The sequence below is a fragment of the Staphylococcus sp. AntiMn-1 genome (genome assembly GCF_001663395.1).
Taxonomy (GTDB): domain Bacteria; phylum Bacillota; class Bacilli; order Staphylococcales; family Staphylococcaceae; genus Staphylococcus; species Staphylococcus equorum.
On sequence record NZ_CP012968.1, the window covers coordinates 2363725 to 2479067 of the forward strand.

Below are 115343 nucleotides of genomic sequence, written 5' to 3' on the forward strand. Positions count from 1 at the left end.
GTGTATCTAATAAATTGTAAAATTGATTTTTTATATTGTTATAACGTGCTTCAAAATCTTGAACATCATATTCTAAATATTTGTTAATGCCATTTTGTGCATTAGAGAATTTATGAATTAAATCAAGTGATGAACGTACTGAACCTAATGCAATCGGTATTTGTAACGCTACAAATTGTGGACGTATCTTAGATGCGAATGTTTTTGCATCGTGTGTAATAATATGTGCTTCAGGTATGTGCACATCATTCATTTCAATTGAAAATGTTGCTGAACCATTTACACCTAAGAAGGTAGACATTTCATTTATATTAACGCCTTCTTGATTGGCTTGAACGATAAACATTACAAGTTCATCTGATGTTTCAGATTTAGAAATAGCACCAAAATAATGCTCTGAAGCAATGTTACTAATCGCAGGTAATCTACCATTCACAATAAATTGCTCATCCTTATAGTGATGTGACAAGTTGAATGATTCTAAATCATTAAATGATTTCATCGGATTTGATAATCCAGTAGCACCTAAAATTTCACCTGATAGTAATTGGTGTTGTAAGTCTTTATTTAAATGCGGTTGTTCTGCATTTTGTAAATAGGTAGAAAATGCCAGTTGGCACCATAAACAGAAGCCCGTTGTCAGACAAGATTTTGATACTTCTTCGATGACTTCTGAATTTGCTTTGACATCATCTTCTTTAAAATAACCTTCTTTAAATAAAGTTTGAATGAAGGTTTTAGGATAATGTGAACCGTCATCAATTTCTACTAAATAGGGATCTAATTCGTTTTCAATGTGTGTTTTTAAACTCATAAATATACTCTCCTTTATTCACCAAAACGTGTTAATATCATTTTCTCTAAATAACTAATGAGGCGATCAATTAAAAATCCGAATACCCCAATAAAGAATATGGCAGATAAAACATCTTCTAAATTCAACATATTCCGTGAATCAACAATTAAGAATCCAAGTCCAGATTGTGCACCAATCATTTCTCCAGAAACTAAGAATATCCAACTTGTTCCAACTGCCATATGTATACCGCCCATAATATGTTTAAATGCACCAGGGAAGAGGATGTTTCGGTATAATGACCAACCCTTTAAATTTAAATTAGATGCAATCTTCAAGTATTGTGGTTCCACATTTCGAATCCCTTTGATTGTATTAAAAACAATTGGGAAAAATGCTGCAATAAATATAATTGCCATCGCCGGTAAACTTCCTATACCAAACCATAAAACGACGAACGGCGACCATGCAATAGGGGAGACTGGTCTAATTAATTGAAATAGCGGTTCTATTGCATCAAATAATGCATTACTGCGTCCTAATAAAAAGCCAACAGGAACCCCTACGATAACTGCAAATCCAAAGCCTACAATAAAGCGAAATAAACTAATACCTAAGTGTGAGAATATTTCCCCGGTAATAATGAACTGCCAAATACTTTCTGCTACTAGTAAGGGTCCCGGTAAAAGAATGGGCTGGTAATCTCCAATCCATATTACGCATTGCCATATAAATAGGAAAATGATGAAAGTAATGATTGGTAATGTCCATTTTTTGACTAAATTAGCTGTCATTTCATTTATCCCTCCTTATATAGCGTAGGATCAACAAAATCTTTATAAGCAGGTGCTTTAAAAAGATTATGATCATTTACTAAATCTGTAATTTTACTGTAACCATCTTTTTTAATTGTTAAATCGCCATATGATGTCCATTCTGCTGATTGTTCTAGAACTTTTCTATCTTGCTTAAAGTTTTTTGCCATGACATCAACACTTTTTTCTTTGTTGTTCATTTTATAACCAGATTGTTTATAATCTGACATGAATGCTTTGGCAAGTGTATGATGTTGATCAATAAGATCACTTCTGAGTACGAGTGCACAACAATAAGCATCTGGAACGATATCACTACCATGCTTTATAGTATCGCCTTTACCTAATTTTTCTCCCAGTGCCCCGAATGGTTCCGCGACAGAATAACCCGAGATTCGCTTTTCGCTTAACGCTGCAGGCATTTCTGCTGGAGCCATTTCATGATAACTAAAAGTGTTAGATTTTAAGTTCATTTGCTTTCGCATTTCTTCTAGTAATAAATAATGTGTTGAATAACGATGTGGGATAGCAAAACTGTATTCTCCGTGATTGTGAAAATCAGAAGCTTCTTTACCTTTTTGTCCCATAATCACATTGCCCTCGTGATGACCTAAGGCGACTGCTTTAATATCTGAGCCTTTTTGTTTTGATTTCATTGCAAGTTCAATCAGTGTAGATGCACCATCGATTTTACCGCTGTTCAATGCATCCATAAGGTCTGGCCAATTATTAAAACGTATGAGTTCAAGTTTGTAACCAGATTTTTTAGACTTTTGTTGAATTTCTTCTGTCATCATCAAATTTGCTGAATGTGTTACTGAAAGATAGCCTATTTTTATAGTTTGTTTTTTATTGTCACTATTTTGACTATCTTGATTTTTATTTGGGCTACAACCAGAAAGAATAAGTAGGAGTATTAAAGTAAAAGCAATATATTTTTTCAATTTTTAACACTCCTTATAAATAATATTCTGGCTCTGCCATATGATGATTTAACGCAAATTTTTCCATAATATCATTTCTAACTTTTAGTAAATGACTATCATTGCGGTTACGAGGATGAGATTGTTTTATACTATATTGATTGATAATTTCACACCCCTCACCGAGTAGCACGATATTATCTGAAAGATAAATCGCTTCATCAATATCATGCGTAACTAAAATGATCGTTGCTTTTGTGCGCTCTTTTAAACGTACAAGCTGATCTTGTAATTTATAACGTGTAAAAGCATCTAAAGCGCCTAAAGGTTCATCCATGAGAATGACATTTGGTTGGTGTACTTGTGCTCTACAAAGCGCAACACGTTGTTTCATACCACCGGATAATTCTTCTGGGAATAATTTTCCTTTATGATTTAAATCTACGGTTTTTAACTGTTTATTAATGTCTTCATTGCTTATGTATTGAGACAAACCAATACGTATGTTGTCGTTAATATTTTTCCAAGGAAGTAAGTTGTGGTGTTGAAATATCATTAAACAATCAGGTGATGGTGTTTGTTTAATTTTTCCATCAATATTTACTGTCCCTGAAGTTGGTGTTAAAAAACCACCAATAATATTTAATAACGTCGATTTACCACAACCACTTTTACCTATAAAAGTTACGATGTTACTTTTTTCTATATTTAATTCAAAATCATTAATGACTTGGTTATCGCCAAATTGATGTTGAACGTGGTCAATGTGAATCATTACAACACCTCGATTAATCTTATCGTTTTAGTATGGTTTATCCTTACACTAAAGGGCTATGCATACACATAGCCCGTGAAGTGATTGGTTTTAATTTTTTATTTTGAAAAAAGTGCATAAGAACTACTAATCTCAATTTCATTGAGAAGCAAAATTAAGGATTACAATAGCTTTAGCATAAGAAAATCTAGTGATTAAAAATCACTTTTAGAATAAAGGATTACAATAGCTAAAGCAATTGCATAAGAACTACTAATCTCAATTTCATTGAGAAAGTAGTTCTTTATATTTTCTCGATATCATCGATAGGTGTATCTACAGCTTTACGTGCACGGCGAACAGCATCTTCGTCTGGTGCATCGTATAAACAGATACATTTTGACATATCTTCACAAACGTAAGTACGTTGGAATTGTACTTCAGGCACTTCTTCATAATGTACTGAGTTTTTCTTTTTACGTGCTAAATATTGATCCATAGAAACGCCTTCTGGAATATTCCAAGTTACTAGGTAATCTACATGTGCATCACCTTTTTTAACGTCTTCTAATTCTTTACCAACTAAACGTACTTCTTTAACAAGATTTATATTAATTGAAGCATCTTCTAAAAATTGTTTCGCTTCAGTATCATCATTAGCTTCAACGATAAAGTATCCGTGTATAAGGTCTTCTGTCGCCTGTACTTCGATAAGCGTTGGTACTTCAGCAGTTGTTAAATCAGCTGCTTTCTTTTCTAATTCGCTTTTTGTTGAGGCAAAAGCTAAGTCATTTGCTTCTAGTAAATATAATGTCATAAATATTAACCTCCAAGATTGATAATACATGAATAATACAACAATCCTTATCAGATTACAAGGATATAATGACATGTAATTTTAATTTTCTGAAAACTGTTAATTAATTTATAGAATATTATAGTTAGGAACATTCAATTGTAACTAAGTGTCGATTGAGAAACTATTAAATACGTTAAAATATCGTTTTTATAATTAAATCTATTGCTATTGAATTTCAATACATATTATACTTGAGAAAACGCTTACAAACGGAGGGGATAAAGTGACGAAATTGCTATGGCAATCATACGAAAATCGATTGAATTTATTAAAGAGATTAGTGAATCATCCAACAGTGACGAATTCTGAAGGGGAACTAACATTTCCAAACTTCGTAAAGCAGCTATTGTTACAACTTACATACTTTCAAGAACATAAAAAGCATATTCAATTGACACAAACTGAAGATGATAAGGAAGCTGTTGTTGCCTTTTATCAAGCAAATACTTCGGCAAAAACAATTGTGTTAATTAGTCATTATGACACTGTTGGTGTAGAAGATTATGGTAATTTTCATTGCAATGCGTTTAATCCAGATGAATTAAAATCATTATTTTCCCAAAATCATCATTATTTAAATGCAGAAGCAATTGAAGACTTAAACAATGACACCTATTTATTTGGCCGAGGCACAATGGATATGAAAGCAGGGCTCATGTTGCATCTTTCATTAATTGAATTGGCTAGTGTTGAAGCATGGGACATTAATTTAATTTTAGTTACAGTGCCAGATGAAGAAGTCAACTCTTCGGGGATGCTCAAAGCAGTAGAAGCAATTGCCCAGCTAAAGCAACAATATCATTTAGATATACAACTTCATTTAAATAGTGAACCTACTTTTCAACAAGCTGGTGCTGATGAAAAGCATTATATATATTCAGGGTCAATTGGAAAAATTATGCCTGGTGTATTATGTTATGGCAAAGAAACGCATGTAGGTAATCCATTAGATGGTTTGAGTTCTAACTTTATGATGAGTTATATTACTCAAGAGATTGAATACAACAATGCATTTAGAGAAGTTTTTGAAAATGATGCAACGCCCGTTCCAGTATCTCTGCATATGAGAGATTATAAATTGGCGTACGATGTCCAAACACCATTCAGAACAATAGGATTGTTTAATGTTTTTCTTTTTAAAAATAAACCAGCTGATGTGTTTAGACAGTTTATCGATTCAGTAATACACGCTACAGAACGTTGTGAAAGTGATTGGCTCTCTATATTAGAAGAGCAAGAGAAAGAATTTGATACGAAAATTAATGTGCTCACATATGAGCAATTAAAGCGATATGCCATTAAACAACATGGAGAAGCATATATAACTATGCAAATCGATAAGGCGATCCAAGAGACAGACGAGTTACATTTACAAAGTGTCAACGTTGCTGATACGTTAATGCAAACTTGTAAAGATATTGCACCAGCAGTAGTGACATTTTTTGCAACACCATATTATCCTGCTGTTAATTCGTCTTACGATAAGCGCATTGAGTCAACGGTTGAATTAGTGCGTCGAACGTTACGCGATCAATTTCAACGTCAAAGTGAACGTGTTCACTATTTTAATGGTATTAGTGATAGTAGTTATTTGAACTTTGATGGAGATATGGAACAAATTGCTGCCTATGAAAAAAATACGCCTAATTTTAATAAAACATATCAACTACCATTTGAAGTTATTCAAGCTATTAGCGCACCGATATTATTATGTGGACCGATAGGTAAAGACGCACATAAAGTCAGTGAACGTTTGCATAAAAAAAGTGCATTTGAAGAATTACCTGTTGTTTTAGAACAAATTATTAATTCTTATATTGAGTCAGCAAAAGAACAAGAATAACTTGTAATCTTTTCTTAAATAAATTTTTATAATCTAATGCTTGTTAGTGTATAGGTTAGTGCGATATATTAGTGAATATATTCATTGCACAGGTAATTCCATAAGAAGAAAATGGAGTGGTAACAATATGATAGAGGCGTATAAAAGTTTTTGGAAGAGATATGCTGACTTTAAAGGGAAATCAGATAGACTAGAGTTCTGGACACCAGTATTGGTTCATATCATTGGCATCTTTATCGTAGCGTTAATCGGCGCAATTAGCTTTATAACAGGGGCTTTTATTGTCGCAGCGATTTTATCTGCACTTATTGGTATATTTGCTTTAGCAATCATGGTACCTATGGTTTCAGTGACGTTAAGAAGATTTTATGATGCAGGTAGAAAAAGGGTTACTGCACTCATTTTAATTATTTTATCGATTTTTGTTAATATCTTGTTTGATATTATACAAATCAATAGCGTTGCAATATTTTTAAATGTTGTGTCAATAATTTGTACGATTATATTGATTGTTGAGACGCTATTACCTTCACGTGAAGTTCCTGAGTCAGAATTGAAATGGTTATAAAAATAAATCTTATGGGTAAGTTAAACTAAATAACAGTTATTCTTGAAGTGCAACTTTTTCTAGTTAGCTTTGTGAGAGCGGGAGTATGAAATCAAAATTGGATTTCATACTCCCGCTCTTTTTCGTAGATTTTCATAAAAGCGAGTTATCAACATAATTTTTCTGAAAATTCATTGTATTTAGGAATAATAAATTTATACTATAGTAAAAAGGAGGGATTTTATGGAATGGTTAAAATTAATAGGAATTTTGATTATCATATTAGGATTTGTCTTTAAAGTTGATACTATTGCAGTAATTTTAATTGCCGCAGTAGTTACTGGAATTGTATCAGGATTAGATATTTATGAAATTCTAGATACATTGGGCAAGGCGTTTGTAGATAATAGGTTGGTGACGTTGTTCATTTTAACTTTACCGATGGTTGGATTAATAGAGCGGTTTGGATTGAAAAAACAAGCTTCTAATTTAATAGGAAAGGTGCAGCGTGTAACGAGTGGACGATTGATGACAATTTATTTAGTTATTAGAGAGCTAGCAGGTGTGGCGTCGATTCGTATAGGAGGACATCCACAATTTGTTAGGCCACTGATTAATCCGATGCTACAAGGTGCATTAAAAACACGTTATAACTTAAAAGATGAAGAAGTCGATGCAACAGATATTGAGAAGATAAAAGCACAAGCTTCTGCAATGGAAAATTATGGTAATTTCTTTGGACAAAATTTATTTGTTGGCGCAGCAGGTGTATTACTAATGGTTGGAACGTTTCAGTCATTAGGCATTAAAGTAGATGCAGTCGATCTTGTTCTCGCATCATTACCAATTGCAATTATCGTTTTCATTATTGTGTGGATTAATAACATAAGGTTTGATAAGTATTTAGAGAAAAAGTATGGCACGAAGCAGGTGAACAAAAATGAGTGAAAATACATTAAATAATATTTTAGAGCTCTTTTACATATTAATAGGTTTACAATTACTTTATACAGCATATCGTGTATTAAAAGCTTCGTCACATCAGAAGAAGTATGGTACAGCACTATTTTGGATTTTGCTAGCAACAACTTTTATCATAGGTCCTTATATACCAAATGTAATAAACGGTATATTTATTTTAGTAATGGGTGGATTAACATTATTTAAGCAAGTAATAATCAAAAATATCATTGATGTTGATGAAACAACAGGAGATAAAGGTGCAAAAAAATATGGTAATAAATTATTTATTCCAGCTATTATACTAGCTGTGGCTGCAATTGCAGTATCAAATTGGACGCCCTTAGGTGGCGCAATTGGTTTAGGTGTATCCTCTGTTTTAGGGTTATTAGCAGCTTATGTTGTAATTAAACCTAATGGCAAATATGTACTCTATGATAGTGATAGATTAACACAACAGATTGGCACTGTAGGTATATTACCTCAGTTTTTAGCAGCTTTAGGTGTGCTATTTACTGTCAGTGGTGTTGGAGATGTTATTTCTAAAGGGCTATCTTCATTTTTATCGGAAGGCAATCATTTATTAGGAGCGACAGCATATGTATTGGGCATGGTATTATTTACGATGCTAATGGGCAACGCTTTTGCAGCATTTACGGTTATCACGGCAAGTATTGGTATTCCATTTGTTATAGCTCAAGGTGGAGACCCTGTTATATCTGGTGCTTTAGCAATGACAGGTGGATTTTGTGGAACGTTGTTAACACCTATGGCAGCAAACTTTAATACATTGCCAGTAGCATTATTAGAAATGAAAGATGAATTTGGCGTTATTAAAGCACAAGCACCTATCGCGTTTATATTAATTTTTGTACACATTGGTTTAATGTATTTTTGGGCTTTTTAAATCATAATTATTGAGCGTTAGTGAATTAAAAATAAAGGAGGCTATTAAATGATGAATATATTAATAACGGGTTTCGATCCGTTTGGTGGAGAAGCAATTAATCCTGCTTTAGAAGCTGTAAAACTTTTGCCAGATGAAATTGATGGTCATAAGATAGATAAATTAGAAATACCAACTGTATTTCATAAAAGTAAAGAGGTCGTAGAAGAACAATTAAATCAAAAAGAATATGATATTGTTTTAGCAATTGGACAAGCAGGTGGTAGGTTTGAATTAACACCGGAACGTGTCGGAATCAATATAGATGATGCTCGTATTCCAGATAATGAAGGCAATCAACCAATTGATGAAGTCATACAAACAACAGGAGCAGCTGCTTACTTTTCTAATCTACCGGTTAAACGTATGACTGAGGGAATAAAATCACAAGGTGTACCTGCACGTTTATCCAATACAGCTGGCACATTTGTATGTAATCATATTTTATATCAACTTGGTTACTTAGAGGCGACACAGTTTCCAAATATTAAATTTGGTTTTATCCATGTTCCATTCATACCTGAACAAGTTACAGATAAGGTAGAAAAGCCATCGATGTCTCTAGAGACAATCGCTAAAGGTTTGAAAGTAGCGCTTGAAGTGGTCATTGAATCAGATAAAGATATCAAAGTAGCGTTAGGAGAAACACACTAAAACTTACATCATAATAAACAAAGCGTACATCTACATTATGTAGGAGGTACGCTTTGTTTATTATGTTTAATTATTGCTCGTGTTCAGTTCTTGTGAAGTTCATTCTTATTTCATTATATGTTTTACCGAGATAAGTAGGTTTTTTTTCAGGCGTTCGTTTAAAGCCTACCTGTTCATAGAAATTGATGGCATTGTCATTTTCTTCTACAACCCATAACATTACATTATCTGGATAAGATAACTCTAATGCACGCTGTGTTAGCGCAAAGCCAATCATATGACGTTGATATTCTTCTAATAGATATAAAGCGAAGATTTCGCTCCAATCATCTGAAGACGTTGATGTTTGTGTCTTGCCATAGGAAATAAAACCTACAACTTCGTTATTAACAATAGCAACTAATGTTGGTACATCATGTAAGGAGGACTGCTTGATAAACTTTTCTTTATCAAGTTTTTCTAAGTAATCATTCTTAGCTATGTCATCGTAAGTTTCCAGCCAACTTTCATAATGAACTATCGCTTTACCGTGCTTATCTTCTTCGGACAAGGCTCTAATTGTAAACTCCATAGAATGTCCTCCTTTATATACTAAATTGATATTATTATAGCATCATTTATTTTTAAAAAGAAATATTTACACTTTCAATAGTAATGTAGAATAAATATATTACGTGATGACGTTGTGTTAATGATTTATATTTATTTTATTAATTAGAACAATTCAAAATTATGCGGATTACTTAATGAACTATAAGAGAGTATGTAATAATGATACTGTTATGAAGTAGAGGAATGTGATGAAAATGAAAATAGGTATGATTTCAGATTTGCATGTAGATAGACATAAGACACTGAAACCTGAAGATTATCAACAAGTATTAATTAAAGTTATAAATCAGCGAGGTATAGAAATGTTGCTAATTGCAGGAGATATCTCCAATAATTATAACTTAACACAGCAATTTATTGAGCGGCTTGAAAGCACAACACAAATAAAAGTATTATTTATTCCGGGAAATCACGATTTTTGGTCTACAGATACAGGTGCCACATCAGCTGAGATTTTAGATTTTTATATGGCGATGGAATCGTGCTTAATTGGAAAACCTTATGACATAAATGATGAATGGGCCATTGTTGGGAACACAGGCTGGTATGATTATACGTATGCGGATCCTAAATTTTCAATTGAAAGAATTGCTCGTAGAAAGTATTACGGTGCAACATGGCAAGATAAAGTGAAAATTGATTGGCCTATGGAAGATAGAAAACTATCTCGCATTGCAGCCAAACAAACGGCAAAGGATATTGAAAAAGTTAAACACAAAAAAGTGATACTTATGACACATATCGTAACGCATCCAAAATTTGCAGTGCCGATGCCACATCGTATATTTGATTATTTTAATGCGTTTATAGGAACATCAGATTTTGATACTCTATATCAACAATACGATATTCGCTATAGCATTATGGGGCATGTTCATTTTAGAAATGCATTTGAAGAACGCGGTATCACATACATTTGTCCATGTTTAGGTTATCAAAGAGAATGGCGTTCAGCTGATATAGAACAGGAAATCAATCATGCATTATATAGTATTTCAATTTTTTAGTAACCTTGTAGGGGCGAGAATATGAAAGCAAATTAAATTTATATGTCGTCCTATCTATTTTTATTTTGTCAACATTATGATGGTTGAATATAAAAACTCATGCGACCAGGTGCGTTATAACTATGTTCTAATTTAGCTTTTTTGATTTTAATAATTTGAAATTGATTGGGTATGATTGCAGGAACAAGTATTATTTTACCTAAATGTGACCATAGTGGATCAATATAGTAATAATGATGTTCATCATAACCGATGAGTACAGTGACATGAATATTGGACACTAACTGAGTGGGATGGTTATCTAATTTAAATGTACGTTTCTCAGGACGCTGACCTAGCACAGTGTGATAAATTACGACTGGTTGGTCTTGATCAATAATGCTACATAGGTCATTTAAAGATTGTCCAGTACTGTCATTGATATGTGCATCGTATTGTTTTAAATGAGGAACTAAAGCAGTCGGGAATATTGTTTGGTGATGCCCCCGTTTAATCCATAGATGATTGCCCACATAGCCTTTATAAGGGTTATTTGCATGTCTAGGCCAATGTTTCATAATTTGTGTAGCTGGAATAGCGTGTTCATTAAATTGTAGTATCATGGCAGCGGATACGCCTTCACATCCCATAACCATTGGAATAGGAAAAAGCTGACTAATTGGTTTTACAGATAAAATTTTTCGACTCATACTATGGCTCCTTGCTTGATTTGTAAAAATGGAATTGTTTTGAAATTTATTTTATTATATAACCATTATTTGAAGATGCATATTAAGATGACTGAATATCCATATAATAGTTCACGATAGAAATCGTATATGTATTTTGGTTATAATAACAAAAAGGGGTGGATGTGTATGGAATACAGATTAGAGACGCTATCACGGACTTCAGTCTTAGGTGTGAAAAAGGAGTATGGGACTGGTCAAAAAGCGCAAGAAGATATATTTAATTTCTGGATGGATTTTGATGATAAAGGGAAGAAACAGGAATTAATGCCACTAGGTAATAATCAATTGCAAGGGCTATTGGCTGTTTATAAGCCTCATGCTAATGGTGAAGTCCATTGCCTCATTGGTGTTACCAATGATACAGATGAAGCGCAATGGCAGCGAACAGAATTATCTGAGGGTAGATACATTGTCTTTGATGCTAAGGGGCCAGTACCTGAGTCTATTAAAAAAGGTATGGAAAAGATAAATAGACATATTTTACCTACATTAGATTATGAATTTCGCGATGCGCCATTTTTTGAGTTGTATAAAGAGGGACCAATTAGATCAGAAGAATATATTACAGAAATATGGCTTCCTATCGTTTAGATAAATCATAGTAACAAAAAATAAAAGGGAGCCTCCAAAAATTTGGGAGCTCCCTTTAATAATAGGATTGGTATCCCACTTGTTTTATATAGATTATTTGTTCAATACACTTCTTCTGGTAGTGAATTTTAAGCCAAGTTCTAATGAAATAATTAGCACCGTAGTAATAACTAAAATCGTTAAATATGGCATGACACTATATCCGCCTTGTAAACCAATTAACGGTGATATCACACCACCTAGAATAAATTGGAAAAGACCGAGTAAACTAGAGGCGTTGCCACTACCACCTGTACGAGATTCCATTGCTAATGTGAAGCTTAGCGGACCAATCCCTGTTACTGGGCAAACATTTAAGAAGAATGCGATGACTAAAACCCAGGTTGGTAAGTGTAATATGAGTGTGATACAAATTAATACGACGCCTGCAATTTGTATCATTGTTAGTGCAATCAGTAATACATAACGATTGATATAGCTAACTAAAATAGCAGTGAGCTGACTCATGATAATTAATCCAATACCATTAATTGCAAATAGCACACTAAATTGTTGGGGGGTCATATCATAAATTTTTTGTGTAATAAAAGGGGCTGCAGATGAAAAACTGAATAACATCACATACGTCAATCCTTGCAGCAACATAGGAAAAACAAAAGCTGGTTTTTTCAACAAATAACCAAAGTCTTTAAAAATAGTGCCGAAGTTAAGTTTTGAAAGATCAGCTGTTCTTGTTTCTTCCATTTTGAAAAGGGCAAAAAAGAATATGATCATACTAACAATTGTTAAAATAAAGAAAATAGCTTGCCAGTTTGAGACACTTAAGGCATAACCACCGATCAGTGGAGCGATAATAGTAATAATCCCATTCACGACAAGAAGTGAAGCTAGACCTTTGGCTAAGGCTTTACCTTTATGTAAATCTCCTATAGAGGCCTTAGCGATGACGATGGCTCCGCCACCAGTCAAACCTTGTATCAAACGAATTGTTAATAAAGTAGACATAGAAGTTGCGAATACTGCAATAAATGAAGCTATTGCATATAATATGATAATGATCAAAGCAATCTTTTTACGTCCATATGCATCTGACAAAGGCCCAAAGATAAATTGTCCTATTGCGAGTCCTATCATAGCGAAAGACAGTGTGAGTTGCGCTTGAGAAGCGGTTGTATTAAAATCACTTTGTACACTTGGTAATGATGGAACGTACATATCTATTGTTAAAGGACCAAAAGTAGTCATAATACCCAACACAATAATAACAATTAGTGGTATTTGGCGATTTGAAGTTTTGTCCATGTTAAGTACTCCTTTAAATTTCTCTCTTATGCATTATTACATACAAGTTTAATTATTCTGTAACTAAATAATTATCCCATATGAATTTAGAAATGCAATGATAATTTACATACTAAAAAACAAATAGAACGTGCGAAATAATTATAAATATGAATCAAAGGAGTAAGCAGATGAATTTAAATAAAACCCACTATGAAATTATAAAGTTCATCATTGTTGGTGGCATTAATACATTAAATTACTACATCGTTTACCTTATCTTATTAAAATTAATAGATTTAAATTACTTAGTCAGTCATGTAAGCGGGTTTATGGTTAGTTTTATAATTTCATATTATTTAAACTGCCATTTTGTATATAAAGTAAAACCTACATGGCGTAAATTTATTCAATTTCCGTTAACACAGGTTGTAAATATGGGTATGCAGACATTGCTATTGTATATATTCGTACAGTGGTTTCATATTTCTTCAGTAATAGCCCCGTTTGCAGGATTAATTATAACGATACCTATTACTTTTGTTTTATCAAAATATATACTGAAAGACTGATTTTTTTAAGACTTAAAAGTAAAGTTAGAATAGTGATGACTTTTGTTTTTGTACAATTTAACAACTTTATTTAGGAAAGGCTAAAAAAATAATTAGATTTTTTATATTAAATAATTTTTGAATAAAAATTGTTGTAAATATGCTTGGGATAGGTCATAATAAATGTTCTATATTAATTAAGGTGGACAACAGATATGACACAAAGTGAAAATTTGAAAACAGCGCAAAAAGGCGCTTATTTAAGTTTAATTGTATATATCGTTCTTTCAATTGCCAAATTTATTATTGGCTCTATGTACGATTCAGCAGCAGTTAGAGCAGATAGTTTAAACAATATGACTGATATTGTAGTTTCGTTAGCGGTTATTATAGGACTGAAAATTTCTATTAAGCCTGCGGATAAAAACCATCCTTATGGACACTTAAAATCAGAGAATATTTCAACGTTACTCGTTTCGTTTATTATCATGTTTGTAGGTATACAAGTTGTTATAGAAAGTGTTCCTGAAATTTTTTCTAAAGATCACCATGCACCTAATGTAATTACGATATATGTCAGTGTTATAAGTGGCATTATTATGTTGATAGTATTTTATATTAATCAAAAGTTAGCTAGACGAACGAATAGTAGTTCGCTAAATTCAGCGGCAAAGGATAATTTATCAGATGCGTTAGTTAGTATTGGAACAGCTGTAGGTTTAATTTTTACACAATTTGGTTTGCCAATTCTTGATACAGTATTAGCAACGATTTTAGGTTTACTTATTATCTACACTGGTTTTAGAATATTTAAAGAATCAATTTTTACTTTAAGTGATGGGTTTAATGAACAAGAATTAGAAGCTTACAAAAATTATGTTTTAGAAATAGAAGATGTGATTGATGTGCAAAATATTAAAGGACGATATCATGGCAGTAGTATTTTTGTAGATGTAACTATTGTCGTAGAATCGGATTTATCTTTAGAAGATGCGCACAATATCTGTGACAAAGTAGAACAACATATGCATGAAAAAGGTATTTCTTCAGTTTATGTACATCCCGAACCAGCATCTATACAATAATTAAAAATAAATAATATTCAAACTAAATATATTTGTAATTGATTTCTGACTGTCGACAATTGTTGGCAGTTTTTTTGTTCCGACTTTTTAACATATGTAAATTCTATAATTACTTGCTTAAGACACGTTCCGAGCCTTTACGCTGGAAAATATAGTTATTTGATAAATAATTGAGTTAATAACATAAAAAGAGACCTGAAAGTAATTTCAGGTCTACAAATTATTTATGTGTTAAAACAAACTATTCTCACACGTAGTGCTTGAATGGTTGGCATTAATTACCACCAGCCATTAGCTAGACGGAAATCGATAGCTGCTTCTATTGAACCGTAACGCTCCTCAGCGTAGTTAATCATACCTTTAGTTTGTTCTTCAACTGTGCCAGTGCCCCAAGCTTCTTTAGTTTGTCCTAAACCTTTGTAGCCCAATTCGTTTACTGCTTCAGGGTCACCGCTTGATTCAGGCATTACAATATTATCCCATAGCGCTTTAGTGCCGCCTGCTTCTATAAATTCACTGTATACGTCATTGTTAGTTTGTTGTGTTGATGTCTCAGCTGCGTCTGCTGTTGATACACTTGAACTCACTCCTAAACCAGTTGCTGCAATAGTAATCGATGCGAAAGATGCTAATAATAATTTTTTCATTTTTAAAATCCTCCTAATTGATTTACCTGTATACAATATGAAATATCACAGGTTATGTTTTTACATTTAAGTATTAAAAATTTAATAAATAATAGTTATTTACTGTTTTCTTATTTCAACGTTTATAACTGTAACATCAAAAAATGGTGAGTAGGTTACAGAAAAATAAAAAGAAAGTATCTTTTATGAATAAATGAATACAATCATTTCAAAATAAAGTGTAAATTGTTATAATTTTAATATAGAAATGCGATAATAAGTGCAGGAATAGGTGAGTGGTCAGCTTTGCAACTATAAACAATAAGTATTATTGCTGTAACATTCCTGTAAATATCGTATAAAACCATATTTTACTTAATGGAAAGAAGGAAATATTATGCCAAAACTAATTTTATGTAGACATGGGCAAAGCATATGGAATGCTAAATACTTATTTACAGGATGGGCAGATGTAGACTTATCTGAACAGGGTAGAAATGAAGCAATCACCTCTGGTAAAAAAATAAAAGATCAAGGTATAGAAATTGATATTGTTTACACGTCTCTGTTAAAAAGAGCTATTAAAACGACATATCATTTGTTAAATGAATCTGATCAGTTATTTATACCAATTATAAAATCTTGGAGATTAAATGAACGTCATTATGGCGGATTGCAAGGTTTAAATAAAAATGATGCTCGTGAAGAATTTGGTGAAGACCAAGTTCATATTTGGAGACGATCATATGATACGCCACCACCAAAGCAAAATGAAGAACAACGAAATAGTTATTTAAATGATAGAAAATATGAACTTTTAGATAGAAGAGTTATGCCAGAATCTGAAAGCTTAAAAGATACCTTGGTTAGAGTGATACCATATTGGAATGATCAAATTTCTCAACAGTTATTAGATGATAAAACAGTATTAGTTTCTGCTCATGGTAATTCTTTACGAGCACTAATCAAATATTTAGAGGATATATCTGACGAAGCTATTGTTAATTATGAAATAAAAACAGGCGCACCTCTTATTTATGAATTAACAGATGATTTAAAAGTGACGAATAAATATTATTTATGATGAAAGCTAAGTAATAAACTAGATAAAATATATAACAGCCCTGAATTTATAAAATTCAGGGCTGTTATATATTATAATTTCGTGCTTGCTTACCTAGAACACATCATGCGAGTCTGGTTTTAATAACTTATCTTAGGAGTAAAAATTAAACGTTCTTTTTTCTAAAGACTAAAACTACTAATGCTAAGAAAACTACAATATATGCAATATTACCAATAAGTAATTCGTGTAATTCTAATTTTGTCATTTTTTTGTATATATCATTATCGAGAATTTGGACACTTAGATTTAACATATTAATAGGACTCCATTTAAGCCATTCCCATTGCTCAATTGCCATAAATAAAATGCCAGCGAGTATCGAAGTAGCAAAATAGAAAACTATACCGACAGCGATTGAGACGCCTGGACTTTTAAGTATACAAGAAAGTAACAACGTTAAACTTAAAATGAGCCACATACCTACATAAGTTGCTAATGATGTTAATAATAAACTTTGTAATGGAGATAATTGTTCTCCTGAGTGTTTTAAAATATCGATGTCAGAGAAAAATGTAAGGTTAAGTAGCAAACTAATTAGAATACAAAGTACAAATACAATTAGAGAGTAGATAAACAAGGCAATAAATTTACTTAAAATAATACTTGTTCTTGTGTAATTTCTATAAAGTAAATTTTTAATTGTACCGTAATGGAATTCCATAGTAATAATTGTACTTGCTTGAATTATCATCAAAAAGATAATCCAAGAAAATCCACTATAACCTTGTTCAAGTAGCAACTTTGACTCAATTACATTCGAATAGTTTTTGCTTAAAATAGCTAAACCAATCATGATGATAAAAATAATGATTGGTATAATAATTGATGATTTCTTTTTAAAAATTTTATATAATTCTTGTTTTATCAATGTTCCCATTATTTTTTCTCCTCCTTATGATCGATAATATTAAGCAATACATTTTCCAAATCACTTTCATTCGAATTATTGAGTTCTTCCATTGTCGTTTCTTTAACGATAGCCCCATTATCAATAATTAAAATCGAGTCAGTCACTTTAACGAGTTCACCTAACATATGACTTGATATAAGAAACGAAACACCTTGTGCTTTGAGACTTAAAATAGTTTCCCTTACATTTCTCACTGCTTTTGGATCTAATCCGTTCATAGGCTCATCTAGGATAACGAGTTGAGGTTGATTTAGAAGGGAAAGTGCAATACCTAATTTCTGTTTCATTCCTAAAGAATATGCTTTAGCTTTTTTATGTATGAATTGAGACATTTCTAAATTTTTTATAATTTGTTCCATGTTTTCTTTTTCTTTATCTTCATTAATTAAATTCATGTTTTCGTAACCGGTAAGGAAAGGATACACTCCAGGGTTTTCAATTAAAGCGCCAATGTGGTTATTATTCATAGGCCCATGTAATTTAAGTGAACCGGATTGATAATTAGAAAGTCCTAAAATCACTTTCATTAACGTTGTTTTCCCAGCTCCATTAGCACCGACTAAACCTACGACCTCGCCCTGCTTAAGAGTGAATGAAATGTCTTTTAAAATTTTTTGCTTCTTAATCCGTTTGTTAATATTTTCTATAGTTAAAAGCTGCATAAAATTCTCCTTCCAAATAAAATTATTGGTGTACAACACTATTTTACCAAAAAAGTAAAGGCAATAATATACTTTAATTATAATATTTTTAAGTATATTATTGTCTTGATGAAAAGTAAGAGACTGAGACATATCTCATGTCTCAGTCTCGATTTTTCTAGTTGGCAGTGCTGGGGTGAGACGACGAAATTTTGTTAGAAAAATTAGATTTCTGTCCGTCTTCTTATGCATCATTATCACACAGTTATATGAGAATTAATTTATGTAGAAAATCCGCATAATTTAATAGAAATTGACAAACACCATTCTGGAGGGAATTTAAGCTGTCACTATAATTTAAAATTAACGTATTTAAGTAGAAATATTATTTATTACGTTTGTGTTGCTGAATAATCTTGCGCGCACGTTTTCGTGTCTTTATATTAGGACTATTTAAGTTACGACGTGCTGTTTGTACATCTAATTTCATAAAATATGACCTCCTTTATCTATGTGTATTATGAAGTATCATAAATATTTTGTAAATAGTAATTATTACGATTTAAAGATAGGGGTTGTGCATAAAAAAATAATTACGACGATTTGCAATGTTTTTAAGTTTATTTAATGTGATGTCGTTGAAATATATGTATAATGCATAAATGCAGCTATTTTATGGTTGATAGACTAATAGGAAAACAGGAGACAGAATATGAATCAAAAAGCCAAAATATTAATGATATTAATGATGTTGCTTGGCGGTTTCTTTGGACTTTTAAATGAAACGTTATTAACAACAGCATTACCAAGTATAATGAAAGATTTTCAAATAGATTACACACAAGTGCAATGGCTCACAACAGCCTTTCTATTGACTAATGGCGTAGTTGTCCCATTATCAGCGATGGTGATTCAACGATTTTCAACTAGGAAAGTATTTTTAACAGCAATATTTATATTTTTTATAGGTACTATAATTGCAGGATTTAGCTCTAATTTTTCAATTTTATTAGGGGAAGAATTGTTCAAGCATTAGGATCTGGAATTATGTTACCGCTGATGATGACTACAATATTAGACATCTTTGAACCTCATGAGCGTGGTAAGTATATGGGGACATTTGGTTTAGTAATTGGTTTAGCACCAGCCATAGGGCCAACGTTATCAGGTGTACTTGTTGAATACTTTGATTGGCGTTCACTTTTCTTTGTTGTTGCACCAATCGCAGCATTAACATTCATCGGAGCACTTAAGTTTGTGAAAAACGTGGGTACGAATAGAAAAGTACCAGTTGACGTATTATCCATCATATTATCCATACTAGGATTTGGTGGTTTACTCTATGGTACAAGTTCGATTTCACGTGATGGTTGGAATGATCCAGTAGTTTTAACAACTGTAATAGGCGGACTTATCTTAGTAACAGCTTTCATTATCCGCCAAACAAAATTAAAAACGCCATTACTAGATTTTTCAGTATTCAAAAACAGTCAATTTGCTGTAGGTATTATAATTATGGCATTTACAATGATATCAATGATTGGATCTGAAACAATATTACCAATGTTCGTGCAAAATATAATGAAAGACTCAGCGCTTCAATCTGGGCTTATATTATTACCTGGTGCAATTGTAATGGGTATAATGTCAGTAGCTTCAGGATTTTTATATGAGAAGTATGGTGCTAAAATATTAGCATTAATTGGCATGTCCATTGTTGTAATAACGACTTCTTATTTTGTAATAATGGACGAACAGACTTCACCAGCAATTCTTGCAACGGTATATGCAATTCGCATGATAGGTATTGCATTAGGATTGATGCCATTAATGACACATACAATGAACCAGTTATCACGTGAGATGAATGCACATGGTTCATCAATGACGAATACAGTGCAACAAATTTCAGCTTCTATTGGTACAGCTGGCTTGATTACTGTGATGACCCAAGTTTCTAAAAATTTCACGCCTGATATGAGTAATTATAAAGGTATTGGAAAACAAGAGATGGCAGCTCAAATACAACATGAAGCTTTATTAAGTGGGTATCATGGCGCATTTTGGTTTGCAGTTATTATTTCTATTATCAGTTTACTCAGTGTGTTTATGCTGAAAAGTCAACGCAAGATACGAGCAGAACAAAAAGAATTATAATAGATTAATGTTACGAAGCACTATAGACAACACTGTAATTACATTTGTAATTGTGATATTTTTAAACATAAATAACCACATAAATACAAGAATGGAGTGTATGTATCATAGAACATTCGATGAAATTAAATAATGAGCCATTTCATCTAGTTAAAAATGGGACAAAAACAATCGAAGTAAGATTAAATGATGAAAAAAGACAAGAAGTACAAAATGGAGATACTATTATTTTTACAAATCTCGAGACGGATGAACAAGTCAATGTAGTCGTCACAGAAACGGTGGGTTTCCCTTCATTTCAAGCTTTGATTAATCATTATACAAATAAAGAAATTGGTGCTAAAGAGGAAGAACAGCTTTCTCAAAAATTAGCAGCCATATATCAAATATATTCGCAAACTGACGAATTAGATTATGGTGCATTAGCAATTAAAATGCATTTAGTAGATTAACAATAAATTCGGCCTGACATAAATTGTCGAGCCGAATTTTTATTCGTAAAAATAAAATATTTAAAAAGAATGAATTTAAAATCACCCTAGAACATTTAAGTTGTTCATTGTATGATAATATTTATGGAAGAAGTATATTTTAAAGGTGATTCATGAGTAGTTAAACTGGATTTAGGAGTGTGCCAAATAATGAAAAAGTTATTGATCATGATCGCTATATCGACGATTATTGTAGCAGGCTGTAGTAGTGGGAAGTATGCCGATAAAATAGATAAAGCAGTAAATAAACAACAAACATATCAAGAGAACTTATCTGAAAAACAAAAAGGTGACCTTGAAGAAAAATTCGACAAAAAGAATGCAAATATATACGTTTATGAAAAGGGTAAATATGTCATGCTTGCTTATAAGCCTTTTAAAGAAGACGAAGAAGTACATTATTATACTTATAAATTTGAAGACGATAAAGCAAAACATTTAAAAGATTTTAATTCGAAAGCATATACACACAAACATGAACCTGATTATAAAGAAGAAAATATGGATATTAAAGAATAATTTTATTTAGCGATATCTAAAATTGAGGTGTTTTTGAAAGCATATGAAAAAATTATGGCTATGTTTAGGTTTGATAGCTACTATGTTATTAATAACTGCTTGCTCAAGTGATGAGGATGCACATAAAGATGACAAGCAAAATGCCAATGGGAAAATTAAAATTATAGAATATGGTGATTTTAAATGCTCCTATTGTAAAAAAGTAGAAAGTAATATTATGCCTAAACTTAAAAAAGATTATATAGATAAAGATAAAGTGGATTATGAATTTGTCAATATGGCTTTTCTTGGTGATGATTCGATTATTGGATCGAGAGCTGGTCATGCAGTACAGCAAATTGCACCGAAGCAATATTTAGATTTTCAAAAATTAATGTTTGAACAACAAGGCGATGCTGAAAAAGAATGGATAACTGAGTCACTGGTTGATAAACAAATTGATAAATTAAGTATCGACAATAAACAAAAAGAAAAAATTAAAAAAGATTATAAAACTGAAGATAGTAAATCATGGAAAGCAGCTCAGAAAGATAAAAAACAAGCTGAAGATAAAAATATTGATACTGCACCTACAGTTTATATAGGTGGAGAAAAAGTGGAAGATCCGTATGATTACGACAATTATAAAAAATTAATAGAGAAAAACGAGTAACTAATAGCTCTAAAGTACAAAAATTGTAATAACAATGTACTTTAGGCTTTTCTTTTACACGAAAATAAATCGTAATCATTATTATTTAGTATTGCGTTTTGGCCGAAGGGAGTTTATAATTTTAAATCGTAAGCATTACTATTTATAGGAGGATGTAGAATGAAAAAAACACTATACATAATATCTTTGGTCATTACATTTGCAATTGTCATAGCAGGATGTGGCAAAGCTGATACGAATGAAAAAGGAAGTGAAGGTGACAAAAATAAAATAAAAATTAATACAACAGTTTTTCCGCTACAATCATTTGCTAAAGAAATTGGAGGAGAACATGTTTCAGTAGAATCAATTTATCCAGCAGGCACAGACTTACATAGCTATGAACCAACTCAAAAAGACATAATTAATGCGAGTAAATCAGATTTGTTCTTATATACAGGGGACAACCTAGATCCTGTTGCTAAAAAAGTGGCATCAACGATAAAAGATGAAGATAAAAAATTATCGCTAGAAGATAAATTAGACAAATCTCAACTACTTACAGATCAACATAGTCACGAAGAAGAAGGGCATGAGCACGAGGGACATCATCATGGAGGATATGATCCGCATGTTTGGTTAGATCCTAAATTCAATCAAACTTTTGCTAAAGAAATCAAAGATGAATTAATTAAAAAAGATCCAAAACACAAAAAAGATTATGAAGAAAATTATAAAAAACTAGATAAAGAACTGAAAAAAATAGATGACAAAATGAAAGATGTTACAAAAGATAAACAAGGTAATGCTGTGTTTATTTCTCACGAATCAATGGGTTATTTATCTGAAAGATATGGTTTTGTACAAAAAGGTGTTCAAAACATGAATGCAGAAGACCCATCTCAAAAAGCTTTAACAGAAATAGTTAATGAAATTAATGATTCAGGAGCAAAATATATTTTATATGAAGATAATGTTTCAAATAAAGTTACAGATACAATTCGTAAAGAAACAAAGGCTAAGCCATTAAAATTTTATAATATGGAATCACTTAATAAAGAACAACAACAGGATGAGGATTTAAACTATCAATCCCTTATGAATAAAAATATAAAAAACATTGATAAAGCTTTAAGTAACGATATCAAAGTAAATGATGATAAACAGCAAGGCAAACATGAAAAAGCAATTTCAGAAGGTTACTTTAAAGATAATCAAGTTAAAGATAGACCATTAGCGGATTATAAAGGTGATTGGCAATCAGTATATCCATATTTGAAAGATGGATCATTAGATGATGTGATGAAGCATAAAGCTGAAGAAGATGATTCAATGACAGCAAAAGAATATAAAGCGTATTACGAAAAAGGTTATAAAACAGACATAGATAATATCAATATCACAAGTGACTCAATTACGTTTGAGAAGAACGGCAAAAAAGCGTCAGGTAAATATAAGTATGATGGCAAAGATATTTTGAAATATGAAAAAGGTAATAGAGGTGTAAGATATACATTTAAATTAGAGGGTAATGGAGATAAAGATTTACCTAAGTATGTCCAATTTAGTGACCATAATATTGCACCTAAGAAAGCACATCACTATCATATATTTATAGGTAATGATAAAGAAAAAGTGATGAAAGAATTAGATAATTGGCCGACATATTATCCTAAAGCGTTAAGTAGTAAAGAAATTAAAGCAGAGATGCTAGCGCATTAATATTGAAATTTACTGTAAGTCAAATTACTTTTTAAATTTAAATTGAATAAAAAAGTGAATTGAGGGAATGAAATTAAAAGTAGATGAAAAGTGCAAACTTTTTACTTGATATAATAAATATATCTGGTATACTAAATGTATCAAATAAACTAATAATACTTTGGAGGTATGTTTTTTATGACAACATTTAATTTTGATCCAGCACATTCAGTAGTAGAATTTTCAGTGAAGCACTTAATGATTTCTAACGTTAAAGGTAAATTTAAAGATTTCGATGTAAATTTAGAAGGCGACATTAATGATTTAAAATCTCTTAAAGGTACAGCTGTAATTAAAGCTGACTCAATTGATACAAACGTAGCAGACCGTGATGGTCATTTACGTAGTGGAGATTTCTTTGATTCTGAAAATTATCCAGATGTAAAATTTGAAATTACTTCAGTAGATGAAAAATCAGTAACGGGTAATTTAACAATTAAAGATGTAACTGAAGAAGAAACTTTTGATGCTTCTTATGAAGGTTCAAGTAAAAATCCATTAAATGGTGCAACAACTGCAGGCTTCATTGTAAATGGTACAATCAATCGCGAAAAATACGGCATGTCATTTAACCAAAAACTGGAAACAGGCGGCGTAATGGTTGGTAAAGATGTGAAATTCCAAGCTAGTATAGAATTTGCTTTAGAAGACTAAGAAACATAAACGTCTAAAATTTAAGCCTTATTAAAAAAATAGCTACTAGATAACCTAATATAGGTTCTAGTAGCTATTTTTATATAGATTAATGACTCTTTTCTTTTTTCTCACGCCAATATTTAAAGAATATATAAATACTAACACTCCAGAGAAGAATTATAGTACCGATACTAGTAATCAGTACGAAATTATAGTCTGTATGATCTCCACCAGTAAATATTTTTCCAATAAGGTCTGGGAGACATAAGATTAATATTAAAAAAGCAAAATATTTTTGTTTTATTACAAAACAAGTAATCGTTGTTATTAATAAAAGCATTAGTCCCATTGTAAAGTTAGTAGTTTGATTGGGTGACCAAAAAACAAATAATGGATTGTTACGTAACACGAATTCACACAGTAAGTAAATTCCGAAAATAACAGGTGCAATAACGAAAGCAGCAACATATGTTTTCTTACTATCGCCCCATCTCATAATTACTTTTTTTACTACAAACAATACCAATACAAAAGAACCAATAAAGATGAACAAAATATAGAGTATTAAAGATAAACTTAACTGGAATGAATTATCCAGCATTCTTGGAACAGTTGTCATTACAATCATAAATGAAATAATGTAAAGTATGTATTTATGAATACCTTTAGTTAAACTCAATTCTTTAGAAAAGTTATCAGCATAATCTTTAATAGGCGTGTTTAGTAAATTATTGATATTATCATTGTTTTCTTCAGCGATTATAATATGATCACGTAATTCTTCTTCAATCGCATTAACTTCATCTTCGTTCTTGCCACGAAATAATAATTCGATTCTTAATTTAAGTAAAAAATCTTCAGCTTTTTTAGTCAACAACGTCAACACTCCTCATTAAATTATTCATCCCATTATTTAAGTAGTTCCACTTACTTTTAAAATTTGCTAATTCTTTTTTACCGTCTTCAGTTAATAAATAATACTTACGTTTTGGTCCGCCAGTATCCGATTTTTTTGTTATTGTAGTGACATAACCATTTTTATTTAGTCGTAATAATACTGGATATATACTGCCATCGCTAATTTCAGGGAATTGTTGAGATTTTAATTTATCTAGAATTTCATAACCATATGTTTCACCTTGAGAAATCAGTCCCAATATGGCCCCATCTAATAATCCTTTCATCATTTGATTTGAAATTGACATATCATCCCTCTTTTCACTATCTTATAATATAAGGTAGTTTAAATTGTAAGATTTGTCAACTATCTTACGATAAAAGTTAGTGAGTTATAATTAATGCTTATTGATAAATAATGAAACGATGAAATGGGTATAGTGATACTAAGATAGGGGGAGATAACATGTCAACAGAATTGCCGAAAATTGGAAGACCTGCAACACAAGCACTTAATAATATAGGGATAACAACTTTGGAAAAAGTATCACAGTATGAGCGTACAGCGCTATTAGGCATTCATGGTATTGGACCTAAAGCGATTGAAATTCTTCATGAAGCGTTAATAGATATCAACTTGAATTTTAATAATGAAACCGAGTCAGACTTACCATTTAAATTAACGGGAGATTTAAATTGTGATAATGCACCTAAAAGAAAAGTAATGTTAAATTTTTTAATAGGCTCAATATTAGTAGATAAAGCACAATTATTTGAAGCTGTCACAGAAGATTTTATATGGGAGGTTCCTGGCGCTTTTGAATTACATGGTTTTGAAGCGTTTTATGATGAAATTAACGAACATAAATTCGACATTGCTTCATTGGAAGTAACGCATAATATTTCACATGGCAAATTAGGCGCAGTTCATGGCACTCAAATTGCTCAAAATGGAGATTCAGTTTATTTTGCAGACTTCTTTGAATTTGAAAGCCATAGCAAAAATGCTAAAGTAAAAAAGATAACATCATATGTAATTATGAATGAAGGAGAATCGTAAATGACAGTTCAAGTTAAGGAAAATAAAATAATTTTTACGAGAGATTTTAACACAACTGCACAAAATATATTTAAAGCTTATACTGACCGTGCTTTATTTGAACAATGGTTTCATCCACAAGGTGCAAAGACTGAGGTATTTCAATTTAATGTTCAGACTGGTGGACATGCATTTTTTGCTATACGTGCGCCTCAAGGTACAAGCTATACTGTGACTAATTATAATGAAGTGAAGGAACCTATACTCATTGATTACTATGATTACTTTGCAGACAAAGATGGTAATATTGATGAAAAAATGGCAGGTATGCATAACATCATTCATATAGAAGAAAAGAGTGACGGTTTAACTACGATTAAATCTATAGCAGAATTGCCAGATCCTAAAGCAGCACAACAATTGTTGGACATGGGTGTAGAAGAAGGTATGAATAGTACTTTTGATAATTTAGAGACACTTTTAACAAAATTATAAGAATAGTCAATAAGATGTTGAAAATCACCTGTTTATTCTAAGCCTCTTTTCGATATAATAGTATATGAAAAGAGGTGAGTGTATTGAATAAACGTTATGTTAAAGTACTTGGACTATATTCAGTGAGTACGCTAGTACCGGCGTTATTTTTAAATGAAAAAAGTTTAAGTCATACTACATTTAAATGGTTTATACGTACATTAACAGGATATGGCATCTTTGCTTATGGCTTACATGTGTTAAGTAAGTATAAAAATTAATATTTTATATAAAAAGAGAGTGGGAGAACGAAATCTAATTGTTTCAATAAGATTTCGTTCTTCCACTCTTTTTTGTCGACAGTTCTATTTGTGCACATAGATAAATCAATATCTTTCATACTGTTGAACTTAGGCTTGTGTCTCAGATGAGAAACAATCAAGCGTTATTTATTTAAAAGCGATCAATGACACTTTTAATTGTATAGGCGTTAAGTTTATTTATAATCGTTTCGTCAACATCACTATATATTTCATCAAGTGCAGGCGTTATATTTTTCCCAACAGGACAATCTGTGTTAGTGTGACCATGAATTTTGGCGAAATGGGTTGTGTCAGCAAAAATAAGCTTATATAAATCACCGAGTTTAATATCATGGGATGAACAAGATAAACTGTAACCGGCGATACCTTGGCTACTTTGTATAAAATTACCGTCTCTTAAATAACGACATAATTTTCTCACTAAGGTGGCGTTACTATTAATACTGTCAGCGATATATTGACTTGAAACAGGTTCATTTTTTATAGCTAACAGAGAGAGAATATGGATTGAAACAGAGAATTGTGTATTCAAGTATAGGCCTCCTTTAGGTTTTGCTTGTGTTTGTTTTTAGTACAAGTAAAGTTTACGTTATTTTAAGCTAATGCGCAATATATTAAATTTCAAAATTAAAAAACTTATTTTTTGACTATTAAATATCAAATGAAACTAATATAATAACATCATTGGTATAGATAAATCATCATTTTTTTAAAATAAAAAAGGGGGCATATTTCTTGGTAGATAATAATAAATCCATTAAGGACACTTACATGTCGAGAGAAACGATTGATAATATTAATAATCAAGTACAAATGAAGGAAGTTTTGTTTGATAAGACACCTTGTCGTTATGCGCTTAAATCAATTATGTCAGGATTCTTACTAGCAATCGTTACTGTATTTATGCTAGCTATAAAAACACAATTTGCAGGTGCAAATGAAGGTTTAATAAATTTAATGGGAGCTATTTCATTTAGTTTAGCCTTAGTTTTAATTGTACTGTCACATTCAGAATTATTAACGAGTAACTTTATGTTTTTAACAGTTGGTTGGTATTATAAAGTTATCGGTATGAATAAAGCGTTGGGTATTATGATGGTATGTTTTCTATTTAATATAATAGGTGGATTTTTCTTATTTGCTTTAATGAAATTCACGCCAATCATAACTTCAGACATGGTTGCAAGCTTAACGAAACTTGTGAATGGTAAGACGGTAGATGCCACATGGTATGGCATTTTAGGTAAAGCCATATTTTGTAATTTCTTTATTAATATTGGTATTTATTTATCAATTCAATTTAAAGACGGTCTAACTAAAGCATTTTTCATTGCTAGTGGAGTCATCGTCTTTGTATTTATGGGTTATGAGCACGTTGTATTTAATGCCGGGCTATACGCAGGTATGGTGTTTTATGATTTTGATGGAATCGCATGGTTACACGTATTAAAAAATATTGTGTTCGCCTTTATAGGTAATTATATTGGTGGAGGTATTTTCGTTGGTCTAGTTTATGCGTATTTAAATGGTAAACGAAATAGCTTACATAATTAATGGTATTCAAAATAGTAACAAGCATAATCATAATTTTTTTGTGATTGTGCTTTTTTTAGTTTTTAAAACATAATAATTGACTCAATAATTAAGAAGCCATATTGTATTGATATGATTGTAAATGGTTTATGATTTTTTTAGGGATGTTATCCATGAATGAATAAGCTATAAATGAGAAGGAGTGACAAAATGTCTGAATATAATATAAGAGTTGCTGTGGAATCTGACGCGGAGGCATTACAAAAATTGATGTATGAATCTTTTACTCCGTTAAGGGAATTAGGTATAGATTGGCCATCAGTTAATGCGAATGTTGAATTAGTTAAAAAGAATATTAAAACAAGTACGATGTTTGTACTAGAAGATGATCATGAAATAATTTCAACGCTTACGGTGCGTTATCCTTGGGAAGGAAAACGTCGTATCTCAATATATCCATTTGTTTGGTGGTTCGCTACGAAGCCGTCATATGATGGTAAAGGTATTGGAAGTAAATTGTTAAAATATGTTGAGGAGACTTATTTAAGAGACACGCTTAAAGCACCAGCAGTGACGCTTGGTACATCTGCACGTTTACACCCTTGGCTACTAGATATTTATAAAAAACGTGGTTATGAAATATACGGTGAGCACGAGAGTAACGATGGAGATTTGGGAGTTATCATGAGAAAAGTACTAATACCGGAAAGTTTTGACGAAGAAGTACTAGGTACGCCACCATTCTAATAAATTGAATAAATGCATAGGGAATCCCATTAGTGATTGAATAAGGGGATTCCCTATTTTTAAACTTTCATGTGATTTAATTCACAAAAGCAACTGAATTTATATTACAATGCAAGTGTAAAGAAAAGGGGGATCATATGACTGATTTTATACTTGTTGTTCATGGCATGAATAAAGGGAAACAAAATGAATTACTTCATCATTTTTTGGAGCAATTGGTAAGTCGTAACGTACGTGATTATCATATTGCTTTCTTAGAAAGTAAAAATCAAAGTCTTGAACAAGTACTAGACACACGTATTCAACAGGGTACTAAAAGTTTTAATATCATTCCACTTTTACTTTTTCCAGCAAAGCATTATTTAGAAGATATTCCTATGATTTTAAAACTTTATGAGAATAAATATCCACATATTAAATATAAAATTGCTGAGCCACTTGGCACACATAAATTAATGACAACGCTAGTTAAACAGAAAATTTTATATAAAGTTAAAAGTCATCCTAAAATACAGCACATTATTTTAATGGCTCATGGCAGCGAACGTTATCCTCATCCTGATATTGCTTTATGGCAGTTAACTCAAGACTGTGACGTGTTTGAAATACCTATTTCTATGATGACATTATATGGTGACTACAATTATCGCTTTAACTTACTGCACTATTTAAAAAATAATACAGACATATTGATTGTACCCATATTTTTCTATGACGGCTTTTTGGTAAACAAAGCAAAACATCATATAGCACAAATGAATGATGGTTGTAATATACATTATACAGCAGCTATTAATTTTGACCCTTTGCTCTCAACGATGATTACAGAAAGAATTAAACAATTAGAGGTGTTTGAATGTGTATCCAATTCAACTCAACTTGTCAGATAAGCGTGTTGTAGTGATTGGCGCAGGTAAAGTTGCGTACAGAAAAGTACAACAGCTTATTAAGGAAGACATACAGTCGCTAGTTATTATAAGCAAAAAATTTTTACCGGAATTTTTTGAAATTGAATATCCTAAAATGAAGTTGTTTACGAAGTGCTATGACAGCGAAGATATTAAATATGCGGATATTATTTTTGCTGCAACAGATGACGAAGATGTTAATCATCTAATTAAGCAAGATGCTAAGCGTTATCAACTTGTTAACCATATAGGTGATAAAGCGCAATCTGATTTTTACAACATGTGCGAAATAAAATACAAAGACATAAGTATTCATTTTAGATCAAATGGTACAAATCGTAGCGGAGTGAAACAACTATCAAAAGCGGTACAAGCATTTTTAAATGAAGAGTATGAGGAGGAAGACAATGTCTAAAAAGCAGTTAGTAATGATTGGTAATGGCATGGCGGGCATACGCACGATTGAAGAAATATTAGAACGTGATGCACAGCAATATAACATAACGATTATAGGTAAGGAACCATATCCAAATTACAATCGAATTATGTTATCAAATATATTGCAGAAAAAGATGACAGTGGATGAGACCATTATGAATCCATTTGAGTGGTATAAAGACAATGATATTCAGCTTATTACAAATGATCCAGTAGTAGAGGTTAATCGAGAACTTAAACAAGTGATTACAGCTGATGGCCTTAGATGTAATTATGATATTTGTATATTTGCTACTGGTTCGAGTGCCTTTGTATTACCTATACCAGGTGCATCTTTATCGAGTGTAATAGGTTGGAGAACGATTGAAGACACTGAGCGTATGATTGAAATTGCTAAAACAAAGCAGCGTGCTATCGTAATCGGCGGTGGTTTGCTGGGATTAGAATGTGCACGTGGATTAATGGATCAAGGTATGGAAGTTACTGTGGTACATCTTGCTGAATGGCTTATGGAAATGCAATTAGATAAAAAGGCTGCAGATATGTTGAAAGCAGATTTAGAAGCACAAGGAATGCACTTTAAATTGCAGGCAAGTACACAAGAAATACTTGGACAAGAAGATGTTACCGGTGTTTTGTTAGCGGATGGTACAACATTAGCAGCAGATTTAGTGGTCATGGCAGTTGGTATTCGACCGTATACACAAGTTGCGCAGTCAAGTGGCTTAAAAGTGAATAGAGGCATTGTCGTTAATGATTATATGCAAACGAGTGATGAAGCTATTTTTGCAGTTGGTGAATGTGCAGAACACAATGGTAAAGTATATGGATTAGTTGCGCCATTATATGAGCAGGGTAAAGTATTGGCAGACCATTTAACCGGTCGAGAAACAGAAGGCTATAGAGGTTCCACAACATTTACTTCTTTAAAAGTTTCGGGTTGTGATTTATATAGTGCTGGTCAAATTAAAGAAGATATAGATATCCAAGGTGTAGAGGTTTTTGACAGTGTTAATAAACATTATAAGAAAGTGTTTCTAAAAGATGAAAGTATTGTCGGAGCAGTCTTATATGGAGATATTGATGATGGTCCAAGATTTTTTAATATGATGAAAAAACAAGAACCATTAGAGGATTACACGATGGTTTCACTTATGCATAAAGGCGGAGAAACGAGTGAAATAAGTATTGCCGACATGTCAGATGATGAGACAGTTTGTGGATGCAATGGTGTCAGCAAAGGAAAGATTGTGAGTGCAATTAATGAGCATGGTCTTACTAGTGTAGAAGCAGTCACAAAAGAAACAAAAGCTGGCAATTCATGTGGTAAGTGTAAAGGGCAAATTGGTCAGATTTTAGAGTATACATTAGGTGATGATTTTGTTGCTTCTAAACCATCTGGTATATGTGCATGTACTGAGCTCACGCGTGATCAAATTGTTACTCAGATAAGAGCAAAAGGATTGAAAACGTCTAAGGAAGTACGCTATGCACTCAATTTTAATGATAAGTCGGGTTGTCCAAAGTGTAGACCAGCTATTAATTATTATTTGAATATGGTTTATCCATTTGAGCATAATGATGAAATTGAGTCACGTTTTGCAAATGAACGCTATCATGCCAACATTCAAAATGACGGTACATTTTCTGTGATTCCCCAAATGCGCGGTGGTGTTACGAATGCAGATCAGTTAATTCGGTTAGGAGAAGTTGCTAAAAAATATGATGTGCCATTAGTGAAAGTGACAGGTTCTCAACGTATAGGGTTGTATGGTGTTAAAAAAGAATTACTACCACAAATATGGTCAGATTTAGGTATGCGTTCAGCTTCAGCATATGCGAAAAAGACACGCTCAGTTAAAAGTTGTGTAGGTAAGGAATTTTGCCGATTTGGTACGCAATATACTACGCAATTAGGTATTCGTTTAGAAAAGACATTCGAATACATCGACACGCCACATAAGTTTAAAATGGGTGTCTCTGGTTGTCCAAGAAGCTGTGTAGAATCTGGTGTTAAAGACTTTGGTGTTATCAGCGTTGAAAATGGCTTTCAAATTTATATTGGGGGCAATGGCGGTACGGACGTAACAGAGGGTTTACATTTAACTACCGTTGAAACAGAAGATGAGGTCATTAAATTATGTGGTGCGATGATGCAATATTACAGAGAGACTGGTATTTATGCAGAACGTACTGCACCGTGGATACAGCGATTAGGTTTTGAAAAAGTTAAAGCAGTTTTATTAAATCAAGAAAGACAAGACGATTTGTTCAATCGTATTTTGGAAGCGAAAAAAGCTATAGAAGCTGAACCATGGTCACACATTATAAATAATGAAGTAGCACAAAAAATATTTGAAGTGGAGAAAGTTTAATTATGAAAGCATTAGAAAAAATAAAAGTAGCAACGGTCGATGAGCTTGTTCCTTTAGTTGGCAAAAAGGTAATCATAAACGATATCGAAATTGGTTTATTTTTAACAGAATCAGGTGAAATACACGCAGTTCATAATGTATGTCCTCATAAACAGGGACCACTTTCAGAAGGTACGGTAAGCGGTGAATTTGTATATTGTCCTTTGCATGATCAAAAAATAGATTTGAAAACGGGACTCGTTCAGTCACCAGATACTGGATGTGTGGATGTTTACGATGTAGAAATTCATAATGGAGCTGTATATATATGCCATTAAACACTTATGGCAAGGTATATCTCGTAGGTGCTGGACCTGGGCAGCCTGAATTATTAACAAGAAAGGCCGAGCGTCTTATTCGAAGTGCAGATATCATTTTGTATGACAGATTAGTCAATCCGTTCATTTTACAATTAGTAAGACCAGAAATTGAAATAATAAATGTGGGTAAGGAAGCATACCGTAAGCATATTCAACAAAAAGTTATAAATGAAAAATTAATTTCAGCTGCAAAGCACCATAAATGTGTTGTTAGATTAAAGGGTGGGGATCCTGCAATTTTTGGTAGAGTCCATGAAGAGGTTGTTACATTGTCACAAGCCGGTATTGATTTTGAAGTTGTACCAGGTATTACAACAGCGAGTGCTGCTGTGGCCTCAGTAGGTTTAGGATTAACAATTCGTAATGTCGCCCAAAGTGTCACTTTTACGACAGGGCATCTGAATAAAAATAGTCAGCAGCAAGTTGATGTTACAGCACTTATAAACGGGGGGACGTTAGCTATTTATATGGGTGTGAAGCGGTTGAGTGAAATTATGAATGATATATATCAGACTATACAAGTAGATTATCCAGTATTGCTCATATTTAATGTTTCTTCTTTTAATGAAAAACACATCATAGGTACGGTAACTACAATTGCGGAGCAGGTTTCTGATGATTTAGAACAAATATCACCTGGCATAGTGATTGTAGGTGATATGGCAGCTTATGAAAATATTAAAAGCACCTTGAAAAAATGTACTAGTAAGAAACATTTAATTTCTGGACCCCGTTTACAGGCAATTGAGCAAGCATTTGATATCTATGAAAACGGTGGATGGTGCTTAATTAACCCTGATGAAAAGCATGAACTTCATCACAGCCAACAGTTGTTTATAGAACAACAATTAATGCAGCATTTTGATGAGAAAATTCACTCTAAGGATATAAAATAAGATGATTTCAGAAGATAATTGATAACCCCAAAGTATAAAAAAGATGATTTCTATTGTAGTGAATAGAGATCATCTTTTTTATATTTATAGGACATTAAATTACTTTTGCTCATGAGTGTGTACTTAAAAACTAAGGGTATTTCCACCGCTTATTAGGTGATTCCCTAATATTTGAAATTTGTGAAAAAATGTACAATTTAGTTAAGCAGTGAATGAAGTGAACCATAGAATCCTACTTTAAAAATTTTACTGGCAATGATCTGAGAGGGTGTTTTCAATGAAAAAATTTGGATTAAGCTTTTTTAAGCCGACAGAAAAATTTAATGGTGACTGGTCGGTCTTAGAAAGTAAGAGTCGGGAATGGGAGAAAATGTATAGAGAAAGATGGAGTCATGACAAAGTAGTTAGAACGACTCATGGTGTGAATTGCACAGGTTCTTGCTCATGGAAAGTATTTGTTAAAAATGGTGTGATTACATGGGAAAATCAACAAACAGACTATCCAAGTTGTGGGCCTGATATGCCTGAATTTGAACCTAGAGGTTGCCCACGTGGTGCTTCATTTTCTTGGTATGAATATAGTCCTTTAAGAATTCGGTATCCATATATCCGTAAAAAGTTGTGGGAACTTTGGGTAGAAGCCCTAGAAACTCATGATAATAATACGATAGAAGCTTGGGCATCTATCGTAGAAGATGAGGAAAAAGCAAAATTATATAAACAAGCACGAGGCAAAGGTGGATTAGTGAGAACGAATTGGAAAGACGTAGGGAAACTCATATCTGCTCAAATTATTTATACTATCAAAAAATTTGGTCCAGATAGAATAGCTGGTTTTACCCCGATACCTGCTATGTCTATGTTGAGTTATGCTTCTGGTGCACGATTTGTGAGTTTACTTGGTGGAGAAATGCTGAGTTTTTATGATTGGTATGCAGATTTACCACCTGCTTCACCTCAAATTTGGGGTGAACAAACCGACGTGCCTGAATCAAGTGATTGGTATAACGCATCTTACATTATGATGTGGGGTTCTAATGTACCGATGACTCGTACCCCAGACGCACACTTTATGACTGAAGTTCGATATAAAGGAACGAAAGTGGTGTCAATTGCACCTGATTATGCAGAGAATGTGAAATTTGCAGACAATTGGTTAGCACCACATCCTGGTTCTGATGCAGCACTTGCCCAAGCGATGACGCATGTCATACTGCAAGAACATTACGTTAATCAACCCAATGCGCATTTTATAAATTATTCAAAACAATATACGGATATGCCATTTATTATCATGTTAGATAAAGATGAAAATGGTTTTAAAGCAGGTCGTTTCTTAAGAGCAAATGACTTAGGCGAAACAGTAGAGCATAGTGAATGGAAGCCTGTCATTTTTGATAAAATCACCCAGAACTTAACGGTTCCAAATGGCACAATGGGACAACGTTGGGAAAAAGATAAACAATGGAATTTAAAATTAGAAAATGAAGACGGTAGTAAAATTGACCCGGCACTGAGTCTTGCAGAAGATCATTTTGAATTAGAAAAAATACAATTTCCATATTTCAATAATGAGGGCAATGGTATTTTTGAACGACCAATTGCGGTTAAAAAAATTACTCTAGCAAATGGAAAAGAACAATATATAACGACAGTTTATGATTTAATGACAAGTCAATATGGCATAAAAAGATTTAATCATGAATTAGAAGCGAAGGACTATAAAGATGCAAATTCATATTATACACCTGCATGGCAAGAAAAAGTGACAGGTGTGAAACAAGATGTGGTTACGCAAGTGGCACGTGAATTTGCGCAAAATGCAATTGATACAAAGGGTAAATCGATGATCATTATGGGTGCAGGTATTAACCATTGGTTTAACTCAGATACGATATACCGTTCTATCTTGAATTTAGTATTACTATGTGGCTGTCAAGGTGTGAATGGTGGCGGATGGGCGCATTATGTTGGCCAAGAAAAATGTAGACCCATTGAAGGGTGGAATACACTTGCATTCGCCAAAGATTGGCAAGGACCACCAAGATTACAAAATGGCACGAGTTGGTTCTATTTTGCGACAGATCAGTGGAAATATGAAGAATCTAATGTGGATAGTATAAAATCCCCATTAGCTGAGAATATTAAGCACCAACATCCAGCAGATTATAATGTGCTAGCAGCCAGATTAGGTTGGTTGCCTTCGTATCCACAATTTAATAAAAATAGTTTGTCATTTGGTGAAGCAGCAAGAGAGGCAAATGAATTTAATAATGAAGCGATTTTAAAACGTGCAGTAGATTCTGTGAAATCGAGAGATACAGAGTTTGCGATTGAAGATCCTGATTTGAAAAAGAATCATCCTAAAACGTTATTCCTCTGGCGTTCTAATTTAATATCTAGTTCTGCGAAAGGGCAAGAGTATTTTATGAAACATTTACTCGGTGCAAAGTCTGGACTATTGGCAGAACCGAATGAAGAAGTGAAACCAGAAGAGATTCAATGGAGAGATGACACTGAAGGCAAGTTAGATTTACTTGTGTCACTAGATTTTAGAATGACTTCGACACCACTTTACTCAGACATTGTCTTGCCAGCTGCGACATGGTATGAGAAGCATGACTTATCATCTACGGATATGCATCCTTTTGTACATCCATTTAATCCGGCGATTGATCCTTTATGGGAATCACGTTCAGATTGGGATATTTTCAAATCGTTAAGTAAAGAAGTGTCAGAAACTGCGAAAAAACACCTTACAGGCGTATACAAAGATGTCGTAACTACACCTTTAGCTCATGATACGCAACAAGAAATATCGAATGTGAACGGTATTGTAAAAGACTGGACTAAAGGTGAAGTAGAAGCTATTCCTGGTAAGACAATGCCAAGCTTCACAGTTGTTGATAGAGATTATACAAAAATATTTGATAAATATGTCACACTCGGGCCTTTATTAGAAAAAGCTAAAGTGGGTGCTCATGGTGTGAGTTTTACAGTGTCAGAACAATATGAAGAGCTGAAACATATGGTCGGTACTTGGAATGATGACAAAGAAGATTCAGTGAGAAACGGTAGACCTAGAATAGATACTGCAAGACGTGCAGCAGATGCTGTATTGAATTTATCTTCAGCTACAAATGGCAAATTATCACAAAAATCTTATGAAGATTTAGAACAACAAACAGGCATGCCATTAAAAGATATTTCTAGTGAACGTGCATCAGAAAAAATAACGTTTTTAAATATGACGGCCCAACCAAGAGAAGTTATTCCAACTGCAGTGTTTCCTGGTTCAAATAAAAATGGACAGCGTTATTCACCTTTTACAACAAATATTGAACGTTTAGTACCATTTAGAACATTAACAGGACGTCAAAGTTATTATATTGATCATGAAATATTCCAACAATTTGGAGAAAACTTACCTGTCTATAAACCAACTTTACCGCCAATGGTATTTGGGACAAGGGATAAGCATGTCTCGATGGATGATCAAACACTCGTATTACGCTACTTAACCCCACATGGTAAATGGAATATCCATTCTACTTATCAAGACAACCAACATATGTTGACACTGTTTAGAGGTGGTCCAACGGTTTGGATTTCAAAAGAGGATGCAAAAGCACATGATATTGCAGACAATCAATGGTTAGAAGTTTACAACAGAAACGGAGTAGTAACTGCTCGAGCAGTTGTGTCACACCGTATGCCAAGAGGAACGATGTTTATGTATCACGCTCAAGATAAGCATATTGAAACTCCAGGTTCTGAAATTACAGAAACAAGAGGTGGTTCTCATAATGCACCAACACGAATACATTTAAAGCCAACACAACTTGTAGGTGGTTATGCACAAATCAGTTATCACTTTAATTATTATGGTCCTATTGGAAATCAAAGAGATGTTTATGTAGCTGTTAGAAAACTGAAGGAGGTTGACTGGCTTGAAGATTAAAGCACAGATCGCAATGGTATTAAACTTAGATAAATGTATAGGTTGTCATACTTGTAGTGTCACTTGTAAGAGTACATGGACAAACCGACCCGGAGCTGAATATATGTGGTTTAACAATGTAGAAACTAAGCCAGGTATTGGCTACCCCAAAAGATGGGAAGACCAAGAACAGTATAAAGGTGGATGGTACTTAAATAAAAAAGGAAAACTAGAACTTAAATCTGGTAGTAAATGGTCAAAAATAGCATTAGGGAAAATATTTTATAATCCTGATATGCCAGTGATTAAAGATTACTATGAGCCGTGGACTTATAATTATGAACACCTTACGACAGCTAAAGCAGGTAATCATTCGCCAGTCGCTAAAGCACATTCTCTAATATCAGGTGAGAAATTAGATTTGAATTGGGGACCTAACTGGGAAGATGATTTAGCAGGGGGGCACGTTACTGGACCAGAAGACCCTAATATTCAACGTATTGAAGAAGATATTAAATTTAAATTCGATGAAACCTTTATGATGTATCTACCAAGATTATGCGAGCATTGTTTGAACCCGAGTTGTGTTGCTTCATGTCCTTCTGGTGCAATGTATAAACGAGACGAAGATGGTATTGTGCTAGTCGATCAAGAGGCTTGTCGTGGTTGGAGATATTGTATGACAGGTTGCCCATATAAAAAAGTTTATTTTAACTGGAAAACCAATAAAGCAGAGAAGTGTACATTTTGTTTCCCACGTATTGAAGCAGGCACGCCTACAGTATGTTCTGAAACGTGTACTGGTCGTATGAGATATTTAGGTGTTTTACTATACGATGCCGACAGAGTTGAAGAAGCGGCTAGTGCAGAAAAAGAACAAGATTTATATGAAAAACAACTCGATTTATTCTTAAATCCATATGATGAATCAGTGATTGAACAAGCACAAAAAGATGGTGTTTCAATGGAATGGATTGAGGCAGCTCAAAATTCACCAGTTTACAAACTCGCTATTGAATATAAACTTGCGTTTCCATTGCATCCTGAATATCGCACTATGCCAATGGTTTGGTATTGTCCACCATTGAGTCCAATTATGAGTTATTTTGAAGGACAAACGGCAACAGATGCAAATAGAAATCCTGATATGATATTCCCAGCAATTGAAGAAATGAGATTACCAATTCAATATTTAGCAAATTTATTTACTGCTGGAGATACAGAATCAATTAAAATAGCGTTACAACGTATGGCAATTATGAGAAGTTATATGCGTGCAGAAGTGACAAACAAACCATTTGATACTGATAAATTATCAAGACTTGGATTAACTGAACGCCAAACAAAAGATATGTATCGTTTGTTAGCTATAGCGAAATATGAGGATCGCTTTGTAATTCCAACATCTCATAAAGAAGACTATATAGATACGTATCGTGCTCAAGGTAGCCAAGGTTATGGTGGAGAATACTTCGGTTCTAATTGTGAAGGATGTGGTGTTCCTGTGGGTACAGCATCTGAAAAATCAGGACAAGAGATATACAACGAAAATTTCTATGGAGGGATTTTCCGTGATTAATCTAACGCAGTATTATTATTATCAAGAAACTTTTGGTTACTTAGCTCAACAGTTGGAATTTCCTGAAAAATTGACATTTCATCCGAAAACATTTGAAGAAGTTATTGATTTGGGACATCCAGCGTTTGATGATTTATTAATTTATCGTGAAAAGTTGCATGAACTCAGCCTGTTAGAAATTAAACAATTGTATTCAGACACATTTGATTTTAATAAAAAGGCACCACTTTATATGACTTATAATAAATTTGATACACAAAAGGAACGTGGACAGTTACTCGCTAAATTAAAAGTATTATATGAGATGTTTGGATTGGAAATGGCAGCCAATGAATTGCCAGATTATTTACCTTTAATGCTAGAGTTTTTATATGTCGCACAATGGCAAAATGATTCACGCGCACAAGGAAATATTGAATTTATCATCATGATTATTGAAGATGGTACTTATGCGATGGCACAACAATTAAAAGAAAAAGATAGCCCATATTATTACTTAATCAAAGGATTAAGAGCTACTTTGAAAGCGTGCATCGAACCTGTATCAGAGGTGAAGACAAATGTTTAATCAATTTCTATGGGTGATTGTACCTTATCTTTGCGTAGCTATTTTTTTAATTGGGCACATCGCACGATATAAATTTGATAAATTTTCATGGACTGCTAAATCTAGTGAATTTATTGAAAAGAAACAATTGAAATGGGGCAGTCTCATGTTCCATTTAGGCATAATTCCCGTAGCTATGGGGCATTTTGTAGGCTTAGTTATACCTGCATCTTGGTTATCAGCAGTCGGTGTTAATGATCACTTGTATCATATAGGAGCAGTGTATATTGGGAGTATATTTGGTATAATAACTATGATAGGTATGTTGTTGCTAACCGCACGCCGTGTAACTAAAAAGAACATTAGAAAATTGAGTTCTGCCTCAGATATTATTGTGAATTTTTTACTTCTAATTATTGTTTTTATGGGCTGCTATGCTACTTTAGTAACAAATGCAACGATACCAACATTTGATTATAGAGAGACAATTTCAATATGGTTTAGACAACTATTTATGTTTTCACCTGATGCTACATTAATGACGCATGTACCACTCGCGTTTAAGATGCATATACTTCTAGGATTTGTGATTATGGCTTTTTGGCCGTTTACTAGATTAGTTCATGTGTGGAGTGTACCACTAACTTATGTGAGCCGTAGTTACATTATTTATCGAAAGCATAAAGTGTGAATGGAGGCGAAAGATTGAGCCTATTATCTTTTAATGAACAAGTGAATTATCAAGCCGTTTTAGACACGCTACGTATTGAAGAAGGTTTTGATTTTGCAGGATTGGCATTTTACAAAGATGAAAACCAATTGTCACCGATAAAATGGAATTATGTATCTGGAAGTACCAATTCTCGCTATAAACTTATTGTGCTTAGAATAGGTAAAGGGATTGCAGGAAATGTGATGAAAACAGGTAAGCGAATGGTGATAGAAGATATCAATCAATTTCTCTTACCGAGCGAAAAACACAAATATCCAATAATATTATGTGAACGGCTAACAGCAGTGATGGCAATACCATTATGGTATGAAAATTACGTTTATGGTGTGCTATTATTAGGTCAAAGAAATAATAGACCACTACCTCAAACATGTCACTCTATTTCAATCGTAAATAAATTGGGTGTTTTTAATGAAGAAGACTAGGTGATTTTATGAAAACGAATCAAGTGGAAAATATAGACCAATTGTTAGTTCAATATTTTAATAATACAACTGAAAAAATAGTATTTGTTGATAAATATGGTCAAGTGATAGCGATGAATAAAGCAGCGCATGATATTATTTCACCGGATAATGACTACCAAGAAATGACTAATACGATATGTAGTCGCTGTGATGGGTATACAAATGAATATGATTTACAATCATGTACAAATTGCTTTTTAGAAGCTGATTCAGTTGGAAATACAAGTTTTCAAGTATTTATGAAAACGACGCGTGGTAAAGTTGAACCTTTTACAGCGACATATCAAACTATTGATGAAACAAAAGATATTAAAGCATTTACATTACAAAATGTTTCACCTCAAATAGAGCGTCATGACAAGATGTATCAGCGAAAAATGATGCAAAAAACGATATCTGCACAAGAAAATGAAAGAAAAAGAATATCACGTGAATTGCATGACAGTCTCGTACAAGAAATGTTAAACATCGATGTGGAATTACGGCTGCTGAAATACCATAGAGAAATGCAAACTTTGGTAGATAATTCTAAGCGAATAGAAGGATTAATGTCCAAATTGATAGATGATATTCGTAATTTATCTGTTGAATTGCGGCCGTCATCCTTGGATGATCTAGGTTTAGATGCAGCATTTAAAACCTATTTCAAACAAGTTGAAGCCAATTATGGCATACGCATAGAATATCACTCTAATCTAGCTTCACATCGCTTTGATAGTGAGATTGAAACAGTCGTATATCGTGTTGTTCAAGAGGCATTGTTTAACGCAATAAAATATGCTGGTGTAGATACTGTTGATATTGATTTGCATGTAAACGACTATAAATTAATTGCAGAAATTATAGATAGAGGCAAAGGCTTTATTAAAACAGATCAACCACAAGGTACCGGGTTAGGACTTTATGGTATGAATGAACGCGCAGAACTCGTTAATGCAGAAGTAAGTATAGATACACAGATTGATAGAGGTACTATCGTTACATTAGAAGTTCCAATATAAGGGAATAAGGAGAAATTAATTTTGAGAATAGTGATAGCAGATGATCATGCTGTTGTGCGCACAGGATTTTCTATGATTTTAAACTATCAAGAAGATATGGAAGTCGTTGGGACGGCAGCTGATGGTGTAGAAGCGTACCAGAAAGTAATGGAATACAAGCCAGATGTTTTAATTATGGACTTAAGCATGCCACCGGGTGAATCAGGGCTTATTGCAACAAGTAAGATATCTGAGAGTTTTCCAGAAACAAAGATATTGATATTAACGATGTTTGACGATGAGGAATATTTATTTCATGTATTAAGGAATGGCGCAAAAGGCTACATTTTAAAAAATGCTCCAGATGAACAGCTTTTATTGGCTATAAGAACCGTTTACCAAGGTGAAACTTACGTAGATATGAAACTCACAACATCGCTAGTAAACGAATTCGTTAACAATTCGTTTCAAGATACTCAAGCGAGTAATGATCCATTTAAAATTTTATCTAAAAGAGAAATCGAGATTTTGCCTTTAATTGCAAAGGGATATGGCAATAAAGACATCGCTCAAAAGTTATTCGTCTCTGTCAAAACGGTGGAAGCACATAAAACACATATCATGCAAAAACTAGACTTAAAAACAAAACCTGAATTAGTTGAATATGCAATGAAGAAAAAACTAGTCGACTTTTAAATCAGATAGATTCATCAATATAGTGTTAGCGCGAAAAATGATTGTTCTATTCAGTCATTTTTTCGTGCTAACTTTTTTTATAAAAGATTTTTTTACTGTGCTGTGAAACCAAAATATAAAGTAATAATAATGGTTGATGAATATAGGGGAAACCACACATTAACTTAAGGGATAATCCTTATGTTAATTTTTTCACAATAAACATAAAATGAAAGTGTAGCTAGTATTTTGTAAACAAAAAGCAATTTTCAATTCGCTTATATTACACCAGTTTTAACTTTCATAAATATTGAATAATATCCATATTTTTTAATTATAGAGTAACTGCGAAATACTGGCTATTTAATCATTGAAATTAAATAGATGAAAATGAAGGTGAAATGAATGAACAAAGCAAGTGGTGGTTTCCAACTTAGCTTACAAACGCTAAGTCTTGTAGTTGGATTTATGGCATGGAGTATTATATCTCCATTAATGCCTTTTATCTCCCAAGATATTAATATCACGGGGAATCAACTTTCAATTATTTTAGCAATACCCGTTATATTGGGTTCTATTTTAAGAGTGCCATTTGGATATTTAACTAATATTATTGGTGCTAAATGGGTGTTTTTCTGTAGCTTTATTATTCTATTATTTCCTATTTACTTTTTAAGCCAAGCCCAAACGCCGGGCATGTTAATGGCTTCTGGTTTCTTCTTAGGTGTTGGGGGCGCAATTTTCTCAGTCGGTGTCACATCAATTCCTAAATATTTTCCTAAAGAAAGAGTAGGACTTGCTAATGGAATATATGGTATGGGGAACATTGGTACTGCAATTTCTTCATTTTTAGCTCCAGTTATTGCAGGTATGATTGGATGGCAAACGACAGTTAGAGGCTATTTGATTGTTATTGTCTTATTTGCAATTTTAATGTTTCTTCTGGGTGATGCGAATGAGAAAAAAATAAAGGTGCCACTAGTTAAGCAGTCTAAAAAATTAATGAAAGATCTTAAGCTTTATTATTTATCATTATGGTATTTTATTACATTTGGTGCTTTTGTAGCGTTTGGATTATTTTTACCGAATTTTTTAGTTCAAAACTTTGGTATAAGTGAAGTAGATGCTGGTATTAGATCTGGTATCTTTATCGCGTTAGCCACTTTTTTAAGGCCATTAGGTGGGATTTTAGGAGATAAATTTAATGCAGTTATTTTATTAATGATAGATTTTGTATTTATGATTATAGGTGCAATTATTTTAGGGTTTTCAAGTCATATATTATTGTTTACAATCGGTTGTTTACTTATTAGTATATGTGCAGGTACTGGTAATGGTCTCGTGTTCAAACTCGTTCCATTCTATTTTGCTAAAGAATCAGGAGCAGCGAATGGTATTGTTTCAATGATGGGCGGACTTGGTGGTTTCTTCCCTCCAATTGTCATATCTTATGTCACAATGATGACTGGTACAAGCCATTTAGCATTTATATTTTTAGCATTCTTTGGTGTTTTTGGCATCATTACCATGCTACATATCGTAAAAAAAGACAATTTGAGACTGATTTCTTAAATATAGAAAAAAATAAGAAAACAAATAGCGCTACATTACCATAAATTGGAAATGTAGCGCTATTTATTATCTATGAATATTTAGTCTATTTTGATGTTTGATTTTGGTTGTTCTTTTTGCTCTTTTTTAGGCAACGTTACAGTGAGTAGGCCATTTTCATAAGAAGCTTTGATACTACTATCATCAACATTTTCAAATGGGAATTGGCGGCTCAAATCACTATGGTTACGTTCTTGGTGTACTGCACGTTTAGTGTCGTTTTCATCTTGAACTTCGACAATTTGTTTACCTTCAATCGTTAGCAAATTATTTTCAAATTCTAAACTAATATTTTCTTTTTTAATACCTGGAAGTTCAGCTTCAACGATATAGGCGTTGTCTAATTCTTTAATATCTGATTTAATACTCTCATTGCCAGGAAATTGTTCGAAAATTTGTTTTCCAAAATCTCTGAATAAATCACCTGGATTTACATCGATAAACGGATTGTTAAAATTTTTATTTTCAAAAGTCATGCTACATCTCTCCTCAGCGTAGTTTAATTATTATATTTAATCGAATGGAATTGAAGTTTAAGTTATAAAAAGTATAAAATTAAGGTAAACACTTAGTTTACCTTACAAATACATTATAATAAAATAGTCAAAGAAAATCAAAGTCAAACTATTAATCATTGTATTCACATTATTTTAGCATGAAAGTTGAAACATTTTAAAATGAAACGTTAAGATGTAGAGAATGCTTTATAACAAGCGTTGGATAGATAAGTTTCAGGAGTAAAGTAAGTAAGTGGGTATTGTAGTAAGTAGGATTAAAAAGAGGTGAGTCGAAGATAAAAATGTTATGTATGTATTACATTGTCCCATTTAACCTCAACAAACCCCATATGATTTAAATATCTTTCGAGAAATGTTTATTTACAAATTTTTGCAATGTATCTTTTAAGTCTATAGCTTCATCTATGTCCATATCGAATTCACTAAAAACTTTTTTTGAAATTTTTGAAAGCGGTTCTTGCACGTTTGTCCCTTTATCAGTAAGTGCAATTTGTAAGTTACGTTCGTCATCAATCTCACGAGTTCTTGTTACATAACCTTTTTTCTCAAGTTTTTTTAACAAAGGTGTAAGTGTTCCAGAATCTAAAAAGACACGCTCACCAAGTGTCTTAATATTAATTTTTTCGTCCACCTTAATTGCGAGTAAGACAATATAACCTGTATATGTTAAATCATACTCTTTTAAATGAGAAGTATACTTCTTAATTATTTCTTTAGAAGAAACATAAAATAGAAAGCATAGTTGCTGTTCTAGGTAGCTGTCCTTTTCCTCCATTTAATCACCCCTTTTGAAATTTAACCATATTATGAACACCATTCATTGTCAAGGAACGGTTGCGCACCTTTAGATATAGCTTTTTATACTATTTTTTAACTATTATCTTATTAAATAAGTAAAAATTTAATACTATAACATTCCGTACGTCTTAATTACTTGAATTCATATAAAGATTATAGGCTTTAAATCAATTCGACTAAACTTGAAATAGAATTTATGTATTAAATGATATTAAGAAATGTTAACTTGATGTTTGGGTTGCTCTGAAATATAAGGAGATTTTGTTACAAAACAGTTATAACGCTTTATAATTGTATTATAATCAGTCATACTATTACTATTATCAATTTGAATGAGCGACTATTAATGATTTGAGTAAGATATAACTTACATATTAAGTTAATGACTTACTTTACTATAGAAAGATATCGCGTTAACCAGAGGAGATTATAAATGAAGACATTTTTTAAAATTATGGGTGTATTACTTGTAGCGCTTATAATTTCAATTGTATTATTCTTTGCCATGAGAACATACCAAGGGCATAAACACTTAGAATTGGTTGATCATTATATGGAAGATCAAAATTTGACAGAGAAAATTAAATCTGAAGAAACACTGTACAGTGCTAAAAAAGGTTTGTTTTATAAAGAAGTTAAATTTAAAGATGATCCAAAACATACTTATGTAGTTCAACCAATCAGCATGACTACAGGAATTGTAGTCCAAGGTTTTGATCCGGAGACAAATAAACATATCAAAGGTGCCAAACATAATGCATTTAAAAAAGATTATAAAATTAAAGACTAACTAAGAAAATAAAAACGTAGACAAGGGAGTGGGACAGAAATCTAATTTTTCTAATAAAATTTCGTCGTCCCACCCCGGCACAGCTGACTAGAATTGAAAAAAGCTTGGTATAAGCGCATTTTCAATTCAGTCAGCCACTGCCAATATAAAAAAAAGAGGCTAAGACATGTCATTATTGAACTGACCCCAATTAATGGGAGTAAAATAAAGACACTTTCGTTGAATTCATATTAAAATGAATTTATTCGGAGGTGTTTTTTTCTATGAAAAAAGTAGCATATTCAGTAGAAACTAAAAACAAAGTAATAGAAATGAAAATTCAAGGTTATTCTACTAAACATATTATGGACATTTTAAATATTAAAAATAAGACTCAAGTACAAAGATGGTGGAAATGGTATAGAGATGGTGAAAGCAACAGGTTTCCTCAACAAGTCGGAAAACAATATTCATATGGAAAGGGAATTGAAGAATTCAGTAATGAAGAGAAATTGAAATTAGAAATTAGACGTCAACAAGCTGAAATTGATGTTTTAAAAAAGTACAAGGAATTGGAAAGGAAGTGGCGCCAAAAGTAATAATACAAGTGGTTAATGCGTTGAAATCAAGGTACCCAGTTAAGGTAATATTAGATGTTTTTAAGATTCCCAAATCCACTTATTATCGTTGGAAATGTAAAAATTATGAATTAGATTCAATTGAAGAAAAAGTTAAATATATTTGTCATAAACACAACTATACCTATGGTTATAGGAAAGTAACTGCTGAATTAAATAAATTTAGCGAAATAATAGTTAACCACAAAAAAGTACAAAGAATTATGCAGGAAAATGGATTGAATTGTCGCGTTAAACCTAAGAAATCTAAAAAACCAGGTAATCCATTTTATAAAACAGATAATTTACTACAGAGAAATTTCAACGCAAACTGTCCATTAGAAGTACTTGTAACTGATATTACTTATTTACCTTTCGGTAATACAATGTTGTATCTTTCATCAATTATGGATGTCTATAACGGAGAAATTATAGCTTATTCTATAGATAATCACCAAAATCAAAGTTTAGTAAACGATACGCTTAATCAAGTGGAAATTCCTGATGGTTGTATTCTTCATACTGATCAAGGTAGTGTTTATACGTCGTATGAATATTATGAATTGTGCAAAGAAAAAGGCATTACCAGAAGCATGTCCCGTAAGGGAACGCCAGCCGATAATGCCCCGATCGAATGTTTTCATTCCTCACTAAAGTCTGAAACATTCTACTTAAACAAAGAGCTCAAGAGCTCTAATAACATTGTAATAGATATTGTCGAAAATTACATTGAAAACTATAATAAAGTTAGAATTCAACAAAAACTAGGCTACTTAGCTCCTATAGAATTCAGGAAATCAGCAGCTTAGAAAACAGTGTTTTTATTAAATTCCCATTTTAAGGGTTCAGTGCCCATTATGTCTCAGCCTCTTTTTTAGTTAGTTTCTTTGAAATAATATTTGTTCGTTAATTTCATTAATACTTCTTTTTTACAGAGACTATATAGATTAAAAAAAGAGCAGTAAATCTCTATTCAAGAAAATTTAACTGCTCTTATATATGTGAGTAAAGAAGTTAAGCACTTACATAATCCTGTGGATTACATGCCTTTCATTTCACCCATGTCATGAATTTTCATCATTAAGCCATGTGGCATATCGTCATGATCGATAACTTCCATTTCACTATAAGTATCGTCACCTTCAGCTTTTACTAATTTAACAAAATCTCCGCTCTTAGGTGAAAATCCAGATTCAGAAGGTAATTTCACATCTTTTTCTATCTTTTTATCTTTCTCGCTGATTACTTTTTCAGCTGTTGTACTGTTTTCCATATAACCATAGTAAGTCTCTTTTGGACCACTAGACATCATCATAATGACTAAAACAATAGCAACAATTAACATTACTGAACTAATAACAATTGCAAACATTTTTTTGTTTTTCAAAGTTGAAATCTCCTTTATATCCGTTTCTTCTTTTATATCTGAAATGCTAAAATAATGCAATTATAAAGTGGGTAATTTTATTAGAGTTATAATAAATAGTACTATTTTAGACTTATTTATAAGATAAGCTACATTAAGTGTAACATTGATTGCTATTTAGAATGGTGAGATACGTATATACTTTAGCTCGTCATAATGAAGTTCAAACTCTAGGGGATTAGCTGTTCGTATAAATTGTTTTATCTCGGCTTTTGGCGTATTTGCTTGTTCTATATGACGTAAAAGTGTGCGTTCGATATACGTTTCATTTAATAAAGGTGGTAGGGCGTAATCAATAAAACCATGTTCTCTGTTAAGTGTTTGTATAAATAGCATTGCCTTAGTAGGTAATACATGAGGTCTTAGGACAAATTTATGTACTTCTTGTGGCGAAAAGCGATGTTTCAATGAATTAAATAATAAGATGTGTATATATTGAAAATCCTTAAAAACGATATAATTTTCATGAATTGATAAAGGTTTACCAATAAAAGGTTTCACAATTTGATATAGATATATTAAAGGCTCACATATTCCGTGACGATTCATTAATGCAATATCCATATTATCTTTAGGCATTAATTCGTAACCTACACCACTTCCGCGATTGAGCATAATTAATATATGGCACATTAAGTCGGCAGTTTCTAAGGGAGTATTTTCTTTATATAATTTAAAACACTTTTTGGTGAGTTTGGTATATACAAATTTAGAGGTGTGAATTTGAGATGCGTCAATGAGTTGATTATAATAGTCAAAATAGCTCATTGAGTGATTAAACATATTACTTTTCTTATTAAGCAATGATTTGACCTCTTTTTGTTCAATATCAATAAAATAAAAATCAAAATTGAATCTATGTAATATATCAAATGCACTTTTTAAGGAATGTGTTTGTTTGATTACACCTTCTACTGTTATAGCTAGTTTTATACGTATATTTAAATTTTTTACTTTAATATATAAACGGTTAATTTCTTTTAATGACAAATGTTCAGCATCGAAAAGCATTATAAAATTAGAGTTAGATTGTTGATAATGGTGCTCATTTTTATATTTTAAATACTGTAAGATGATATCTTGAATAAATTTAAATTGATGGCTAGATTTAACCCTAATTGCGATACCTACATTATTTGAAAATAATGAATCAATGAAGTCAATCAAGCCAGTGAAATTCAACTTTTCTAAAGCGAGCTTACTAACATTGTTAATCATTAAATAGGATTCGGATAAATCAGTGAAATTGAGGTTAGTGTTTAAAGTTGATTGAACGATATCCATCAGATCATCAATGTGAATAAAAAGCGTCGGTGTTTTTGCAATATCTTTATAGGTTAATTGATCCAATTCGATGTTGACTTGATTAGATGGCAATGGCTTTTCTACTGAAATAGATTCGAAATAGGGGATATAATTACTAACGTCTTTGTTAATTAGCTTCACAGGGATACGCTGTAATATCATGAATTTTTTCCTGTATTCTTTAGGTGTCATATTCAAGTGTTTTTTAAATTGATGTGTATAATTTGGATAATGGTTAAATCCCATATTTTCTGAAATGGCATGGATTGTCTCCTTACTATGAACTAATTCTGCTAAGGAGGCGGCTATCTTTAAACTAGCAATATAATGTTTAAAACTTATGCCTAAGTATTTCTTGAACAAAATAGAGATATACGGTGCCGATATATAAAAAGAATTAGAAATATCTTTTGAAAAAATAGGCTGAGTTACGTGAGCTTTAATAAATACAGTGATTTTATTTAACAAGTTACTTTCAGATTGAATAGAAGGTACATAAATAAAATCTTGTTTAATTTTAGCTTCTTTATTTAAAATGGTAATAATTTCAATGATATTTGAAGATTTCGTATCATTTAAGCGACTTAATTGCTCAATCATAGTTAATGTTAAATATTTGATATATTCACTAGAATTTATCAATTTGAAATTATAATAACAATGAAAGAATGATTGATCTATTTCCGCAAATTGCTGTACAGGTATTGTTAATTCAACAAGTTGTTCAGCGTTCGTTATTTGATATAAATCACTATGATTGATAACGGTAAGATTGCTGCCAACAGACTCATGTTTCCCATTGATCACGACGTCAAGTTGGTTATTTAAAGAAAATAACAAGATTACTCGGTCGATACAACGTCGTGTGTATGTACTTAAATATTCATGAATATATAGTGTTGTACTTTCCATCATAAAAGCAACTCCTAATAGAAAAATGATTTGTTGAACAGATTACATTATATAATAAAATGTTGTGAACAGTAATACTTTAAATATAAATATTTTTGAATATAATGTTGTTATAAAGATGTAAAAATTAAATTTAGAACAATGTAAAATGAGGTACGTATAAATTTTTACTATACAATAACGAATTTTTAATTCATATACGTATTATTTAGAGGAGGTTATTCATTATGAATCATATTTATTCCAATTTTTATACCACAAATAATAAAATAACTGATTTAAAACCTTATATATTAGGCATTGTTCTTCATGATGATGCTGAGAATTATGCTGCCAAAGATTATATAGATTGGCTAAATAATAGAATCGAAAAAAATGAACTTGAAAAAGGATGGGCAAGTGTTTATGTAGATCAGGATACTTGCTATTGGTTTCACCCAACAGAATATGTTGAATGGCATTGTGGTAACATCTATGCTAATACACATTTTATAGGTGTAGAACGATGCCAATCTAAAAGAGATGGTGTGCTTACAGATCAAGAATTTATGAAAAATGAAGAAGTTAGTTTTTGGGTTGCTGCACTATTATTAAAAAAATACAATTTACCAGTTAACAGAAGTACCGTTAGAATACACAAAGAATTTTTTGAAACTGAATGTCCTGACAGAGCATGGAAGATTCATCTAGAAGATGCACAGACAAATTCAGAATCTATACTAAAACTAAAAGATTATTTTATAAGTAAAATTCAAGGCTATTATAATAATGTTGATGATGCTGAACTCGAAAATATGGGCTGAACATCATTTAGTAAGTGGTATATATATCGTAGAATAAGCGGTGTAAAAGTTCATTTAGCTATTGCGTAATTTATTGGAACCGGTTACAATAAAAATATTCATATTTATGGAACCGGTTCTATTTAAATGGGAGGTATAGAGATGAACTATAAAAAATCTGCTACAGAAATACTACAAGCAATCGGTGGAGAAGAAAATATAAATGCGATGGCACATTGTGCCACACGATTACGTCTTGTTCTTAAGGATGAAAGCTTAGTAGATGAAAAAGAATTATCCGAAATGGATGTTGTGAAGGGAACATTTTCTACTGGTGGCCAATATCAAATTATTATAGGTTCGGGTACTGTGAACAAGGTATTTGCAGAGTTAGAAAGCATAACAGGTAAAGAAGCTGCTACGACATCAGAAGTAAAAGCAGAAGGTAATAAAAACATGAATCCATTCCAGAGATTTGTGAAAATGTTATCTGATATATTTGTACCAATTATCCCTGCAATCGTAGCAGGTGGTTTATTAATGGGAATTAATAATATTCTAACAGCACCAGGTATTTTCTATGATAAACAGTCGTTAATAGAAGTACATAATCAATTTAAAGGTCTGGCAGAAATGATTAACATTTTTGCGAATGCACCGTTTACGCTACTGCCAATTTTAATTGGATTTAGCGCTGCTAAACGCTTTGGAGGAAACGCCTTTCTTGGAGCAGCCTTAGGGATGATTCTTGTGCATCCAGAGTTAATGAGCGCCTATGATTATCCCAAAGCTTTAGAAGAAGGGAAAGAAATACCTTCTTGGAATGTGCTTGGTTTAGAAATAAATCAGGTAGGTTATCAAGGGCAAGTATTGCCAATGTTAGTAGCTGCTTATATTTTAGCTAATTTAGAAAAAGGTTTACGTAAAGTAGTACCAACTGTATTAGATAATTTATTAACACCGCTACTTTCAATTTTAGTTACTGCATTTTTAACATTTTTATTTGTTGGACCCATCACACGCACGTTAGGCTATTGGTTATCTGATGGACTAACGTGGTTATATGAATTTGGTGGTGCAATTGGCGGACTTATTTTTGGTTTGCTATATGCGCCAATTGTAATTACAGGTATGCATCACAGTTTTATTGCAATTGAAACACAATTGATTGCAGATAGTGCGTCTACAGGTGGTTCATTTATTTTCCCAATAGCGACGATGTCTAATATAGCACAAGGTGCAGCAGCTTTAGCCGCTTTCTTTATTATAAAAGAGAACAAGAAATTAAAAGGTGTAGCATCTGCTGCGGGCATCTCAGCACTTTTAGGTATTACGGAACCTGCAATGTTTGGAGTGAATCTAAAATTAAGGTATCCATTCATTGGAGCGATTGTAGGTTCAGGTATTGGTTCAGCTTATATCTCATTCTTTAAAGTTAAAGCAATTGCTTTAGGTACTGCAGGACTTCCAGGTTTTATATCTATTAGCGGTCAGAATAATGGTTGGTTACATTATGGTATTGCGATGCTCATTACCTTTATCGTAGCCTTTGCGGTTACTTACACTTTATCTTTTAGAAATAAATATAAAAATGAAGCAGGATAATTATATAAATTCTAGTGAGATTTAGACTTTTGCTATAACGCATAAAAACAAACCCAACGTTAATTACGACGTGGGTTTGTTTTTATGTTAAATATCAATTTTTAGGATGGCTTCAAAGCTTTTGTTTACGCCATAAAAATGCGCCAACAATCGTCACGATGACTAATGAAATAGCAATAACAATGAGCCATGATACATAGCTGTGATCATCTATAGGTAAGGGTACATTCATACCAAAAAAACTAAATACTAATGTAGGTAAGGTTAAGAAAACAGTAAACAGCGTTAATGTCTTCATCGTATTGTTCATTTCATTAGAAAGCAATGAAGCATAAGAGGTTGTAATACTCTCTAAAATGTCTGTATATAATTTTGTGGTTTCTAAGGCTTGGTTATTCTCGATAACCAAATCTTCCAACAAATCTTCATCTTCATCGAAACGCTTAATTGCAGGTAGTCGAAATAATTTTTTGATAATGGCTTCATTGCCTTTAAGTGCCGCAAGAAAATATACTAAACTTTTTTCTACTTCCATTAAATTATAAAGTTGTTTATTCGTGACATTATTTTTTAAATCACGTTCGATGCGTAATCTTGTTTTATTAAGTAATCTAAGATTTCTATTATAGTGATTGGCAATTGTCAGTAATATATTAAGTGCAAAGCGACTATGAAAATGTAAATTAATATTTTGACGACTAAAGTTCTCGAGAAATTCATTTTCAGTATTACAAACAGTTATTATTTTTTTATTGCCAATGATGATACCTAAAGGAATAGTAATAAAAGAAAGTACTTTTAAATTTGTATCATTTACAACTGGTATATCGAGAATAATCAGTGAATAACGTGTGTCTTCATCATATTCTACACGAGCACTTTCTTCTGTATCTAATGGGTCTCTAACAAAATCCTCTGGGATACCGTATAAATTTATTAAGGAATCAATTTCTTCCCAATTTGGATCTACTACATTTATCCAAGAAGCGGATTGATCTAATGGAGATTCAACGATCTCATGTGTTTGTGAGTGTTTATATGCACTAATCATAATAATAGTTCCTTTCTCTAAAATTCTTTTAAATACTGGCGGAGAAATACAAAGATGACAAGTTTACTTTGTATGATCAGTATGTTGGTGCTCATTTGCCATAAGACGTAAAGGACCATTAAAGATAATTTTAAACAAATAATCAACTACCGTATCTGGATCCATTCTATCTTCGTCTTGTACCCAATGTTTTATAAACGAAACTGTGGCCCCATTTACATAACTATGAAAATAATCAATAGGAATATCAGAAACAGTATTACTAAAAGGTATGTTTTTTTTCATATTATTTAACATTAAATCAGAAATTTTTTCTTCTATTTTACTTTTTCTATCAAGTTTAAAAATCACTTTATAAAATTCAATATTGTCATATAAATAAGTAATGATATTCTTTAAAACTTCCTCTGAAAATGCTTTGGCAAATGCTTCAATGCTTACATCATGCATCATGACTTTTTCGAATACAATTCTATCGGCTAACCTTGATATAAATTCATCTTCCATATCAGAAAGTAAAATGTATTTATCTTCATAGTGTAAATAAAAAGTACCACGGTTCACATCGGCTAATTGGGTAATATTTTGTATCGTAATTTTTTCTAACTCTTTTTCTTCAAGCAATTGTATAAAAGCATTTTTAATCGCTGATTTAGTTTTACGTACACGTCGATCTTCTGGCATAGTAGTCACCTCATTTTAGTTAATTAACAATATGTAATAATATGTTGATAAAAAGACAATATGATTGTTATTGCATATTGAATATTCTATTAACCTCATTATAATAAACAAAGTAGTGAATAAGCAACATGATGTTCAATAAGGAGGTAAATGGTATGAATATATTTAAAAGTAAATTACTTTGGATTGCGCCAATAGCGATATTAATCATACTTGCAATTTTTTCAATTGGTTTTTATCCAGCGTATAATCCTCAACCTAAAGAGATGCCAATCGCAATTGTGAATCATGATGAAGGGACATCTATTCAAAGTAAAGATATAAATATAGGTGAAAATTTAGAAGATAAATTGAAAGATAGTAACTCTGACGAAATAAAATGGATCAATGTAGATAGTGAAAAAGAAGCACGTAAAGGATTAAATGAACAAAAATATTTTGGTGCTGCAATTTTCGAAGAAGATTTTTCAAAAAATGCGATGAGTAAAACTCAAAAGATAGTAATGGATAATAAGAAACAAGAAATGGAAGATAAAGTGAAATCAGGTGAAATACCTACTGCTCAAGCCAAACAAATGCAACAGAAAATGGCTCAAGAAAGTAGTAACCAAGATATAACAGTAAAGCAAGCTCAATTTAAAACACTTACGAATAGTGGGGCGAATATGCAGGCTTCACAAATGTCATCTAATATACTGAAAGGTATTGGGGATAATCTTAACAAACAAATTTCCAAACAGAGTTTAGATACATTAGAGCAACAGAATGTGCAAATAGATGCGAGCGATATCAAAGATATTACAACGCCTGTAAATGTAATAAATAAAAAGGTGAATGAAGTGAAGGACCACCAAGCTAGTGGTAACGCGCCGTTCTTAATGTTTATGCCAGTCTGGATAAGCTCAATTGTAGCTTCATTACTACTATTCTTTGCATTTAGAACGAGTAATAATGTTGAAATTTCGCAACGTATTATTGCTTCAATAGGACAAATGATTGTAGGAGTGATTACAGCATTTGTTGGTGGATTTGGGTATGTGTATTTCATGTCAGATGTGTTAGGTTTTGACTTCCCTGATATAAATAAAATAGCAATTTATATATCCATTTCTATTCTAGGATTTATGGGTTTAATCTTAGGTGTAATGACGTGGTTAGGTATGAAATCAATTCCTATTTTCTTTATAGCAATGTTTTTTAGTATGCAACTCGTAACATCGCCAAAACAAATGTTACCGAAATTTTATCAAGACTATATAGTGGATTGGAACCCATTTACGCACTATGCTGAATATTTAAGAGAATTACTCTATATGCATCAGTCATTAGAAATGAATTCAACGATGTGGATGTTTGTAGGATTTATAATTTTCGGCATAATTTCATCGATATTAGCAGCAATGATTAGAAAGCATAGTGGAAAACGATCAGAATTACCATCTTAAACCAAGTAATTAACGGTATATAACAATTATTTAGTGAAAAGTTTTTATATAAGCATTAAGTTCAAATTAAAACCGTCTTCTCAAAATTTGGGGAGACGGTTTTAATACATATACCTCAATAAAAACATAAATAAAGAGAATTAATTCTTTTGAGTATATTTATATGATTAAATTCATTAAAAAGACATAATTGTTTTACACATAAAATCAATAAAATAAATAGGAAAACACTGATAGCAAAGCATTTATTAGGTGGTCTGATATATCGTTGAAATATGATTGCAAAAGCATTTAGAAATTACTCTATAATTTTAATAAAAAATTAACACTAAATTTACAAATATGCGTTATAATTCACATAGTTTACAAATAATTTAAAGAGGTGTGACAATGGATTCATCTGTTATGGAGACAATTTTCACTTTTATCGGTGGATTAGGTATATTTTTATACGGAATTAAGCAAATGGGCGACGGCTTACAGGCCTCAGCAGGAGACCGTCTTAGAAGTATATTAAATAAATTTACGAGCAACCCACTTATGGGCGTACTTGCAGGTGCGATAGTTACGATTTTGATTCAAAGTAGTTCTGGTACAACGGTAATTACCATTGGACTTGTAAGTGCAGGATTTATGACAATGCGTCAAGCCATTGGTGTTGTAATGGGAGCGAATATAGGTACCACAGTTACAGCATTTATTATAGGTATTGATCTTGGTGCATATTCGCTACCAATATTAGCTATTGGTGCATTTTTAATATTCTTTGTTCAAAAGCGAAAAGTTAAAAATATCGGTATGATTTTATTTGGTTTTGGTTCGTTATTCTACGGATTAGAATTAATGAGCAGTGCCGTAAAACCACTAGCTAATTTAGATGGTTTCCATCAATTCATGTTAGACATGTCAACTAACCCAATCTTTGGCGTTGCAGCAGGTACGATTATAACAGTTATTGTCCAAAGCTCAAGCGCCACAATTGGTATACTACAAGGATTCTATGCGAATGACTTAGTTAGTTTAAATGGTGCGTTACCTATATTGTTAGGGGACAACATTGGTACAACAATCACGGCTATACTCGCAAGTTTAGCTGGCTCACTTGCATCAAAACGTGTAGCAGCAGTACATGTTATGTTTAACGTAATAGGTGCGGCAATATTCTTAGCGATTTTACCTATTTATCAATGGGTTGTTGAATGGATGCAAGGAGTAATGCACTTGAATCCAGAAATGACGATTGCCTTTGCACACGGTACATTTAATGTTACAAATACATTGATTCAATTACCATTTATATTTGTTCTAGCTTGGATCGTAACAAAACTTATTCCTGGTGAAGATATAACAGAAAAATATAAACCTAGACATCTAGATAAAAATTTAATTAATAGAGCTCCAAGTATTGCTTTACAAGAAGCACAAGATGAAATCCAAAACATTGGACGTATGACATACTCATTATTAGAGAATGTTAGTGAATACAATGAAAAAAATGAGAAAAAAGTACTTCAAAAACATGCGGCTGTTCAAAATATGCATGACAATGTAAAAGAATATTTAACGAAAATATCTGAGAAGAAAATATCCAAAAAAGATGCAGAAAGAATGTCTGTGTTATTTGACGTAAACCGTACGATGTTAAAAGTAGCTGGATTATCTGAAGCGTATATATTAGATTTGAAACAGTTACACAATGAACCAGTACAAATCTCTGATAAAGCTGCACAAAGTATCGATAAACTTTATTCACACGTGAATATGTCTTTCGATAAATCAGTTGAAATGTTTAGCGTATATGACAAAGTTAAAAAAGATGAAATTGTTAATTTAAGTAACAATTCATATACACTTGAACATGATTTAAGAAAAAAACATATTAAGCGTTTAAGTTCAGGTGAATGTTCACCAGAAGGTGGTCTGTTATATCTAGATATGATTGCTATACTAGAACGTATTGGTTATCATTCGAGAAATGTATCAGAAGCAATGATTGATATTGACGAACTTTCAAGTGAAGAAGAAACAGAACATACTGTGGGCTGGACTTACTAAAGTATAATTAAATATAAAATTAAAAGTTGAGAAAGTTTGTTGTAAAACAGACTTTCTCAACTTTTTTGTATTGTTGAAAATTAACCAATATCGCTGTATTTGGAACAATAAATCACATGTATCAAATCATTTTATTTTTAATCCTTAGTAAAGAGATAGGGATACTTGACAAAAAGTCATAGAAGGCATAATATTACATATAATAAATTTTTCAGAAAACTGATATGGGGGACAGCGTGTGACAGCTATTAGCATTCTTGATCAAAGTCCAATAGATAAAAATGAAACAGTAAACGACGGTATAGCTCGTACAGTTGAATTGGCACAACTAGCAGATAAATTAAACTATACAAGGTACTTTGTTGCTGAACATCACAATATAGAAGAAGTTGCAGGTACGAGTCCGGAGATACTTGTAACACATATATTGAATCACACAAAAAATATACGTGTAGGCTCTGGTGGCGTAATGTTGCAACATTATAGTCCATTCAAAGTTATAGAGCAATTTCATTTCATTAGTCATTTAGCACCTGGAAGAGTCGATTTAGGTATAGGTAAAGCACCGGGAGGCTTTCCTTTAGCGACACAGGCGTTGCAAACAGAATTAAAGTCACCACAAACAAGTTTCAATGATAAATTTCATTTATTAAATCAATTTAATAATGGAGATTTTTCTGCAAACGAAGATTATGGACAATTAAAAACAACGATACGCAATAATGAAATCTCCACACCACAAATTTATCTACTAGGTGGTAGTGAAAGTTCTGCTCAATTTGCTGCTACAGAAAAAGTTGGGTTTATATATGCATTTTTCATAAATTCAAATATTGAAACATTACAACAAGCCCTTAAAGATTATAAGCAACAATTTCCTGAAGGCAGAGTCATTGTAGGGGTGGCTGCCGTTGTATCAGAGAATAAAGAAGAACAGGCATTAGTTAAAGAAGGTAGTACAAATTATGCTTTACATTTCGATGATGGTAGAAAAATCACTGTTAATACAAAGGAACAAGTAGAAACATTTAAAAAACAAAGTGACGAAGACTTTGAAGTTGAAGAAAAGCAAATAGATGTTTTTAATGGTTCCGCGGATGAAATTAAGCAACAGCTAAATCAATTAAATCGTGACGGCAATATAGATGAATTTATGCTACATATGCCAGTTCAAAATCATAAATTAAGAATTAAAACAGTAGACCAATTAGCTATTACGAATAACAAAGAAAAGCAGAAAGAAGGGGTATTATGAGTCAAAATAAAATCGATTTTGGAATCATGTTAAACGGTCCTGGTGGTCATATGCATGCTTGGAAATCTAAAGATGTACCGAGCGATGCCAGTACAAATTTTGAGTTCCAACTTGATGTTGCTAAAAAAGCTGAACAGGCAGGATTCAGTTTTGTATTTGTGGCAGATGGATTATTTATTCATGAGAAATCTATTCCACATTTTTTAGATAGACATGAACCGTTAACATTTTTAGCTGCGCTTGCGCCGGTAACTCAGCGTATTGGTTTAGTTGGTACTATTTCAACATCATATAGTGAACCTTTTACTGTTGCACGACAACTCGCAACAATCGATAAAATCAGTCATGGGCGCGCAGGTTGGAATATAGTAACTTCACCACTCGCTGGTAGTGCCGATAACTATAGTAAAGGAGATCATCCTGAACATGATGTTAGGTATGATATTGCTGAGGAACATCTGCAAGTCGTTCAAGGGTTATGGGACTCTTACGAAGATGATGCCTTTACATTTGATGTTGAGAGTGGCTCATATTTAGATAAGGAAAAAATGCATACGTTAGATTATAAAGGACAATATTTTCAAGTTAAGGGTCCATTAAATGCCAGTCGTTCTGAACAAGGCCAACCTGTCATATTTCAAGCAGGTGCATCTCCTAAAGGACAAGCATATGCAGCACAATATGCTGATGCAGTATTTACTTTAGGTGAATCACTGGATATCGCTAAAAAAAATTACGACAGTATTAAATCACAAGCCAAAAAGTTTGGACGTGATCCTCAAAACATTAAAGTATATCCTATATTGTCTCCCGTTATTGGTAAGTCGAACGATGAGGTAGAAGCGCGCTTTGATGAAATAAAATCATTGGCGACAATTGACGAAGCTTTAGATTACTTAGGTAGATATTATGATCATCATGATTTCAGCCAATATGATCTCGATGCACCGTTTCCAGATTTAGGTGAAGTGGGTCAAAATAGTTTCCGTGCTACTGCAGATTCTATTGCGGCACGTGCAAAACAAAATAATTTAACATTGAGAGATGTCGCTTTGGAAGAAACAGCACGTCGCTCTCCATTTACTGGTACTTATGAAGAAGTAGCAAATTTAATCATTGAATGGTTTGAACATGGCGCAGCAGATGGATTTATCTTCGGACCCCATATTAATGGACCGGTTTATGACGAATTTTTAAATTATGTATTACCTATCTTAGAAGAAAAAGGTTACTACGATAAAGCATATAAGGGAGATACATTACGAGATCATATGGGTATTCCTTTTAAAGAAAATAGATATAGTAGGTCAGAAGTAACACATTAATACTCAGTAAACAATACAGTGGATAGACGCATCTGTTTTTAAAACGTCGCGTCTGTTTTTTAATATAAGGAGTGAAGTTCATGTCAGAATCAAGTACAACATCATATCAACATGTAAACCATAGTAACGTCAACACCACCCCAGAGCAAACTGAAACAAAAGTGAAAAGAAAATTCCAATTACCTCATGTGCTATTAATGATGCTTATTATGATGATGTTTGCTTGTTTATTGACGTATGTCATTCCTGCTGGGCAATTTGATACAAGTAAAGATGGATCAATGATACGAGGGACGTATCATGCAATTTCACAAAACCCAGTGAATCCATTTTATGCTATTACACTCATACTTAATGGGGGAATTCAATCAGCCCAAACGATTACACTATTACTATTTATAGGTGGTGCAATGGGTGGTATATTACAATTAGACTCTGTGACAAAATTAACGAATTATATGATTTTTCGTTTCGAACATGCTGGTGCATTGCCATTAATTATCGGGTTATTTTCCTTGATGGCGTTTATCGGTTTCTTCGTTGGTGGAGATCAAATGATCGTGTTCGTAACACTTGGAGTCATACTCGTAAATCGTTTGAAATTAGACCCTATTATGGCACTAGCCATTACATTTTTACCTTTGTATATGGCTTTTTCAATTTCACCTTCAGGTATGGCTAAAATTGGACAAATTGTTTATCCTGAAGTAGCACTTTATTCTGGTTATGGTGGAAGAGCTATAATGTATGCAGTGTTTTTAATTATCACTCTGTTATATGTGATTTGGTACGCAAGAAGAGTCATTAAAGATCCTAATAAGAGTATGATGCCGACACAAAAGTGGCTGTTTAATCATAAAGAAAAAAGTAATGATGATATGGCAATTGAAGATAGACAAGTAAATTGGAGAGATATCATCGTAGCTACATTAGTCATTGTGACACCGATTATATTAGCCTTAGGTAATGGTATGTTAAACTGGACAGAAAAATACGGCAATGGTGTATTTATTACTGTTTTTGGTATTAGTTTTGTTTTAGCCTATTTAATAAAACAAAAAGGGACAACTGCAATGGTTGATGGATTTTTGGAAGGTGCTAAACCGATGTTAGTCGTAGCATTTGCAATTATCATGGCAAATACAATTAGTGTGATTTTAGAAAAAGGTAAGATATTGAGCACAATTGTAAACAGTCTTACTACACAACTTGATGGTTCATCGTCTGGCATGGTAGCTGTTATCGTATTTATTGTCGCAGGTATATTTAATTTACTAGTACCATCTGGTTCAGGGTTAATGAGCGTGATGATTCCTATTTTACAACCTGTGACTAATGCGTTAGGTGTTAATGATCAAATGTTATTAACGTCCTTATCGTTTGGTGGGGGATTAGGTAACTTAATTACACCAACTTTAGGTGCAACAGTAGGTGCTATCGCGATTGCCAAAGCAAACTTTGGCTCGTGGTTTAAATTTATGGCACCACTATTTCTAATTTGGATTGTCGTTGGCTCGGTTATACTTTACATCTTTACTGCTGTAGGTTGGAGTGGCGGCGTTTAAAAATAACAAAAATATAAGGAACAATGATGTACTGTGATATTTTAAAAGTCATGTTTAACTTTTAAAATAAGAGCTATCATCATTGTTCCTTTTTTATTTAGTGTGCAATTGTGAGCGTGAAAGGGACGTCATGTGTCCATTTTTGAGTTGGTGGTTCATCTGTTATAACTTCGGTGATATCACTGATTTTTGCAAAGGAAAGTGTAGAAGAAATATCGAATTTACTTTTATCAATAAGTGCAATTACATTTTCACTTTCTCGCACCATTTGTTTTTTTAATTGAACTTCAGGTAGTGAGAAGTCTGTTAATCCATTATCAAGTGTAAAGCCATTTGCGGATAAAAAGAAATAATCAATATGATACATTTCTAATATTTGTGAATCTATATTACCAGTAATAGCATTTGAGTCTTGCGAAACAAATCCTCCAACTACTAGAACAGTTAAATGTGGGTTCTCTTTTAAAAGTACCGCATTTTCTAAACCGTTTGTAATAATTGTAAGTTCCATCGTAGTTTCTGCTAATAATTTTGCTAATTCATATGTTGTAGAGCTTGCATCAATCATAATGCACTGTTGTGGTTCAATCTTTTTTAATGCATATTTACTAATTTTATACTTTTCACTATGTTTTTGTGTCAGACGATAAGAAAAGTTTAATTTAGATGTCATATTTTCAGTTACTTTTGCACCACCGTGCGTTCGAGTGACTTTGTTTTCACCTTCTAAACGTCTAAGATCACTCCTAACAGTTGCTTCTGTCACACTTAAATAATCTGAAAGCTGTTTAACAGTCGCACGTTTATGTGATTTTATATAAGTATATATATGCTCTCTTCGTTCATCCGCGTACATTTTCATATGAATCATATCCTCCTTCGTATCATTAACTATTTTAACATAAATCGTACACAAGCAAATAAAAACAGATCAAAACGAAAAGAAACGAAAAAATATTTGAAAGAAACAAAAATATATATTAGAATTGTAATTGTAAATGAAAACGCTTTCTAAAAAGTGGAGGAGCTGTTAATAATGACAAAGAAAAATTATCCGGAAAAAATGAATGCTGTTGTAGCTTATGCACCTGGAGAATATAAATATGAAACTGTAGATACGCCAACTATTGATAATCCTAAGGAAATTGTCGTTAAAGTAGAAGCTTGCGGCATTTGCGCAGGCGATATCAAAGCATATGATGGGGCACCTAGCTTTTGGGGTGATGAAACACAGCCGTCATATATCAAGGCACCGATGATACCTGGACATGAATTTATCGCACGCATTGTAGAAAAGGGAGATGAAGTTACAGATTTTGAAATTGGTGATCGTGTAATTTCTGAACAAATTGTACCTTGTTGGGATTGTAGATTTTGTAATCACGGTCAGTATTGGATGTGTGAAAAACATGATTTATATGGCTTCCAAAACAATGTAAACGGCGGTATGGCAGAATATATGAAATTTACGAAAGAAGCAATTAATTATAAAGTGCCAGAAGATATGCCGATTGAAAAAGCGATTTTAATTGAACCTTACGCATGTAGTCTACACGCTGTACAACGTGCGAATGTTAAACTCGGTGATTTCGTTGTGTTATCTGGTGCAGGAACTTTAGGACTAGGCATGGTGGGCGCTGCTAAAAAATCAAGTGCTGAAACGTTAGTAGTGCTAGATATGAAAGATGATCGTTTAGAATTAGCGAAAAAATTCGGCGCTGATATTGTTATGAATCCATCAAAAGTAGACGTCGTCAAAGAAATCAAAGCACTGACTGAAGGGTATGGTTGTGATACTTACATCGAAGCAACCGGTCATCCTAAATCAGTAGAGCAAGGTTTGAGCGCAATCAGAAAATTAGGCCGTTTTGTAGAATTTTCAGTATTTGCTGATCCCGTTACAGTGGATTGGAGTATTATATCAGACCGTAAAGAATTAGACTTGATGGGTAGTCATTTAGGACCTTATTGTTATCCGCTTGTTATCGATGGTATAGCAAAAGGAGATTTCCCAACAGACGGCGTTGTGACGCATCAATTAGCACTTAAAGATTTTGAGAAAGGTTTTGAACTAATGAAAAAAGGTGATCAATCATTAAAAATCGTTCTGGTACCTTAACAGCCAAGTTCAAATATAGAGCATCGTAAAAAGGAGAGAATTGAAATGAAAAAGATGATTAATAACCCCGATAATGTCATTGAAGAGTTAATGACTGGTTATGTGATTGCCTACCCTGACTATATTAGACGTTCAAAACTTCACCAAAGGGCGTTAATTGGAAAAAAACGCAATACTAATCGAAAAGTAAGTGTATTAATAGGTGGTGGTTCAGGACATGAACCAGCGTTCCTAGGTTATGTAGGGAAAGGCATGGCAGACGGTGTCGCTGTCGGTAATATATTTGCTTCTCCATCTCCTATTCCTATACAAGCTGTAACTAAAGAAATAAGTGAAGGTCACGGTGTGTTATACATTTATGGTAATTACGCGGGCGATTTGATGAACTTTGAAATGGCTAGTGAAATGACTGAAATAGAAGATGATATCAAAACTGCAGTGGTCATAGGTAATGATGATGTTGCGTCTTCAAAAGATATTGATGATCGTAGAGGGATAGCTGGAGAGTTGCTAGTGTATAAGGCAGCAGGCGCAGCAGCTGATTTTGGTTATGACTTAGAAGAGGTACGACGTATTGCCCAATTAGCTAATGATTATACCCGTTCAATGGGTATTGGTTTAAGCCCGTGCTACTTACCTCAAACGGGAAAACCAAGTTTTGATTTAGAAGCGAATGAAATGGAAATTGGTTTAGGCCATCATGGTGAGCCTGGTATTGAAAAAACAACAATTCGCACAGCAAAAGAAACAGTTCATGTGATTATGCAAAATATTTTAAAAGAAGGACTATACAACGCTGATGATGAAGTGATTGTATTGGTTAATGGCTTAGGTGCAACTTCTCAAATGGAACTGTACATCATAAATAAAGAGGTAGATGAAATTTTAAAAGAACAAAACATTAAAACATATAAATCTTATGTAGGTAATTTTATAACTTCAATGGAAATGGGCGGCTTTTCGGTGAGTTTAATGAAATTAGATGAAACGTTGAAATCTTGTATGGACCATCCAGTAGATTGCCCAAACTTTAAAGAAGTGTAGGAGGAAGTAGTTATGGTGTTGACGAGTCAATCATTTAAACAATATATCTTAGCGTTAACAACTTTATTTGAAGAACAACAAGATATCCTTTGTGAATTGGATAGAAAAATTGGTGATGGTGACCATGGTGTAACGATGAATATTGGTAATCAAGCTGTACAAAAAACGATAAATAATGAATTACAAACACAAAATGATATCGCAAAAATTAGCGTTGCAGTCGGTAAAAGCTTTTTAGATGCAGTTGGTTCTTCAGTGGGTCCACTCTATGCTTCTGGTTATCTTAAGGCGGCTGTTGCAGTAAAAAACAAAACTGAATTAGATGATGTAGCATTATATCAATTTTGGATTGCTTTTAGTAAAGGTATTAAAGATAGAGGTAAAGCTGAAATCGGAGATAAGACAATGATAGATACGCTTGACCCATTTTATAAATCTTTAGAAACCTCACTAGATAAGGATGAACCATTTGGGGACGCTTTTAATAAAGCACTGGTGAAAGCGAAGTCTGGAATGGATAGCACGAAAGAGATTATTTCTAATAAAGGACGTTCTAAAAGACTAGGTTATCGTGCCCAAGGACATGTTGATCCAGGCGCGACATCTTCGTATCTTATGTTAGAAACTTTTAAATCATTTATTTAATTACTGTAGCTAAATCTATAAGGAGGAATTAGAATGAAAATAGCAATTGGTGCGGACCATAATGGTTATGAATTAAAAGAAGCGGTTAAAGTTCATGTCGAACAATTAGGACATGAGGTAGAAGATTTTGGTTGTCATCAATGTGCAGAAACTGACTATCCAGATGTAGCTGCTGAAGTAGGTAAAAGCATTCAACAAGGACAAAACGAAAGAGGCATCTTAATTTGTGGTACGGGCATTGGCGTAGCAATCACCGCTAATAAACTCAAAGGCATTCGTGCAGCGCTTGCACATGATTATTACTCTGCAGAACGTGCACAATTAAGTAATAACGCACAAATTTTGACAATGGGCGCTCAAATTGTCGGCATAGAAGTCGCTAAAAAGAATGTTGAAGCTTATCTCAATGTAACTTGGGAAGGCGGTTCACAGCGTAAAGTGGATAAAATAGACCAAGTTGAAAATAATGAAAACAACTAAAATATAATTTGAAATCAATTCATATATTAAAAAAGCTCATTCCCAATCACAACAATTTGGGAATGAGCTTTTTATTGTTTAGAGAGGAAATGAGTGATATTTATTTTGTAAAAATAAAAGCATCATACTTTAAAAGATAACATTGTACAAATCAATAACATGTAATAAATTGATTGCAAGTATATAACATGAATTAAAATAATTAATGTAAATGATATGTCTGAAAAATGACAATTAATAATTAATATTGTGAATAAACTTTGAATTTAATATGATGAGAAGTACAAGACATAAGTAGGGGATTTGTCGTGCAACTGTCTATAAGATTTCCTAAAGCGACGATGTCTATATTTTTCATCACTATAATCATAGTGTTTATGGCATTAACGCAACAAGTATCAGCACATGCTACACTTGAAAAAGCAACGCCAAATGCGAACAGCGTTGTAAATGAACAACCAGGAGAAATTGAACTACAATTTAATGAACCAGTACACGCACAATATTCGAGTGTGCAAATTTTTGATGACACTGGAAGTGAAATTGCTGAAGTGAAACCGAGTACAACAGGTTCTTCACAGACATTATCATTTCCTGTGGATGAGTTAGAAAAAGGAACACATAATGTAAAATGGCAAACAATGTCAGCAGATGGTCACGAGATAAGCGATACGTTTGAATTTTCAATCGGTAAAGAAACTGCTAATGGAATTGATACGACACCACCATTTTATGAAAAAGCAGATTTTTGGTTTGGAGCATTACGCTTTATAACTGAAGGACTCATTATTACATTATCAGGGCTATTTCTAGTAAATCAATTGGCAAGTAGAAAAGGGTTATTACCATTTCAGTCTAATCAATATATTAAACCTATTGTATGGATGCTTATGATGCTATCAGTAATGACTGCTTTAGTTTATATGATGACACTTTCTTCAGATGTTGTTTCTGATGTATTATCATTACAAACAGCAGCGCTAATACAAGTGCCATTTGTCTTAACGATGCTGGCCATTATAGTATTGTTAGGGCTATTTACATTGAAACACATGTCACAGAGTTGGTATGTATTCATAACAATATTAATGCTAATCACATTGAGTATGTCTGGACACGCATGGTCTCAAAGCGTGCCTATTTGGTCGATTTTAATTAGAACAGTACATATAGGAGGGATGTCACTTTGGTTAGGTGCATTGATTTATTTACTCCTTGTCATACGTGCGAAATCAAATCAGAGTAGCCATGATATCAGAGCATTTTTATTGAAATTAAATACGATTGCAGTAGCACTTATTATAATTTCTGGCGTATTGATGTCTATAGACCAAACAAATATATTAGCTATTTGGACTAATATACAAACATGGAGTGCATTGCTCATCGTTAAAGTGGTATTAACGCTCATCATGATGACACTAGGATTTTATCAAACGACACGAGCGTTAGGAAAACAACACCGCGCAAATAAAGTAACATTGTATATTGAATTAATTATGGGAATTATATTGATATTAGTTGGTGTAATTATGAGTCAAATCAATATTCCAGGATAAAGGGAGATAAAAATTATGTTTAAACAAATTATGGCAGCAATCGTCGCATGTATCATTGCAGTGGGCTTTTCTAAAAGTGCAGATGCTCACGTAACGCTAAATCCAGATACGAGTGAACCGGGTTCATATGAAAAGTATGATGTCAGAGTTCCAGTCGAAAAAGATGCAAATACGACTAAAATTGAATTAAAAGTACCGAAAGAACTTACAGTAGTTGGTGTTGAACCTAATGAACAATTTGATCATAAATTAAATAAAGATGATGATGGTAATATTACGAAAATTACTTGGACGGCAAAAGATAAAGGCATTGGCCCAAATGAATTCATCGATTTACCAATCCAAGTTTCGAACCCTGAAAAAGAAGGCGAATTTAAATGGGATGCTTACCAAACATACGATGATGGTGAAACTGTTAAATGGACAGGAGATGAAGATGCAGAAAAACCTGCACCTATTACTAAAGTAGCTAAGGGGAACGAAGATACTGCTGGAAGCAGTCAATCTAGTAATGGCCCAATAGCACTATGGATTGTATCTATTGTTGCAATCATTTTGTCGTTAGTAGCAATCTTTAAAAAGACAGCTAAATAAAATAGGTGTATAAAGTTATTTAATAAAATAAATAAAAAGACGAGTCATCTTAAAAATATGACTTGTCTTTTTAATGAGTAAGTTTGTTGAATTGTCACTGTAATTTTTTAAAAAATATCCTATAATAGCAATAAGGAGGAGTCTCGATGCGCAGAATATTGTATGCTTTTTTAGTCTATACAATCTTAGGTTTACTAAGTGGGTTTTATTATCGTGAATTAACATTAGCGTATGATTTTACTGGTGAAACGCAACTTGTAGTTGTACACACACATACGTTGATATTAGGCATGTTTATGCATCTTATTTTATTACCTGTAACAAAAGTCTTTAATTTAAGTAGTTATTATCTATTTAATTGGTTCTACATTATATTTAACCTAGGTGTATTAACAACAATAGGGATGATGTTTACTAAAGGAACATATCAAGTCATAGGTAAAACAGTACCAGAATCATTTGCAGGATTTGCTGGTATCGGACATACAATTTTAACAGCAGGGTTTATTTTATTATTCTTCTTGTTAAAAGGTGCAATTATCAAAGATCCTAAAAATGAAAAATAAACTGTAATGCTACATTAAGTATGATCATAAATTTAAAAAGAATCTGGGAGATAAGTACATGTCCCAGATTCTTTTATTATATTAGCAGTGGCTGACTGAATTGAAAAAGCACTTCAGCTTTTATACGTCATTTCTAATCAGCTTTGCCGGGGTGGTTCCACTCCTTTATTTTCTAGATGAGAAACTTCGTTAATAAAGTATAATCTAAGAAAAATGACCGTATCGGTATATCCATTTTAAGTATACAAATTAATGAAAAAGGGACTGGAAATAACAGCGTTTCCATTGATAATCGTTATCATTTCAAGCATAATAGTATCAAGAGAAAAGATAGATTTTGGGAGGATTCATTATGAATGACGTTATAATTATTGGTGGTGGACCAGCAGGATTGTACGCAAGTTTCTATGCGGGTTTACGAGGTATGAGTGTTAGAATTATTGATATACAAGATAAACTTGGTGGGAAAATGCATGTTTACCCTGAAAAAATTATATGGGACATTGGCGGTTTAGCGCCTAAACCATGTGGCGAAGTAATTAAAGATACAGTTACACAAGGTTTACATTTTAATCCTGAAGTCAATTTGGAAGAACGTGTCTTAGACATTAGAAAAATAGCGGAACAACATTTTGAAATTGAAACGGATAAGCATAATATTTATGACGCCAAATCTGTCATCATTGCAATAGGCGGTGGTATTATTAATCCTAAGCAATTAGATATCAAAGATGCAGAGCGCTATAAACTAACGAATTTACATTATGTAGTACAATCATTGAAAAAGTTTAAAAATAAAAACGTATTGATTTCAGGCGCTGGGAATTCTGCATTAGATTGGGCAAATGATTTAAGTGGTTATGCCAAAAGTGTCACACTTATTTATCGTAAAGCAGATATTAAAGGCTATGAGGCAATGAAAGATGTGTTGGATAAATTAGAAGTTGAAAAATTACCTAACACACATATTCATCAACTTATTGGTGATTCTACACAAACTAAAATTGAACAGGTTATTTTAGAAAATACAGAAACGAAAGAACAAATTGCTAAAACATTTGATGAAGTGATTATTAGTCATGGCTTTGATCATGAAAATACATTACTAGAAGAATCTTCAACTCAAGTTGATATGTTTAACGAATATAGTATTAAAGGTTTTGGCAATACATCTACGAGTATTGAAGGGCTGTATGCATGTGGTGATATTATCTATCACGAGGCAAAAGCACATCTTATTGCTAGTGCATTTAGTGATGCAGCTAATGCCGCAAACTTAGCTAAATTATATGTCGAGCCTAAAGCCGCACCTGAGGGTTATGTATCTAGTCACAATGATGTGTTTAAAGAATCAAATAAAGTGGTTATGAAAAAATATCTATAAAACAAAAGTAAGCTAAGAAGCTATGTGATATGGTAAATGTTACATAGTGTTTTTTTAGGAGTTGTTCGTAAATGATAGAAATAAAGCATAAGGCCCCAGCAGTTTCAGAGTATCGAAATTTACGCAAAATAGCAGGATTGAGTGAGAAATCACAAAAAGCAGCAGCAAAAGGTTTAGCTAATGCTTGTTTTGATGTATCAATTTATGATAATCAATTGCTTATTGCCATGGGTAGGGTAATTGGCGATGGTGGGACAGCGTTTCAAATTATTGATATAGCTGTTAATCCTAATTATCAAGGGCAAGGCTATGGCAAGTTGATTATGACAAATATTATGGCGTACATTTCTGCTGAAGCTGAACAAGGCACATATGTCAGTTTAATTGCTGACTATCCAGCAGATCAGCTATATGCACAATACGGTTTTATAACGACAGAACCGCATTCGGCAGGGATGTATCGAAAATATTAAAATATAATAAAGTTGGCTCAGCTAATAACATAAAAACACTTTCGTTGAATACATTTTAATATGTATTCAACGAAAGTGTTTTTCTATGAAAAGAGCCACTTATTCACTAAATTTTAATATATTTATTTCTTTTTCCTTAATATGATGAATAATTTTTTATTTGAAAAATGTTATTGATTTGTGCCTACTCCTTACTAGCTAATAAAGCAAAAGCCGATACAGGATGAAGTTGTGCACACAAAAAACGCGAACAAAAAAGCTGACGACAAAATCGTAAGATTTTGTCGTCAGCTATGAGGTGAAACTGATGTCAGCGTTTTTATATAATGAAATTATTTTGTTTCATTTATATTTGCTTCGTTTGCATTTGTTCTAGTACGTAATTCCGCTTCAATTTCTTCTAAGCTACGTCCACGAGTTTCTGGTAAGTATTTAATAACAAAGATTAAAGCTACAATACCAACAGCTGCGAATATTAAGAATACTTGTTCTACTGGTAATACTTCAGTCAAGAGTGGGAAGAATTGTGCAACTAATAAACTACCAATTGACAATACTAATGCTGCCAGACCCGTTGCTGCACCACGTGCACGCATTGGGAATAATTCTGGTAACATAACCCATAGTACTGGTCCCCAAGTGAAACCAAAGAATATAATAAATAGAGTTAAACAAGCAACAATAATCCAAGCTGATGATTGAATTCCCATTGACCATATTAAGATAGCCATGATTAATAATGAAGCAACCATACCGATATTACCGATAATTAATAGACGTTTACGGTCAATTTTATCAATAATATTAATAGCGACAATTGTAACTACCACGTTCACTGCACCGATGCCGACTGTACCTAAAATAGAAGTAGCATCTCCTAATCCAGCTTTACTAAAAATAGTAGGTGCATAGTAAATGATCGCGTTAATACCTATGATTTGTTGAAGTAAGGCAAACACACAACCAATTAACAGAGTAGGTCTTAACCAAGCTGATTTTAAGACATTCCAAGTGCTGTCTGAAACCTTGTTGATTTCTTTCATATCAGCAATTTCCTTATCTATTTCATTATGTTTAAATGTTAATTTCATAACGTCTCGAGCAGCTTTTTCGCTTCGATGTTCAAGTAACCATCTTGGACTTTCAGGCATAAATGCTACACCGATAAGCAAGATGATAGAAGGTACAATAGCAAGACCTAACATCCATCTCCAGCCTTCAATTGGTGTGAAAGCGTAGTTGATTAAATATGATGATAAAATACCAATTGTAATCATTAATTGGTTTAATGAACTTAATGATCCACGTTGTTCTGTTGGTGCCATTTCAGATAAGTATACTGGAACGATTGCGGTAGAACCACCAACGGCTAAACCAATAACTAGACGACCAAGCACTAAGATTTGCATTGATGGTGCTAATGCTAGTATTAATGCTCCGACAATGTAAATGATTGCTATGATAAACACAACACGTCTACGTCCAAGTCTGTCGGACATTGGTCCACTCGCTCCCGAACCAACAATTGCCCCAACGAGCATAGATGAAACGACTAAACCTTCTGTAAAACTATTTAAAGGAATATCATCTTTTATAAATAATAAAGCACCAGATATGACTCCCATGTCATAACCGTAGAGTAATCCACCTAAGGCACCAAGGAAAAAGATGAGTTTCTTATTTATTTTCATTCCCAAACCCTCCTGATTTAATTCGATAGATATAAGTATACGCTTTCATATATTGGTTGTAAATATTAAAGTATAAGATTTTTATTAATTCATATGTGTTTATATCAAACGGAATATTTTCTATATGTGAATAAAAATGAATTTATATTTAAAATGCAAAAACCCCTACTTCAAAATATGAATTGAAGTAGGGGTAAGAAATTATTGTTTTACTATGCTTCGAAATCTATTACGATACGGCCAGAATTGTTATGTTCAAGGACTTTTTTAATACTATCTTCGATATGGCTAAATTTGATTACTTGTTTAATTTCGTGTAAATGATCTGGTTTTAAGTCTCTAGCTAATCGACGCCAGATATGTTTACGTTGTTTCATTTCAGTATAAACTGAATCAATACCTATAATACTAGTACCTCTTAATATGAAAGGAAATACTGAACTATCAAATTTATGACCACCAGTCATACCGATTACTGCGATACTTCCATTATAATCTATTTGTTTGATAATCTGAGATAAGCTTTCGCCACCTACAGGATCAATTGCTCCTTGCCAAGTACGTTTGCCAAGGAGTTTATTATCAGTTTCGCTAATACGAGGTATAACTTCTTTTGCGCCGAGTGATTTAAGTTTTTCTTCAACACCTGATTTACCTGTGCTCGCTACAACATCAAAGCCAATAGAATCTAACATCATAACAGCAAGTGTTCCAACACCACCTGTAGCACCACGTACAAGTACGTCATCTTTTTCAACTGAAAGTCCGTTACGCTCTAATTTCTCTATTGCTAATCCTGCTGTATAACCCGCTGTTCCGTAAATCATAGCCTCTTCCAGTGTTAAATCTTTAGGTAATGGCACGATCCATTCTTCTTTGACACGAGCATATTCACTAAATCCACCATAATGACTGCTCCCTAAATCGTAACCAGTTACGATTACTTCTTCGCCAGGTTCGAATGCGTGCGTATCAGAATGTTCTATTACACCTGCTAAATCAATACCTGGAACCATTGGATAAGTATTAACAACTTTTGAATTTTCAACCGTTGCTAATGCATCTTTATAATTGATACCTGAGTACTTAACCTTAATCAGCACTTCACCTTCTGGAAGGTCATCTATAGTTATATCTTTAAATTGATTTGTTACTTTGCCGTCCTGTTCGTCGACCACAAAAGCTTTAAATGATTCAGTCATTGCCTTAGGGCACTCCCTTATGTATATATTTATGCACAATTAAAAAACTAGAATCAACTTTATCACGTAATTGCAAATTACACAATAAGGCTAGACATAAGGTTTTAGAAGTAAGCGCTTCAAAGTCAAAAACTTTTGGTTTTGTTACAAGATGAGAATTATTGTAAATATACTCTTGCGAAAATGGCGGAATTATGAAAAATTTATAGTAAAATTATCCTAGTTTTAGTATAATAAATAACAAATATTAATAGAAATAGAGGTGGAATCATGACCCACTGTATTGAACATGTTAAACAATCTGAAGTTAACATGTTGAGAGATTTGTGTATGACAACGTTTAGAACAACATTTGAGGAGGGAGAATATTCTGAGGAAGATTTCAAACATTACTTTAATGAAGCATATGCTGTCGAACAACTAAAAAAAGAGTTACTAAATAAAAATTCATTCACTTACTTTTATAAAGAGAATAATAAAGTTATTGGCTATTTTAAATTGAATATTAATGAGGCTCAAACGGAAGCTATGGGTAATGAATATCTTGAACTACAACGTATTTATTTTTTACCTCAAGCGCAAGGTAGTGGTAAAGGTAAAAGTGTCTTTGATTTTGCAGTGGCTAAAGCAAAAGATTTGAACAAATCAAAGCTTTGGTTAGGTGTATGGGAACATAATACGCAAGCTTATCGATTTTATCAAAAACAAGGGCTTGCAGTGACTGGAGAACATCAATTTTATACAGGTTCTATTATCGATACGGATTTAATTATGGAGAAATATTTATAAATATCATGAATAGGATCAAATAAATTAATGGAATAATTAAGTAACAATTTAAATATTGTAAATTAAGTTAACTAATAAACTGATAATAATGTAAATTAAAGTATTGAAATTTTTAGTTCTCATTAAATTTATATTTTCTTTAAAAAGAATTTTGACAAAAGATGTTTATTTTTAAATTTATAGTGAATAACATACTAATTCTCATCTAACTTATTGGCAAATTAATACATATGGCTAAACTATTAAGTTATGAGTATTAAAACATAAGGAGGTTTTCTATATGAAAAAATTATTAGCAGGGGCGCTGACACTATCTTTAGCTTTAGCTGCTTGTTCAAATGGTGGCGATGACGAAAGTAATAATAAAGACGATAGTTCAGATGACAAAAAAACTAGCGAAGACCAATCAAAAGATTCTAAGAATGATGACAAGAAGAGCGATGATAGCTCTGACAAAGATTCAGACAGTAAATCTGGTGACAGCAATTCAAGTGATGATGATAGTTCTGATAGCAACAGTAATAGTGACTCAGATAGTAATAGTTCATCAAGCGACAGTGGAAATGCTTCAGATAGCAATGATTCAAATTCAAATGATAGTAATGGCGCTAACAGTTCTAATAGTGGCGATAGTGCTAATAGTTCAAGTGATGCAAATTCTAATAGCAATGCAGCTAACAGTGGTAGTAACGCTAATGGTTCTGCAGATAGTGCAAATGCAAACGGTGCAAATGGTAATGCGAATGCAAACAATGATGCATCAAACAATGCGAATACAAACAATGGAAACAATGGTACAGCAAATTCAGGGACATCAGAATATGTACCACCGTACCAAGGACAAAATGCGGTTCCAGTTTCACAAAATATTTCGTCAGGAACTGTTGATAATCAAGCCGCATTACAGAATTTACCTAACTTCCAAAACTCATTAAATAATGCAATGGCAGAAGTTAACTCAATTAATGGTCAATCTAATCCTTATAATGATTATGCCATTGAAGGAAGCGAAGGTAATTATAGTTATATCTTTAGTTTCCAAAATCAAGCTGAACCAGGAACATACGCAATTGCTACAGTAGATCAACAAGGAACTGTACGAGTTGTAGATCCAGCTTATCATCAATAATAAATTGAAGTAGTAATCATACACACAAAAAATAGGCTAGGAGCTCTCATTACTGTAATGAGGTTTCTTAGCCTTTTTATTATATGATTAACGATATTTCTATATTAGTTATATGTTTTATTACACTTTTTAATAATATGAGACAGTGTTTCAAAAGCATGATTATCTTTATTGATAAAGGGATTGGAATGAATCTCTGTCATTTGATGACTAATTAAATCATTTAACAAAGCCTTAGCATCACTATATCTAACAGTAGCTAATGAATGCATAACTTCATCATAAACTCCACGTTCAGCAATGTATTTAGCGTGATTTGGTGTGTACTGACACACAGTTTTATTAATTGTTAATGCATCAAAAATAATAGAAGAATAGTCTGTGAGTACAATGTCTGAAACTAATAATAAGTCTTGAACTTCTATATGTGGCGGTGCAAGAATTGCATTTTCAGGAATATAAGAAGCTTGATCTTCAATATGTCCTTTAAATATAACATTATATTTATTGAGTAATCCGTCACTAATAGGTAATAGATCTGAATCATCTTGGTGAGATTTCCATGTTGGCGCATAAAGTAAAGTTTCTTTTTCAGGGTCTAACTTCAATTCTCGTTTAATAAAAGAAATATAATGGTGATCCGTTTGTTTATCTAGCAAATATCTGATTCTAGGATAACCACAGTTTAAAATATGTGTTTGTTGTTGTGGAAAAGCAGATTTGAAATATTCAATAATGGATTCACTATCGCATACAAAATAATCTTGTTGTAACCACTTATTGTATTTACGTGCTCGGTAATTGTAAATATTTAGATTTTGTGATGGTTCATTACTATCTAAAAACAGTTTTTTAATAGGTGTACCGTGCCAAAGCTGAATAATAGTTCCATTAGGTTTTAGTGTATCAGGAATATTACTTTCTAATATCACTACACATGCGCTTTCTATAAGATCTTTTGCTTTTGGATCATCTGGCTTGATGAAGTTTGGACCATTGACATCATCGGTTATAAAATATATCGGTAATTTTGAAAAATGTTTAGCAAAATGATTGAACAAGTAACGAGAGTTACCTCTAAAACCATAATCAAAGCCTAAGAATACAATATGATTTTTAACTTTTGATGGATTTTTTTCATATATATAGCTTTTCTCTCGATGCTTTTTAACTGACTGGCGTTGCACAATATTGAAAAGCCAATGGGGCATTTTGAAACCTGTAGCATTCAACCATTTATCAGTAAAACGCATTTGTTCAGGCGCCAATGTTTCTTTCGTTTTAAATGGAAGCCCATGTTTATGTTCATATGCCAATTTATTTAAATTAAATTTTGTCGTATTCAATGGTGTCAGTTGGTGTATATCCTTCCATATCTTGCTACTTGTAGTAAATGACTGACTGAAATCAAAAATGACATGACTGTCAGTAACAACATCATCTTGCAATAGTGATATTAAAGCTAAATCAAATAAATTTTGTATATTAAATTCATCTAAAATACGCTGCGTTGTTTCTATATGGAAAATGATGTTTGGATAGTGATTAATATTTTCTACCCAGTCATTAAATGAAATCTCTAATTTACCAAAATAACGACAATCATTTATGTATTGTTGGTTAACCGTATAGTCAGATACAATCGTGCAAGGCTTCAAATTAACTGCCTCAATCATATTTTGGTGTATTTTTATACTGTTGTTAATTACAACAAAATGTGTATAATCTTCTAGTGTTGCTTTTTTTAGTTGAGTTTCTAAATGTTGCCACTCAACTAATTCAATTTGTTTTATCATTAATATCCCTCTACTTAATCATTATTGTTACTATTTTACCACGGAGTGCACTTGAGATAAATGAATCCCTTGCAGAGCAGGTTTTAAAATTTTAAACTTCGTGTTACGCTAGAAAAAAATAATGAAAGTTTTAAAAAGTATATTGTATTTAATACAGAAAATGTTATAATTTCATTGTGAAAAAAATCACAATAACGAACTATGTCAATATAAATTTAAATAGAAAGAAGTAGTGAAGCAAATGTTTGTAGAAACTTTTAACCCCTTTAACAATGTATTAGTCTCATCTATCATTGCAGCGATTCCTATTATTTTATTCTTGTTATGCTTAACTGTATTTAGAATGAAAGGGATATATGCGTCAATTACTACTGTAGTCGTTACATTAATCATTGCAATATTGTGTTTTAAACTACCAGTAAGTATTGCTTCTGGTGCAGTTGTCGAAGGATTTTTCCAAGGTATCATACCTATTGGTTATATTGTTATCATGGCAGTATTATTATATAAAGTTACAACTGAAACAGGGCAGTTCCAAACTATCCAAGATAGTATATCTAGTATTTCACAAGACCAACGTATCCAATTATTACTTATTGGTTTTGCGTTTAATGGATTCTTAGAAGGTGCTGCAGGTTTTGGTGTACCAATTGCAATATGTGCTCTTTTACTTACTCAACTTGGTTTCGCTCCATTACAAGCAGCGATGCTATGTTTAATTGCAAATGCTACAGCAGGGGCGTTTGGTGCGATTGGTTTACCTATCACTGTAATTAACACTTTAGGATTACCAGAAGATATTACAGGTATGGCAGTATCACAAATGTCTACGCTCACTTTATTCATTATGAATATGGCAGTACCATTCCTATTAATATGGATTATTGATGGTTTCAAAGGTATTAAAGAAACATTGCCAGCCATCTTAATTGTAAGTATTACTTATACAGTATTACAGGCTGTAATTACATTATTTGTTGGACCTGAATTAGCAGATATTATTCCACCATTAGGTGCAATGTTGGCATTAGCTTTATTTTCTAAAAAATTCCAACCAAAACATATCTTTAGAATTAATAAAGAAGAAAAACCACAAGAAATTGACCAACATAAAGCGAAAGAAATTGTTTATGCATGGAGCCCGTTTTTCATTTTAACAGTATTTGTAATGATATGGAGTGCACCAAACTTCAAAGCACTGTTTGAGCCAGGTGGCGCATTAGAAGCGTTCGTCTTTAACATCACATTGCCGGGTACTTATAGTGAGATTGCAAATAAAGCAATTAGTCTTCCATTAAACATAATTGGTCAAACAGGTACAGCCATTCTTTTAGTAATAATTATTACTATTTTAATGTCTAAACGTGTTGGTTTTGCTGATGGTGGTCGACTATTTAAACTTTCATTTAAAGAACTTTGGTTACCAATTATCACAATATGTTTTATCTTAGTAATTTCAAAACTTATGACGTATGCAGGATTAAGTAACGTAATTGGTGAAGGTATTGCAAAAACAGGCGCTATATTCCCATTACTATCTCCAATTTTAGGTTGGATTGGTGTCTTTTTAACTGGATCAGTGACAAATAATAATACGTTGTTTGCGCCGATTCAAGCAGCTGTTGCAAATAATATAGGAGCAAGTGGCGCATTACTCGTTTCTGCCAATACTGTTGGTGGTGTAGCAGCGAAACTTATATCTCCACAATCTATTGCAATCGCAACTGCATCTGTACAACAAGTTGGTAAAGAATCTCAATTGTTGAAAATGACATTACGCTATAGTATTGCGATGCTCGTCTTCATATGTATTTGGACATTTATCTTGAATTTCTTTATCTAGAAATAAATAATATTTAGCTGTCGACAGAGTTCAGACTTTGTTGGCAGTTTTTTTGTTTTACGTAGATAGCGCTAATTTATATAAATCTATAATTATTTGCCAAATCAAAGTTTTATCTTGTAGTCTTCGATGAAAGATTGACCCGAATCACGATAGATATTTAAATATAAAAAAGATGTTGGAGTATAAATTGATATGCTCCAACATCTTTTTTATTTTGAATTCAGCATATTTGAAAACTGTTGATAAACAGCCTCAGGTGAATAAGTAGCTACGGTCTTGAAACCATTTTCTATAAGGACTTGTTCTTTGAATTCTTGATTGATTAGTCTACGCAGTTTATTCGACAATTCAGTCACGTTCTTATGATCTATTAAATAACCATTCACGTTATTTTTAATAATAGAATCGGGCCCAGCGTTCCCACTAAAGCTTACTACAATATTACTTTGGTTCATGGCTTCTAAGATAACCATGCCGAAACCTTCGTTACGTGAAGGAACAACTGTAATTTCACTAATTGCCAATTGTTCATTTAATTGTTGCGTTGAACCTTGTAGTAAAACAATATCTGATAAGTCATATCGATCAATAAGTTGTTGTAATGCATCTCTTTCTTGTCCTTCTCCAAAGATGTGTACTTTATAGCCAAATTTTCTGACGATATGCTGAATGGGATTAATACTATCAATGAGTATGTCGAATCCTTTTTCATATTCTAAACGGCCAGCTGCAGTAATTATTTTTTCTTTTGTTTTATTAAGTCTAGGTTCATCTAAAATATTTGGAACAACATAAACAGGTGTTTGAATATAAGATTGATATTTAATTTTATCTACAGTAGTAAGTGTAGTCACTTTATCTAAAGTGGTATATGCATCAATGATTTCTTGTTGAAATGCTTCAGGATGGGCTTCAAAATTCATATGCTCCATGCCAATAGTTTCAATGTTGTTTTGTGCATATTTTGCAATCAATATATTAAAACTGGCTCTAGTCCCGATTAAAACGTCTGTATCAATTTTACGGATGGATTTAATCATCTTTTTCTCTATATAACGTGAAAACTGGTTTAAACCTGGTTCATTTTTTGAAAGTACTTTAGGTTTAGAAAATGAAGTGTATTTATTAATACGGTTAAAAAGTAAATTTTTGAAATTTTTAGGGTGCAACTGATAATTAATTAAAGGTTTTATAACGATAGAATCATGGAGTTCGAAATAAGGTTTTAAATCACCTTTAAATATAGAAATGATTTCGACTTTATGACCTTTTTTAGCCAGTGTATTAGCTAATTGTGAAATAGATTTTACAGTACCTCCCATGGCATAGATATTATGCATGAAAAAAGTGATTGATTTCATCGGAAAACCTCCAAATGTTTCTTAACTTAAATTAGAATTCATTATATCATGAAATGTATAATGTGTTTTTATTAGTAGTATCAAACTTATTTCAGTATTTAAAAAGCATTTTAACGTCTTTTTAGAAGATATAATAGATCTTTTAACTAACAGTTTGGTTAACACATATTAACAAAATTTGTGTAGAATTACTGAAAGCCCTTTTTTCATAGGGCGATTACGTATATAATTAGAGAAGTATAAAGATATATTTCGTTATTTTTACATTTTAATCAATAATAACGGCAAGGTTTTTTATTTTTTAGTTATAGAAAACGCTTCATCTACTTTTCTAAAAGGATAAAGATAACGTTTCTATAAACATATATAAAAGGGGGACTGTGTTTGTTATGAGCACAAAACATAGCAAAACAGATGTCATCTTAATCGGTGGCGGTATCATGAGTGCAACATTAGGAACTATATTAAAAGAACTCGCACCAGAGAAAGAGATTAAGATGTATGAAAGGTTATCTACGCCAGCAGAAGAAAGTTCTAATGGTTGGAACAATGCGGGTACGGGTCACTCTGCATTATGTGAGTTGAATTATACAAAAGAAAATAAAGATGGTTCAATAGATATAAATAAGGCTGTAAAAATTAATGAACAATACCAAGTTACTAAACAATTTTGGAATTACTTAGTTAAACAAGGTCAACTTACGCAACCTGAAGCATTTATTAAGCCAGTACCTCACATGAGTTTTGTACAAGGTGTCCGTAATGTAGATTTCTTAAAAAGACGTGTAGACAGATTAAACAAAAATATTCTATTCAGTAATATGGAAATTACTGATAATAAAGATAAAATAGCTGATTGGGTACCATTGATGATGGAAGGTCGTACATCTCATGTACCAGTGGCAATGAGTTATGATAAAACTGGTACAGATGTTAACTTCGGTGCATTAACTAAAAAGTTATTTGAAAACTTAGAAGAAAAGCAAGTTGAATTAAATTATGAACATGAAGTACAAGATCTTAAACAACGTGAAGACGGTGTTTGGGAGATGAAAGTTAAAGATTTACAAACAGATATCGTGACATTTGTTGAAAGTGATTTCGTGTTCATCGGTGCTGGTGGTGCAAGTTTACAATTGCTACAAAAAACAGGTATTAAAGAATCGAAACATGTTGGTGGGTTCCCTGTAAGTGGCTTGTTCTTAGTATGTAAAGATGAATCAATTACAACGCAACATCTTGCTAAAGTATATGGAAAAGCTTCAGTAGGAGCACCACCAATGTCAGTACCACATTTAGACACACGTTACATAGATGGCAAACGTACAATATTATTTGGTCCATTTGCTGGATTTTCACCTAAATTCATGAAAACTGGTTCAAATATGGACTTAATTAAGTCTGTGAAACCAAACAACTTAATTACAATGCTGTCTGCAGGAATTAAAGAAATGAGTTTAACAAAATATTTAATTTCACAACTTACCCTTTCAAATGAAGAGCGTATGGAAGACTTACGTCAATTTGTTCCTAATGCTAAGAGTGAAGATTGGGAAATTGTTGTAGCTGGTCAACGTGTGCAAGTTATCAAAGATACAGAAAATGGTAAAGGAACATTGCAATTTGGTACCGAAGTTATAACTTCTGAAGACGGTTCATTGTCTGCATTGTTAGGTGCGTCGCCTGGTGCTTCTACAGCAGTAGATATCATGCTTGATATGCTTAAACGCTGCTATGGTGAAGAATTTAAACAATGGGAAGACAAAGTGAAAACAATGGTGCCTTCATATGGCATGAAACTATCAGATAATGAAGCACTTTATACGAAATTGAATGAAGAAATTACGAAAAATTTAAAAATAAATTAATATTGCTTTGGCATTGATATGATAATAAGCAATGAAAATAAGCGCACGGTTAATCTAGTATCATACTAGGCTAACCGTGCGCTTTTAATTTAACTTTTACGGATTTCGATAGAGAATGTAGTGCCCTTATTTTTTTCGCTTACTATGGATATCGTACCACCATGTAGTTCAAAAATGGTCTTAGCAATAGCAAGGCCTAAGCCATTACTATTGTCATGATTACTTGCTTTATAAAAACGTTCGAACAAACGTGATTGTGTTTCTTCAGTCATACCCTGACCATCGTCTGTAATTGTACACTTAATAGAATCTAAATCCTGCTTAAGTATAATATCTATTGTGCCGCCTTGAACTGAATATTTAATGGCATTTGTAATGAGGTTTTGGAATGCTTGATGTAATAAGCGTTCGTTACCAACCATTTTAATATTTTCTAAATCTGACATGATGATTAAATCTTTTTCATTGGCAGAAAATTGTTCATGGCGAATAATTTGTTTTAAAAGTTGATTAAGTGCAATGTGATCTTTAAATTCAAGATGTGCACCATTATCAATTTCGGATAACAATAAAAGTTCTTTTGTTAATTCGCTAAGTTGTGTAGTGATTTGGTAAATATCATCAATATAGCGCTTACGTTCCTGATCGCTCTTAGCAAATTTGAGCTGATCAAGTAGATGATGAACATGTGTCAATGGTGTTTTGATTTCATGAGAAACGTTCTGAACGAAATGTTGTCTCATATCATCTAATTGTTTTAATGAAAGTCTCATCTTATCAAATCGATATTGTAACGTGCCTAATTCATCTTTACGTGTGATTTTAATTGCTGTATCAAAATTGCCTTGCATAAGACGTTCTGTCGCGTTTTTCAATTGTTGAATGGGTTTGATTAATGTATAAGTTGAAGAAATAACTAGGATGATAGAGATAATGAGTAATAACGATATTAGTATCGCTAAGAATATTCTAAATTCACTAAATGTTTTACCGATATCAGGTCTCATGAAGACGGCATAGTTTTGACCTTCGGATTCAAAAGCAATACCTACTGTATTTTGAGTAGTATTTTCAAAAAAACCAGTAATAATAGGCGTGTAAGGTAAATTTTTAATACCATGATAATCTTTACCGTTTAATACACTTTGAACATCTTGTTGTGCTATATTATCTTTTCTGAATGCTTCACCATAGTATGTTCTTTTTCCATTTTCTGAAATAGTCATAATTTGGTAATTCATTTCACCTAAATGTTTGAAAAATGGTGGATGACTATCAATTTTTGATTCTTTTTGATATTCCATCGAATCTTTTAAAGTACGCATAATTTTTGCGTCATTATTTTCTTTCAAAAAATTATGATAAATAATATTTGTACATAAAAAACTGACTACTGCACTGAAGAGCATAACAACAATAGTATACACTGCAATGCGTGTATAGAGTGATTTAAACATGATCATCCACCTTATAACCCAATCCACGCACTGTATGAATTGTTACTGATGCTTCCAATTTTTCAAGCCTTTTTCTAAGGCGTTTAATATGAACATCGACAGTGCGCTCATCACCTTCATAATCAAATCCCCATATTTTTTCTATTAAATCATCACGATTAAAAACTTGTCTTGGATGAGAAGCAAGGATAAATAGCAATTGGAATTCTTTATTAGGCAAATTCATTGTTTTAGAATCTGTCTGTAATTCTAAATACGCTTGATTAAACGTCAGGTTGCCAATAGTAATTTCACTATTAGCATTAATGTTATAGCGCTTCAGCACAGCTTTAATTCTGAAAATGAGCTCTTTTACTTCGAAAGGTTTCGTGACATAGTCATCTGTGCCTGTTAAATAAGCTTGTTCTTTATCACTTAGCGCATCGCGCGCAGTTAACATGATAACTGGCATATCGTAATCTTCTTTTAAAATTTTACAGAGCTCAAAACCGCTCATGCCACCCATCATAATATCTACAATGGCAATGTCTACTAGATTTGATTCTAGATAGGACAGTGCGTCTTCAGCGCTTGATTGCGTAATTGTTTCTAATCCTTCACGACGAATATAATTAGAAACATACTCTAATATTTTTTTGTCATCATCGACAATAAGACAAGTTGTCATGGGCAATGTCTCCTTCTTTATTTTTATTGTCATTATAAACGTTACTCATAGACTTCACAAATAACAAAAGTTTTTAAAAAATGAACATAAGTTCATATTGAGTTCACATAAGGAGGATAAACTCTAGATATAAGTTTTGGAGAAGGAGTGGAAATGATGAAATTAGCATGGCAGGAGATAAAATATTATAAATTCCGTTATATTTTAATTATGTTAATCATTTTATTACTAGGTATTATGGTTCTATTTATTAGCGGATTAGCACAGGGGTTAGCAAGAGAAAATATATCGATGTTAGACAATATGAAAACTGAAAAATATGTTTTACAGGACAATAAGCAACCACAAATTGAGAAATCAATTATCAAACCAGAACAACAAAAGAAAATAGAAGATATCACAAACCAAGAACCATTAAAATTAGCGTCACAAACATTAAAAATTGATAAAACCGAAGAAGATGTTGTGATGATTAATACAGTGAATAATGACAAGCCTGAATTGGCAGAAGGTAGTTATCCAACAAAAGATAATGAATTTGCAATTAATAGTAAGCTCACTGCAGAAGGTATAAACGTTGGTGACATGGTTGAAGTTAAAGATGGTAAAGAATTAAGAGTATCAGGTGTTATCAACGATACGATGCATTCACATAGCTCAGTCGTGATGATGAGTGATAGTGGCTTCGACAATTTGAACAAACAAGTGAGTACAGTTTATCCTGTTAAAGACTTAACAAGTAAACAACAAGATGAAATAAATAAAATCTCAGATGTCAAAGTATTTACACAAGATGATATTACAAGTGAAATACCAAGTTATCAAGCAGAGCAAGCGCCATTAAATATGATGATTGTAAGTTTATTCGTGATTTCAGCGATCGTACTTAGCGCATTCTTCTATGTTATGACGATTCAAAAAATACCAGAAATCGGTATCTTAAAAGCAATTGGCATCAAAACAAAACATTTATTAAGTGCATTATTAATTCAAATATTAATTACTACTATGATCGGTGTGTTAATTTCTGTAGGATTTGTGAGTGGTTTATCATTAATTATGCCCGTATCCATGCCATTCCATGTAACACTATCTAATCTATTATTAGTTGTAGGCGTATTTATTGTAGTGGCAATTATAGGTGCAGTATTATCGTTCATTAAACTGTTTAAAGTAGACCCTATTGAAGCAATTGGAGGTGGAGAATAATGAGTTTACAAGTAAAAGATATTAAAAAAACATTTGGTAAAGGTCCATCAGAAACGCCTGTATTAAAAGGAATAAACTTTGAAGTAAATGATGGAGAATTCGTAATATTAAATGGTGCATCAGGCTCAGGTAAGACAACATTACTTACTATTTTAGGTGGATTACTCTCACAAAATAGTGGTGACATTTTGTATAATGGTTCTCCATTATATGCAGGAGATAAAAAAGCATCAGAATTAAGATTGAATGAAATTGGATTTATATTCCAATCTTCACATTTAGTGCCTTATTTAAAAGTGAAAGCACAATTAACGACAATAGGTAAAGAAGCTGGGATGTCTAAAAATGATGCGAATCAAAGAGCGGAAATGTTATTAAAACAAATAGGATTAGAACACCGTTTAAATGTATTTCCACATATGTTATCTGGTGGGGAGAAACAACGTGTAGCGATTATGAGAGCATTGATGAACAATCCTAAAATTATACTTGCGGATGAACCTACAGCAAGTTTAGATGCAGAACGTGCAACTGAAGTTATTCACATGATTAAAAATCAAATACAAAGTAAAAAAATGATAGGTATAATGATTACCCATGACAAACGATTATTTCAGTATGCAGACAGAGTAATTGAATTAGATAATGGTGTAATAGTGAATTCATAACCCATAAAAGTCTAATTCCTTTTGAAGCGCTTGGGAGATAAAAATAATAAATAACCTTTTTAGAACGGGGAGAAAGGAATGGGACAGAAATTTACTTTTTTTCAATGAAATTTCGTTGTATGAGCCATCCCGACACAGCTGACTGTTAAATGGGATATAAGAGCCGAAGCGCTTTTTAAATTCAGTCAGCCACTGCCAATAAAAATAAGAGGCTGAGACATGTGATATGTCCCAGCCTCTTATTTTTTGCGTTCTTATTCTTCTTATGTTTAGTACTATTAATAAATACTTAATACTATGTCACGTTGATCTATTTGCTAAATTGATATTTTAAATCGATTTAAAACTGGTTGTTTTTAACATTATATGTCTAAGAAGTAGGGATGTGCCACAATGCAAAAATACAAGCAAAAAATAATGTAGCAAAGTAAACTGTAAGCAATAACTTGTATTGATACATTAATGCTAAAAAGTCCCTAATTAAGGCAACTTCAAAAAAGTGATAAGGTGTATGACTTCCTACGCCTTTTAATTTAAGGTCTAACTTTTGGCCGAAGCGGACTGCACGCATAATATGAAATTGACTTGTGACACAGACAATCTTAGGTTTTGTATTGAATGACTGCTGTATTAGTGCTTTTGTAAATTTAATGTTTTCATATGTACTCGTAGATGCATCTTCCATTAAAATTTGAGCTGGGTTCACGCCACGATCAACTAAGTAACGAAACATGGCCAAAGCTTCAGATATAGGTTCATCCGGACCTTGTCCACCACTTACGATAAATTGGGCATTTGGTTGTTGATTATACAATCCTAATGCTCGATCTAATCTATTAGCTAACATAGGCGTGACATGTTCATTAAAAATACCCGCACCTAAGATGAGTATCGTATCAAACTTTGCTATATATTTCTGATTTAAATAACAAGAAGCGCAAGATACATAACAAATAAAAGTGAAAATCGCGCTAAAGGCAATCGCTGATAACCATAGGAATACAACATTAAATCCAAAAGGTAGCAAGCTAATGTATGCACAAGCAAGTGTGAAAACAATAACTTTAAAAGATAAGCGATAAAGTCGTTTTAAAAATAGCGCGCTCATACGATACTGCAGTATATGTTTGTGTTTTATATGTACTAATAAGAAACCAATAATCATTACAACAATGATGTCTATAGGGATTTGATGAGAACCAATACGTAAGATAATTACAATATAACCTAATATTACCTGGGAAATAAAAATATTAATATTTGCAAAATATTTAAAATTAAAATACATACTTAAGAAAATAAGTACTATCAGTAAACTACAAAGTAGTGCCAGAATATTCATGTTTCACCCCAGTGTTTTATAGTATATTAAATGTAGTTGAATCCATTAAAATATGCAAATGGATAAAGCCTTAGTATTAATATTAAGCAACATACAATATCCGTAAATGGAAGGATTGTATATTTTAACTTTTATAGACGTTAAAATATTGATACTATTAATATAACAAATTACAAAATGATATTACATACAGTGGAGATTAAAGAGGTGCAACCAATGGTGAAAAATTTAAGTAGTCATATAGAATTCATGGGAGAATTTATAGATGATGTAAATACATTATTAGCTAAATTATTAAAGGCATTAAGAGAAGAATACAATGTATCAAAAGAACAGGCAAACGTTATATTAATGCTTGAAAATGGAAAAGCGATGACTTTAACAGAAATTACAGAACGACAAGGTGTAAATAAAGCTGCCGTCAGCCGAAGAATAAAAAAATTAATTCAAGCTGAGGTTGTACAATGGGATAAATCTGAAGACACAGGAGATCAACGATTAAAATATATTAAATTAACTGAGAAGGGCAAACAGTTTAATAGAAAAAGTAAGTCTATTATAAATGACATAGTCAGTGATATACTGCATGATCTATCAGATGATGAAATTGAACAAGCGCGTTATGTATTAGAGATCATTGATCAAAGGTTGAAGAACTTTAATATTAAACATCATTCGTAACATTAATCAATATAAGTATGATAGGACATATTTAAAAATACATCGAGATATAATTAGATAAAGATGAGTCTTATTAAGTGGCTGTTAGCACCCAAGCTAGGGTGACTAGTAGTCTCTTTTAACTTATAAAACATTTAGATATTAATTTTGAAGGTACATTGTTATGAACAATAGACGATTCAGTAAAAGAACAAAGCATTGGACTAAATGCGTATATCAATTTTTAAGCAAGGCACATATAATAAATATTATAGCTTTAAAATATACTATTAGTATACTTCGATTATGCATGGGTATAGTGATTAATGGAGTATTAATCTGCCATATAGTTTCATCCTATAATGTGTTAAAATAGCGGGATAGTGTAAAAAACAAGGGTAATCGTAAAGAGGTGATAAAATGCAAAAATGTCCGAAGTGTGGAGAAAACATAAGAAATGGGCAGAGAAGGTGTAGTCATTGCGGGTATCGTGCAAAGCAAGGCGATTCAGAAAAAATGACACGCTCTACAAAAACAAATAAAAACACAACCAATATTAACGTACGTAAAGTTATTCCTTGGGGTATTGCATTCTTTATCCTTATCTTACTTATCATTGTTTTTTTCTTGGTAAGAAACTTTAATTCACCTGAAGCGCAATCAGAGATTATAATAAATGCAGTAGATAATAACGATACGCAAAAACTTTCAACTCTTTTGAGTACTCAAAATAACAGTGTTGATGAAAATGAAGCTGATGCTTATATTAAATACATAAAAAATGAAGTTGGAATGGATAACTTTGTGAAAGATGTAAATAGTAAAATTGCGAAATTGAACCAAAATGATACTAAGAATTCAGATTTTGTCACAGCCAAAAATGGAGAAAAAGTTCTGAGAATCAGTAAAAATGGGACTCGCTATTTAATATTTGATAATATGAGCTTTACTGCACCAACTAAAGAAGCGATTGTAAAACCTAAACAAGAAACAACGTATAAATTTAAGGCAGATGATAAGCAAAAAACTGTAGTAGCTGAGAAAAATAAGCCAACTTCTTTAGGTAAATTTATTCCAGGCGATTATACACTTGAAGCTAAGAAAGAAATGTCGAACGGTCAATTCAATGGTCACCTCAAATTCAATTTTAATGACAGTAACAATGAATCAGTTGATGTTACTGAAGACTTTAACGAAGCATATGTACAAGTTGAATTAAATGGTGCATCTGAAATAGATACAGATTCAGTTAAAGTTAAAATCAATGACAAAACTTATGATTACGCAAAAGCTAAAGAATTTGGCCCATATCCTAAAACAAAAGATATAACGGTATCTGCTGAAGGACAAGCTAAGAAGAAAACATTTAAATCAGCAGAAACAACAGTGAAAACAGATAACCTCAAAGATAAAACACAAGTCACTTTAAACTTTGATGATGATGAAATCGAGAAGTATGTTGAGAAAAAAGAAAAAGAAGAAAATAGTTTTAGAAATAAGGTGTCTCGTTTTTTCGGTGATTACACTGCGGCAATGATTAGTGCACGCAGTCAAAGTGATTTTAATTTAGTATCATCCTATTTAAAAAAAGATAGTGAAAAGTATAAGGATACTAAAAAAGACGTTAAATCTAATGAACTATTCTATCTTCAGCAACCACAGATTACTGATATTGTAAAAGAAGGTAATACATTCTATGTTACGGGCCAAACATTAAAAGAAGATGGCCAATATGGTGAAGTAGAATATCAACTTGAAGGTAATGACAAAGCGAATGATTTAAAAGTAGTGAAGTATTCAGAGCAAAGTTAAATATTTAAAAAATTAATGCAAAGCGTATTTTTTAGTCAACTTTGTGGGAGCGATGATAAGAAATCAAATTTCAAATTTTGATTTCTTATCATCGCTCCCTTTGTCTTTTACATATCAATTTAACTACATCTATTTAAAATTGTGTTAGCAAAGGCTATAATAATAGCAATGAACATTTTCTTATAATGATATGAGATGAAGTGTTAATAAGTAGCTAAAAATGCTAGGGCTTCAGCATTGAGGAGAATAGAAATGTCCAATTATCAAGAGCAACATAAGAATTCCTTACTGTTTGTTATTATCTTAGGCGCGTTAACTGCGATAGGCGCATTATCTATTGATATGTTCTTGCCAGGCTTGCCACAGATACAATCAGATTTCAATACAACAACATCTAATTCACAACTAACTTTATCTTTATTTATGATTGGTTTAGCATTAGGTAATTTATTTGTAGGTCCGATATCAGATTCTATAGGACGAAAGACACCATTAATCGTAGCTATGGCATTATTTACATTGGCAAGTATAGGTATTATTTTTGTGGATAATATTTGCTTGATGATCGCCTTAAGATTTGTACAGGGATTTTGTGGTGGAGCAGGGGCAGTGATTTCTAGAGCGATATCAAGTGATCTGTATACCGGAAAACAATTAACTAAATTTTTAGCGTTACTCATGTTAGTAAACGGTGTTGCACCAGTATTAGCACCGGCATTAGGCGGTGTCATTCTATCATTTTCTACGTGGCGTATGGTCTTTGTTATATTAACTATATTTGGTCTGCTAATGTTATTTGGAACGATATTTAATATTAAAGAGTCATTGTCAACTGAGCAGCGAGATAGCCCCCATCTCGTTAGTATCTTCAAAGGTTTCAAACAGCTATTAGCAACACCTCGATTTGTATTACCTATGCTTATACAAGGTGTGACATTCGTTATATTGTTTAGTTATATTTCTGCATCTCCTTTTATTGCACAACGTATTTATGACATGTCTGCTCAGCAATTTAGCCTTATGTTTGCATCTGTAGGTATAAGTCTCATTGTTTCTAGTCAATTGACAGGTAAGTTAGTGGACTATATTGATAGACAAGTTCTTTTGCGTGTATTAACAATCATTCAATTAGTGGGTGTTGTATGGATAAGCGTTATTTTATACATGCATCTATCTATCTGGCTATTGTTTATAGGTTTTATTGTTCTAGTGGCTCCTGTTACAGGAGTAGCGACATTAGGTTTCTCGATTGCAATGGATGAGAACACAGTCGGCAATGGTAGTGCATCTAGCTTATTAGGGTTAGTGCAATTCTTAATAGGTGGGCTTGTGTCACCACTAGTTGGCGTGATGGGGGAAGATAGTTATATCCCCTATGTCACGATTATATTAATAGTAGGATTATTGTTGATTACACTTCAAATAATAAATTATTATGTATTTAAACGTGTAGCTCCAAAATAGTGAAATTGGATAAAAAGAAAATGAGAAACGGCTGTTAGATTCCTTAGTGGATATCTAGCAGCCGTTTTTATTTTCTATATTATAAAAACATTGTAATGCGAAAATGATTACAGTATTAACGCCCTAATTTAATGGCATTTGCAAGTAAAATTTGTGCCATTTCATTTGGTGATTCAATACAGTCTTCACGTACCCAGTAATAGATAATACCAAGTTGCCCACCGATAGCATACGTAACAAACTGTTTTTTATTTGTTACGGTCGTATAATCATCTAACAATTTTGTATAATTGAGTTTGGTTTCTTTAACATAATCGCTAAATAAGTCACGATTTGGGTGTGTAACAAATATTGCGTGAAAGAAGCCATAATGACGATGGATATAGCACAAAATAATTTTAAAAAATTTATATAATTTCTCATAGTTGATTTCTGTGTGTTCAAAGCTATTGTATAAAACATCTAATAATTTTATATACTTTTTTAAGTGATAAGTTTGAATTGTAGATAAAAGGTCATATTTATCCACAAAATAGTCATAGAATGTCGTTCTATTGACCCCACTATAAGCGCAAATCATTTTAATAGTAATATGTTCAAATGGATGTTCTTCTAATAGGATAATCATATTTCGAATGATTTTATTTTTAGCTTTCTGTCTCATTTTATCTCCTTCAAAAAACATATAATTACTTACCCGACACATTTAGTAGAAGTGTCGGTGTTTTTTTATTTAGCATGACTCTATAATATATAAGGTGAATTTTAAAAGCAAATAGGAGGAAAGTGTAATGAAGAAAATGGTGTTAATTAATGTCATTACCATTGTAGTTCTTGTAATAATAGGAGTAGTTGGCTTCCACTTTTATAATCAAGCTACAGGGTTCGTCAGTACAGATAATGCCAAAGTTGATGGTGAGCAAATTAAAGTTTCAGCTCCAGCAGCAGGCGAAATTAAATCTTTTGACGTTAAAAATAATGAGAAATTAAGTAAAGGCGATAAAATTGCAGAGATTGCAACAAAAGGTGAAGACGGCCAATCACAAAAAATGGATATTAAAATGCCTCAAGACGGCACAATTGTAAAAACTGATGGTATGGAAGGTTCAATGGCGCAAGCTGGATCGCCAATTGCCTATGCTTATAATTTAGATGATTCATACATTACTGCAAATGTTGATGAAAAAAACATTGCAGATGTTGAAGAAGGTAAAGATGTAAATATAACACTAGACGGTGAAGACGCTGAACTTAAAGGTAAAGTAGAAGAGGTTGGTAAAGCAACAGCGTCAAGTTTTTCTATGATGCCTTCAACAAACAGTGATGGTAACTATACTAAAGTTTCTCAAGTAGTACCTGTAAAAATCTCACTAGATTCAAAACCATCTAATAATGTTGTTCCAGGAATGAACGCTGAAGTTAAAATCCATAAAAACTAAGGAGGGCTTGAAATGACAATGGCCTTCATTATTATTTACGTAGTCATAGCGCTCATTCTTGTCGGATTATTGAATCTATTTATAACGAAAAGAAATAAAAAGAAATCAATGCGACAAATGGAACATGTTAAGCATGAAAACAACACATCAAATGAAAATTATCAATCTAAATTTAATATAAGAAACAATGAAAAATCTAGCGAAACAACGAAACAATCTGCAACAACACGTCATACAAGTGAAAACGTTACATCAGAATCTGATGTGCTTGATGATGAAAATGAAACTTTTAATACAGAAACCGAAGAAGTACAACAAACTGATTCAAATCATGAAACTATAAATCCAAATTCAGAAGAAGCCCAAGTCAATGAACAACTAAAAGCCAAACATAATTCATTTATGTTTGGTAAAGGTGCTACACAAGCCAAAGTTTTAGTGGCAATGATTTTTGGTATGTTTATTGCAATCTTAAATCAAACGTTATTGAATGTGGCTTTACCAGAAATCAATATTGATTTTAATATTTCTGCAAATACCGGACAGTGGTTAATGACAGGATTTATGTTGGTCAACGGTATTTTAATTCCTATCAGTGCGTTTTTATTTAATAAATATTCTTATCGTAAACTCTTTTTAGTTGCGATGGCATTATTTACATTAGGCTCTTTAGTCTGTGGTATATCAGGTTCGTTTGGAATGATGATGGTAGGACGCGTATTGCAAGCCATTGGAGCTGGTGTATTAATGCCGTTAGGTACAAATGTATTTATGACGATTTTCCCACCAGAAAAACGTGGAGCGGCAATGGGAACATTAGGTATAGCAATGATCTTAGCACCAGCGATTGGTCCAACATTATCTGGATATATCGTTGAAAATTACCAATGGAATGTTATGTTCTATGGTATGTTTATCATCGGACTGGTAGCATTAATTATTGGTTATATATGGTTTAGAGTATATCAAGTTACAACAAACCCTAAAGCAGATGTCCCAGGTATTATCTTTAGTACCATTGGTTTTGGTGCGCTATTGTATGGCTTCAGTGAAGCAGGGAATAATACATGGACTTCACCTATCGTGTTAATTTCATTAATGCTAGGTGTTATCTTTATTATTGCCTTTGTTATTAGAGAACTTACAATGCGTGTACCAATGTTGAATATGGAAGTATTAAAGTATTCTGGTTTCACATTAACAACTATAATCAATATGATTGTTACGATGAGTTTATACGGTGGTATGATTCTATTGCCTTTGTATTTACAAAACTTAAAAGGGTTTAGTCCTATGGATTCAGGGATACTATTATTACCTGGTGCATTAATTATGGGACTAATGGGTCCTATTGCAGGTAAATTATTAGATACAATTGGTATTAAACCGTTAGCCCTTATAGGCACAGGAATCATGACTTATGCAACTTGGGAATTGTCGAAACTGAATACGAATACAACGTATACTCACTTAATGATAGTTTATATGATTCGTTCATTTGGTATGAGTTTTATCATGATGCCGATTATGACTGCAGGCATGAATTCCTTGCCACAACGGTTGATTTCCCATGGTAATGCCTTATCAAATACATTAAGACAACTTGCAGGTTCTATAGGTACAGCTTTATTAGTGACTGTAATGTCAACACAAACAACTGAACATATCGCTGCTTATTCACAAGATTTGGATAAAACGAATCCATTTATTAAAGATCGTTTACAAGAAATGGCACAAACAATGGGCGGCGAACAATTAGCGACATCACAATTGTTAGAATTTGTTCAGAAAATTGCTTCCATTAACGGTGTGAATAGCGCGTTTTTAGTTGCGACAGGTTTAAGTGCACTTGCATTTATATTAAGTCTTTTCTTAAAAGGGAAAGAACATTATTTATCAAAAGAAAATTAAAGTAACTATAAAATTTAAAAATGAGATATAAGTAGCTATTCTCAAAATAAAAGAACCAATCCATTGTCTAATGGATTGGTTCTTTCTATTTTAAAATTTAGTTGTGTTAGCTTAATGAATGAACAGTTATGCTTTCATTATTAAGCACGTATACGAGGTTTACGATTTCTGAAAAGCATACTAATAATAATCAATGCAATACTACATCCTAAAAGGATGAGCGCATTATGAATTGCATCAGCCTCAGTCAAAATATCAAGAGGCTTAACGGAAACATAATATTGATTTATTGAATCAGCGATACGTCTAGCAATATTTTTAATTAAGTAAGAAAAACCAAATGTAATAACTAACATAATGGCAATAACAAACATATTGACAATTTTTAATGAAGTTCTATTAAAAATGATTGTAAAAATAGTTAAAACTAAACTAAAAATACAAGCAATAAAAAATACATAAAATACTAATATCAAACGATCGACACTTGTTTGTAAGTTGTCAATGTTTTCAACGTTGATATTTAAGTTAGAGAAGCTATTGATCGTTTCTTGAAAGTTTGTAAGTTGGTGGAAGTTAATTGTTTCTTTAACAAACACTAGATTGAAAATAGGTTCCTTAAACATACTATAGCCTGTAATAGCTACTAATATTAATACGAGAAGTTGGATAAGTATGTTTACCCAAGAAAGTTTCTTTTTACCATATCGAGATCCTCTTTGCATAGGCTCGCTCGTTAGTGTGTGCTCAAAATCGGCAAACTGTTTGTTTTTTTCGGCCATAAGGTGCTCCTTTCGCTAAACTAATATTAGCATCTGCTTATTTTATGACTTTTGTTTTGTTATAATGCTAAATAACTGATACATTTTAATTATCGATAGAATGTATTTAATATTCAATAGCATTTAAAATAGGGGTTTTATGTTACTTACATTATATTATATCTTCGTTTTTATGTCATTGTATTAATTTTACCATAACATTAATTTTAAATACTAAATTATATTAAAAAATTCTGATAAAATGCACATTAAATATAGAGATTGGGTTGATTATGAATGAAATCAAGACTGACAACAAAATTTATCAACAAGTATTTATTACCACATAGATCAATTTTATTTGAAGGTGAGCAAGATTTTGAACGTTTTTTAGACACAAGGTTAAAAATGAATGAAAAAAAGCATAAACAACCAGAAACATTAAATGTGAAATCCGATTTGGATAAGCAAACTATAGGGGACATGCAACTTTTTAGATTTTGTTTTAGGCATAGTCGCAAGAAAAAAATACTATATATACATGGTGGCTACAATGTATTGCAACCCTCAGCATTTCATTGGAGATTAATGGATAAGCTCGCATTGAGTACATTACATGAAATTGTTATGCCAATTTATCCTAAAGCACCTGAGTATTATATTGATGACACATACAGTGCTATTTTTGAAGTGTATAATCAATTATTATCCGAAGTGAGTAGTGATGAAATCATCATTATGGGCGATGGGACAGGTGGTGCACTAGCATTAAGCTTTATGCAGCAATTGCAAGATAAGCAACAACCGTTGCCAAATAAGGTTTATTTACTATCTCCGCTTCTAGATGCACATCTACAAAACGAAGCAATTACAGAAGAGTTAGAAAAGAAAGATGTCATTCTAAATAAATATGGTGTTCAAAAAATTATGCGTTATTGGTCAAAAGATTTATCACTAGATGAATCTAAAGTTTCACCTATCAATGGTAATTTAACTAATTTACCACCGATATTTATGTTTGGTGGTACTCGTGAGATTTATCAACCAGATATGAAAAAATTAGTTTATATTTTAGAAGAGCGTCAACAACCAATTCATTATTATGAATACAAAAACATGGTTCATGCGTTCGAACTATTGCCTATTAGAGAGTCTCATAAAGTTGTTAAACAAATTGTTAATACAATTGACGTATAATGAACAATAAAGATATTTACTTTAAGTAAAAGCCAACTTATAAACTCAAAGTATAAATAGAAAAAAATAAGACAGTTCCAATTTGCACATAAATTGGAACTGTTTTATTGCGTTTAACTATTTATAAGTGTATTAATCGTATCGATAATTAGTTTTTGACCCATTAGATTATAATGAGTTGCTAAAAATAATTCGAATTCATCTTGAGGTTCAATCATTGAAGCAAAGTTAGAAGCAGATGTTTCAAATTCTTCTGAAGTAATAAGTACGTAATTATTATAATGTTCAATGAATATACGATCATCTGTATATGTTTTTAAAAGTGTATCAATCGCGTCGATTGCTTTCTTTTGACCTTGGAGATAGCTTATATCTAAACCACGCTTGATGAGTTTACTATCAGGGCCATTAATAACGAGACTTTTATTTTGATTGAGTTCACTAAGTTCAAATTTAGTATTATCGAATAAATCATATAGCTGTAATTGTACGACTTCTCTTATATTTTGTGACATGAATATACATCTCCTTACTGTGAAATGTTGATACGATGACCTAATTGTTTAGGCCAATCGATGCGTTCTTGATTATCATAATAACTTACAATTTGATCTAAAAAATGTTGAGGGAATGGGGCGGATTTTTTAGTTGCTCTGCTAATTCCTAACATCATAGCTTCATTTGTAGCTACAGTCGTCCCATCTTGTTTCTTCATTATTGAGAAGAAATGTACTCTTTTAACGTCGTAATTATATATATATACACTGATGTAGAATTGGTCATTTTCAATTAATTCCGATAAATAAGCAGTCTGTTCTTCAACGGTGAAGATTGTATAATTTAATGCTTTTCGTTCTTGAAGTGATAAACCATGCTGATAATTAAATTGGTTTATTGCATCACTAAAAACCATATTGTAGTTGGCATCATGTACGTGTCCGTTATGATCTATCATTTCTTTGGCAACAGTTTGTACTACTGTAAAAGGCTTTTTCATGTAAACAGCTCCTTGGTTGTTAAAAACAAAAGTAATAGTTAAATTTTAACATGTAAATGTATTTACTAAAGAAAAATAACTAAAACTTACTAAACCATACATACAGTGTATTTCATGGTAAAATAAAAGAAATGATTTGAGGAGGGAAATTATGAGTGTGACAATAAAATATCAGACTTCTAAAGAATCTTTATCCCAAGTTAATCACTTTAAAGAAATTCCTGAATCAGCTACTTTTATTTGGTGTGATTTTAATAATCCATCTGACGAAGAAAACGAGATGCTACAATCATACTTTAATTTTAATCAACTTGAAATCGATGATACAATAAATGGGACTCCAAGGGCTAAATATAAAATTTATAACACGTATCAGTATATAGCGTTTCATAGCGTTGATTCGCAATATACTGGAGACAAGGTTCTGAATCTGTACATTAAAGACAATATGTTAATTACATATCACCATAAACATTTTGAGGTATTACAAGAAGTAGAGCAGTATATCTCAAGCCATTATGAATCGGATTTAGATGCTTCAGATGTGATACTTTATATTTTAGACAAAGTTGTAGATACTTATTTTGAATTAATTTATGATATCGAAAATAAAGTCTATGAGTTAGAAGATAGAGAAACACATGGTAGCTCAACTAAAGAAATAATGGATGATGTATTTAAAATACGTTCGAAAATCATAAAATTAAAGCGTATTATATATCCGATGAGAGAATTAGTAGATAATATGAAAGAAAGCAGTCAATTACTTGTAGATGACAAGAATCATATGTATATTCAACATATAGACGATCACATGATTAAACAAGAAAATATAATAAACTTATCACAAGAAATGACTGAAGAAATAAGGGATAATTATTCGTCATATTCATACTATAAGATGAATAGCATTATGCAAATACTTACTTTAGTATCTGTTGTATTCCTTCCTTTAACATTAATTACAGGTATATATGGAATGAATTTTTCAAATATGCCAGAACTTCAATGGCATTACGGTTATTACATTGTACTTGCAATCATGTTAGCAATTAGTATAGGTAGTATTTTTTATTTTAAAAAAGAGAAATGGTTTTAATATTATATTTGAAAATATAGGTAATGTATTAAATAATAGAGTGAACATAATAAGGATTGAAAGTAGGGCAAAAGATGAGTGATAATAAAAGAGAACAAAGAAAGAATGAGCACGTAGAAATTGCAATGGCACAACAAGATGCTACAATTTCAGATTTTGATGAAATAAGGTTTGTCCATCATTCAATTCCGAATATCGATGTGGATGATGTTAATATACAAAGTGAATTAAAGGACTTTACACTTAAGCAACCATTATATATTAATGCAATGACAGGTGGCAGTGAATGGACGAAAGAGATCAATGAGAAACTGGCGATCATTGCACGTGAAACTGGAATGGCAATGGCTGTAGGATCTACACATGCTGCTTTACGTAATAGTAAAATGATTTCATCATTTAGTATAGTAAGAGAAACAAATCCTGATGGTATTATATTCAGTAATGTTGGTGCAGATGTACCTGTAGATAAAGCAGTTGAATCAGTGAAATTACTTGATGCACAAGCGCTACAAGTTCATGTAAATGCACCTCAAGAACTTGTCATGCCAGAAGGGAATAGAACTTTCTCTACATGGATGGAAAATCTTGCGCAAATTGTAGCGCATGTGGATGTACCAGTGATTGTTAAAGAAGTTGGTTTTGGTATGAGCAAAGAAACAATTAAACAATTGCATGAGATTGGGATCCGATACGTTGATGTAAGTGGACGTGGCGGTACAAACTTTGTAGATATTGAAAATGAAAGACGTACATATAAAGATATGGATTATCTTGGTTTATGGGGGCAAACGACTGTTGAATCACTATTAGAAAGTACTGCACACCAACAAGATATGGATATATTAGCAAGTGGTGGTGTGAGAACGCCATTAGATGCAGTGAAATGTCTTGCATTAGGCGCTAGTGCTGTTGGTATGTCACGACCATTTTTAAACCAAGTCGAGCACCATGGTATTACAGAGGCAATTAATTATGCTGAACAATTCACAGATCACATGAAGAAAATTATGACAATGCTTGATACACCAACAATTAAAGATTTAAAACAATCACAAATGATCTTTAGCCCTAAGCTAGAATCATGGATAGAACAAAGAGGGTTAGATATTAGATAACAAAAAAGATGGCTGAGACATAAATACTTGTCTCAACCATCTTTTTATTTAACTGAAAATGTTTATATTTCAGTTTGATTCAAATGTCATTTTTACTTTAACCAAAGATGTTAATGAATGTTGTAACGATTGGTACACCAAGTAAATCTATTAAGAATGCTCCGACTATCGGAACGACAAGATAAGCTTTAGGTGAAGCACCGTATTTTTTAGTAATAACATCTAAGTTAGCCATTGCGTTAGGTGTAGCACCTAAACCATGTCCGATGAAACCACCAATCATAACTGCGGCATCATAGTTTTTACCTAGTCCTCTGAAGACGACGAAGACTGAGAATAATACGATAAATGCGACTTGTACTAATACAATAACGATTAATGGAATCGCTAATTGATAAATTTCAGTAAGTTGAATACTCATTAAGGCAATAGATAAGAATAGGCTAAGAGAAACATCACTGATACTATCGACAATCTTCATATCAATAAGATTTAAATTATTATATTCTGATATATTACGTATAATAACTGCGACAAACATAGCACCCACATAAACAGGAACATTAATGTTTGTTATGTCCGAGAATGTATTACCTAAATAAGAACCAATGGCCATACAGATGGCTACAATTGAAAATTGTAATAGGAAAATTGTTGTCGGTGTCATGCGATTTCTTAAATATGCGTTAGATTTTACATTACTGTAATCTTTTGTTGTTTCTTCTGCGTGTTCTGGTTTTAACTTATATTTATTTATTAAAAATTTAACTACAGGACCACCAATTAATCCACCAGCAACAAGACCTAATGTTGCGGCTGCTAGAGCGGCTGTTAATGCTGAATCAATACCCATGTTTTGCACGGTTTGACCATATGCTGCAGCATTCCCGTGTCCACCTTCCATTGACATTGAACCAGCTGTTAGTCCAAGTAATGGTGGAATATTTAAAACTTTTGCTAAGGATACTCCAATAATGTTTTGGAATACGGCAAGAACCCCACAAAAGATAAAATATAATATTAACACTTTTCCGCCTAAGCGTAGTAGTTTTAATGATGCTCCTAGTCCAATTGTTGTAAAGAAAGCAAGCATAAAGAAGTTCTGAAAGAATTCAGAATCTAATTTTATTGTTATAATGTTCGTTGATTGTAAGATAGCAACAAGTACTGAGAATAACAAACCACCAATTACTGGTGCAGGAATACATAATCGCTTTAAGATGCCAATATGATTCACTATATATACCCCTAAAAGATATAAAACACATGCGAGTGCTAAAGTAGTAATAGCGTCTAGCTCTAGCATTTTCATTCCCCCTCATTTTACAAATAAATCTCTCCTAAGTTGTGATATGTAAATAATTTTTGTACTAAAGTAAGAAAGTGCTTACAAAAGTCCATGATATTTATTATACATTCTCGAATATGATAATGCTACAAAAAAATTAAATGCTAAGAAATATATAGTTTTTTTGTGTAATTTAACACCAAATTTTATAATAGAACTTAATTTATATAGTATTAAAGTTAATTAAAGGAAGTAAAATTAAAATAATCAAGTATAATCAAATAGCTAAAAAAGACTAAATGACCATTATATAAAAGAAATGAAGTTTTATCCGATGACATTCTATCAGTTTTGATATACTATATATCATATGTAAATACTAGGTTATAAGGAGTAAATATATGGGTGAATCATTAAGAAGTGAAAAACAATATGGTGCGTTAGCATTATTGCCGTTATTAATATTTTTAGTTTTATATATCGGTGTGGGGATTACATTTACGATTATGGGCAAAGAGGATGCTTTTGATCAATTGCCGCGACATGTCGCTATTTTTATAGGTATTGTCATAGCATGGACTTGTTATGATAGAAAAACGAAATTCACGAAAAAAGTTCAAATTTTTACTGAACATGCAGGGAACTCAGGCATTGTAAATCTTGGATTAATCTTGTTACTTGCGGGTGCTTTTTCAACGGTTACGTCTGAAATGGGTGGTAAAGAAGCTATGGTGAACATGGGACTTTCCGTCATTCCACCAAGTTTACTTATCCCAGGAATATTTATAATGAGTGGGTTTGCTGCCTTAACTTTAGGGACTTCAACAGGAGCGCAAGCAGCATTTATACCTGTTGGTGTAGCTGTAGCACAAGCAGCGGATTTAAGTGTTGCAGCAGCGGGCGCAGCGGTTATTGCAGGTGCTTACTTTGGTGATAATTTATCCATCATTTCTGATACAACGATTGCCGCAACGAATGGTGTAGGCGCTAAGATGAAAGATAAATTTAAAATGAATGTACTCATTGCTTTGCCTGCCGCACTTATCACTGCAATTATATACGCCATTGTTGGTGGCACTGGTAATGTAGAAGGTGATTTAAGTTTCAACTTCATTAATATTTTGCCTTATATATTTGTATTAATAGCGGCTATTGCAGGTTTAGATGTGATTCTTGTGCTTATTCTTGGTATTGGGATGGCTGGACTACTAGGTTTGGTTCAAGGTCAAATGGGTATCTTCCAATTTACTAAAGCAATGGGCGACGGTATGGAAAGTATGTTCAACATTTTCCTTGTAGCATTCTTAGTATCTGGCCTTGTAGCATTGATTCGATACTATGGTGGTGTGGATTGGATCATTCAAGCTATGAAGAGAAAGGCTACAGGACGTAAAAGTGCTGAATATGTCATCAGTATGATGTCAGGTGTACTATCTGCTGCACTTTCACATAATGCGTTAGCGATTATTATTTCTGCACCAATTGCAAAAGAGATTGGTGATGAATATAAAGTGCCACCTAAACGGATGGCCAGCTTACTAGATATATTTGCTTGTAGCGCCTTAATGGTTCTACCACATGATAGTGGGATGTTAATGGTAGAACAATATGGTGATGTTTCCTATTTAGAAGTATTAAAATATTCATTCTATCCAGTTATATTGGTTATTTGTACAATTATAACAATTCAATTTGGTTTATTAGATGGAAATAAAAAGTTAAAAAATAAATAGTTGATGAAAACTTATGCTTGATATAGAAAAAAGAGCTTCCATTTTTGGAAGCTCTCAGAGTGTCGACAAAGTCTCTGACTTTGTCGACACTTTTTTGTGCATGCTTTCCGCGGGTACAGCCTCAGCCTGTAGTCTTCGGCTAGTGCTTTTCCCGCAGGAGTCGGCCCAAATTACTGCCAATTTTCAAACAAAAATAATATGTTTAAATTAAACAGTGGTGAGGTCTGTAATGTTGAATAAAGCAATCGATAAAAGAAATAGAAACGAACGTAGCGTCCATCTTAGGAAGCTCCTTTTTCTATATTATTATATTGTATTAGAGCCACGTATATTCTGAATCTGTCATATCTGATTTACGCATCTTAGAGACATACGGATTGCCTTTTACAGTAAAACGTAGTGGTTTAAATGTCCAATCACCTTTATTTGGAATCCCAATACGTCCGCTTTCTTCAATAGCGCATGGGTACTTACGGTTTTTAGTGTCGATTGATAGGCGTCCTTCATTTAAGCGAGAACCATCTAAATATCGAGGGATATTAAATGCTTTTGTCCACTTTCCAGGGCCATTAGTTAATTCAAACCCGCTTTTTCCTCTATTTAATTTCATGGTTTCAATACCTTCTTCAGGTTCTACAGCTCTAATTAATACACCTTCAGGGATGCCTTCATCTTTTGTGACAAAATTTATTAAAAGGTGATTGTGCATAACGTGCGCATATATCGTTCCACCACGTTTATACAAAGATTCTACTTTGGGCGTTCTTTTTCCATTAAAACCATGAGCAGCGCGATCTTCTTTACCAACATAGGCCTCAGTTTCTACAATGTATCCAGTGAATGTTTCGAGTTCATCCAGGAAAACCACTTTGACACCTAATAAATCTTTAGCAATAGCTATTGTATCTCGATGTAAAAAATCCATGAGTTGTTCCTCCGGTTTCTAGTTTTTAAAAAATAAATATTTTTAAATGTTTTTTTTAGAATCAGTAAAATTGTATTACTACTTACAAAATAGTTTGTTACACTAAACTAAATGAGATATTTAAAGAATTTACATATAATGTACCAAAGTTTAATGTAATTTAAAAATTATCTTTAACAAATGTATATGAAGGGGGAGTAATATGGAGCGGAAAATTGGTTTTCTTCAAGCGCTCAAATTATTTTGGACAAACTATGTTAATTTTAAAGGGCGCTCACGTCGTAGCGAATATTGGTACATGACGTTATGGCATTTGATTTTTATGATACCAGCGCTAATAATACTTATTATAGGTTTAATCATGCTTGTTTCAGGTGTTTCATCTTATTCCGGTGAAGTTACTATGATTGGGGGCATTTTAATAGTCATATCCTGTATATATATTGTTATATATGGATTAGCTACACTGATTCCTGGCTGGGCATTATTGGTGAGAAGATTTCATGATACTGGTAGAAAAATGGTGATTCCAGTGATTTATTTTGCTGTATTAATTGTTACTAATATTATTATTACATCAATAAATGCAATGGATCCTGAATATGCTAATATTTCTAGTATCATTACGCTATTGTTGATATATATCATTTATATGGTTTTAGGAATATATTGTTTAGTTATTTGTTGTTTGGATAGTGAAAGAAGAACAAATAAATATGGGACGAGCCATAAATACGGTAATCACATTCGTTCGAGTGCTCATGGGTATGAAGATACTTTTAATACAAAAGAAAATGGGCAACTTGGACAAACTCAAAAACAAGATGAATTAAAATATTGAAATTAAAACGCTGTTACCAACTTAGTTTAAGTGGAAACAGCGTTATTTTTTATTGCGTTATATCATTTGCATAAGAAGTAACAAAGCTATATTTTTAATCGATTATAGTTACGGCAATGAGCTAAGACCATTAATAAAATAGAATCATGTCTAGCAAAGTTAAATTTAAAATGTAACTTTGCTTAATCTAATGGTATTATCAAAGTATATAATTTTTAAAAAGAAAGGAGTCGGGACACAATGTCACTAAACATTGAACATGTAACCAAGAAGTATAAAGATTTTACAGCTGTTAATGATATTTCATTATCTTTAGAACAAGGTAAAATGTTAGGTTTTCTAGGCAGAAATGGTGCAGGAAAAACGACAACCTTCAGAATGATTTTAGGTCTAACGCCAATCACTGAAGGTAAAATTGCATATAATGACAAACCCATAGACAAGACTTCATACAACCACATTGGCTATTTACCAGAAGAGAGAGGATTACATCCTAAAATGAAAGTAGAAGATGAATTGCGTTATTTAGCTACTTTAAAAGGAATGAAGTCCAAAGAAATTACAGAAGCTATAGACTATTGGTTAGATAGGTTTGGTATTAATGAAAATAGAGAAAAGAAAATTGAAGCACTATCCAAAGGGAATCAACAAAAAATTCAACTTTTAGCAAGTATGTTACATAAACCAGAATTACTCATTTTGGATGAACCATTCAGCGGCTTAGATCCAGTAAATGTAGAGTTATTAAAATCAGCGGTTAAAGATTTAAATAATGCTGGTACTACTATTATATATAGCTCTCATAGAATGGAACATGTAGAAGAGTTATGTGATAATGTCTGTATTCTAAATCGTGGAGAGCTTGTTGTTTCAGGGCCAATTGATGAAGTGAAAGCGAATCATGGTAAGAAAAGCGTCGTCATAGAAACAGAACATGAAATGTCAGAGATAGATAGCATTGATGGTGTATTAAATGTAGATAGAAGTAAAAGAGAAATTAAAGCAATGATTGAGACAGAAGCGGTTGCTGAGAAAATTTATGAAGTTGTAATACAGTATGGTTTCGTCAAAAGATTCCAAGTTGTAGAACCATCACTAAATGAGATCTTTATAGCAAAAGTAGGTGACGTCAATGGATAAATTCTTTGCAACTTTTTCCTTAACTTATAAAAATAAAGTTAAAACAAAGTCATTTGTTATATTCACAGCTATTGTGATTCTGTTAATGGTTGGAGCGGCGAATATTAATAAAATTATTGATTTATTTGACGATGGCCCTGATAAAGTAGGGGTTGTCTCATCGAATGATGAAATTTATAAAGTCATTAAATCACAAGGTGATCAGCTTGATGAAGGGGCAGACTTTAAGCAATTATCAGAAAAACAAGCAAAGTCACAGGTTAAAAACGAAAAATTAGATAAAGCATACGTTATTAAACTGAGTGAAGATCAAAAACTTTCAGGTAAAATATTGAGTAAAGATACTGTTTCAGAACAAGATAAGCAAAAATTAAAAGCAACATTATCAACTGTACAAACACAATTTGTTGCAGCGAATTTAAACTTATCACAAGATGAATTAAAGCAATTGCAATCTCAAAGTGAAGTGACTTCAGAAGTGCTTGCAGATAATGCCAACAATTCAAATTTAAATGAAGCTCAAAAAGGCTTTAATACAATGATTGTATATGCAGGCGTGATGCTCATATTCTTTATCGTTTTCAATTATGCGAGCCAAGTTGCAATGGAAATCGCAACTGAGAAAACATCACGAGTTATTGAAATGATTATTACGAGTGTGTCACCAGTGACGCATATACTTGCGAAGATGGCAGGTGTGGTTTCAGTAGCATTAACCCAAATCAGTATATTTATTGTGGCTGGCATTATATGTTTCTTAGTGTTTGATATTGGAGATATGTTAAAAGGGTTTGATATTGAACCAAACGAATTAACCGTGCAATTAATCGTCGTAGGTATCATATCAATGATTATTGGTATACTTTCATATATTATTTTAGCATCGATTTTGGGATCTATTACTGCGCGTATAGAAGATATTAATCAATCATTAATGCCAATGACATTAATTAGTATGATTGCTTTCTATATTTCCTTTTTCAGTATCATGAACACAGATACGTTATTAGTGAAAATCACGAGCTTTATACCATTACTTTCACCATTTGTAATGTTTGTTCGCGCATCCACACCTGATGTTGCTATTTGGGAAATCGTATTAAGTATGGTTATATCTATTATCACTATTTTTATACTATTATGGGTTGCAGTGCGTAGTTATAAAGATACGATTTTGAGTTTTGATAAAGGCTTTATGAGCTCGGTAAAACGTATATTTAACAAAAAATAATAATTTAAAATGCGCTATTAAAATAAACTACCATCACCATGTAATATGTGGAGGTAGTTTATTTTTTAATATTGATACGTTTATTGTGTATAAAAAACGTATCTTTTTAGAGTAAATAGAAAGTTGTTTATATAAAATTACTATGTACTTATATAAATTAAGTAGTAGAATAAAGAGGAATTCAACAAAGTTATAATATTATACAATGAAAATTTGGCTATTATTTGTATAATAATAGAAAAAGTATAACAATTTTTATGATTGTTTGTTAAAATTGACGATTAGTATAGATAAACATTTGACTAAATTGTTACAATATAAGAGAGTAATAGAAGAAATAGGGAGTATTAAATATTACACAAGATTTGTGTTATTGCATCATAGTGACTTTGCAAGTTAATTTATGCTAGAGGGAAGCATAGTTAATCACATTGATGTTGTTACATTTAATCGTATTATGTGTGATAGGGTTTGTTTACTACAATTGAATTATTATTTTCAAAATAATAATTCAAATTAATTGGACTTGTAGTGAGAAAGTTTACATTGCCTAAACACAATGAAGATCCCCCTGAGTTGTGATTTACAGGCCACGTTTGTAAGTGATGTTTTTATTCATGATAAAACTTAATATTAACTTTTGAAAAAGTATTGGGTTTGAAAGGGAGTAATTGATGATGTTTGCAAAAGTAGAAAGCCAAAGTAATGGTATTGATTTAATTAAAATTGATAATGAAGAAACGAAAATTGTTTTTACAAATTATGGCGCACGTATTGTCTCATGGAAATACGATGATAATAACATTGTACTTGGAAATGTTGTAGAAGCAGATGAATTCTATGAGGAAAATCCATTTCATTTCGGGGCAACAATTGGCCGTTATGGTGGTAGAATCGCAAATGCTACTTTCGAATTAGATGGAAAAACGTATCAGCTTGACGCAAATAACGGTGAACATAACATACATGGTGGCCCAGAAGGTATTGGTACACGCTTTTTTGATTATGAAATTGAAGAGCAAGTGGGCCAAGTAAAAGTTATTTTTACAACAACTATAAAAAGTTCAGACGACCATTTTCCCGGTGATATTGACCTAGAAGTAATTCATACTTATGATGTTGACCATAAATGGACAATTGAATACAAAGCAACCGCTACAGAGAAAACGTTATTTAATCCGATGAATCATGTTTATTTTAATTTGAATAGAGATAATAATGTAATTGATAACCATAGTATTTCAAGTTCAAAATTAGATATGTATTTATTAGGCGACGATAATATTGTTGAAAGCATGAAACCAATTGATTTAGTGGACACATTTAACGAAAAAAACATACAATTTAAAGACATTTTTACGAGTGAACATCCAGTTGTGAAAGCACAAATGGAACGTTTTGGCGGCATCGATCATCCATTTGATATAGGTGGCAATGAAATGACAGTTGAAAATAAACGCTTTTTATTAACAGTGAATACTGACATGCCAAATGTTGTAATTTTCACATTTAATGATACTACAAGTTGGCAAAGTGACTTTAATATTTACAAGGCACATTCTGGTTTTACACTTGAGACGCAATGTATACCAAATGACATTAACTTAATGGGAGAAAAAGCACCATCTATATTGGAAGCTAATCAACCATACTATTCAAAAACGTCATATAAAATTTTTGAAAAAGAGTTATAGAAACTAAATTGATATTATGCAAATAAGGCTAGGACATTACTTTATGTCTCAGCCTTATTTTTATATTGGCAGTAGTTAACTGAATTGGAAATGGGCTTATATTAAACTTTTAAAGACTTGCAATTCTTGTAGTCTATTTTCTAGACATCTTTGCCGAGAGCGAATCATAGACCGAAACCTTATGAGAAAAAATTATTTTTCTCTCCAGTTCCCATTTATATAGTTATTTCTCTGCGATGTTTTGTGCTCGTTTTAAAAATTTTTGCAACTTTAAATGTCTCTCGTCAGTTAGATAGGGGTTCTTTAAAGCATCTGTTAAACGTCTTATATTTTTATTATCGTTATAATAGATGTCATTAAGTTCGAACACTGTAAGAGGCATATGCGTGTTTGAAGAATGTATTAATTCTAAATTTGCAGCGTCATTTACAAACCCTTCTTTGATAACTCTAAGATAAAACCCAGTCTTGCAAGAACGTGACATGCGCTTAACTAGATCTGGAATTTTATACTTTTCTTGAATTTTCCAGCATGGTTCTCTTATTTCAGATACTTCTACAATTGCTTCATCTAATTGGAATTGATCACCCAAATAAATGTCATTTTCATCTAAATCGACAGCAGTTAGATTCTCACCAAACATAGCATAGTCAGGTAATGTAGAAACATCATTTTTCCATAATTCATAGTTCTTCTTACTATAAAGGCATAGCGCTTTATCTGGTCCACCATGCCCTTTATATTCTTGCTCATCTTCAATGAACCCAGTCTTCGATAACCACATTTGATTTGTGATTCTCTTTTTGTTTAAGGCTGAGCGCATTGGTCTTTTCGTACTGTATGATAAATCTTGAATTTTACCTGTAGAAATTGCATCTAGCGTATAAATCATAATTCAGTACCTCCTGCAGTTTAGTGATTATCATTTTAAAACAAATTTAGGAATATGCAAGTGAACATATATTAGCGTTTTATATTTACGTTTTTTAGCTATGTATTTTTATAAATCTCATGTACAATAAAGGTAAAAGTACTGTGTGTAAAGGGGAAGCATTATGAATAAAAAACAGTTGAAGTTAAGTACATTTGATGATGCATTAGACCAAATTAAAGATGGTATGATTGTGGGTATTGGTTCAGGTTCAACAATTGAACTACTCGTGCCAAAAATCGCAGAGAAATTAGAACAAGCACATATTGATATAACTGGAATCTGTACTTCAAACAAAACGGCTTATATCGCTAAAGAATTAGGTATGCGTGTAGTCGATGTAAACGATGTAGATAAAATTGATATCGCAATTGATGGCGCTGATGAAGTAGACAACCAATTAAACCTTATAAAAGGTGGCGGTGGAGCACTATTTAGAGAGAAAGTAATTGATGCTATGGCAGACAGATTTATTGTTTTAATAGATGATAGTAAATGCGTAGATTATTTAGGCCAAACGTTTAAGCTTCCTGTAGAAGTAGATAAATTTAATTGGCTACTCGTATCTAAAAAGATTGAGTCATATGGTAAGGGTAATATTAAAGCAATACGCCGCGTTGTTGATGATGTGCCTTTTATTACAGATAATGGTAACTATATATTGGACTTAGAATTATACGAAAATATAGACGCTTACGAAATGCATGAGTATTTAATCCATCTTGTGGGCGTATTAGAAACTGGTTATTTCTTAGATGTTGCTGACCAAATTATTGTTGGTTCACCAGACGGTGTGAAAGTTCTTGATAAATAATAAAAAAGTGATAAAGGTCCCAAAGGATTATTTATCACTTTTTTTATATAAAGATGGTAGTGATTTAGGCGACGCCTGACTCGTTAATAAAGTACTAGTTGAAGACTACGGGTTTCGCAGAAAATGTATACAAAAAATGCCGACAAAGCGAGAGACTTTGTCGACACTCTATGAGGAAATATTATATATACAATACTTCCTCGAGATTTAATAATGTAACGCATTGATGTAATTAACGACGGTGACCACGTTTACTTTTAAGATTAAAAGGAGAACGCGTGTGTTTATCATTTGAATCATTATCTACTGTTGCATCATTATGTGTTGCGTGTGTAGTGTTTGCTTCAGTTGATGATGTGTCTTCAACATGATTATCCTCAGTAATGGATGCTTTCGCATTACTTACTGCTGAAGATTTACGAGTAGTTGAATAACGCGCACTTGTTTTTAATGACTCATTATCGTTGTCATTTGAATCATGCTTTACTTTTTCAGTAGATGCTTCAACTGAACTATTAGTTAAATTGTTTGAGTCGTTATTGTCATTATCATTAGATTTTGTGTTGTCATCTTGTTCATTTATTTCATCACTATTATGATACATCGTGTTGTTTTCAGTGTTTGTCTTTTTTTGATTAACATCAGTAGTTAAATCTGTGTTGTTTTGTTCAGTTGCTTCATTAACAGGAGATGTTGTATCTTTATCATCGACTGTTGAAGCTGTCGTCTTTGTTGTGTCATCAGTGTGCGGCTGTTGATCTGAGTCATGTGTCGTTCGGTTGGCCACAGCAACACCACTTGCAGCAGTCGTTGATTTTGAGCTATCTGAAGTCGAAGTGTTTGTCTTGTTTTCATCTTGAACACTATCTTCGTCAACATCAACATCATCGATTTGAGCATCGTTTTCAGATGTTTCGTTAACATGGTCAAGATAGTTGTTATCATCCACTTCATCCAAATTACGTTTTGTGAAGAAATAAAGAATCGCTCGAACGATAATACTTAATAGAATGTAAACAGCGGCAACAGCAACTGTACTTAAAGCAATTACTTTCATTGGGAACACATCGCCTAATTCTTCGTTAAATAAGAAAACGAGTCCAAATGACATTGTCGCATGGAATATTGTCGCAATGTATATTGTACGTCCTTTTGTAGCACGGATAAGTTCACCAATAATCATTGAAAAAGCGAAAGAATAAAGGAAACTATATATCGCATAATCAAAGCTAAATGAAATATTAACATTCCATATTGAATACATAATCCCTACAATAATAGATGCGATAAATGTATTCATCTTAGTTTCAACAATATGTTGTAAATAAGAACGGAAAGCAAACTCTACTAAGAAAGCCATGATAATTTGACCAATGATAATTGATATAATTGAAACAGATAAATCTTCTGTTTGTAGAAGTACAAAACTATCTGCATAAACATTGAAGCAAATCATAACAATAATAAAAATAATTAATGGTATAACGAGTGCTAAAATGATACGTTCTATAACTTTTAAACTAATTGAAAACTTTAAACTACCGAGTTGCGTACCTCTGTGCTTAAAGACGAGTAAACATATAATAGCAGCAATAAATGGTGCTAAGCTACTTATGTCAAAGACAAAAGTTTTAAGTGAAATTGTACCTTGAAAATCTTTAAGTATAATAGGTGCTGCATAAGCAATAATGAAGAAAATAAATATCATCATTGCCCATTGAAAACCTGGTATACGTTTTGTATTCATTATGTAACCTCCAATAGGGTTCAGAAAAATCATTTATGCCTAATTATACATACTTCTTAGCGATAAATAAATTAAATTCAAATATTTATCATTGAAATGTAATACTTTTACAAAATCAAACGTGTAAATGCAACAATTTTAATGTGAATTTCAAAATTAACTTTTAAACAAGTGGGTAAAGGTAATTATAAATATAATTGAATTGGCAAAAATGTAAGCGTATACTTTAAGTGTCGATATAGTTTCAAAAGGAGGAGAACTATGTATAAATTAGCACAACGTGATTTATGGACAGGAAGAATCGATAGTGAGACAGAGGAAACAGAATTCAGACATTTTCAAACGATACAATTTCGTAATATTGAAGATGAGTACGATGAACCACGTCACGGTGTAGGTATGCTAGGTTATGCGGTTGATAAGGGTGTTGAACTTAATAAAGGAAGAATCGGAGCTAAGTTAGGACCAGATGCAATCAAGAAGACTTTTGCTAATTTGCCAGTCTTAAGAACATGTTCAATTTATGATTATGGAAATGTTGAACATAATCACGAAACTTTAGAAGAAACCCAACAAGAATTTGCGCATTATGTTGCTTCATCGATACAAAGACATAACCAAACCTTTTTATTAGGTGGCGGACATGATATCGCTTATGCACAGTATTTGGGCACGCGTGAGGCGTTTCCTGATGCTTCTATTGGTATCATCAATATTGATGCACACTTTGACACTAGAAAAGAATCTGGTTCTACTTCTGGTACGAGCTTTAGACAAATTTTAGAACAGGATGAAAACACTGATTATTTAGTATTAGGTATTCAACAAGGTGGTAACACGCAAGCACTATTTGATTACGCGAAAGAAAGAGACATCGGTTTTGTTTATTCTGATGAATTGTTACATCAAATTTCTCCTCCAATTAAGGATAAGATAGAACGTTTCGTACATGATCATGATGTGATTATGTTTACGATATGTATGGATGTTATTGATAGTGCATTTGCACCGGGTGTAAGTGCAAATGCTGTATTAGGTCTATCACCGCATGTTGTACTTGAATTGGCGAAACGTATTATTCCAAATGAGAAAGTTTCGACTGTTAGTATTGCTGAAACAAATCCAAAATATGATGTGGATAATCGAACTGCTAAATTATCTGCTAATTTTTTACATCATTTTATTCTTTAATATTCCAATAATCAATGCACTGATCTATAAAAGAAAGTACTCGCTCTGAGTGCTTTCTTTTTTTTAGATAGTTAATATAAATAGAACGGCCTAGTTTGGGACGCATTTCTAGTGCATCTAAATCTCGTGCATTAAATGATTGATAATATACGCGTGGAATAACAGCATATCCTAATCCTCTATGGACAAAATTCGTAGCCGCTTCAAAACGATCAACTTCCATAATGATATTTGGATGTATATTCATACGTGTAAAGTAATCATCAAGATGTTTACGCACTTGAGAGCCTTTTGTAGGTAAAATTAATGGCAATGATTTAATAGACGTTATTTTAGTATCTGGAAAAGCATTTTTAGGTGTAATAACGACATAGG

General features: G+C 32.4%; 110 protein-coding genes and 1 pseudogene (2 of these 111 only partly in view). 73 read left to right on the forward strand and 38 right to left on the reverse strand.

Translation table 11 applies throughout. From position 1 onward, the window contains the following. From AOB58_RS11315 to AOB58_RS11335, 5 genes are all read right to left on the reverse strand, one after another. Positions 1–814, reverse strand: partial view of an acyl-CoA dehydrogenase family protein gene (locus AOB58_RS11315; RefSeq protein WP_021338541.1) — the 5' portion only. The gene continues 233 nt to the left of window position 1, outside the view; only the first 814 of its 1047 coding nucleotides appear in the window; the start codon lies at positions 812–814; the stop codon falls past the left edge of the window. 14 nt (positions 815–828) lie between these two features. Beyond that, positions 829–1590: an ABC transporter permease gene (locus AOB58_RS11320; RefSeq protein WP_021338540.1), complete on the reverse strand. Its 762-nt coding sequence runs from the start codon at positions 1588–1590 to the stop codon at positions 829–831. Between the two features lie 5 nt (positions 1591–1595). Then, positions 1596–2555, reverse strand: coding sequence for an ABC transporter substrate-binding protein (locus tag AOB58_RS11325; RefSeq protein WP_064783452.1), 960 nt, complete (start codon positions 2553–2555; stop codon positions 1596–1598). A 13-nt stretch (positions 2556–2568) separates the two neighbouring features. Next, complete coding sequence (locus AOB58_RS11330) at positions 2569–3309, reverse strand: ABC transporter ATP-binding protein (protein ID WP_021338538.1); 741 nt, start codon at positions 3307–3309, stop codon at positions 2569–2571. Between the two features lie 283 nt (positions 3310–3592). Next, on the reverse strand, positions 3593–4105 hold the full coding sequence (locus AOB58_RS11335) for a DUF4242 domain-containing protein (protein WP_021338537.1): 513 nt from the start codon (positions 4103–4105) through the stop codon (positions 3593–3595). 265 nt (positions 4106–4370) lie between these two features. On the opposite strand from AOB58_RS11335, the gene AOB58_RS11340 reads away from it, so the two are divergent. The 5 genes from AOB58_RS11340 (at position 4371) to pcp (ending at position 9097) form a co-directional block, all read left to right on the forward strand. Next, positions 4371–5990 carry a M20/M25/M40 family metallo-hydrolase gene (locus tag AOB58_RS11340; protein WP_064783453.1) on the forward strand — a complete coding sequence of 540 codons (1620 nt, stop codon included), beginning with the start codon at positions 4371–4373 and terminating at the stop codon, positions 5988–5990. Between the two features lie 127 nt (positions 5991–6117). Beyond that, a complete protein-coding gene (locus AOB58_RS11345; protein ID WP_021338535.1) occupies positions 6118–6558 on the forward strand; it encodes a DUF805 domain-containing protein in 441 nt (146 codons plus the stop codon). Between the two features lie 222 nt (positions 6559–6780). After that, positions 6781–7485, forward strand: a complete 705-nt coding sequence (locus AOB58_RS11350) for a DUF969 domain-containing protein (RefSeq protein WP_021338534.1) — start codon at positions 6781–6783, stop codon at positions 7483–7485. Continuing rightward, positions 7478–8404 carry a DUF979 domain-containing protein gene (locus tag AOB58_RS11355; protein WP_021338533.1) on the forward strand — a complete coding sequence of 309 codons (927 nt, stop codon included), beginning with the start codon at positions 7478–7480 and terminating at the stop codon, positions 8402–8404. Before AOB58_RS11350 ends, AOB58_RS11355 begins: the two co-directional genes overlap by 8 nt. Before the next feature lie 51 nt (positions 8405–8455). Then, a complete protein-coding gene (gene pcp, locus AOB58_RS11360) occupies positions 8456–9097 on the forward strand; it encodes a pyroglutamyl-peptidase I (protein ID WP_031265852.1) in 642 nt (213 codons plus the stop codon). A gap of 70 nt (positions 9098–9167) precedes the next feature. Here pcp and AOB58_RS11365 read toward each other — a convergent pair whose 3' ends face one another. Further along, positions 9168–9668, reverse strand: coding sequence for a GNAT family N-acetyltransferase (locus AOB58_RS11365; RefSeq protein WP_021338531.1), 501 nt, complete (start codon positions 9666–9668; stop codon positions 9168–9170). Positions 9669–9903: 235 nt separating this feature from the next. Here AOB58_RS11365 and AOB58_RS11370 point away from each other — a divergent pair, with 235 nt between their 5' ends. After that, a complete protein-coding gene (locus AOB58_RS11370) occupies positions 9904–10716 on the forward strand; it encodes a metallophosphoesterase (protein ID WP_031265850.1) in 813 nt (270 codons plus the stop codon). A gap of 74 nt (positions 10717–10790) precedes the next feature. On the opposite strand, the gene AOB58_RS11375 is transcribed toward AOB58_RS11370, so the two are convergent. Continuing rightward, positions 10791–11405: a C39 family peptidase gene (locus AOB58_RS11375; protein ID WP_021338529.1), complete on the reverse strand. Its 615-nt coding sequence runs from the start codon at positions 11403–11405 to the stop codon at positions 10791–10793. Between the two features lie 168 nt (positions 11406–11573). Here AOB58_RS11375 and AOB58_RS11380 point away from each other — a divergent pair, with 168 nt between their 5' ends. Further along, on the forward strand, positions 11574–12038 hold the full coding sequence (locus AOB58_RS11380) for a GyrI-like domain-containing protein (protein WP_021338528.1): 465 nt from the start codon (positions 11574–11576) through the stop codon (positions 12036–12038). 93 nt (positions 12039–12131) lie between these two features. On the opposite strand, the gene AOB58_RS11385 is transcribed toward AOB58_RS11380, so the two are convergent. Beyond that, positions 12132–13340, reverse strand: a complete 1209-nt coding sequence (locus tag AOB58_RS11385; protein WP_064783454.1) for a putative multidrug effflux MFS transporter TcaB — start codon at positions 13338–13340, stop codon at positions 12132–12134. A 170-nt stretch (positions 13341–13510) separates the two neighbouring features. Between AOB58_RS11385 and AOB58_RS11390 the strand changes: the two genes are divergently transcribed. Both AOB58_RS11390 and AOB58_RS11395 read left to right on the forward strand, forming a co-directional pair. Next, positions 13511–13891, forward strand: a complete 381-nt coding sequence (locus AOB58_RS11390; protein WP_002506775.1) for a GtrA family protein — start codon at positions 13511–13513, stop codon at positions 13889–13891. 194 nt (positions 13892–14085) lie between these two features. Then, positions 14086–14955, forward strand: coding sequence for a cation diffusion facilitator family transporter (locus AOB58_RS11395; RefSeq protein ID WP_021338527.1), 870 nt, complete (start codon positions 14086–14088; stop codon positions 14953–14955). Positions 14956–15233: 278 nt separating this feature from the next. Here AOB58_RS11395 and AOB58_RS11400 read toward each other — a convergent pair whose 3' ends face one another. Next, on the reverse strand, positions 15234–15602 hold the full coding sequence (locus AOB58_RS11400; RefSeq protein ID WP_002506777.1) for an aggregation-promoting factor C-terminal-like domain-containing protein: 369 nt from the start codon (positions 15600–15602) through the stop codon (positions 15234–15236). Positions 15603–15978: 376 nt separating this feature from the next. On the opposite strand from AOB58_RS11400, the gene AOB58_RS11405 reads away from it, so the two are divergent. After that, on the forward strand, positions 15979–16665 hold the full coding sequence (locus tag AOB58_RS11405; RefSeq protein ID WP_064783455.1) for a 2,3-diphosphoglycerate-dependent phosphoglycerate mutase: 687 nt from the start codon (positions 15979–15981) through the stop codon (positions 16663–16665). A gap of 145 nt (positions 16666–16810) precedes the next feature. On the opposite strand, the gene AOB58_RS11410 is transcribed toward AOB58_RS11405, so the two are convergent. From AOB58_RS11410 to AOB58_RS13480, 3 genes are all read right to left on the reverse strand, one after another. Further along, on the reverse strand, positions 16811–17584 hold the full coding sequence (locus AOB58_RS11410) for a DUF2705 family protein (protein ID WP_031265849.1): 774 nt from the start codon (positions 17582–17584) through the stop codon (positions 16811–16813). Further along, entirely contained in the window at positions 17584–18279 is a 696-nt protein-coding gene (locus tag AOB58_RS11415) for an ABC transporter ATP-binding protein (protein ID WP_002506780.1), read from the reverse strand. Before AOB58_RS11415 ends, AOB58_RS11410 begins: the two co-directional genes overlap by 1 nt. Before the next feature lie 364 nt (positions 18280–18643). Continuing rightward, a complete protein-coding gene (locus AOB58_RS13480; protein ID WP_002511503.1) occupies positions 18644–18748 on the reverse strand; it encodes a putative metal homeostasis protein in 105 nt (34 codons plus the stop codon). Between the two features lie 222 nt (positions 18749–18970). Here AOB58_RS13480 and AOB58_RS11420 point away from each other — a divergent pair. The 6 genes and pseudogenes from AOB58_RS11420 to AOB58_RS11445 all read left to right on the forward strand — a co-directional run bounded on the left by AOB58_RS11420 (position 18971) and on the right by AOB58_RS11445 (position 24471). Next, positions 18971–20415 (forward strand): annotated as a pseudogene (locus AOB58_RS11420) (MDR family MFS transporter). A 119-nt stretch (positions 20416–20534) separates the two neighbouring features. Further along, positions 20535–20867 carry an ASCH domain-containing protein gene (locus AOB58_RS11425; protein WP_021338525.1) on the forward strand — a complete coding sequence of 111 codons (333 nt, stop codon included), beginning with the start codon at positions 20535–20537 and terminating at the stop codon, positions 20865–20867. Positions 20868–21056: 189 nt separating this feature from the next. Continuing rightward, positions 21057–21425 carry a cystatin-like fold lipoprotein gene (locus AOB58_RS11430; RefSeq protein ID WP_002511500.1) on the forward strand — a complete coding sequence of 123 codons (369 nt, stop codon included), beginning with the start codon at positions 21057–21059 and terminating at the stop codon, positions 21423–21425. A gap of 43 nt (positions 21426–21468) precedes the next feature. Then, entirely contained in the window at positions 21469–22077 is a 609-nt protein-coding gene (locus AOB58_RS11435) for a DsbA family protein (RefSeq protein WP_021338524.1), read from the forward strand. Between the two features lie 159 nt (positions 22078–22236). Next, positions 22237–23778: a zinc ABC transporter substrate-binding lipoprotein AdcA gene (adcA, locus tag AOB58_RS11440; RefSeq protein ID WP_021338523.1), complete on the forward strand. Its 1542-nt coding sequence runs from the start codon at positions 22237–22239 to the stop codon at positions 23776–23778. Positions 23779–23955: 177 nt separating this feature from the next. Next, a complete protein-coding gene (locus AOB58_RS11445; RefSeq protein WP_002506787.1) occupies positions 23956–24471 on the forward strand; it encodes a YceI family protein in 516 nt (171 codons plus the stop codon). Positions 24472–24559: 88 nt separating this feature from the next. On the opposite strand, the gene AOB58_RS11450 is transcribed toward AOB58_RS11445, so the two are convergent. Next, positions 24560–25339 (reverse strand): hypothetical protein, encoded by a 780-nt coding sequence (locus AOB58_RS11450; protein ID WP_051300673.1) that lies wholly within the window; start codon positions 25337–25339, stop codon positions 24560–24562. Further along, positions 25320–25658 (reverse strand): PadR family transcriptional regulator, encoded by a 339-nt coding sequence (locus AOB58_RS11455; protein ID WP_002506789.1) that lies wholly within the window; start codon positions 25656–25658, stop codon positions 25320–25322. Before AOB58_RS11455 ends, AOB58_RS11450 begins: the two co-directional genes overlap by 20 nt. Positions 25659–25816: 158 nt before the next feature. Here AOB58_RS11455 and AOB58_RS11460 point away from each other — a divergent pair, with 158 nt between their 5' ends. From AOB58_RS11460 to AOB58_RS13685, 3 genes are all read left to right on the forward strand, one after another. After that, positions 25817–26410: a hypothetical protein gene (locus AOB58_RS11460; RefSeq protein ID WP_064783456.1), complete on the forward strand. Its 594-nt coding sequence runs from the start codon at positions 25817–25819 to the stop codon at positions 26408–26410. Then, positions 26411–26884, forward strand: a complete 474-nt coding sequence (locus tag AOB58_RS11465) for an SRPBCC family protein (protein WP_021338520.1) — start codon at positions 26411–26413, stop codon at positions 26882–26884. An 83-nt stretch (positions 26885–26967) separates the two neighbouring features. Further along, complete coding sequence (locus AOB58_RS13685; RefSeq protein ID WP_002506792.1) at positions 26968–27144, forward strand: hypothetical protein; 177 nt, start codon at positions 26968–26970, stop codon at positions 27142–27144. A 172-nt stretch (positions 27145–27316) separates the two neighbouring features. Here AOB58_RS13685 and AOB58_RS11470 read toward each other — a convergent pair whose 3' ends face one another. After that, positions 27317–27718, reverse strand: a complete 402-nt coding sequence (locus tag AOB58_RS11470) for an Rrf2 family transcriptional regulator (protein WP_021338519.1) — start codon at positions 27716–27718, stop codon at positions 27317–27319. Between the two features lie 203 nt (positions 27719–27921). Here AOB58_RS11470 and AOB58_RS11475 point away from each other — a divergent pair, with 203 nt between their 5' ends. From AOB58_RS11475 to AOB58_RS11545, 15 genes are all read left to right on the forward strand, one after another. Next, positions 27922–28740 carry a formate/nitrite transporter family protein gene (locus tag AOB58_RS11475; RefSeq protein WP_064783457.1) on the forward strand — a complete coding sequence of 273 codons (819 nt, stop codon included), beginning with the start codon at positions 27922–27924 and terminating at the stop codon, positions 28738–28740. A gap of 189 nt (positions 28741–28929) precedes the next feature. Continuing rightward, positions 28930–29466, forward strand: coding sequence for a GNAT family N-acetyltransferase (locus tag AOB58_RS11480; protein WP_002506798.1), 537 nt, complete (start codon positions 28930–28932; stop codon positions 29464–29466). A 137-nt stretch (positions 29467–29603) separates the two neighbouring features. Then, the gene (locus AOB58_RS11485; RefSeq protein WP_064783458.1) at positions 29604–30356 is read left to right on the forward strand and encodes a sirohydrochlorin chelatase; all 753 of its coding nucleotides are present in this window, start codon (positions 29604–29606) and stop codon (positions 30354–30356) included. Next, positions 30325–30789 (forward strand): precorrin-2 dehydrogenase/sirohydrochlorin ferrochelatase family protein, encoded by a 465-nt coding sequence (locus AOB58_RS11490; RefSeq protein ID WP_002506800.1) that lies wholly within the window; start codon positions 30325–30327, stop codon positions 30787–30789. The genes AOB58_RS11485 and AOB58_RS11490 overlap by 32 nt, the downstream gene beginning before the upstream one ends. Then, complete coding sequence (nirB, locus tag AOB58_RS11495; RefSeq protein WP_064783459.1) at positions 30782–33187, forward strand: nitrite reductase large subunit NirB; 2406 nt, start codon at positions 30782–30784, stop codon at positions 33185–33187. The genes AOB58_RS11490 and nirB overlap by 8 nt, the downstream gene beginning before the upstream one ends. A 2-nt stretch (positions 33188–33189) precedes the next feature. Continuing rightward, complete coding sequence (gene nirD / locus AOB58_RS11500; RefSeq protein ID WP_002506802.1) at positions 33190–33504, forward strand: nitrite reductase small subunit NirD; 315 nt, start codon at positions 33190–33192, stop codon at positions 33502–33504. Further along, positions 33495–34442 (forward strand): uroporphyrinogen-III C-methyltransferase, encoded by a 948-nt coding sequence (gene cobA, locus AOB58_RS11505; protein ID WP_046465911.1) that lies wholly within the window; start codon positions 33495–33497, stop codon positions 34440–34442. The genes nirD and cobA overlap by 10 nt, the downstream gene beginning before the upstream one ends. A 277-nt stretch (positions 34443–34719) precedes the next feature. Further along, the gene (locus tag AOB58_RS11510; protein ID WP_021338514.1) at positions 34720–38403 is read left to right on the forward strand and encodes a nitrate reductase subunit alpha; all 3684 of its coding nucleotides are present in this window, start codon (positions 34720–34722) and stop codon (positions 38401–38403) included. Continuing rightward, positions 38393–39961: a nitrate reductase subunit beta gene (gene narH / locus AOB58_RS11515; RefSeq protein WP_021338513.1), complete on the forward strand. Its 1569-nt coding sequence runs from the start codon at positions 38393–38395 to the stop codon at positions 39959–39961. The genes AOB58_RS11510 and narH overlap by 11 nt, the downstream gene beginning before the upstream one ends. Continuing rightward, positions 39954–40529, forward strand: coding sequence for a nitrate reductase molybdenum cofactor assembly chaperone (gene narJ / locus AOB58_RS11520; protein ID WP_021338512.1), 576 nt, complete (start codon positions 39954–39956; stop codon positions 40527–40529). Before narH ends, narJ begins: the two co-directional genes overlap by 8 nt. Then, entirely contained in the window at positions 40522–41199 is a 678-nt protein-coding gene (narI, locus tag AOB58_RS11525) for a respiratory nitrate reductase subunit gamma (protein WP_002506807.1), read from the forward strand. Before narJ ends, narI begins: the two co-directional genes overlap by 8 nt. 14 nt (positions 41200–41213) lie before the next feature. After that, positions 41214–41666, forward strand: coding sequence for a nitrate respiration regulation accessory nitrate sensor NreA (gene nreA / locus AOB58_RS11530; protein ID WP_021338511.1), 453 nt, complete (start codon positions 41214–41216; stop codon positions 41664–41666). Between the two features lie 8 nt (positions 41667–41674). Then, positions 41675–42709 carry a sensor histidine kinase gene (locus tag AOB58_RS11535; RefSeq protein WP_021338510.1) on the forward strand — a complete coding sequence of 345 codons (1035 nt, stop codon included), beginning with the start codon at positions 41675–41677 and terminating at the stop codon, positions 42707–42709. 21 nt (positions 42710–42730) lie between these two features. Next, on the forward strand, positions 42731–43384 hold the full coding sequence (gene nreC, locus AOB58_RS11540) for a nitrate respiration regulation response regulator NreC (protein ID WP_002506810.1): 654 nt from the start codon (positions 42731–42733) through the stop codon (positions 43382–43384). Positions 43385–43768: 384 nt separating this feature from the next. Continuing rightward, a complete protein-coding gene (locus AOB58_RS11545) occupies positions 43769–44935 on the forward strand; it encodes a nitrate/nitrite transporter (RefSeq protein WP_021338509.1) in 1167 nt (388 codons plus the stop codon). A gap of 80 nt (positions 44936–45015) precedes the next feature. Here AOB58_RS11545 and AOB58_RS11550 read toward each other — a convergent pair whose 3' ends face one another. Together AOB58_RS11550 and AOB58_RS11555 are read right to left on the reverse strand one after the other, a co-directional pair. After that, positions 45016–45450 (reverse strand): Hsp20/alpha crystallin family protein, encoded by a 435-nt coding sequence (locus tag AOB58_RS11550; RefSeq protein WP_002506812.1) that lies wholly within the window; start codon positions 45448–45450, stop codon positions 45016–45018. A 376-nt stretch (positions 45451–45826) separates the two neighbouring features. Further along, positions 45827–46267: a MarR family winged helix-turn-helix transcriptional regulator gene (locus AOB58_RS11555; protein ID WP_064783460.1), complete on the reverse strand. Its 441-nt coding sequence runs from the start codon at positions 46265–46267 to the stop codon at positions 45827–45829. A 456-nt stretch (positions 46268–46723) separates the two neighbouring features. Between AOB58_RS11555 and AOB58_RS11560 the strand changes: the two genes are divergently transcribed. Together AOB58_RS11560 and AOB58_RS11570 are read left to right on the forward strand one after the other, a co-directional pair. After that, positions 46724–47080, forward strand: coding sequence for a DUF3139 domain-containing protein (locus tag AOB58_RS11560; protein WP_064783461.1), 357 nt, complete (start codon positions 46724–46726; stop codon positions 47078–47080). Positions 47081–47343: 263 nt separating this feature from the next. Then, a protein-coding gene (locus AOB58_RS11570) for an IS3 family transposase (protein WP_102134915.1) occupies positions 47344–48485 on the forward strand; the annotation gives its coding sequence in 2 pieces (ribosomal slippage) (positions 47344–47614 and positions 47614–48485; 1143 coding nt in all). 230 nt (positions 48486–48715) lie between these two features. On the opposite strand, the gene AOB58_RS11575 is transcribed toward AOB58_RS11570, so the two are convergent. Beyond that, entirely contained in the window at positions 48716–49063 is a 348-nt protein-coding gene (locus tag AOB58_RS11575; RefSeq protein WP_021338507.1) for a DUF4889 domain-containing protein, read from the reverse strand. A gap of 156 nt (positions 49064–49219) precedes the next feature. Beyond that, a complete protein-coding gene (gene rsp / locus AOB58_RS11580) occupies positions 49220–51322 on the reverse strand; it encodes an AraC family transcriptional regulator Rsp (protein WP_064783462.1) in 2103 nt (700 codons plus the stop codon). 224 nt (positions 51323–51546) lie between these two features. On the opposite strand from rsp, the gene AOB58_RS11585 reads away from it, so the two are divergent. Further along, positions 51547–52122, forward strand: coding sequence for a peptidoglycan recognition protein family protein (locus tag AOB58_RS11585; RefSeq protein ID WP_064783463.1), 576 nt, complete (start codon positions 51547–51549; stop codon positions 52120–52122). A gap of 141 nt (positions 52123–52263) precedes the next feature. Next, a complete protein-coding gene (locus tag AOB58_RS11590; RefSeq protein WP_064783464.1) occupies positions 52264–53706 on the forward strand; it encodes a sucrose-specific PTS transporter subunit IIBC in 1443 nt (480 codons plus the stop codon). A gap of 112 nt (positions 53707–53818) precedes the next feature. Here AOB58_RS11590 and AOB58_RS11595 read toward each other — a convergent pair whose 3' ends face one another. Continuing rightward, positions 53819–54757: a magnesium transporter CorA family protein gene (locus tag AOB58_RS11595; RefSeq protein ID WP_064783465.1), complete on the reverse strand. Its 939-nt coding sequence runs from the start codon at positions 54755–54757 to the stop codon at positions 53819–53821. A 63-nt stretch (positions 54758–54820) separates the two neighbouring features. Beyond that, positions 54821–55441: a TetR/AcrR family transcriptional regulator gene (locus tag AOB58_RS11600; RefSeq protein WP_064783466.1), complete on the reverse strand. Its 621-nt coding sequence runs from the start codon at positions 55439–55441 to the stop codon at positions 54821–54823. A gap of 155 nt (positions 55442–55596) precedes the next feature. On the opposite strand from AOB58_RS11600, the gene AOB58_RS11605 reads away from it, so the two are divergent. The 5 genes from AOB58_RS11605 to AOB58_RS11625 all read left to right on the forward strand — a co-directional run bounded on the left by AOB58_RS11605 (position 55597) and on the right by AOB58_RS11625 (position 63086). Continuing rightward, a complete protein-coding gene (locus AOB58_RS11605; protein ID WP_064783467.1) occupies positions 55597–56886 on the forward strand; it encodes an ABC transporter permease in 1290 nt (429 codons plus the stop codon). 390 nt (positions 56887–57276) lie between these two features. Then, the gene (locus tag AOB58_RS11610) at positions 57277–58941 is read left to right on the forward strand and encodes a Na/Pi cotransporter family protein (protein ID WP_064783468.1); all 1665 of its coding nucleotides are present in this window, start codon (positions 57277–57279) and stop codon (positions 58939–58941) included. A 238-nt stretch (positions 58942–59179) separates the two neighbouring features. Beyond that, positions 59180–60196: an MsnO8 family LLM class oxidoreductase gene (locus AOB58_RS11615; RefSeq protein WP_021338499.1), complete on the forward strand. Its 1017-nt coding sequence runs from the start codon at positions 59180–59182 to the stop codon at positions 60194–60196. Continuing rightward, complete coding sequence (locus AOB58_RS11620; RefSeq protein ID WP_064783469.1) at positions 60193–61521, forward strand: LLM class flavin-dependent oxidoreductase; 1329 nt, start codon at positions 60193–60195, stop codon at positions 61519–61521. Before AOB58_RS11615 ends, AOB58_RS11620 begins: the two co-directional genes overlap by 4 nt. 80 nt (positions 61522–61601) lie before the next feature. Beyond that, positions 61602–63086, forward strand: a complete 1485-nt coding sequence (locus AOB58_RS11625) for a Na+/H+ antiporter NhaC family protein (RefSeq protein ID WP_064783470.1) — start codon at positions 61602–61604, stop codon at positions 63084–63086. 97 nt (positions 63087–63183) lie between these two features. Here AOB58_RS11625 and AOB58_RS11630 read toward each other — a convergent pair whose 3' ends face one another. Then, on the reverse strand, positions 63184–63948 hold the full coding sequence (locus AOB58_RS11630; protein ID WP_021338496.1) for a DeoR/GlpR family DNA-binding transcription regulator: 765 nt from the start codon (positions 63946–63948) through the stop codon (positions 63184–63186). Positions 63949–64122: 174 nt separating this feature from the next. Between AOB58_RS11630 and AOB58_RS11635 the strand changes: the two genes are divergently transcribed. From AOB58_RS11635 to AOB58_RS11675, 9 genes are all read left to right on the forward strand, one after another. Then, positions 64123–65205, forward strand: a complete 1083-nt coding sequence (locus AOB58_RS11635) for an MDR/zinc-dependent alcohol dehydrogenase-like family protein (RefSeq protein WP_064783471.1) — start codon at positions 64123–64125, stop codon at positions 65203–65205. Between the two features lie 45 nt (positions 65206–65250). Beyond that, on the forward strand, positions 65251–66249 hold the full coding sequence (locus AOB58_RS11640) for a dihydroxyacetone kinase subunit DhaK (RefSeq protein WP_064783472.1): 999 nt from the start codon (positions 65251–65253) through the stop codon (positions 66247–66249). Positions 66250–66261: 12 nt separating this feature from the next. Next, entirely contained in the window at positions 66262–66894 is a 633-nt protein-coding gene (gene dhaL, locus AOB58_RS11645; RefSeq protein WP_064783473.1) for a dihydroxyacetone kinase subunit DhaL, read from the forward strand. A 33-nt stretch (positions 66895–66927) separates the two neighbouring features. Next, positions 66928–67374: a ribose 5-phosphate isomerase B gene (rpiB, locus tag AOB58_RS11650; RefSeq protein ID WP_002506830.1), complete on the forward strand. Its 447-nt coding sequence runs from the start codon at positions 66928–66930 to the stop codon at positions 67372–67374. 308 nt (positions 67375–67682) lie between these two features. Further along, positions 67683–68933, forward strand: a complete 1251-nt coding sequence (locus tag AOB58_RS11655) for a copper resistance CopC/CopD family protein (RefSeq protein WP_081358296.1) — start codon at positions 67683–67685, stop codon at positions 68931–68933. A 15-nt stretch (positions 68934–68948) separates the two neighbouring features. After that, entirely contained in the window at positions 68949–69527 is a 579-nt protein-coding gene (locus AOB58_RS11660) for a YcnI family copper-binding membrane protein (RefSeq protein WP_064783474.1), read from the forward strand. A gap of 146 nt (positions 69528–69673) precedes the next feature. Then, the gene (locus AOB58_RS11665) at positions 69674–70093 is read left to right on the forward strand and encodes a DUF2871 domain-containing protein (protein ID WP_002506833.1); all 420 of its coding nucleotides are present in this window, start codon (positions 69674–69676) and stop codon (positions 70091–70093) included. A 352-nt stretch (positions 70094–70445) separates the two neighbouring features. Next, entirely contained in the window at positions 70446–71477 is a 1032-nt protein-coding gene (locus AOB58_RS11670) for an NAD(P)/FAD-dependent oxidoreductase (protein WP_064783475.1), read from the forward strand. Positions 71478–71548: 71 nt separating this feature from the next. Continuing rightward, on the forward strand, positions 71549–71950 hold the full coding sequence (locus AOB58_RS11675; protein ID WP_064783476.1) for a GNAT family N-acetyltransferase: 402 nt from the start codon (positions 71549–71551) through the stop codon (positions 71948–71950). Between the two features lie 332 nt (positions 71951–72282). On the opposite strand, the gene AOB58_RS11680 is transcribed toward AOB58_RS11675, so the two are convergent. Next, positions 72283–73641, reverse strand: a complete 1359-nt coding sequence (locus AOB58_RS11680) for a glucose transporter GlcP (protein ID WP_002506836.1) — start codon at positions 73639–73641, stop codon at positions 72283–72285. 212 nt (positions 73642–73853) lie between these two features. After that, positions 73854–74843: an acrylyl-CoA reductase family protein gene (locus AOB58_RS11685; protein WP_064783477.1), complete on the reverse strand. Its 990-nt coding sequence runs from the start codon at positions 74841–74843 to the stop codon at positions 73854–73856. 270 nt (positions 74844–75113) lie between these two features. On the opposite strand from AOB58_RS11685, the gene AOB58_RS11690 reads away from it, so the two are divergent. Continuing rightward, positions 75114–75632: a GNAT family N-acetyltransferase gene (locus AOB58_RS11690; RefSeq protein ID WP_064783478.1), complete on the forward strand. Its 519-nt coding sequence runs from the start codon at positions 75114–75116 to the stop codon at positions 75630–75632. 280 nt (positions 75633–75912) lie between these two features. Then, positions 75913–76761, forward strand: a complete 849-nt coding sequence (locus AOB58_RS11695; protein WP_064783479.1) for a hypothetical protein — start codon at positions 75913–75915, stop codon at positions 76759–76761. Positions 76762–76865: 104 nt separating this feature from the next. On the opposite strand, the gene AOB58_RS11700 is transcribed toward AOB58_RS11695, so the two are convergent. Beyond that, positions 76866–78557, reverse strand: coding sequence for a CDP-glycerol glycerophosphotransferase family protein (locus AOB58_RS11700; RefSeq protein WP_021338485.1), 1692 nt, complete (start codon positions 78555–78557; stop codon positions 76866–76868). Positions 78558–78798: 241 nt separating this feature from the next. On the opposite strand from AOB58_RS11700, the gene AOB58_RS11705 reads away from it, so the two are divergent. Further along, positions 78799–80400: an L-lactate permease gene (locus AOB58_RS11705; RefSeq protein ID WP_002506841.1), complete on the forward strand. Its 1602-nt coding sequence runs from the start codon at positions 78799–78801 to the stop codon at positions 80398–80400. A 212-nt stretch (positions 80401–80612) separates the two neighbouring features. Here AOB58_RS11705 and AOB58_RS11710 read toward each other — a convergent pair whose 3' ends face one another. Further along, positions 80613–81764: a glycosyltransferase family 4 protein gene (locus AOB58_RS11710; protein ID WP_021338484.1), complete on the reverse strand. Its 1152-nt coding sequence runs from the start codon at positions 81762–81764 to the stop codon at positions 80613–80615. 389 nt (positions 81765–82153) lie between these two features. Here AOB58_RS11710 and mqo point away from each other — a divergent pair, with 389 nt between their 5' ends. Next, positions 82154–83632, forward strand: a complete 1479-nt coding sequence (gene mqo, locus AOB58_RS11715) for a malate dehydrogenase (quinone) (protein ID WP_021338483.1) — start codon at positions 82154–82156, stop codon at positions 83630–83632. 89 nt (positions 83633–83721) lie between these two features. On the opposite strand, the gene AOB58_RS11720 is transcribed toward mqo, so the two are convergent. After that, positions 83722–85089, reverse strand: coding sequence for a sensor histidine kinase (locus AOB58_RS11720; RefSeq protein WP_064783480.1), 1368 nt, complete (start codon positions 85087–85089; stop codon positions 83722–83724). Continuing rightward, positions 85082–85756: a response regulator transcription factor gene (locus tag AOB58_RS11725; protein ID WP_064783481.1), complete on the reverse strand. Its 675-nt coding sequence runs from the start codon at positions 85754–85756 to the stop codon at positions 85082–85084. The genes AOB58_RS11720 and AOB58_RS11725 overlap by 8 nt, the downstream gene beginning before the upstream one ends. A 156-nt stretch (positions 85757–85912) precedes the next feature. Between AOB58_RS11725 and AOB58_RS11730 the strand changes: the two genes are divergently transcribed. Both AOB58_RS11730 and AOB58_RS11735 read left to right on the forward strand, forming a co-directional pair. Next, the gene (locus AOB58_RS11730) at positions 85913–86965 is read left to right on the forward strand and encodes an ABC transporter permease (RefSeq protein WP_021338480.1); all 1053 of its coding nucleotides are present in this window, start codon (positions 85913–85915) and stop codon (positions 86963–86965) included. Then, entirely contained in the window at positions 86965–87633 is a 669-nt protein-coding gene (locus AOB58_RS11735) for an ABC transporter ATP-binding protein (RefSeq protein WP_002506847.1), read from the forward strand. Before AOB58_RS11730 ends, AOB58_RS11735 begins: the two co-directional genes overlap by 1 nt. Positions 87634–88003: 370 nt before the next feature. Here the strand turns inward: AOB58_RS11735 and AOB58_RS11740 are convergent, their stop codons facing one another. Continuing rightward, positions 88004–88975, reverse strand: coding sequence for a YdcF family protein (locus AOB58_RS11740; protein WP_021338479.1), 972 nt, complete (start codon positions 88973–88975; stop codon positions 88004–88006). Between the two features lie 216 nt (positions 88976–89191). Here AOB58_RS11740 and AOB58_RS11745 point away from each other — a divergent pair, with 216 nt between their 5' ends. From AOB58_RS11745 to AOB58_RS11755, 3 genes are all read left to right on the forward strand, one after another. Next, complete coding sequence (locus AOB58_RS11745) at positions 89192–89656, forward strand: MarR family transcriptional regulator TcaR (RefSeq protein WP_002506849.1); 465 nt, start codon at positions 89192–89194, stop codon at positions 89654–89656. A gap of 399 nt (positions 89657–90055) precedes the next feature. Beyond that, positions 90056–91447, forward strand: a complete 1392-nt coding sequence (locus tag AOB58_RS11750) for a membrane-associated protein TcaA (RefSeq protein ID WP_021338478.1) — start codon at positions 90056–90058, stop codon at positions 91445–91447. A gap of 252 nt (positions 91448–91699) precedes the next feature. Further along, positions 91700–92911 carry a putative multidrug effflux MFS transporter TcaB gene (locus AOB58_RS11755; protein WP_064783482.1) on the forward strand — a complete coding sequence of 404 codons (1212 nt, stop codon included), beginning with the start codon at positions 91700–91702 and terminating at the stop codon, positions 92909–92911. Between the two features lie 115 nt (positions 92912–93026). Here the strand turns inward: AOB58_RS11755 and AOB58_RS11760 are convergent, their stop codons facing one another. Continuing rightward, a complete protein-coding gene (locus AOB58_RS11760) occupies positions 93027–93575 on the reverse strand; it encodes a TetR/AcrR family transcriptional regulator (protein WP_002506852.1) in 549 nt (182 codons plus the stop codon). 127 nt (positions 93576–93702) lie between these two features. Between AOB58_RS11760 and AOB58_RS11765 the strand changes: the two genes are divergently transcribed. Together AOB58_RS11765 and AOB58_RS11770 are read left to right on the forward strand one after the other, a co-directional pair. Then, positions 93703–94350 carry an HlyD family secretion protein gene (locus AOB58_RS11765; RefSeq protein ID WP_064783483.1) on the forward strand — a complete coding sequence of 216 codons (648 nt, stop codon included), beginning with the start codon at positions 93703–93705 and terminating at the stop codon, positions 94348–94350. A gap of 12 nt (positions 94351–94362) precedes the next feature. Beyond that, positions 94363–96261: a DHA2 family efflux MFS transporter permease subunit gene (locus tag AOB58_RS11770; RefSeq protein WP_064783484.1), complete on the forward strand. Its 1899-nt coding sequence runs from the start codon at positions 94363–94365 to the stop codon at positions 96259–96261. Positions 96262–96401: 140 nt separating this feature from the next. Here AOB58_RS11770 and AOB58_RS11775 read toward each other — a convergent pair whose 3' ends face one another. After that, a complete protein-coding gene (locus AOB58_RS11775; RefSeq protein WP_064783485.1) occupies positions 96402–97043 on the reverse strand; it encodes a hypothetical protein in 642 nt (213 codons plus the stop codon). A gap of 276 nt (positions 97044–97319) precedes the next feature. On the opposite strand from AOB58_RS11775, the gene AOB58_RS11780 reads away from it, so the two are divergent. Beyond that, positions 97320–98219, forward strand: coding sequence for an alpha/beta hydrolase fold domain-containing protein (locus AOB58_RS11780; RefSeq protein ID WP_064783486.1), 900 nt, complete (start codon positions 97320–97322; stop codon positions 98217–98219). 113 nt (positions 98220–98332) lie between these two features. Here AOB58_RS11780 and AOB58_RS11785 read toward each other — a convergent pair whose 3' ends face one another. Next, positions 98333–98734, reverse strand: coding sequence for a hypothetical protein (locus AOB58_RS11785; RefSeq protein WP_021338474.1), 402 nt, complete (start codon positions 98732–98734; stop codon positions 98333–98335). A 14-nt stretch (positions 98735–98748) separates the two neighbouring features. Next, positions 98749–99216 carry a thioesterase family protein gene (locus AOB58_RS11790; protein ID WP_002506858.1) on the reverse strand — a complete coding sequence of 156 codons (468 nt, stop codon included), beginning with the start codon at positions 99214–99216 and terminating at the stop codon, positions 98749–98751. Positions 99217–99367: 151 nt separating this feature from the next. Here AOB58_RS11790 and corA point away from each other — a divergent pair, with 151 nt between their 5' ends. Together corA and fni are read left to right on the forward strand one after the other, a co-directional pair. Continuing rightward, positions 99368–100315: a magnesium/cobalt transporter CorA gene (gene corA, locus AOB58_RS11795; RefSeq protein WP_021338472.1), complete on the forward strand. Its 948-nt coding sequence runs from the start codon at positions 99368–99370 to the stop codon at positions 100313–100315. Positions 100316–100389: 74 nt separating this feature from the next. Then, the gene (gene fni / locus AOB58_RS11800; protein ID WP_002506860.1) at positions 100390–101433 is read left to right on the forward strand and encodes a type 2 isopentenyl-diphosphate Delta-isomerase; all 1044 of its coding nucleotides are present in this window, start codon (positions 100390–100392) and stop codon (positions 101431–101433) included. Positions 101434–101530: 97 nt separating this feature from the next. On the opposite strand, the gene gltS is transcribed toward fni, so the two are convergent. After that, positions 101531–102739 (reverse strand): sodium/glutamate symporter, encoded by a 1209-nt coding sequence (gene gltS / locus AOB58_RS11805; protein WP_064783487.1) that lies wholly within the window; start codon positions 102737–102739, stop codon positions 101531–101533. A 383-nt stretch (positions 102740–103122) separates the two neighbouring features. Between gltS and AOB58_RS11810 the strand changes: the two genes are divergently transcribed. Then, positions 103123–104454, forward strand: a complete 1332-nt coding sequence (locus AOB58_RS11810) for a Na+/H+ antiporter NhaC family protein (protein ID WP_064783488.1) — start codon at positions 103123–103125, stop codon at positions 104452–104454. Positions 104455–104770: 316 nt separating this feature from the next. On the opposite strand, the gene AOB58_RS11815 is transcribed toward AOB58_RS11810, so the two are convergent. Then, positions 104771–105379, reverse strand: coding sequence for a DNA-3-methyladenine glycosylase (locus tag AOB58_RS11815; protein WP_064783489.1), 609 nt, complete (start codon positions 105377–105379; stop codon positions 104771–104773). 202 nt (positions 105380–105581) lie between these two features. On the opposite strand from AOB58_RS11815, the gene AOB58_RS11820 reads away from it, so the two are divergent. From AOB58_RS11820 to AOB58_RS11835, 4 genes are all read left to right on the forward strand, one after another. After that, positions 105582–106220 (forward strand): DUF805 domain-containing protein, encoded by a 639-nt coding sequence (locus tag AOB58_RS11820; protein WP_064783490.1) that lies wholly within the window; start codon positions 105582–105584, stop codon positions 106218–106220. Positions 106221–106460: 240 nt separating this feature from the next. Beyond that, positions 106461–107360 carry an ABC transporter ATP-binding protein gene (locus AOB58_RS11825; RefSeq protein ID WP_002506865.1) on the forward strand — a complete coding sequence of 300 codons (900 nt, stop codon included), beginning with the start codon at positions 106461–106463 and terminating at the stop codon, positions 107358–107360. Continuing rightward, entirely contained in the window at positions 107353–108591 is a 1239-nt protein-coding gene (locus AOB58_RS11830) for an ABC transporter permease (RefSeq protein WP_002506866.1), read from the forward strand. The genes AOB58_RS11825 and AOB58_RS11830 overlap by 8 nt, the downstream gene beginning before the upstream one ends. A 677-nt stretch (positions 108592–109268) precedes the next feature. Next, entirely contained in the window at positions 109269–110285 is a 1017-nt protein-coding gene (locus AOB58_RS11835; protein WP_021338466.1) for an aldose epimerase family protein, read from the forward strand. A gap of 223 nt (positions 110286–110508) precedes the next feature. Here AOB58_RS11835 and AOB58_RS11840 read toward each other — a convergent pair whose 3' ends face one another. Beyond that, entirely contained in the window at positions 110509–111177 is a 669-nt protein-coding gene (locus AOB58_RS11840; protein WP_002506868.1) for an MOSC domain-containing protein, read from the reverse strand. A 163-nt stretch (positions 111178–111340) separates the two neighbouring features. Between AOB58_RS11840 and AOB58_RS11845 the strand changes: the two genes are divergently transcribed. After that, the gene (locus AOB58_RS11845) at positions 111341–112030 is read left to right on the forward strand and encodes a ribose 5-phosphate isomerase A (protein WP_064783491.1); all 690 of its coding nucleotides are present in this window, start codon (positions 111341–111343) and stop codon (positions 112028–112030) included. A 232-nt stretch (positions 112031–112262) separates the two neighbouring features. Here AOB58_RS11845 and AOB58_RS11850 read toward each other — a convergent pair whose 3' ends face one another. Beyond that, positions 112263–113777, reverse strand: coding sequence for a peptidoglycan release complex CPBP-like subunit SdpC (locus AOB58_RS11850; protein WP_064783492.1), 1515 nt, complete (start codon positions 113775–113777; stop codon positions 112263–112265). A gap of 261 nt (positions 113778–114038) precedes the next feature. Here AOB58_RS11850 and hutG point away from each other — a divergent pair, with 261 nt between their 5' ends. Further along, positions 114039–114968 carry a formimidoylglutamase gene (hutG, locus tag AOB58_RS11855; protein ID WP_021338463.1) on the forward strand — a complete coding sequence of 310 codons (930 nt, stop codon included), beginning with the start codon at positions 114039–114041 and terminating at the stop codon, positions 114966–114968. On the opposite strand, the gene AOB58_RS11860 is transcribed toward hutG, so the two are convergent. Next, positions 114958–115343: the 3' end of a LysR family transcriptional regulator gene (locus AOB58_RS11860; RefSeq protein WP_021338462.1), read on the reverse strand. 490 nt of this gene lie beyond the right edge of the window; the window shows 386 of its 876 coding nt (coding positions 491–876); its start codon lies off the right edge, out of view; its stop codon occupies positions 114958–114960. The genes hutG and AOB58_RS11860 overlap by 11 nt on opposite strands.

Bases quoted from the DNA above. Each gene is read 5' to 3' on its own strand.
- gltS (WP_064783487.1), bottom strand. From the start codon at position 102,739: ATGCTAGAGCTAGACGCTATTACTACTTTAGCACTCGCATGTGTTTTA.
- fni (WP_002506860.1), top strand. From the start codon at position 100,390: ATGAGTGATAATAAAAGAGAACAAAGAAAGAATGAGCACGTAGAAATT.
- AOB58_RS11705 (WP_002506841.1), top strand. From the start codon at position 78,799: ATGTTTGTAGAAACTTTTAACCCCTTTAACAATGTATTAGTCTCATCT.
- AOB58_RS13480 (WP_002511503.1), bottom strand. From the start codon at position 18,748: ATGAAATTAGATGTACAAACAGCACGTCGTAACTTAAATAGTCCTAAT.
- AOB58_RS11775 (WP_064783485.1), bottom strand. From the start codon at position 97,043: ATGGCCGAAAAAAACAAACAGTTTGCCGATTTTGAGCACACACTAACG.
- AOB58_RS11710 (WP_021338484.1), bottom strand. From the start codon at position 81,764: ATGAAATCAATCACTTTTTTCATGCATAATATCTATGCCATGGGAGGT.
- AOB58_RS11630 (WP_021338496.1), bottom strand. From the start codon at position 63,948: ATGAAAATGTACGCGGATGAACGAAGAGAGCATATATATACTTATATA.
- AOB58_RS11605 (WP_064783467.1), top strand. From the start codon at position 55,597: ATGAATATATTTAAAAGTAAATTACTTTGGATTGCGCCAATAGCGATA.
- AOB58_RS11345 (WP_021338535.1), top strand. From the start codon at position 6,118: ATGATAGAGGCGTATAAAAGTTTTTGGAAGAGATATGCTGACTTTAAA.
- AOB58_RS11385 (WP_064783454.1), bottom strand. From the start codon at position 13,340: ATGGACAAAACTTCAAATCGCCAAATACCACTAATTGTTATTATTGTG.
- AOB58_RS11460 (WP_064783456.1), top strand. From the start codon at position 25,817: ATGTCAACAGAATTGCCGAAAATTGGAAGACCTGCAACACAAGCACTT.
- corA (WP_021338472.1), top strand. From the start codon at position 99,368: ATGAGTGTGACAATAAAATATCAGACTTCTAAAGAATCTTTATCCCAA.
- AOB58_RS11350 (WP_021338534.1), top strand. From the start codon at position 6,781: ATGGAATGGTTAAAATTAATAGGAATTTTGATTATCATATTAGGATTT.
- AOB58_RS11755 (WP_064783482.1), top strand. From the start codon at position 91,700: ATGTCCAATTATCAAGAGCAACATAAGAATTCCTTACTGTTTGTTATT.
- AOB58_RS11810 (WP_064783488.1), top strand. From the start codon at position 103,123: ATGGGTGAATCATTAAGAAGTGAAAAACAATATGGTGCGTTAGCATTA.
- AOB58_RS11785 (WP_021338474.1), bottom strand. From the start codon at position 98,734: ATGTCACAAAATATAAGAGAAGTCGTACAATTACAGCTATATGATTTA.
- AOB58_RS11400 (WP_002506777.1), bottom strand. From the start codon at position 15,602: ATGAAAAAATTATTATTAGCATCTTTCGCATCGATTACTATTGCAGCA.
- AOB58_RS11600 (WP_064783466.1), bottom strand. From the start codon at position 55,441: ATGCCAGAAGATCGACGTGTACGTAAAACTAAATCAGCGATTAAAAAT.
- AOB58_RS11745 (WP_002506849.1), top strand. From the start codon at position 89,192: ATGGTGAAAAATTTAAGTAGTCATATAGAATTCATGGGAGAATTTATA.
- AOB58_RS11760 (WP_002506852.1), bottom strand. From the start codon at position 93,575: ATGAGACAGAAAGCTAAAAATAAAATCATTCGAAATATGATTATCCTA.
- AOB58_RS11395 (WP_021338527.1), top strand. From the start codon at position 14,086: ATGACACAAAGTGAAAATTTGAAAACAGCGCAAAAAGGCGCTTATTTA.
- AOB58_RS11725 (WP_064783481.1), bottom strand. From the start codon at position 85,756: ATGACAACTTGTCTTATTGTCGATGATGACAAAAAAATATTAGAGTAT.
- AOB58_RS11465 (WP_021338520.1), top strand. From the start codon at position 26,411: ATGACAGTTCAAGTTAAGGAAAATAAAATAATTTTTACGAGAGATTTT.
- hutG (WP_021338463.1), top strand. From the start codon at position 114,039: ATGTATAAATTAGCACAACGTGATTTATGGACAGGAAGAATCGATAGT.
- AOB58_RS11635 (WP_064783471.1), top strand. From the start codon at position 64,123: ATGACAAAGAAAAATTATCCGGAAAAAATGAATGCTGTTGTAGCTTAT.
- AOB58_RS11690 (WP_064783478.1), top strand. From the start codon at position 75,114: ATGACCCACTGTATTGAACATGTTAAACAATCTGAAGTTAACATGTTG.
- AOB58_RS11845 (WP_064783491.1), top strand. From the start codon at position 111,341: ATGAATAAAAAACAGTTGAAGTTAAGTACATTTGATGATGCATTAGAC.
- AOB58_RS11370 (WP_031265850.1), top strand. From the start codon at position 9,904: ATGAAAATAGGTATGATTTCAGATTTGCATGTAGATAGACATAAGACA.
- AOB58_RS11435 (WP_021338524.1), top strand. From the start codon at position 21,469: ATGAAAAAATTATGGCTATGTTTAGGTTTGATAGCTACTATGTTATTA.
- AOB58_RS11485 (WP_064783458.1), top strand. From the start codon at position 29,604: ATGACTGATTTTATACTTGTTGTTCATGGCATGAATAAAGGGAAACAA.
- AOB58_RS11455 (WP_002506789.1), bottom strand. From the start codon at position 25,658: ATGTCAATTTCAAATCAAATGATGAAAGGATTATTAGATGGGGCCATA.
- AOB58_RS11675 (WP_064783476.1), top strand. From the start codon at position 71,549: ATGATAGAAATAAAGCATAAGGCCCCAGCAGTTTCAGAGTATCGAAAT.
- narI (WP_002506807.1), top strand. From the start codon at position 40,522: ATGTTTAATCAATTTCTATGGGTGATTGTACCTTATCTTTGCGTAGCT.
- AOB58_RS11585 (WP_064783463.1), top strand. From the start codon at position 51,547: ATGAATCATATTTATTCCAATTTTTATACCACAAATAATAAAATAACT.
- AOB58_RS11680 (WP_002506836.1), bottom strand. From the start codon at position 73,641: ATGAAAATAAATAAGAAACTCATCTTTTTCCTTGGTGCCTTAGGTGGA.
- rpiB (WP_002506830.1), top strand. From the start codon at position 66,928: ATGAAAATAGCAATTGGTGCGGACCATAATGGTTATGAATTAAAAGAA.
- AOB58_RS11840 (WP_002506868.1), bottom strand. From the start codon at position 111,177: ATGATTTATACGCTAGATGCAATTTCTACAGGTAAAATTCAAGATTTA.
- AOB58_RS11735 (WP_002506847.1), top strand. From the start codon at position 86,965: ATGAGTTTACAAGTAAAAGATATTAAAAAAACATTTGGTAAAGGTCCA.
- dhaL (WP_064783473.1), top strand. From the start codon at position 66,262: ATGGTGTTGACGAGTCAATCATTTAAACAATATATCTTAGCGTTAACA.
- AOB58_RS11740 (WP_021338479.1), bottom strand. From the start codon at position 88,975: ATGAATATTCTGGCACTACTTTGTAGTTTACTGATAGTACTTATTTTC.
- AOB58_RS11590 (WP_064783464.1), top strand. From the start codon at position 52,264: ATGAACTATAAAAAATCTGCTACAGAAATACTACAAGCAATCGGTGGA.
- AOB58_RS11730 (WP_021338480.1), top strand. From the start codon at position 85,913: ATGAAATTAGCATGGCAGGAGATAAAATATTATAAATTCCGTTATATT.
- AOB58_RS11595 (WP_064783465.1), bottom strand. From the start codon at position 54,757: ATGATTAGTGCATATAAACACTCACAAACACATGAGATCGTTGAATCT.
- AOB58_RS11430 (WP_002511500.1), top strand. From the start codon at position 21,057: ATGAAAAAGTTATTGATCATGATCGCTATATCGACGATTATTGTAGCA.
- AOB58_RS11670 (WP_064783475.1), top strand. From the start codon at position 70,446: ATGAATGACGTTATAATTATTGGTGGTGGACCAGCAGGATTGTACGCA.
- mqo (WP_021338483.1), top strand. From the start codon at position 82,154: ATGAGCACAAAACATAGCAAAACAGATGTCATCTTAATCGGTGGCGGT.
- AOB58_RS11750 (WP_021338478.1), top strand. From the start codon at position 90,056: ATGCAAAAATGTCCGAAGTGTGGAGAAAACATAAGAAATGGGCAGAGA.
- AOB58_RS11405 (WP_064783455.1), top strand. From the start codon at position 15,979: ATGCCAAAACTAATTTTATGTAGACATGGGCAAAGCATATGGAATGCT.
- AOB58_RS11700 (WP_021338485.1), bottom strand. From the start codon at position 78,557: ATGATAAAACAAATTGAATTAGTTGAGTGGCAACATTTAGAAACTCAA.
- AOB58_RS11625 (WP_064783470.1), top strand. From the start codon at position 61,602: ATGTCAGAATCAAGTACAACATCATATCAACATGTAAACCATAGTAAC.
- adcA (WP_021338523.1), top strand. From the start codon at position 22,237: ATGAAAAAAACACTATACATAATATCTTTGGTCATTACATTTGCAATT.
- AOB58_RS11365 (WP_021338531.1), bottom strand. From the start codon at position 9,668: ATGGAGTTTACAATTAGAGCCTTGTCCGAAGAAGATAAGCACGGTAAA.
- AOB58_RS11330 (WP_021338538.1), bottom strand. From the start codon at position 3,309: ATGATTCACATTGACCACGTTCAACATCAATTTGGCGATAACCAAGTC.
- AOB58_RS11410 (WP_031265849.1), bottom strand. From the start codon at position 17,584: ATGGGAACATTGATAAAACAAGAATTATATAAAATTTTTAAAAAGAAA.
- AOB58_RS11765 (WP_064783483.1), top strand. From the start codon at position 93,703: ATGAAGAAAATGGTGTTAATTAATGTCATTACCATTGTAGTTCTTGTA.
- AOB58_RS11830 (WP_002506866.1), top strand. From the start codon at position 107,353: ATGGATAAATTCTTTGCAACTTTTTCCTTAACTTATAAAAATAAAGTT.
- AOB58_RS11535 (WP_021338510.1), top strand. From the start codon at position 41,675: ATGAAAACGAATCAAGTGGAAAATATAGACCAATTGTTAGTTCAATAT.
- AOB58_RS11375 (WP_021338529.1), bottom strand. From the start codon at position 11,405: ATGAGTCGAAAAATTTTATCTGTAAAACCAATTAGTCAGCTTTTTCCT.
- pcp (WP_031265852.1), top strand. From the start codon at position 8,456: ATGAATATATTAATAACGGGTTTCGATCCGTTTGGTGGAGAAGCAATT.
- AOB58_RS11850 (WP_064783492.1), bottom strand. From the start codon at position 113,777: ATGAATACAAAACGTATACCAGGTTTTCAATGGGCAATGATGATATTT.
- AOB58_RS11825 (WP_002506865.1), top strand. From the start codon at position 106,461: ATGTCACTAAACATTGAACATGTAACCAAGAAGTATAAAGATTTTACA.
- AOB58_RS11445 (WP_002506787.1), top strand. From the start codon at position 23,956: ATGACAACATTTAATTTTGATCCAGCACATTCAGTAGTAGAATTTTCA.
- AOB58_RS11720 (WP_064783480.1), bottom strand. From the start codon at position 85,089: ATGTTTAAATCACTCTATACACGCATTGCAGTGTATACTATTGTTGTT.
- AOB58_RS11480 (WP_002506798.1), top strand. From the start codon at position 28,930: ATGTCTGAATATAATATAAGAGTTGCTGTGGAATCTGACGCGGAGGCA.
- AOB58_RS11685 (WP_064783477.1), bottom strand. From the start codon at position 74,843: ATGACTGAATCATTTAAAGCTTTTGTGGTCGACGAACAGGACGGCAAA.
- AOB58_RS11770 (WP_064783484.1), top strand. From the start codon at position 94,363: ATGACAATGGCCTTCATTATTATTTACGTAGTCATAGCGCTCATTCTT.
- AOB58_RS11555 (WP_064783460.1), bottom strand. From the start codon at position 46,267: ATGGAGGAAAAGGACAGCTACCTAGAACAGCAACTATGCTTTCTATTT.
- AOB58_RS11390 (WP_002506775.1), top strand. From the start codon at position 13,511: ATGAATTTAAATAAAACCCACTATGAAATTATAAAGTTCATCATTGTT.
- AOB58_RS11335 (WP_021338537.1), bottom strand. From the start codon at position 4,105: ATGACATTATATTTACTAGAAGCAAATGACTTAGCTTTTGCCTCAACA.
- AOB58_RS11550 (WP_002506812.1), bottom strand. From the start codon at position 45,450: ATGACTTTTGAAAATAAAAATTTTAACAATCCGTTTATCGATGTAAAT.
- AOB58_RS11380 (WP_021338528.1), top strand. From the start codon at position 11,574: ATGGAATACAGATTAGAGACGCTATCACGGACTTCAGTCTTAGGTGTG.
- AOB58_RS11425 (WP_021338525.1), top strand. From the start codon at position 20,535: ATGAAATTAAATAATGAGCCATTTCATCTAGTTAAAAATGGGACAAAA.
- AOB58_RS11610 (WP_064783468.1), top strand. From the start codon at position 57,277: ATGGATTCATCTGTTATGGAGACAATTTTCACTTTTATCGGTGGATTA.
- nirB (WP_064783459.1), top strand. From the start codon at position 30,782: ATGTCTAAAAAGCAGTTAGTAATGATTGGTAATGGCATGGCGGGCATA.
- AOB58_RS11415 (WP_002506780.1), bottom strand. From the start codon at position 18,279: ATGCAGCTTTTAACTATAGAAAATATTAACAAACGGATTAAGAAGCAA.
- AOB58_RS11320 (WP_021338540.1), bottom strand. From the start codon at position 1,590: ATGACAGCTAATTTAGTCAAAAAATGGACATTACCAATCATTACTTTC.
- AOB58_RS11665 (WP_002506833.1), top strand. From the start codon at position 69,674: ATGCGCAGAATATTGTATGCTTTTTTAGTCTATACAATCTTAGGTTTA.
- AOB58_RS11620 (WP_064783469.1), top strand. From the start codon at position 60,193: ATGAGTCAAAATAAAATCGATTTTGGAATCATGTTAAACGGTCCTGGT.
- AOB58_RS11815 (WP_064783489.1), bottom strand. From the start codon at position 105,379: ATGGATTTTTTACATCGAGATACAATAGCTATTGCTAAAGATTTATTA.
- AOB58_RS11355 (WP_021338533.1), top strand. From the start codon at position 7,478: ATGAGTGAAAATACATTAAATAATATTTTAGAGCTCTTTTACATATTA.
- AOB58_RS11640 (WP_064783472.1), top strand. From the start codon at position 65,251: ATGAAAAAGATGATTAATAACCCCGATAATGTCATTGAAGAGTTAATG.
- AOB58_RS11660 (WP_064783474.1), top strand. From the start codon at position 68,949: ATGTTTAAACAAATTATGGCAGCAATCGTCGCATGTATCATTGCAGTG.
- AOB58_RS11790 (WP_002506858.1), bottom strand. From the start codon at position 99,216: ATGAAAAAGCCTTTTACAGTAGTACAAACTGTTGCCAAAGAAATGATA.
- cobA (WP_046465911.1), top strand. From the start codon at position 33,495: ATGCCATTAAACACTTATGGCAAGGTATATCTCGTAGGTGCTGGACCT.
- AOB58_RS11780 (WP_064783486.1), top strand. From the start codon at position 97,320: ATGAAATCAAGACTGACAACAAAATTTATCAACAAGTATTTATTACCA.
- AOB58_RS11545 (WP_021338509.1), top strand. From the start codon at position 43,769: ATGAACAAAGCAAGTGGTGGTTTCCAACTTAGCTTACAAACGCTAAGT.
- nirD (WP_002506802.1), top strand. From the start codon at position 33,190: ATGAAAGCATTAGAAAAAATAAAAGTAGCAACGGTCGATGAGCTTGTT.
- AOB58_RS11695 (WP_064783479.1), top strand. From the start codon at position 75,913: ATGAAAAAATTATTAGCAGGGGCGCTGACACTATCTTTAGCTTTAGCT.
- rsp (WP_064783462.1), bottom strand. From the start codon at position 51,322: ATGATGGAAAGTACAACACTATATATTCATGAATATTTAAGTACATAC.
- AOB58_RS11510 (WP_021338514.1), top strand. From the start codon at position 34,720: ATGAAAAAATTTGGATTAAGCTTTTTTAAGCCGACAGAAAAATTTAAT.
- AOB58_RS11820 (WP_064783490.1), top strand. From the start codon at position 105,582: ATGGAGCGGAAAATTGGTTTTCTTCAAGCGCTCAAATTATTTTGGACA.
- AOB58_RS11560 (WP_064783461.1), top strand. From the start codon at position 46,724: ATGAAGACATTTTTTAAAATTATGGGTGTATTACTTGTAGCGCTTATA.
- AOB58_RS11835 (WP_021338466.1), top strand. From the start codon at position 109,269: ATGTTTGCAAAAGTAGAAAGCCAAAGTAATGGTATTGATTTAATTAAA.